The following is a 113,868-nucleotide window of genomic DNA, read 5'->3' as shown; positions in this document are numbered from 1 at the left end:
GGGTCACCGTCCAGGTCAGCAGCGCCCCGGTGGTCGCGGCTACCGCCCGCCGGTCACCGGCCGCGACCGGCCCGGCCAGCAGCGGTACGACGAGACTGGCCAGCGCCCCACCGGCCACGATCTCGAAGATGATGTTGGGAATGGTGTTGGCGATGACGTACATGCCACCGAGGTCGCTGTCCTCGACGACCCAGGTGAACACGGCGGTCCGGCCGAACCCGGCGAGCCGGGCCAGGACGGTGAGCACGGCGATCAGGGCGGCGGCGCCGGCCACCCGACCGGTGCCGGCGAGGGGGGCCGGTCTGGTCACGTCAGTCGGATCGCCGGCCCAGCGCGTCGAGTTCCCGCAGCACCGGGGTGCGCTGGATGACCGCCGTGAAGCTGACCTTCTCGCTGGCCGCGGTGAGACCGGCGAGGACCGCGAGCAGACCGGCCCGGCCGAGCGGGCCGGTGCGGGCGGCCAGGGCCACCCCGAGCAGCGCGCCGAGCGCGTTGGCCCCGCTGTCGCCGATCATCACCCGCTCACCGAGGTCCTCGTCGAGCAGCCCGGCGGCGGCACCGACCGCACCGGCGGCGATACCGGCGTGCGGGCCACCGGCCAGCGGCACACCGAGCAGCACCCCGGACTTCAACGCCCGACCGGGACGCAGGTCCAGCAGGTTGAGCAGGTTGGCGGTGCCGGCGACCACGCCCGCGCCGAGCAGCACGTCGACGGTGCGGCCGAGCGCGCCGTAGCGCTGCCGGCGGGGGTGCGCGGCGACCTTCGGGTCGGCGGCGAGCAGCACGGCCGCGGCGAGCCCGGCCGCACCCACCCCGGCGACCTTGACCATGCCGGCGGTGACCCGACCGGCCCGCAGGGCGGCGAGGTGACCGGCGAAACCCTTGGCGGCCTTCTGCTCCGGGCGGGCACCCACCACGTCGTCGTAGAGGCCCACCGCGCCGGAGCCGAGACCGGCGACGAGCACCGCCGCGCCGGCCGGGACGCTGGCCGCGCCGAGCGCCCCCGCGCCGGACGCACCGACGGCCAGCGCCGGCCCGGCGGCGAGGCTGACGGTACGGCCCCGGAAGTTGGTCCGCTCCAACGCCGGCCCTGCCGGGGAGGTACGGGCCTCCCGCAGCGCGTACCGGGCGGCGGCGGCACCGGCGGCGGCGGCGAGCAGCCGCCCGATCCCGCTCATGCGGCACCGCCGGACGGCGCGGACGGGTGGTAACCGGTCACCGGGGTACGTGGTTCGTTCACTGGGGCAGTCTAGGCACCAACGTGGCGTTGTCGCCGACGCCGTACTGACCCGTCCGCTTCTCGGTGAGCTGTTGCACCAGGGCCAGGCTGGTGACCAGCTGCCCCTGCACGGTGTTGGCGTTGTCGACGGTGGAGATCGTCTGGGCGAGGACCGGGTCGCCCCGGACCACGGCCACCAGGTTGCCCCCGGTGGAACCGTTGCCGCCGACGACGATCGCGCCGGTCCGGTCGAACTGCTCGGCGATCTTCACCACCGACTCGTCCTTCTTCGCCGAGTCCTTGTCGACGTACGGCTGCCCGCTGACCACCACCACGGCCTCGGCCGGGCCGGTGACCTTCTCCTCGCTGGTCAGGTAGCCGGCGTTGACGTACGCGGCCAGCACCGCCCGCCGGTCGGCGTCGGTCACCGCCGGGGTGCCCTGCGGCCGGTCGAGCAAGACGCTGGCCAGCAGGGCGCTGGAGGTCTCCACGCCGTTGCCGTTGCCGGGCAGCGTCGAGGCGGGGGCGGTGGGCCGGGCGGCGGTGACGGCCAACTCCATCAGGCTGGTGTTGTTGTCCGGGTTGACGAACTTGTCCTGGATGTCGACCCGACCGGTCACCGAGGCCCCGGCGGTCTGGAGCATCTTCAGCACACCCTCGGTGTGCTCCCGCCCGGTGGGCAGGCTGAGCACCATGACCCGCTTGCCGGTCAACTTGCCCGGGAGGATGATCAGCGCCATCTCGGCGGCGAAGTCCTCCTCCATGTCCAGTTCCTTCTGCAGGCTGTTGACCGACTGCCGCATCTGCTGGTTGTCCTTGCGCAGCGAGTTGACGGTCTCCTTGAGCGAATCGGCGACCGGCCCGTTGAGGGCGGCCGTGCCGACCACCAGGCCGATCGCCAACGCCAGGAAGACCGCGGTCAGGGACACCACGTGGTACCGGAAGTTGATCACGCTTGCAGCCTCTTGATCGGTCGGGAGCTAGAAGAGCTGGCCGAGCTGGAACACGAAATTGTCCCACCACTCGGAGACCACACCCAAATACGCCTTGCCGACGGTGGAGACCGCCACGGCCGACGCCATCGCGGCGATCGCCGACAGGACCAGCAGCAGCAGCGACGACCCGGAGATGCTCTGCCGGTACAGCCGGCTCACCCCCTTGGCGTCGACCAGCTTCCCACCGACCTTCAACCGGGTGAGGAACGTCGAGGCCATCCCCCCGCGCCCCTTGTCCAGGAACTCCACGAGCGTGGCGTGGGTGCCCACCGCGACCAGCAGCGAGGCGCCCTTCTCGTCGGCCAGCAGCATCGCCAGGTCCTCGCTGGTCGCGGCGGCCGGGAAGGTGATCGCCGGCACCCCGAGCCCGTTGACCCGGGCCAGACCCGGCGCCCGGCCGTCCGGGTAGGCGTGCACGATCACCTCGGCGCCGCACCGCAACACGTCGTCGGTGACCGAATCCATGTCCCCGATGATCATGTCGGGGGTGTACCCCGCCTCGACCAGCGCGTCCGCCCCGCCGTCCACGCCGATCAACACCGGCTTGAACTCCCGGATGTACGGGCGCAGCACGTCCAGATCGGCCTTGTAGTCGTAACCCCGGACCACGATCAGACAGTGCCGCCCCTGCACCGGGGTCTGGATCTCGGGAACACCCACCCCGTCGAGCAGCAGGTCCCGCTCCTGACGCAGGTAGTCCATCGTGTTGGCGGCGAACGCCTCCAACTGCACCGACAGCCCCTCCCGGGCGTCGGACATCGCCTTGGCGACCGTCTCGGCATCCTGGAGGTCACCGTGCGCGACCGGCTCGTCGCCCAGGAAGACGGTGTTGCCCTCGATCCGGACGGTGTCACCCTCCCGGATCCGCTCGAACACCCCCTCGCCGAGATCGTCCAGCAGCACGATGCCGGCGCCGATCAACACCTCCGGACCGAGGTTCGGATACCGGCCCGACACCGACGGCTTGGCGTTGAGCACCGCCGCGACACCGACCGCGACCAGCGAATCGGCCGCCACCCGGTCCAGGTCGACATGGTCGATCACCGCGATGTCGCCGGGGCGGAGCCGGCCGACCAGCCGCTTCGTACGGCGATCCAGACGTGCGGTGCCGAGAACTGAGTCCGGTTCCGCGTTCCGGGCCCGGCGCAACGTGGGTAGACGCATCGTGACCATCCTGGCATGGGAGGCAGGCATTTTCGTCGCGACATGCCTGAGCAGGGCCGCCTACCCAGGGAAGCACACCAGAGCGCAGGCCGGTGTGCCTCCGCTCACAATCGTTGCCCTCAGGGCCGCCTTTCCTTCGCCGCAACGGCCAGCAACTCCTCGGCATGCGCGATACCCAGATCCGAATCCGGCAAACCCGCGAGCATCCGCGCCAACTCCCGGGCCCGCTCGGTGTCCTCCACCACCCGCACCCCGCTGGTCGTCACCGCACCCCCGGTGTCCTTCGCCACCACCAGGTGCCGGTCGGCGAACGCCGCCACCTGCGGCAGGTGCGTCACCACCAACACCTGGTGACTACGCGCCAACCGCGCCAACCGCCTACCGATCTCCACCGCCGCCTGCCCACCCACACCCGCGTCGACCTCGTCGAACACCAACGTCGGCGGACCACCCGAACCGGCGAACACCACCTCGATGGCGAGCATCACCCGCGACAGCTCACCCCCGGAGGCGCCCCGCTGCAACGGCAACGACGGCGCACCCGGATGCGCCAGCAACCGCAACTCCACCTCGTCCGCGCCGTCCGGACCGACCCCGCACTGCACCCCGTTGACCGGCAACGTCGGCTCCGACCGGCCCGCCGGCCGGGGCAGCACCGCCACCTCGATCCGCGCGTGCGGCATCGCCAACCCCGCCAACTCCACCGTCACCTGCTCGGCGAACCGCACCGCCGCCTCCTGCCGCGACGCCGACAACCGCCCCGCCAACTCGGCCACCTCACCGGCGAGGCGCTGCGCCTCCCGGTCCAGCTCGTCGAGCAACTCGTCGGAGGTGTCCAGGTCGGACAGCCGGGTCCGGGCCCGCTCCGCCCACGCGATCACCCCGTCGACGTCGTCGGCGTACTTACGGGTCAACGCCCGCAACGCGGCCCGCCGCTCGTAGATCGTCTGCAACCGGGCCGGGTCGGCGTCCAACGCCGCCAGATACGTCGACAACTCCGCCGACACGTCCGCCACCAGGGTCGCCGCCTCCTCCAACCGGCCGGCCAACTCACCCAGCGCCGGATCGGTGCCCGCCTGCGCCTCCAGGGTCCGCCGGGCCGTGCCCAGCAGCGCCGTCGCATCCGGCGTGTCGTCGGCCGCCTCCACCCCACCGGCCACGCACACGTGCGCCAACTGCGCCGCCGTCCGCAACCCCTCGGCATGCTCCAGCCGCTGCGCCTCGGCCTTCAACTCGTCGTCCTCACCCGGCTGCGGATCGACCCGGGTGATCTCGTCGAGGCCCAGCCGCAGCAGATCGGCCTCCTGGTGCCGGGCCCGGGCGTTACTGCGCCGGTCGGCCAGATCGTCGACCACCTGCCGCCACCGCCCGTACGCCTCCCGCAGCGCGTCCACCAGCTTCTCGTGCCCCGGCCCGGCGAACCGGTCCAGCGCCGCCCGCTGCTCGGCCGGCCGCAGCAACCGCAACTGGTCGGACTGGCCGTGCACCGCCACCACCTGCTCGCCGACCTCACCGAGCATCGACACCGGCATGCTCCGGCCACCCAGATGGGCCCGGGACCGCCCCTCCACCGTCACCGTCCGGCTCATCAGCAGCGAACCGTCGTCGTCGGGCCCGCCACCGGCGTCCACGATCCGGGCGTGCACCACGTCGGCCACCCGGCCGTCGAGCCGCAACCGCCCCTCGACCGTCGCCCGCCCCGGCGCGGCCCGCACCCGACCCGCGTCGGCCCGCCCGCCGAACAGCAGGCCGAGACCGGTCACCACCATCGTCTTGCCGGCACCGGTCTCACCGGTGATGACGTTCATCCCGCCGGCCAGCGGCAGGGTGGTGTCCTCGATGACGCCCAGTCCGGTGATCCGCAGCTCTTCCAGCACAGCACCCGACAGTAGACGCGTGCTGCGACAGTTGACCAGCCGGCACGGGGCACCACACCGGCAGGAAATCCTCCACCCGCCCGCCACCGGCACCGCGCCGCTGGTCGACGGCCCCGCAGGTGACCACGGACACCCCTACCGGCCCCGATCAGCGGCGACTACCGCGCCAACCCTGCACCGGCAGATCGAACTTCGCCACCAGCCGGTCGGTGAACGGCCGGTCCCGCAACCGCACCACCCGCACCGGCAACGCACCCCGACGCACCGTCACCGTCGCCCCCGGCGGCAGGTCGTAGACCCGCCGGCCGTCACAACACAACACCGCCAACGTGGTGAACGGATCGACCGTGATGACGAACGTGGACGTCGGCGCGGTCACCAGCGGCCGACTGAACAACGCGTGCGCGCTGATCGGCACCAACAGCAGCGCCTCCACCTCCGGCCAGACCACCGGCCCCCCACCGGAGAACGCGTACGCCGTCGACCCCGTCGGCGTGGCGCACACCACACCGTCGCAGCCGTACCGGGACAGCGGACGACCGTCCACGTCGACCAGCAGCTCCAGCATCTGGGCGCGCTCGCCCTTCTCGACGCTGATCTCGTTGAGCGCCCACGACTCGATCGTCGGGCCACCCTCGAACTCGGCCGTGACGTCGAGGGTGAGCCGTTCGTCCACCGTGTAGTTGCGCCCCACCACGTCCCGCACCGCCGTGTCGAGATCGTCGATCTCGGCCTCGGCCAGGAAACCCACCTTGCCCAGGTTGATCCCGAGCAACGGCACCTTCGCCGGCCGGGCCAGCTCCGCCGCCCGCAGGAACGTGCCGTCCCCGCCGAGCGCGAAGACGATCTCGGCACCCTCCGCCGCCTGGAGACCGTCCACCGGCACCACACCGGGCAGGTCGAGATCATCGGCCTCCTCGGCCACCACCCGCACCTCGAAACCGGCCGCGATCAGGTCGGCGGCCACCGCCCGGGCATGCTCGGTGCTGCGCCGCCGCCCGGTGTGCGTCACCAGCAGCGCCGTCCGGCTCACCGGTGCCACCACCCGCGCCACGCCCGGCCCGCCCCACCATCGTCGAGGTCCACCGGACCCGCCTCCCGTCCGCCCTCGCGGGACACCGTCCCGACGCCGCCCACCACGCTCACCCTGCCACCTTCCCCGACTCCGGGTCCGGCCCGGGGCCGTTCGGCCCGGCGTCCACCACGGCGCGCACCCGCCCGGGATCGGCCGGCGGCGCGTCCCGGCGCAACCACACGAAGAACTCCACGTTGCCACTCGGCCCCGGCAGCGGACTGGCCGCCACGTCCGCCAGCCCCAGCCCGAGCCCGGCCGCCGTCGCCGCCACCTCCAGCACCGCCTCGGCCCGCAGCGCCGGATCACGCACCACCCCGCCCGCGCCGACCCGCTCCCTGCCCACCTCGAACTGCGGCTTCACCATCAGCGCCAGGTCCCCGTCGGAACGGGTGCAGCCCGCCAGCGCGGGCAGCACCAACCGCAGGGAGATGAACGACAGGTCCGCCACGGTCAGGTCCACCGCCCCACCGATCACCTCCGGGGTCAGCGTCCGCACGTTGGTCCGGTCCATCGCCCGCACCCGGTCGTCGGTCCGCAACGACCAGGCGAGCTGCCCGTAGCCGACGTCCACCGCGACCACCTCGGCCGCGTCGGCGCGCAACAGCACGTCGGTGAACCCCCCGGTCGACGCCCCGGCGTCCAGGCACCGCCGGCCCGCCACCCGCAACCCACCGGGACCGAACGCGGCCAGCGCGCCGGCCAGCTTGTGCCCACCCCGGGAGACGTACTCGTCGATCGGGTCCGCCCCGGTCACCAGCAGCGGATCGGCCGGGTCGACCATCGCGGCGGCCTTGCGCGCGGGCACCCCGCGCAACTGGACCCGACCGGCCTCGATCAACGCGCCGGCCTGCTCCCGGGACCGGGCCAGGCCGCGACGGACGAGTTCGGCGTCGAGCCGGGTACGACGTGCCATGGGGGTGGTTCTCTCCGGTCAGGTCTGGTCGATGGTGGCGAGGGTTTCCCGCAACGTCTGGTACGCCGCCTCGTACTGCGCGATCTGGTCGGCCGGGGACAGGCCCTCGGCGTTGGCCATCGCCCGCACGGCGGCGTCCACGGCCGGATGCCGGGCGTCGTCGACCTCGTCGTCGTGCCCGACGGCCGACGGCGGCCCGGGCCGGGCGGCGGGCGGCGGCCCGGGCCGGGCGGCGGGCGGCGGCCCGGGCCGGGCAGCCGGCGGACCAGGCCGGCCGACCGGCGGCGGGCCTGGTGTCCCGGCGGGGGGCGGGCCGGGGCGCAACGGGCCGGTCACGACCGGCTCCCCACGGGACGGCTCACCCGGCACCACCGGAGCCGTCGTGGCCAGGAGTCCCCTTCCCGGGCGGGGGAGCAACCCGGTCGGCTCCGGTCGACCGGGCGGCCGACGGGGCCGTGTCCGCCGCCGGCCCTGCCTTCTTCGCCACCGCCTTCTTCGCGACCGCCTTCTTCGCCACCGCCTTCGGGGCCGTCGTCGCCACCGTCGTCGGGGTCACCGCCTTCTTCGCCACCGCCTTCTTGGCGACGGCCTTCTTCGCCACGACCCCGGTCGACGCTCGGGCGGTCCCGGCCGCCGCGTCGGCCACCGTCGCGGGAGCCGGCCCGGCCGCCGCAGCGGCCCCGGACTCCACGCCCGTGTCACGGGCCGTACCGGCACCGCCGGTCGGCGGTACGGTCGTATCCGGTGCCGTGTCACCGACCGGCGACCCGCCCGGTCCGCCCTTCGCCTCGCGGAGCTGCCGTTCCAGCTCGTGCACCCGGCGGGTCAGCTCGGCGACCTCGTCGGCCGTCGCCAGCCCCACCGCACCGAGCGCCCGGTCGACCTCGAAGCGGACCAGCTTGGTCAGCGCCTCCCGGTTCGCCGCGCCGGTGGCGAGAAGTTCCTCGGCGAGCGCCTGCAACTGGACGGCCGTCGCGCCGCCCGTGCCGGCCAACCGCCGGGCGGCGTCCTGGGCCCTCTTCCGGGGCGCCTCCGTCAGGCCCAGGGCCAGCTCCAGGTAGGCGCGCCACGCGTCCTGCATGACTCAAGTCCTTCCGCGGGGGCAGTGTGCGGCCCTCACGCTACCGGGCGCCCCGGGCCGTCCCTTGCGGTACGGTGCCGGAAAACGGCGTGGCGGGTACGAAGGAGACGATGTGGCAAGCGTGGACGAGTGCCGACAGGCCCTGCGGGATCTTGCCGACCGGTTGGACCGGCACGCCGAAGCGTCCAGCAAGATCGATCTGGACCGGACCCTGGCCTGCCGGATCACCGATCTGGAGACCGCGTTCCACGGCCGGATCGAAGGCGGCCGGCTGGTCGATCTCGCCGACGGCGACGACCCGAAGGCGAAGATCGCCCTGATCACCTCCAGTGACGACCTCGTCGCCCTGGTACGCGGCCAGCTCGACGTCACCAAGGCGGTGGCCGCCCGCCGGATCTCCATCAAGGCCAGCCCGTTCGACCTGCTGAAGCTACGCAAGCTGCTCTGAGCCGCAGCCCGGCGACGAGCGGGCCGGCACCGATGCCCGGTGCCGGCCCGCTCCGCCGTCAGATGGCGAGGCCTCAGATGGCGAGACCTCAGGTGGCGAGACCTCAGGTGGCCAGGCCGAACCCGGCCAACGCCTGCTCCGCCTCCGGCGAGGCCGGGCGGACGTCCGCTCCGGTACCCGCCTCCCAGGCGACCGCGCACAGCACGGCCAGCGCGTCCAACGGCCGGCCGGCACCGCTCAGCTCCACCGCACCGTCCACCACCGCCGCCGCCCAGCCACCGGCCTGCGGGGCACCGGGGACCCGGACCACCGCCGTCGGATCGAAGAGCCCGGCCAGGTCGGCCGCCACGTGGGTCGGCCGCCGCTGCTCGGGGGCACCCAACAGCTCGGGTACGTCGCTGACGCCGGTGAGCACCAACAGGCTGTCCAGCCCGGCCCGGCGGGCACCCTCGATGTCGGTGTCCAGCCGGTCACCGACCACCAACGTCCGGCCGGTGCCGGCACGCCGGGCGGCCGTGGTGAACAGCGCCGGCTCGGGCTTGCCGACGACCACGTCGGGTGCCCGGTCCAGAGCGTGCCGCAGGGCGGCCACCAGCGACCCGTTGCCGGGCAGCGGGCCCCGCCCACTCGGCAGCGTCCGGTCCGTGTTGGTGGCCACCCAGGTCGCCCCGGCCCGGATCGCCACCGACGCCTCGGCCAGGTCCACCCAGCCCACCTGCGGGCCGTACCCCTGCACGACGGCGACCGGCGCGGCGTCGGCGCGGTCGACGGGGGTGAGCCCGACGGCGCTGATCTCGGCGCGCAGCGCCTCGGCACCGACGACGAGCACCGCCGCGCCGGCCGGCAGCCGGTCCCGCAGCAACTCCGCGGAGGCGGCGGCCGAGGTGAGCACCTCCGCCGGGTCAGCCGGTACGCCGATGCCGGTGAGCAGGTCGGCGACCTCGCTGGAGCGCCGCGAGGCGTTGTTCGTGGCGAACGCCACCGACCGGCCCTCGGCCCGCAACGCGCCCAGGGCCTCGACCGCGCCGGGGATCGGCCGGTCGATCAGGTAGATCACTCCATCCAGGTCGAAGACGACCAGGGTGTACCCGTCGATCAGCCGGTCCCCGGCGACTGCGGTCATCGCTGGTCCGCCTCCGCCGCCGCGCCGTCGACCGCCCGCACCCCGCCCGGAGCCGTCGCCTCGTCGACGCCGGTGGCCGGGGACGCGACGGTGCCGGGTCGGTCGTCCACGGACGTCCCCGCGACGTCGTCGACGTCCCGTGCGGCACCGGCAGGCAGGTCGTCACCGGCACGGTCGTCCCGGTCGGCGTCGCGGACGTCCTCGGCGGCGTCGGGGGTGTCCCGTCCGGCCTCGGCGGCGTCCGGCCGAGTCAGCGCGACACCCTCGTCCTCGTCGTCACGGTCGTCGTGGCTGTCGCGAGCCTCGTCGTCGTCGAAGTCGTCGTCGTCCTCGTCACGGTCGTCGGCGGCCAGCCGGGCCCCGGCGTCCGGGTCGGCCGGCAGCGTGCCGGTGGCCTCCCCCGCGGCGGCGGGCTCCTCGACCGGCTCGTCGTCCTCGTCGTCGCCCTCGATCACCACGCCGTCGAGTTCCAGCAGCCGCTCCGGCGCGTCGGTCTCCCCGTCGGTGTCCACGTCGGCGGCCCGCGAGAACCACTCCCGGGCCTCCTCACGGCGGTCCACCGCGAGCAGCGCGTCCGCGTACGCGTACCGCAGCCGCGCGGTCCAGGGCTCGGCCACGTCGGTGGTCAGCTCCGGAACCTGGAGCATCGCCACCGCCGCGTCCTTCTGCCCCAGGTCACCCCGGGCACCCGCGGCGACGATCAGCAGTTCGACCGCGACGGCCTTGTCGAGCTTGTCGTTGTCGGCCCCCCGGAACAGGTCGATCGCCCGCTCCGGCCGCCCCAGCGCCCGCTCGCAGTCGGCCAGCACGGCCAGGTGGCTCTGCAGGCCGGTCATCCGGTGGTACGTGCGCAGCTCGGCGATCGCCGTCTGCCACTCCCCCGCGTGGTACGCGGCCAGGCCGACCGCCTCACGTACGGCGGAGATCCGGGCGGCCAGCCGCCGGGCCGCCATCGCGTGGGCCAACGCCTCCGCCGGGTCCTCGTCGATCAGCTGACCGGTGGCGACCAGGTGCCGGGCGACGGTCTCCGCCACCGGCTTGTTCAACGACAGCAGCTCCGCGCGGACGGCCGTGTCGAGGTCACTCGCGGAGATCTCGTCCGGCAGCACCGGCGCGACCGCCCGGCCGTCGGTCTCGTCCCGACGTTCCCGGTCGGGGCCGAACCCGCCCTCCCGGCGGCGGTCGTCCCCCCGCTGGTCGTCCCGGCGCGGCCGGTCGTGACCACCGCGCTCGCCGCCCCGGAAACCGCCGTCACGACGGTCACCGCCGCGCGAGTCGTCACCACGGAAGCCGCCTTCGCGACGATCCCCGCCCCGGAAACCACCATCCCGGGAGTCACCGTCTCGGCGGAAACCGCCGGAGCGGGAGTCACCGTCACGCGGGCCCGACCGGAAGCCGCCCTCGCGGCGGTCACCGCCGAAGCCGCCCTCACGACGGTCGCCACCCCGGAAACCACCCTCGCGGCGGTCACCGCCGAAGCCGCCTTCGCGACGATCCCCGCCCCGGAAACCACCGTCACGGGAGTCACCGTCGCGACGGAAGCCGCCCTCACGGCGATCGCCGCCGAAGCCACCGGGTCGACGGTCGCCGCCCCGGAAACCGCCCTCGCGCGGGCCTGACCGGAAGCCACCACGGTCACCACGCGAATCGTCACGACGCTCACCGCCCCGGAAACCACCGTCACGGGAGTCACCGTCCCGGCGGAAACCACCGGGCCGCGAGTCACCGTCACGCGGACCCGACCGGAAGCCACCCTCACGACGCTCACCGGAGAAGCCACCCTCACGGCGATCGCCACCCCGGAAAGCACCATCACGGGAGTCACCATCGCGACGGAAACCACCGGGCCGCGAGTCACCGTCACGCGGACCCGACCGGGAGCCGCCCTCACGGCGATCGCCGCCCCGGAAACCGCCTTCGCGGGAGTCACCACCGCGGAAGCCACCCTCGCGGGAGTCGCCGCCCCGGAAACCACCTTCGCGCGGGCCTGACCGGAAACCACCACGGTCTCCACGCGAATCGTCACGACGCTCACCGCCCCGGAAACCACCCTCGCGGGAGTCACCGTCACGACGGAAACCACCGGACCGCGAGTCACCGTCACGCGGACCCGACCGGAAACCACCCTCACGACGCTCACCGGAGAAGCCACCCTCACGGCGATCGCCGCCGAAGCCACCAGGTCGACGGTCGCCGCCCCGGAAACCACCCTCGCGGGAGTCACCGTCGCGACGGAAACCACCGGGGCGGGAGTCACCGTCACGCGGACCCGACCGGAAACCGCCCTCACGACGCTCACCGGAGAAGCCGCCCTCACGACGGTCACCACCCCGGAAACCGCCCTCACGCGGGCCTGACCGGAAGCCACCACGGTCACCACGCGAATCGTCACGACGCTCACCGCCCCGGAAACCACCGTCCCGGGAGTCACCGTCACGACGGAAACCACCGGGGCGGGAGTCACCATCACGCGGACCCGACCGGAAACCGCCCTCACGACGCTCACCGGAGAAGCCACCCTCACGGCGATCGCCGCTGCGGAAGCCGCCGTTTCGTGGTGTGTCACCGTCACGGCGGAAACCACCCTCGCGGCGGTCGCCACCCCGGAAACCACCGTCACGGGAGTCACCATCGCGACGGAAACCACCGGGGCGGGAGTCACCGGTACGCGGGGCCGACCGGAAACCGCCCTCGCGCCGATCGCCGCCCCGGGGCCCACCCCGCGAGGCACCGCGGTCGTCGCGGTCGCCACGGTACGGGGGACGGTCGTCCCGGCGGGGCCCGGCGTCCCGCCCCTGGGGACGGTCGGAACGGTCTTCGTATCGCGGACGGTCTCCGCCCTGCGGTCCTGAACTCACAGGTACATCCTTCCTGATTGCGCCAACCACGGCGCGACGCAGTCGAGGGCCGACCCGGATGGGGCGGCCCTCGACTGGAAGATTGTCCGGCGGTGTCCTACTCTCCCACACCCTCCCGAGTGCAGTACCATCGGCGCTGGAGGGCTTAGCTTCCGGGTTCGGAATGTGACCGGGCGTTTCCCCTCCGCCATGACCGCCGTAACACTATGAACATATCAAACAACACACACACCCACAAAAACCACTACCACCGTGGGGGGTTGTTTGGTGTTTGTTCAGAGTTGCACAGTGGACGCGTAGCAGCCTTGTTATCAAGTCCTCGGCCTATTAGTACCGGTCAACTCAACCCGTTACCGAGCTTACATTTCCGGCCTATCAACCCAGTCGTCTAGCTGGGGGCCTTACCCCCACAAAGTGGGGTGGGATACCTCATCTTGAAGCAGGCTTCCCGCTTAGATGCTTTCAGCGGTTATCCCTTCCGAACGTAGCTAACCAGCCGTGCCCCTGGCGGGACAACTGGCACACCAGAGGTTCGTCCGTCCCGGTCCTCTCGTACTAGGGACAGCCCTTCTCAAGTATCCTACGCGCACGGCGGATAGGGACCGAACTGTCTCACGACGTTCTAAACCCAGCTCGCGTACCGCTTTAATGGGCGAACAGCCCAACCCTTGGGACCTGCTACAGCCCCAGGATGCGACGAGCCGACATCGAGGTGCCAAACCATCCCGTCGATATGGACTCTTGGGGAAGATCAGCCTGTTATCCCCGGGGTACCTTTTATCCGTTGAGCGACACCGCTTCCACACGCAAGTGCCGGATCACTAGTCCCGACTTTCGTCCCTGCTCGACCTGTCAGTCTCACAGTCAAGCTCCCTTGTGCACTTGCACTCAACACCTGATTGCCAACCAGGCTGAGGGAACCTTTGGGCGCCTCCGTTACCCTTTAGGAGGCAACCGCCCCAGTTAAACTACCCACCAGACACTGTCCCTGAACCGGATAACGGTCCGAAGTTAGATACCCAAATCAACCAGAGTGGTATTTCAAGATTGCCTCCACCCATACTGGCGTACAGGTTTCACCGGCTCCCACCTATCCTACACAAGTCCATTCAGATACCAATGTCAAGCTATAGTAAAGGTCCCGGGGTCTTTCCGTCCTGCCGCGCGTAACGAGCATCTTTACTCGTACTGCAATTTCGCCGGGCCTGTGGTTGAGACAGTGGGGAAGTCGTTACGCCATTCGTGCAGGTCGGAACTTACCCGACAAGGAATTTCGCTACCTTAGGATGGTTATAGTTACCACCGCCGTTTACTGGCGCTTAAGTTCTCCGCTTCGCCCCCGAAAGAGCTAACAGGTCCCCTTAACGTTCCAGCACCGGGCAGGCGTCAGTCCATATACATCGAATTACTTCTTCGCATGGACCTGTGTTTTTAGTAAACAGTCGCTTCCCCCTGCTCTCTGCGGCCATACAACGCTCCACCCGCACGGGGCTTCACGTCTCCGGCCCCCCTTCTCCCTAAGTTACGGGGGCAATTTGCCGAGTTCCTTAACCACAGTTCGCCCGATCGCCTCGGTATTCTCTACCTGACCACCTGTGTCGGTTTGGGGTACGGGCCGCTCGAAACTCGCTAGAGGCTTTTCTCGGCAGCATAGGATCACTGACTTCACCTGAATCGGCTCGGCATCACGTCTCAGCCTCCATGCGGTGCGGATTTACCTACACCACGGCCTACACGCTTACCCCGGCACAACCACCGGCCGGGCTCAGCTACCTTCCTGCGTCACCCCATCGCTTGACTACTACCCGCCAGGTTCCCACGCTCCCCAACCTCAACCCGAAGGTCTTGGCTGGTTCGGGTGGTTAGCACAACGAGGTTCATCAGGGACGCTCCTTCGCGGGTACGGGAATATCAACCCGTTGTCCATCGACTACGCCTCTCGGCCTCGCCTTAGGTCCCGACTCACCCAGGGCGGATTAGCCTGGCCCTGGAACCCTTGGTCATCCGGCGGAAGGGTTTCTCACCCTTCTTTCGCTACTCATGCCTGCATTCTCACTCGTGCCGCGTCCACAACTGGGTCACCCCGCTGCTTCACCCCCGGCACGACGCTCCCCTACCCATCCACACACCTGCACGCACCATCAAGGGTACGCGTGGTTAAAATGTGAATGCCACAGCTTCGGCGGTGTGCTTGAGCCCCGCTACATTGTCGGCGCGGAACCACTTGACCAGTGAGCTATTACGCACTCTTTAAAGGGTGGCTGCTTCTAAGCCAACCTCCTGGTTGTCTATGCGACCCCACATCCTTTTCCACTTAGCACACGCTTAGGGGCCTTAGCTGGTGATCTGGGCTGTTTCCCTCTCGACTACGAAGCTTATCCCCCGCAGTCTCACTGCCGCGCTCTCACTTACCGGCATTCGGAGTTTGGCTGATTTCGGTAAGCTTGTAGGCCCCCTAGACCATCCAGTGCTCTACCTCCGGCAAGAAACACACGACGCTGCACCTAAATGCATTTCGGGGAGAACCAGCTATCACGGAGTTTGATTGGCCTTTCACCCCTAACCACAGGTCATCCCCCAACTTTTCAACGTTGGTGGGTTCGGCCCTCCACGCGGTCTTACCCGCGCTTCAGCCTGCCCATGGCTAGATCACTCCGCTTCGGGTCTAGAACATGCGACTCAAACGCCCTCTTCAGACTCGCTTTCGCTACGGCTCCCCCACACGGGTTAACCTCGCCACATGCCACTAACTCGCAGGCTCATTCTTCAAAAGGCACGCCGTCACCCCGCAAGGCTCCGACGGATTGTAGGCGAACGGTTTCAGGTACTATTTCACTCCCCTCCCGGGGTACTTTTCACCATTCCCTCACGGTACTCGTCCGCTATCGGTCACCAGGAAGTATTTAGGCTTACCAGGTGGTCCTGGCAGATTCACGGCAGATTTCAGGAGTCCGCCGCTACTCGGGAACACCCACAGAAGATCAGCAACTTTCACCTACCGGACTCTCACCGACTACGGTTGGCTTTTCCACACCATTCGGCTAGCCACTGACTTTATAACTCCTCGAACAAGTGTCAGCTTGTTCAGCAGGGTCCCACAACCCCGACCACGCAACCCCTGACAGGTATCACACGCAACCGGTTTAGCCTCAATCCGCTTTCGCTCGCCACTACTCACGGAATCACTAAATTGTTTTCTCTTCCTACGGGTACTGAGATGTTTCACTTCCCCGCGTTCCCCCCACACACCCTATGTGTTCAGGTGCGGGTGACACCACATGACTGGTGCCAGGTTTCCCCATTCGGACACCCTGGGATCACAGCTTGGTTGACAGCTCCCCCAGGCCTATCGCGGCCTCCCACGTCCTTCATCGGCTCCTGGTGCCAAGGCATCCACCGTTCGCCCTTGACAACTTGACCACAAAGATGCTCGCGTCCACTGTGCAATTCTCAACAAACAACCAACCCACAACCCCAAAGCCCCACACCAGCAACCCCACCCCGCCCACAAGCAGAGACAGAATCCGGTATGCGAGACCAGGCCATGCCTGGCAACCTCCAGCAGGCTCCCGCCCACCACAAGGCACTGAAACAACAACCTGAGGTTGTTCCTTCAGGACCCAACAGGGTGCTATACGCCCCCAACCAGCCGCACCAGGAGGAACCGTTCCCACCACCGAAGTGGCTGTACTAGGTATCCCGGCCGTTGCCAGAGGAAAGCTCGCCAGTGTCTCCGCCATCTGAGCACCCCACCACCACATTCGGGCAGTGCGGGCTCCATGCCACCTTTCGGTGGATGGTGCTCCTTAGAAAGGAGGTGATCCAGCCGCACCTTCCGGTACGGCTACCTTGTTACGACTTCGTCCCAATCGCCAGCCCCACCTTCGACGGCTCCCTCCACAAGGGTTGGGCCACCGGCTTCGGGTGTTGCCGACTTTCGTGACGTGACGGGCGGTGTGTACAAGGCCCGGGAACGTATTCACCGCAGCGTTGCTGATCTGCGATTACTAGCGACTCCGACTTCACGGGGTCGAGTTGCAGACCCCGATCCGAACTGAGACCGGCTTTTTGGGATTCGCTCCACCTCACGGTATCGCAACCCATTGTACCGGCCATTGTAGCATGCGTGAAGCCCTGGACATAAGGGGCATGATGACTTGACGTCATCCCCACCTTCCTCCGAGTTGACCCCGGCAGTCTTCGATGAGTCCCCGCCATAACGCGCTGGCAACATCGAACGAGGGTTGCGCTCGTTGCGGGACTTAACCCAACATCTCACGACACGAGCTGACGACAGCCATGCACCACCTGTGACCGCCCCCGAAGGACCTCCCATCTCTGGAAGTTTTGCGGCCATGTCAAACCCAGGTAAGGTTCTTCGCGTTGCATCGAATTAATCCGCATGCTCCGCCGCTTGTGCGGGCCCCCGTCAATTCCTTTGAGTTTTAGCCTTGCGGCCGTACTCCCCAGGCGGGGCGCTTAATGCGTTAGCTGCGGCACAGGGAACCGGAGAGGCCCCCCACACCTAGCGCCCAACGTTTACAGCGTGGACTACCAGGGTATCTAATCCTGTTCGCTCCCCACGCTTTCGCTCCTCAGCGTCAGTATCGGCCCAGAGACCCGCCTTCGCCACCGGTGTTCCTCCTGATATCTGCGCATTTCACCGCTACACCAGGAATTCCAGTCTCCCCTACCGAACTCTAGCCTGCCCGTATCGACCGCAGGCTTGGGGTTGAGCCCCAAGTTTTCACGGTCGACGCGACAAGCCGCCTACGAGCTCTTTACGCCCAATAAATCCGGACAACGCTCGCACCCTACGTCTTACCGCGGCTGCTGGCACGTAGTTGGCCGGTGCTTCTTCTGCAGGTACCGTCACTTACGCTTCGTCCCTGCTGAAAGAGGTTTACAACCCGAAGGCCGTCATCCCTCACGCGGCGTCGCTGCATCAGGCTTCCGCCCATTGTGCAATATTCCCCACTGCTGCCTCCCGTAGGAGTCTGGGCCGTGTCTCAGTCCCAGTGTGGCCGGTCGCCCTCTCAGGCCGGCTACCCGTCGTCGCCTTGGTAGGCCATCACCCCACCAACAAGCTGATAGGCCGCGAGCCCATCCCAGGCCGAAAAACTTTCCACCAAACCCCATGCGGGGAAAGGTCATATCCGGTATTAGCCCCCGTTTCCGAGGGTTATCCCAAAGCCTAGGGCAGGTTACTCACGTGTTACTCACCCGTTCGCCGCTCGAGTACCCCGAAGGGCCTTTCCGCTCGACTTGCATGTGTTAAGCACGCCGCCAGCGTTCGTCCTGAGCCAGGATCAAACTCTCCAACAAAAACCTGTTGAACAGCAATCCCGACAACAAACAAATGTTGCCAAAGGAATCCCAACCAACCAAACCCGAAGACTCAGATTCGGCCAGTCCGGGGTATAAAACAATTGGCACTGGCTTTACAAGCACCCTGTTGAGTTCTCAAAGAACAACCACACACCACCCGGAAGCCCCGCAACCGCAGAACCCCCGACCTGGGGCATTTCCCTACACCACACCCCGCGCTCCCGCGCCGGGCACTTTTACTACGTTACCCGGTGGTATCCGCCATGTCAAACCGCTCTGTAGCGATCCACACCACTTCCACCACATTTTCCACACACCACGAAAACACCCGGCTCACACCGGAAGCCTTCGCGATTTCCGTCAGGCCGGCCGGTGCGGTCTCCCACACGCTCGCCCGGTTCCCTGCCGGCGTCATACACTACCCGGTCGGTTTCGCCTCACCAAATCGACCCCCTGGGCCGATCCGGGCACCGCCCGGTCCGTACTCCGCGAAGGACAACCCCGCGAAGCCGGTGCCTCACACCGCGCTCCGGCCTTCGAGGCATTCGCCCCGGTTCGTCCGTTCCGCGCTGGCAGAGAGAAAGTTACGCGTCCGCCGCGATGATCGTCAAATCCGGCGGACGCGTCGCACGTCACACTGCCGCGCACCAGCCCACCCGTCGAGCGCGGGCCGCCCCGTCGAGCGCGGGCAACCGTCGGGCAGGGGCAACCGTCGAGCGCGGGCAACCCGTCAGGCGGAGGCACCGTCCGGGCCGTCCTCGCCGGGCCGCCTACCGGGGACGGACGGGACCGGCCGAGAACGGTCAGGCCGGCCGGCCAGGGTCGGTCGGCGCACCGACCGGGGACGGACGGCGGCAGCACCCCGACCGGCGGGAAAAGCCCCCACACGCCGGGACGACCGGGTCAGGGACGCAGCTCGACCCCGGCGAAGGACCGCTTGCCCCGGCGTAGCACCAGGTAGCGACCGTGCAGCAGGTCGGCCGGGTCGACGGTCGCGTCGACGTCGGTGACCCGGGTGTTGTTCACGTACGCACCGCCCTCGGTGATCACCCGGCGGGCCTCCTTGAGCCCGCCGACCAGACCCGAGTCGCGCAGCAGCCCGGCCACGTCGGGCAGCTCACCGGTGAGCTGCACCAGGCCGGCCTCGGTCAGCGCGGCGCGCAGCGTCTCCGGGGCCAACTCGTCGAGCGAGCCCCGGCCGAAGAGAGCCTGACTGGCGGCGACGGCCTGCCGGGTCTCCTCCGCGCCGTGGACCAGCGTGGTGAGTTCCTCGGCGAGGGCCCGTTGGGCGCCGCGGGCCGCCGGCCGTTCCGCCGTCTCCTTCTCCAGCGCCTCCAGTTCCTCGCGGGAGCGGAAGCTGAAGTACCGCAGGTAGCGGGTGACGTCCCGGTCGTCGGCGTTGACCCAGAACTGGTAGAAGGCGTACGGGCTGGTCATCTCCGGGTCGAGCCAGACCGCGCCACCCTCGGTCTTGCCGAACTTGGTGCCGTCGGAGCGGGTGACCAGCGGGGTGGTGAAGGCCTGCACCGGGCCGGCCCCCCGGCGACGGACGTAGTCGACGCCGGCGGTGATGTTGCCCCACTGGTCGGAGCCGCCGTACTGGAGCTGGCAGCCGTGCCGGCGGTGCAGCTCGAAGAAGTCGTTGGCCTGCAGGAGCTGGTAGCTGAACTCGGTGAAGCTGATGCCGGTCTCCAGCCGGGCCCGCACCACCTCGCGGGCGAGCATCTTGTTGACCGGGAAGTGCTTGCCGACGTCCCGCAGGAACTCGACCACCGACATCTCGCCGGTCCACTCCAGGTTGTTGACCAGTTGCGCCGCGTTCTGCCCGGTGTACGACACGAACGGCGCGAGCTGGTCGCGGATGCGTTGCACCCAGCCGGCCACCACCTCGGGCGGGTTGAGGGTGCGCTCGGCGCTCTCCTTCGGGTCGCCGATCTGGCCGGTGGCGCCACCCACCAGCAGCAGCGGCCGGTGCCCGGCGAGTTGGAGCCGGCGGGCGGTGGTGACCTGCATCAGGTGGCCGACGTGCAGGCTGGGCGCGGTCGGGTCGAAGCCCACGTAGAAGGTGGCCGCCCCGCCGTCGAGCAGGTCGCGCAGCTCGTCGGGGCCGGTGGAGTCCTGGATCAGGCCGCGCCACCGCAGGTCTTCGGTCAGGGAGTCCCGCCCGTGCGGGAGGTTGCTGTCGGTCACGGTCACCGATTCTCCCCCATCGCCGACCTGGGGCCGTACCGGGTTTGCCGCCGGGCGGCGCGGCTAGGCTGGCCCGGCCGGTGCGACGAGGAGGAACAGCCGTGGAGATCCCGGAGATGACGGACGGTCTGGTCGGTCTGCTGGGGCTGACGTTCGACGAGGCCAGCGGGGACCGGGTGGTGATCCGGTGGAAGGTGCGGCCCGAGCTGCACCAGCCGGCCGGCATCCTGCACGGCGGGGTCTACTGCGCCGTGGTGGAGACGGTCGGCAGTGTGGGCGGCACGCTCTGGCTGGGCGACCGGGGCAGCGTCGTCGGAGTCTCCAACCAGACGGACTTCCTGCGCGCGGTCCGCGAGGGCGAGCTGGTGGCCGTGGGCACCCCGGTGCACCGGGGGCGCAGCCAGCAGCTCTGGCAGGTGGAGATCACCGACGCGGAGGGACGCCTGGTGTCGCGGGGTCAGGTGCGGTTGCAGAACCTCAGCCGGGACTGACCCGCCGGGCGGGAGCGGCGAGCCTGCCCGGTTCGCCCGTTACAAGGGGCACTGCGCCGATATCGTCGCCTCGATGACCGCCGCCGATCCCGTCCGCACGTGAGGAAGCTCCTCGCCGCCACCCTCGGGGTGCTCTCGGCCATCGGCGGTTTCGTCGACATCGGCGACCTGGTGGCGGCGGGTCAGGCGGGGGCACGTTTCGGCATGGCCCACGCCTGGGTGCTGCTGCTCGGCGTGGTCGGCATCTGCGCGTACGCGGAGATGGCAGGTCGGATCGCGGCGGTCAGCGGCCGGGCGGTGTTCGACCTGGTCCGGGAGCGGTTGGGTCCCCGCGTGGCGCTGCTCAACCTGGCGGCGTCCTACCTGGTCACGGTGTTGACCCTGGCCGCCGAGCTGGGCGGGGTGGCGCTGGCGCTGCAACTGGCGTCCCGGGTGAGTTACCTGCTGTGGGTGCCGGTCGCGGCGTTCGCGGTCTGGCTGGTGCTGTGGCGGATGCGGTTCCAGCTGATGGAGCGGGTGTTCGGGCTGGCCGGCTTGACCCTGCTGGTCTTCGCCGTGGCGCTGTTCCGGCTGCCGACGGACTGGGCGGCGCTCGGCCACGACGCCCTGCACCCGAATCCGGCCGGGCAGGGCTGGGGGGCGTACTGGTTCGTGGCGGTGGCGCTGTTCGCCTCCACGGTCAGCCCGTACGAGGTGTTCTTCTTCTCCTCCGGCGGGGTGGAGGAGAACTGGAGCGCCGCCGACCTGGCCGACGCGCGGTCGAGCGTGCTCATCGGTTTCCCGGTCGGCGGTCTGCTGGCGTTGTCGCTGATCGCCACGGCCGCGGTGGTGTTCCACCCGGCCGGGGTGTCGCTGTCGACCCTCGACCAGGTCGCCGAGCCGGTGGTGCTGGCGTTCGGCGGGGTGGGGCTGGCGGTCGCCGCGCTGGCGTTCTTCGCGGTGACGTTCGGGGCCGCGTTGGAGACCGGGCTGTCGGCGGCGTACGCGGCGGCGCAGTACTTCGGCTGGCAGTGGGGCAAGCGGGTCAGTCCCCGGGAGGCCGCCCGGTTCCACAGCGTGCTGCTGGTCAGCGTGCTGGCCGCGACGCTGCTGCTGGCCACCACCGTCGACCCGGTGCGGTTGACCGAGTACATGCTCGTCGCCAGCGCGGTGGTGCTGCCGTTGACGTACCTGCCGATCCTGGTCGTCGCCAACGACCGGACGTACCTGGGTGACGACGTGAACGGGCCGTGGCTCAACCTGCTCGGTGCGGTGTTCCTGCTGGTGATCGTGGCGGCGTCGGTGGCGGCGGTTCCGCTGGCGGTCGGGACGGGGATGGGGCGGTGAGGGTCCAGCTCGGCCGGCAACTGCTCGACCGGCAGATCGTCGACGCCGACGGGGTGCTGCTGGGCAAGGTCGACGACGTCGAGTTCGCCGTCGACGGGCGGGGCGTGCCGTACGTGGCGTACCTGCTGACCGGGCAGGGCGCGCTGGGGCGGCGGATCGGTGGCCGGGTCGGGCGGCTGCTGGTGGCGCTCGCCGACCGGTTCACCGAGGAGGCGTCGGCTCCGCTGCGCATCCCGTTCGGGCAGGTGGCCCGGATCGACAGTGCGGTCCGGCTGCGGGCCCGCGCCGACGAGTTGCCCCGCCCGCCGGTGGAGACGTGGCTGCGGCGGCACCTGATCGACCGGATTCCGGGGGCCGACCGTGCGAGTGGGTGAGCTGCTCGGGCGCACCGCGTACGACCTGCACGGCCGGCGGCTGGGGCGGGTGGTGGACGTGGTGGTGCGGGGGGACTTCCCGGACGGCCGGCTGCGGCTGACCGACGTGCTGGTGACCGGTCACTGGTGGAGTCGGGTGTGGGGCCGGTTGATCGGGGCGCAGCGGCACCCGTCCGGCCCCTGGCTCATCCGGGTGACGGCGTGGGCGTTGAGCCGGGACACCCGCCAGTTCCCCGCCGACCAGGTGCAGTTGCTGCCCCCGGTGCCGGGTTTCCCGTTCGGCGACCCGACGCCCCCGCACTGATCCCGGGTCGGGTCAGGCGTGGGCCTCGTCGGGTACGGGTTCCGGTTCCTCGGCGGGGGTCGCGGTCGGGGCGTGGTGCAGCCGGATCTGGGTGATGGCGCGCTGGTCGACGTCGGTGACGGTGATTTCCCACTCGTCGATGGTGACCTGCTCCCCGGCGACGGTGGGGATGTGCCCGAGGCAGGACAGCACCATGCCGGCGACGGTGGTGTAGTCACCGGCGGGCCGGTTGGGCACCTCGACGCCGATGTCGGTCAGGTCGTGCACGGGGAAGGTGCCGGGCAGCACCAGCGAGCCGTCGTCCTCGGTGCGCACCGCGCGGACGTCCCGGTCGGTCTCGTCGTAGATCTCCCCGACGATCTCCTCCAGGATGTCCTCCAGGGTGACGATGCCGTCGACCGCGCCCCGCTCGTCGACGACCAGGGCGATGTGCTGCCGTTCTGCCTTGAACTGGCGCAGTGCGTCGACCACCGGCAGCGAGTCGGGCAGCAGCATCGGCGGGCGGGCGCAGTCGTCGACCGGCCGGTCGTCCGGCACCCCCACCAGGTCGCGCAGGTGGATCACGCCGACCGCGTCGTCGAGGCCGCCGTGGCGGACCACCGGGGCCCGGGAGTGGCCGGTGGCGGCCAGCAGCAGCCGGGCGGCCTCCGCGGTGGTCCCGCTGTCGAGCGTGAAGACCTGCAACCGGGGTACGAGCACCGCGCGCAGCTGCCGGTCGGCGATCTCCACCGCGCCGGCGATGATCGTGCGTTGCTCCTTGGTGAAGCCGTGGTTGCCGGCGACGATGTCGCGCAGCTCGTCGGGGCCGATCTCGTCGGGCTGGTGCTTCGGGTCGACCCCGGCGAGGCGGACCACCAGGTCGCTGGTGGCGCCGAGCAGCCACACCGCCGGGCGGGTGAAGCTGGACAGGATGTCCAGGGGGCGGGCCACCAGCAGCGCCCAGCGTTCGGCGCGCTGCATGGCGATCCGCTTCGGGGCCAGCTCACCGAAGACCAGGGTGACGAAGGTCAGGACCAGGGTGACCAGCACGATGGCCACCGTCTCGGCGGCCCCGCCGAGGAACCCGAGCAGCGGCACCAGCGGCCTGGCCAGGGAGACCGCCGCGGCGGCCGAGGCGAGGAACCCGGCCAGGGTGATGCCGATCTGGATGGTGGCGAGGAAGCGGTTCGGGTCCTTGGCGAGCCGGGCGAGCACCCGGCCGGCCCGGCTGGTGCGTTCCAGCCGCTGCACTTGGCTGTCCCGCAGCGACACCAGCGCCATCTCGCTGCCCGCGAAGATCGCGTTGAGCACCACCAGGACTCCGACCAGGGCCAACTGGCTCCAGTAGCTCTGCACGCCCGGCACTCTCCCTCAGGCGGTGGGCGTCGGCGACACCGCCGACGCCGCCGGGCGGAGGACCCGCCCGGCGTAGCCCAGTCTGTGCCCAACCGCGCGGTCCGCGAATCCTCCCGGTGACCCCGACCGGTCACCGGCGGCGGGTCCGACCGGTGCGCCGGCCCGTGCGGTCAGCCGCGTCCGGCGGTGGCGGGTGTCAGGTCGAGGACGTACGCGTCGCCCTCGGGGCGGAAGCCGAGCCGGTGGTAGTAGGGGGCGACCATGCCCGGTGGGCTGACCACCCGGCGGAACCCCCGGTCGGTGAACAGGCTGCTGCGGCGGTAGACGAACTCGCCGGGGGTGAAGTCGCGGAAGCGGCGGGTGACGTAGTCCAGGTCGATCTGGGCGACGCCGTCCGCCTCGGCGTGCGACAGCACCACCCCGACCACCTCGTCGTCGCGTACCACCAGGAAGGCCGACCGGTCGGCGTCGGCCGGGGGTGGGCGGAAGTCGGGGTTGAACCGGGCGATGTCGGCGGCGTGCACCCGCAGCGTGTGGGCCAGGAACTGGTCGCCGACGCCCACCTCGACCACCTGGTAGGCGCGGTCGTCGTGCCGGGTGGCCAGCATCGTCCGCAGGTACCACACGTTGATCACGGCGAGCACCACGTTGAGGCCGACCATCGGCCAGACCTGCACGGCGGCGTTGTAGCCGATCAGGATCAGGCAGCCGACCAGGTTGAGGGCGCGCAGCCGCAGGATGCGCGTCTGCAGCAGCGACCAGACCAGCAGCGCGGAGCCGGCCCAGCCGACGAGTTCGAGCCAGTTCACTCCGCGAGACTAGTGCCCGCGCTGGTCAGCGGGCACGTCGGGCAGCTCCAGCAGCCATTCCTCGACCTCGATGCCCCGGCCGGGAGCGAATCCCGAGTCCTCGCCGACGACGACGAAGCCGCACTTGCGCAGCACCGCCAGGGAGGCCCGGTTGTCCTTCGCGGCGCGGGCCCGCAGCGGCCGGTGCGGCAGCTCCCGCAGCAGGGCGGTCAGCGCGGCGGTGGCGTGCCCGCGCCCCCACCGGCGCGGGTCGATCCAGTAGCTGACCTCGGTGTGTTCGCCCACCGGGAAGGCCGCCACGTGCCCGACCACCGCGCCGTCGACGACCACCGTGCGGTTGACCACCCGGGGGTCGGCGCGGATGCGGGCCCAGTGCGCGTCGAAGACCGCCCGGTCGGTCGGGTCGGCCGGGCCGAACGCCGCCATCCAGGCCGCCTCCGGGTCCTGCTCGTGGACGAAGAAGTGCGGCAGGTCGTCGTCGCGCACCGGGCGCAGGGACACATCGGCGGTCACCGCCCGGAGGATACGCACCGGCACCGACACGTCGGGACCTGTGGCCCGCTCGGCGTACCGTCCGGCCCTGCCGGTGGACCCCCCGGCGTTGCTACCAACGAAGGGACAGGTCCGACCGGCGAGTGGAGTGGAGGCCGGGGCCATGACCAGGTACGTCTACGACTTCATCGAGGGTGACCGCAGCAGGGCCGACCTGCTCGGCGGCAAGGGCGCCAACCTCGCCGAGATGACCCGCCTCGGGTTGCCGGTGCCGCCGGGCTTCACCATCGGCACCGACGCCTGCCGGGCGTACCTGGCCACCGGGTCGCCGCCGGACGGGCTGTTCGCGGAGGTCGACACCCACCTGCGGCGGGTGGAGCGGCAGGTGGGCCGGCGGCTCGGCGACCCGCACGACCCGCTGCTGCTGGCGGTGCGTTCCGGCGGCCGGTACTCGATGCCCGGGATGATGGAGACGATCCTGGACATCGGGCTCACCGACGCCACCGTGGCGGGGCTGGCCGCCCGCACCGGCGACGCGAGGTTCGCGTGGGACTCGTACCGGCGGTTGATCCAGATGTTCGGCCGGACCGTGCACGGGGTGCCGGCGGAGGAGTTCGACAACGAGTTGGCCGCCCTGCGGGCCACCGCCGGCCCGGACGGGCCGGACGCCGGACAACTGCGCGACCTGGTGTCGACGTACCAGAAGATCTTCCTGCGGGTGGTGGGGCACGAGTTCCCGCAGTCCCCGCAGGAGCAGTTGCGGCAGGCCGTGTGCTCGGTGTTCGCGTCGTGGAACTCCGCGCGGGCCCGGATCTACCGGCGGCAGGAGCACATCCCCGACGACCTGGGCACCGCCGTCAACGTGATGGCGATGGTCTTCGGCAACCTCGGCCCGGACTCCGGCACCGGGGTGGCGTTCACCCGCGACCCGGCCACCGGCCTGCCCGGCGTGTACGGCGACTACCTGCCCGACGCCCAGGGGGAGGACGTGGTGGCCGGCATCCGCAACACCGTCGCCCTGCCCGAGCTGGCCCGGCTCGACCCGGCGAGCTTCCAGCAGCTCACCGGGGTGCTGACCACGCTGGAACGGCACTACCGGGACCTGTGCGACGTCGAGTTCACCATCGAACGCGGCACGCTGTGGATGTTGCAGACCCGGGTCGGCAAGCGGACCGCCGCCGCCGCGTTCGTGATCGCCGCCCAGCTCGTCGACGAGGGGCTGATCACCCTGGACGAGGCGTTGTGCCGGGTCAGCGGGGCGCAGTTGGGTCAGTTGATGTTCCCCGCGTTCGACCTGGCCGACGCGCCGCCGCCGCTCACCGTCGGGGTGGGGGCGTCGCCGGGGGCGGCGGTGGGTCGGGTGGTGTTCGACTCGGCCGCCGCGACCGCCGCCGACGGGCCGGTGATCCTGGTGCGTCGGGAGACCAACCCGGACGACCTGCCCGGCATGATCGCCGCCGCCGGGGTGCTCACCGCGCGGGGCGGGAAGACCTCGCACGCCGCTGTGGTGGCCCGGGGCATGGGCCGCACGTGCGTCTGCGGGGCGGACGCGCTGGTGGTCGACCCCGATCGGGGTGAGTTCACCGTCGGCGACCGGGTGGTCCGGGCCGGCGAGGTGATCTCGATCGACGGAACCACCGGCCGGGTCTACCCGGGTGCGGTGCCGGTGCAGCCCTCCCCCGTCGCCCGGTACCTCGCCGGTGAGCTGGACCCGCAGGCCGACCCCCTGGTGGCGGCCGTGCACCGGCTGCTCGGGCACGCCGACGCGGTCCGCCGGCTCGGGGTGCGGGCCAACGCGGACACCGCCGCCGACGCCCGTCGGGCCCGCGCGCTCGGCGCCACCGGCATCGGGCTGTGCCGCACCGAGCACATGTTCCTCGGCGGACGGCGGGAACTGGTGGAACGGCTGATCCTGGCCGAGGGGCCGGACGCGGTGGCCGGGGCGTTGGCGGCGCTGCTGCCGTTGCAGCGGGCCGACTTCACCGAGCTGCTCGCCGCGATGGACGGCCTGCCGGTGACGATCCGGCTGATCGACCCGCCGCTGCACGAGTTCCTGCCGCCGCTGGCCGAGCTGACCGCGCGGGTCGCCCGCGCCGAGGCGTCGGGCCGGGACCCGGGACGCGACGGGGAGCTGCTGGCGGCGGTCCGCCGGATGCACGAGGCCAACCCGATGCTGGGGCTGCGCGGGGTGCGCCTCGGGCTGGTGGTGCCCGGGTTGTTCGCCATGCAGGTGCGGGCGGTGGCCGAGGCGGCGGCGCAGCGGGTCCGCGACGGCGGGGACCCCCGCCCGGAGATCATGGTGCCGCTGGTGGGTGACGTGCGGGAGTTGGCGGTCGTGCGGGCGGAGGCCGAGCGGGTGCTCGCCGAGGTGCCCGACGCGCCGGCCGTGCCGATCGGCACGATGATCGAGGTGCCCCGGGCGGCGCTGACCGCCGGACAGATCGCCACCCAGGCGCACTTCTTCTCCTTCGGCACCAACGACCTGACCCAGCTCACCTGGGCGTTCTCCCGCGACGACGTGGAGGGGTCGTTCTTCGGGGCGTACCTGGAGCGGGGGATCTTCGAGGTGTCGCCGTTCGAGAGCCTCGACACCGTCGGGGTGGGTCAGCTCGTGCGGCTGGCCGTGGCACAGGGGCGGGCCACCCGCCCGGAGTTGACCGTCGGGGTCTGCGGCGAGCACGGCGGCGACCCCGCTTCGGTGGCGTTCTTCGCCGACGCCGGCCTGGACTACGTCTCGTGCTCGCCGTACCGGGTGCCGGTCGCCCGGCTCGCGGCGGGCCGGGCCGCCGTCGCCGCCGGCACCGGCACGTCCGACAGCCGATAGGAGGCAGCGCCATGACCGCGATCTTCAACCCGACCGGACCCGCCACGCTGGGCCCACCGCCGATGCCGCGTACCCCGGTGGAGGCGACCGGGACCACGACGGCCGGGCCGGTGGGGCCGGTGCTGACGCTGCCCGGTTCGCCGGCCGCCGCACTGGTGCCGGTGACCCGCGACGGGCGGGCCGTCGGGGCGTTCGTGCTCGCCGACGGGCGGGTCCGCTACCGGGCGCTGCCCGACCCGGACCGGGTGCTCGCCGCCGCGGCCGGCGCCGCCGCCGCCGCCCTGCTCACCGCGGGCGTGGCGGTGGTGGCGCGGCGTCGGCCACCGGCGATCGGCACGGTCACCATGGGGCCCGGCGGCTGGGTCAGCCTGCGCGGAGCGCGGGTGCCCGCGCTGCGCCCGGCGACGCCCCGGCCGTGGTGGGCGCGGCTGCTGCGCGCCCAACGGCTCGTCGTGCGGCGCTGACCGGCCGCCGGGGGTCTTTGGTCCCGGGCGGGGGTGGTCCTGCGCCTCTGCCCGGGACGGACCGACCCGACGAGGCTGATGGTGCAGGCGCAACACCCCGGCGACCCAGGCCGCCGGACCCGACCAGCGCGGAAGGACCGATCATGACCGGCACCGCACATCTCGACCCGTGGCGCGGCTTCACCGGCGACGCCTGGCGCGACACCGTCGACGTGGCCGCCTTCGTCCGGGACAACCACGAGCCCTACACCGGGGACGCGTCGTTCCTCACCGGACCCACCTGCCGCACCCTGGAGGTCTGGGGCACGCTGCGGTCGATGTTCGTCGAGGAACGCCGACGCGGCGTGTACGACGTCGACGCCGCCACCCCGTCCACCATCACCGCGCACGCCCCCGGGTACATCGACCGGGAGCGGGAGCTGATCGTCGGGTTGCAGACCGACGCGCCGCTGCGCCGGGCCATCATGCCCGCCGGTGGGCTGCGGATGGTGGAGACCGCGCTGAAGGCGTACGGCTACCCCGCCGACCCGCAGGTGCACCGGATCTTCACCACGTACCGCAAGACGCACAACGACGCGGTGTTCGACGCGTACCCGGCCGACGTGCTCGCCGCGCGTCGCTCGCACGTCATCACCGGGCTGCCCGACGCGTACGGGCGGGGACGGATCATCGGCGACTACCGGCGGGTGGCGCTGTACGGGGTGGACCGGTTGGTCGCCGAGCGTAAGGCGCTCAAGGCGGCGCTGGACGACCGGCCGTCGACCGACGAGGTGATCCGGGACCGTGAGGAGCTGGCCGAGCAGATCCGGGCCCTCGGCGAGCTGGCGCAGATGGCCGAAAGCTACGGCTACGACATTTCCGGCCCGGCCACCACCGGCCGGGAGGCGATCCAGTGGCTCTACTTCGCCTACCTGGCCGCCACCAAGGAGCAGAACGGCGCGGCGATGTCGCTGGGGCGTACCGCCGGGTTCGTCGACGTCTACCTGCGGCGGGATCTCGCCGAGGGGCGGCTGACCGAGATCGACGCCCAGGAGCTGGTCGACGACTTCGTGATCAAGCTGCGGATCGTCAGGTTCCTGCGCACCCCCGAGTACGACCAGCTCTTCTCCGGCGACCCGACCTGGGTCACCGAGGCGCTCGGCGGGATGGGTGCCGACGGTCGGCCGCTGGTGACCCGGACCAGCTTCCGCTACCTGCAGACCCTCTACAACCTCGGTCCCGCGCCGGAGCCGAACCTGACGGTGCTCTGGTCGCCCCGGCTGCCGCAGGGATTCAAGCGGTTCTGCGCCCAGGTGTCGCTGGACACCAGCGCCATCCAGTACGAGAACGACGACCTGATCCGACCCGCGTACGACGACGACACCGCGATCGCCTGCTGCGTGTCGGCGATGCGGGTGGGCCGGGACATGCAGTTCTTCGGCGCGCGGGCCAACCTCGCCAAGGCCCTGCTGTACGCGATCAACGGCGGGCGCGACGAGATCACCGGTGAGCAGGTCGCCCCGGCCAGCGCCCCGGTCGGCGGGGAGACCCTCGACTACGCCGAGGTGCTGGCCGCCTACGAGCGCACCCTGGACTGGCTGGCCGAGACGTACGTGGACGCGCTGAACGTGATCCACCACCAGCACGACCGGTACGCCTACGAGCGGCTGGAAATGGCCCTGCACGACCATCCGGTGCGCCGGTTCATGGCCACCGGCATCGCCGGGCTGTCGGTGGCGGTGGACAGCCTCGCCGCGATCCGCTACGGCAAGGTGAAGGTGCTGCGCGACGACACCGGCCTGGCGATCGACTACGTGGTCGAGGGGGAACCGCCGACGTACGGCAACAACGACGAGCGGGCCGACGCGATCGCGGTGTGGCTGACCGAGACGTTCGCGGCGAAGCTGCGCCGGCAGCGCACCTACCGCGACGCCGAGCTGACCATGTCGGTGCTGACCATCACCTCGAACGTGGTGTACGGCAAGCACACCGGCAACACCCCGGACGGCCGGCGGGCCGGTGAGCCGTTCGCCCCGGGCGCGAACCCGATGAACGGCCGGGACAGCCACGGGCTGGTGGCCGCCGCGCTGTCGGTGGCGAAGCTGCCGTACGACGCCGCCCGCGACGGCATCTCGCTGACCTCGACGGTGACCCCGGACGGGTTGGGCCACACCCGCGACGAGCGGATCGACAACCTGGCCGGGGTGCTGGACGGCTACACCGACGCCGGCGGGTTCCACCTCAACGTCAACGTGCTGGACCGGGCCACCCTGGTCGACGCGATGGCGCACCCGGAGCGCTACCCGCAGTTGACCGTCCGGGTCTCGGGGTACGCGGTGAACTTCGTCCGGCTCACCCGGGAACAGCAGGAGGACGTGGTGTCCCGGACCTTCCACGGGTCGCTGTGAACGTCCGGCCGCCCGACGCCGTCGCCACCGCCACCCGGCGGGGCGACGGCGTGCCGACCGGGGCGGTGCACTCGTGGGACGTGTCGGTCGGGGTGGACGGGCCGGGCACCCGGTTCGTGGCCTTCCTCGCCGGCTGCCCGCTGCGCTGCCGGTACTGCCACAGCCCGGACACCTGGTACCGGCGCAGCGGCCGGCACCGCACCGTCGACGAGCTGATGGCGCAGATCGAGCCGTACCGGCGGTTCATCGCGGTGGCCGGTGGCGGGGTGACGATCAGTGGCGGCGAGCCGCTGATGCAGCCCCGGTTCACCGGTGAGGTGCTGCGCCGCTGTCACGACCTGGGCCTGCACACCGCGTTGGACACCTCGGGCTTCCTCGGCGTCCGCGCCGACGACGCCCTACTCGACGCCACCGACCTGGTGCTGCTGGACGTCAAGTCGTGGGACCCGGCGACCTACCGCCGGGTCACCCGCACCGGGTCGGTCACCCCGACGTTGCGCTTCGGCCGCCGGCTCGCCGACCGGGGCACCCCGATCTGGGTACGGTTCGTGCTGGTCCCCGGCCTCACCGACGCCGAGGAGAACGTGGCGGGCGTCGCCGACTTCGTCGCTGGGCTGGCCACCGTGCAGCGGGTCGAGGTGCTGCCGTTCCACCGCCTCGGCGCGCACAAGTACGCCGAGCTGGGGTTGACCTTTCCGCTGGCCCGCACGGAACCGCCGCCCCCGGAGCTGGTGGCCCGGGTCCGGGGCCAGTTCACCGAACGCGGCCTGACCGTCACCTGACCCGGCGTCTCAGCCCTGCTCGTCGTCGTCTGCCGACGGCCTGGGGCGGCGGTGGTCCCGGATGTACGCCTCGACGTCGGACCGCAGCCACACCGAGCCGACCGACAACGTCTGGAACGGGCGCGGAAAGTTCGGGTGCAGCGCGATGGCCCGGAACCGTGACCGGCTGACATTCAGCATCTTCAGGATCTCGCCTGCGGCGACGAGTGGCCCCGGCACCTCATCAGTCATGCCCGAAAGGTAGACCGGTGCGCGCGTGCCGGAGTTGACACGATCATGTTTGCACGCTAGCGCAATCGCGTCTCAGATGGCACGTTAACTACATCGCGCTTACGTGTACGCGTCAACATTGACACGGGGTGACCAAGGGTGTGGAATCGGTGACGCGGTGCCTCCGCCCTGGTGGAGCGGGGCTCGGCGGGGCGGGGTGCCGCGACGACCCCACCCCCGGGAGGCGCAATGTGTCGACACCGCGCGGTGCCGTACCTGATCGTGTTGGCCTGGCGCTGCCTGGACCAGCACCGCGACCGGCGGTGCGAGCGGTGCACCGGCACCGGCCTCTGCCCGGCGGTGGAGGCCGCGCGCACCCGGATCAGGGCGTGGCGTCGGTACCGCAGCGTGTTCGGCCGGCGGTGAACGCGCCCCCGCCGAGGGCGGGCGACCTGCTCCTGCTGACCCGCGCGGCCAGCGTCCAGTTCGTCAGGCCGGTCCGGTTCCGGGTGATCCGCGTGCTCGACTGGCCGACGTACGACGGCTGGGTCTGGCTCGACGGCTACCGGCTCGACGACCGGGGCGACGCGGTGGCCCGCCGGTCGGTCTTCGTCCGCCCGGCCGGCCTGGTCGTCGCCCCGCGCACCGCCCCGACGCCGGTTGCGCGGTCCGGGCCGACGCCGCCGGGTGCCTCGACGCGGGCGCGGGTCAGCTCGCGGCCGAGGTCGGGTAGCCGTACAGGTCGAGCAGCCGGACCCGGGACGCCTGGAGCCGGTCCACCACCACGCTCATGAACCGGGTGGTGAGCTGCCGACCCAGGGCGTCGTCGGACTCCATCAGCCGGCGTACCCCCTCGGCGGTGAACTCCACGGTCGGGGTCCGTCGGACGGCCACCGCACCGAACTGCCAGCGGTACGGCGGGAACAGCCACGACCAGCCCAGCACCCCACCCGCCCCGATCGACTCGATGCCGACGTCGCCGCGTGCGGGGACCGGGAAGTCCAGCGCCACCTCACCGCCCCGGACCAGCCAGAACCGTTCCGCCGGCTGACCGGCGCGGAACAGCCGGTGACCGGGGTGCCAGACCACCGGTCGGGCGTACCCGGTCAGCCGGGGCAGCCACTGCGGCGGCAGCCCGGCGAGGAACGGGTGCTCGGTGAGCATCTCCAGAGGGGTCATCGGGGTGCCCTTCGCCGGTGGTCGTCGCCTCCATGGCACACCCGTCGGCGGCCGAGCGGCAGGGCCGTTGGTCCCGTGACCTGCGGCGGATCGCCCGAGCCCCGGCCGACCCGGGGGTGCGCCACGACGACGACGTGACGCTCGATCAACTCCATGGCACCGAAACAGCGGTGTCCGACGGCTCCGAAACCGCAACTTCGGCGACATGGCGCAGCGCCCACCGCCCGACCGCCCCACCCGGGACCTTGGGCCCGCCGGCGGGGCCGGACGCCCCTGACCGGGCCGGCCGGGCCGGGCCAGGCTGGAGAGGGACGAAGGAGGACGTGATGACCAACAGAGCCGGTGCCCCCGTCGTGGTGGGTGTGGACGGTTCCCGATCGGCGTTGGACGCGGTCGGGGTGGCCGCCCGGGAGGCCGTCGCCCGCAACCGCCCGCTGCGGGTGGTGCACGCGTTCGTCTGGCCGCTCTTCGGCGTCCCGCTCGGCCCCGCGCCCGTCGGACCGCCGGACGGCGGACTGCGCAACGAGGCCGAACGGATCGTCACCGAGGCGGTCGCCGAAGCCGGCAAGATCGCCCCGGAGCTGACCGTCACCGGCTACCTGTCCGACGGCGCGCCGACCCCGGTGCTGCTGCGCGAGGCCCGCGACGCGGCGCTGGTGGTGCTCGGCACCCGGGGGCTGGGCGGCTTCGCCGGGCTGCTGATCGGTTCGGTGGCGGTGCAGGTCTCGGCCCGCGCCGACTGCCCGGTGCTGGTGGTCCGGGGTGAGCCACGGGCGGACGGCCCGGTGCTGGTCGGGGTGGACGGGTCGGCGCTGTCCACCGAGGCGCTCGGGTTCGCCTTCGCCGCGGCGGCGCAGCGCGACACCGGGCTGCTGGCCGTGCACGCCTGGCTGACCCCGGCACCGATCGGCCCGGGTGACGTGCTGCCGCTGGTCTACGACGTGGAGGCGGTCGCCACCGAGGAGGAGCGGGTGCTCGCCGAGGCGCTGGCCGGCTGGTCGCAACGCTATCCGGACGTGCCGGTGACCCGGCGGCTGGTGCCCGGCGCGGCGGCCCGGGTGCTGGTCGAGGAGTCGGCGTCCGCCCAGCTCACCGTCGTCGGCGCGCACGGCCGTGGCGCGTTGGGCGGGGTGCTGCTCGGATCGGTCAGCCACGCGGTGCTGCACCACGCGCACAGCCCACTGGTGATCGTCCGACGCCGGCCGGCCTGACCGTCGGGGCGGCGGCACGCCCGGCCGGGTGACCTGCCGGCGCGGGCGGGCCGGCGCGTCGACAATGGGCTGGGCCGGCGACGAGGGCAGGACCGGCGACACGGGCAGAACCGATCCTGGGAGGGCCGATGACACGACCGGTGGTGGTGGGGGTGGACGGATCGCCGGCCAGCCTGGCCGCCGCGGAGCAGGCCGCCCACGCGGCGGTGCTGCGCGGCGCGTCCCTGCACCTGGTGCACGGCTACCTGCACCCGCTCGGGTACGGCATCCCGCTGAACCCGTACGACCTGGGGGTGCCCGCGCCGTCGCAGGAGGCGCAGCGGATGTTGGAGCGGACCGCCGCCGAGCTGACCGACAGGTGGTCGGGGCTGACCGTGCAGGCGCGGCAGGTCGCCGGTGGGGCGGGCGCGACGCTGGTCGAGGAGTCCCGCCGGGCCGACCTGGTGGTGGTGGGCAGCCGGGGTCTGGGCGGGTTCACCGGGTTGCTGCTCGGCTCGGTCGGCGCGCAGGTCGCCGCGCACGCGCACTGCCCGGTGCTGGTGGTGCGCCCGGAGACCCCCGCGGGTCGCCCGGACGGGCCGGTGCTGGTGGGCGTGGACGGCTCGCCGGCCGCCGGGGTGGCCGCCGACCAGGCCGCCGCCGAGGCCGTCCGCCGGGGGGTCCCGCTGGTGCTGGTGCACGTCGGCCCCACCCCGCCGGAGCGGGACGAGGTCGACGCGGAGCAGGCAGAGGCCGCGTACCGGGCGCACGCCGTGCGGCTGCTCGCCGAGGCGTCCGCCGCCGTGCGCGCCGACCACCCGGACGTGGTGCTGCGGGAGCACCCGGTCCGGGCGGTCGGGGTGGCGCAGGGCCTGGTCGAGGCGAGCGCGACGGCGTCGGTGCTGGCCGTCGGCACCCGGGGGCGGGGTGGTTTCACCGGCCTGCTGCTGGGTTCGGTCAGCCAGGCGGTGGTGCAGCACGCCCACTGCCCGGTGCTGGTGGCCCACCCGTACCGGTGAGGGTCAGTCCTCCCGACCGCCGCCGAGGAGTTCGGCGAAGTCGGTGGTGAGGGCGAACGGGTCGGCCGGGCCGGCAGCAGGCGGACGCCTGTCGACCTGGTCGGCCAGTTCCCGGCCGGCGCGCTGGATGCGGGACCGTAGCGCCCCCTCGGCGGTGCCGCCGGACCAGTCCTCAGGCGCGGCGAAGACCGACGTCGGCAGCACCACCGCCCGCAGGTAGCCGAACATCGGCCGGACGGCGTGTTCCAGGGCCAGCGAGTGCCGGGCGGTGCCGCCGGTCGCGCCGATCAGCACCGGCCGGTCGACAAGCGCCTGGGCGTCCACCACGTCGAAGAAGGACTTGAACAGCCCGTTGTAGGACGCGTTGAAGATCGGCGTGACGGCGACGATGCCGTCGGCACCGGTGACCGCGTCGAGGGCGGCCCGCAGCTCGGTCGACGGGAACCCGGTGAGCAGGTTGTTCACCACGTCGTGGGCGTGGTCGCGCAGCTCCACCACCCGCAGTTCCACCTCGTCGCCGCGCCGGACCAGCTCGTCGCGGGCGGCCGCGGCGAGCTGGTCGGCGAGCAGCCGGGTGGACGACGGTTGACTCAGCCCCGCCGACACCACGGCCAGGGTGCGGCGGGTCATCGCCGACCCTCCGCCCCGGCCCCGGCCAGGTCACCCGCGTCGGCCGCCCCGGTGGCCGCCCGGTCGGCGGCGTCGCGGGCGGCGACCAGCGACGCGTGGGTGGGCGCGACCGGCACGTGCGCCGGGCGCAGCGCGTCGAACTCCTTGCGCAGCACCGGTACGACCTCCTCGCCGAGCAGGTCGAGCTGCTCCAGCACCGTCTTCAGGGGCAGCCCCGCGTGGTCGAGCAGGAACAGCTGCCGCTGGTAGTCGCCGACGTACTCGCGGAAGCCGAGGGTACGGTCGATGACCTGCTGCGGGCTGCCCACGGTCAGCGGGGTCTGGCGGGTGAACTCCTCCAGCGACGGCCCGTGCCCGTAGACCGGCGCGTTGTCGAAGTACGGCCGGAACTCGCGGACCGCGTCCTGCGAGTTGCGCCGCATGAACACCTGGCCGCCGAGCCCGACGATGGCCTGCTCGGGCGAGCCGTGGCCGTAGTGGGCGAAGCGCTGCCGGTAGAGGCCGACCATCCGCTGGGTGTGCTCCCTGGGCCAGAAGATGTGGTTGGCGAAGAAGCCGTCACCGTAGTACGCGGCCTGCTCGGCGATCTCGGGGCTGCGGATCGAGCCGTGCCAGACGAACGGCGGCACGCCGTCGAGCGGGCGCGGGGTGGATGTGAACGACTGCAACGGGGTGCGGAACTTGCCCTGCCAGTCGACGACGTCCTCGCGCCACAGCCGGTGCAGCAGCTCGTAGTTCTCCACGGCCAGCCGGATGCCGTTGCGGATGTCCTGCCCGAACCACGGGTAGACCGGCCCGGTGTTGCCGCGCCCCATCATCAGGTCCACCCGGCCGTCGGCCAGGTGCTGGAGCATGGCGTAGTCCTCGGCGATCTTCACCGGGTCGTTGGTGGTGATCAGCGTGGTCGAGGTGGACAGCAGCAGCCGCTCGGTACGGGCGGCGATGTGCCCCAGCATGGTGGTGGGCGAGGAGGGGACGAACGGGCGGTTGTGGTGCTCACCGGTGGCGAAGACGTCGAGACCGACCTCTTCGGCCTTGAGGGCGATCGCCACCATCGCCTTGATCCGCTCGTGCTCGGTCGGCTCCCGTCCGGTGGTCGGGTCGACCGTGACATCGCCGACGGTGAAGACTCCGAACTGCATGACCAGCTCCTCGCGTCTGAGATACCGGGACCGTTCGTGGTACCCGGACGTCGCGCACAACATAGTTGCAGCGTCAACTATTCCGGCGGCGACCACGCGTGGGGTGGCCCCGGTCACCCCGCCGGTGGCCGCTCCCCCTGCGGGGGCGTACCCGGGTCGGGCTGGTCCGATGCGCCCGACGGCGGACCGGCGGGGGCCGGCGGCGTGGGGTGCGGCGGCGCGGCGGGCGGGCCGGACCCGGCCGGACCGGGCGGGGGCCAGGACGGGGCCGGGGGCGGCCCGGGTGGGGTCGGCCGGCGGCGGGCGACCTGCACCGCCACCACGACCACCGCGGCCAGCACCAGCATCACCAGTAGCGGAATGACCACGCAGGCCAACCGGCCGACCAGCACTCCGGCGTCGTGTGAGTCCATCCGGGCCACCTCCAGGGTCATGATTGCGCGCGAATGCCAGCGAGCCGGCGGTCCCGCCGACCGGCCGGTCGGCTGTCGGGTCAGGTGCGACGTCGGGGTACGTGCCGGCGGTAGGGGCTGACCGTCGGGTCACCGGTGATCCAGAACCGCCAGGGCACGTCGTGGGCGGCGGCCACCCCGACCCGGGGGCCGGCGGAGACCTCGGCCCGGGTGACCGGCCGGGTCGGCGGGCTCAGCAGCAGGGGGCCGCTCCCGTCGAGCACGCAGGTGCCGTTCGCCGACGCGGTGACGCCGAGCGCGACGGCCAGCCGGGCCGGCCCCCGGGCCAGGTCCCGGTCGGCGACGTCACCCCGACGGGCGCGGGCGGTCGGCAGCCCGTCGACCACCTCACCGGCGCGCACCAGGACCGCCGCCGCCTCACCGTCCCGGCCGCAGACGACGTTGAGACACCAGTGCATGCCGAACACGAAGTACGTGTAGGCGCGCCCGGCCGGACCGAACATCACCCTGGTCCGGGGGGTGGGGCCCCGGTGGGCGTGCGACGCCGGATCTTCGCCGGTGCCCGCGTACGCCTCCACCTCGGTCAGCCTGATCCGGACGCCGCCGGCGGCCAGTTCCCAGCCGAGCAGGGTGCGTGCCGTCTCGGCGACCTCGGCGGCGGGGGCGTGCAGCCACGGATAGTCCACCGGTCCAGGTAACGCCACCCGGCGAAGATCGGCAAACCGACGGGAGCCCTTAAACGTTTCGTTGACAACGTTTCGTTGATGGATTGGGATGGGGGGATGAGCGACGCCTTCACCGCACCCGACGCGAGCCGCGCCCGGGCCGAACGGACCTACGCCGCGCTGCACCGGCTCAGCGAGCGGCACGCCGACACCGACGCCCGACGCCGCCGGCACACCAACCCGCACCTCGCCGACCCGTGGGAAGCGGTCTGCGTGGTCACCGCGCTCGCCGCCGGCGGGATCGTGCCGGACCCCGACGAGGAACCCGTCGACGGGGCCGACCTGACGGCCGCGCTGACCCTGCTGCCGCACCTGCGGGCCGAACTCGACGTGCTGGAGGCGGGCCTGCTGGCGACGGCACGGGCCCGGGGACTGACCTGGCAGGCGATCGGACACGGCCTCGGCCTGGGCAGCGCGCAGGCCGCCCGGCAACGCTACGAACGCCTGGTCAGCCGGACCGCCGACACGACGATGTCAACGCCGGCCACCACCCAGCACGTGGAGTAGTTGCCTGGCCGCCCCACCTCTCCCCCCGAAGTCATCTCCAGCCGTACGCCAGCGGCGACCCGGCGGCAACGACCAGGACGGCCGACCAGCCGGAGCAGGCCGGTTCGGGGAGACTGGGCCGACCACCACCGCACCGGGAGGACACCATGACCCGCGAGGAGATGCTGGCGTACTGCCTCGGCAAGCCGGGGGCCTGGCTGGACCGCCCCTGGGAGGGCGACGAGGTGGTGAAGGTGGGCAGCCGGATCTTCGCGTTCCTCGGCGCACCCGACGGCACCCCCCGGATCGGGGTGAAGTGCGGCCCGAGCCGCGAGGTCGCCGACGAGTGGCTGCACCGGTTCCCCGCCGACGCCCGACCGATGCCGTACGTCGGCCGCTCCGGCTGGAACGCCCTCGACCTGGGTGGCGCCATCCCCGACGACGAACTGGTCGAGGCGGTCGACGGCTCGTACGAGGCGGTGCTGGCGAAGCTGCCCCGCCGCGAACGCCCCACCTGACCGGCGACCCACCCGCCCGCCCGGCCGACGGTCAGCAGCACGACCGGCCGGACCGCGCCCGGTCGTCCGTCGCCCCGGACCACGGGACGACGGGCGACCGGCGCGGGTCAGCTCAGCGGGGGACGACCCGCTCGGCGGCCCACTCCCGCCAGCCGGTGAGCTGGTCGGACGCGGCGGCGAGCTGGTCGGCGACCGGACCGGGGCCGGTGGAGCCGGGGGTGATCCGGGCGGCCAGCGCCGACCGGACCGACAACACGTCACGCACCGACGGGTCGAGGTGCTCGCTGACCGCCGCCAGATCGGCGTCGGACACGTCGTCGAGGGCGCAGTCGCGGGCCGCGCAGAGCGCCACCAGCTTGCCGGTGATCTCGTGCGCGTCGCGGAACGGCACGTTGCGCCGCACCAGCCAGTCGGCGACCTCGGTGGCGAGCGAGAAGCCCACCGGCGCGGCGGCGACCAGGCGGTCCACCCGTACCGTCATCGTGGAGATCATCCCGGCCAGCGCCGGCAGCAGCAGCTCCAGGGTGTCGACCGCGTCGAACGCGGGCTCCTTGTCCTCCTGCATGTCCCGGTCGTAGGCCAGCGGCAGGCCCTTGAGCATCGTCAGGACGCTCATCAGCCCACCGACCAGCCGGCCCGACTTGCCCCGGGCCAGCTCGGCGATGTCCGCGTTCTTCTTCTGCGGCATGATCGACGACCCGGTGGCGAACGCGTCGTCCAGCTCCACCCAGCCGAACTCGTGCGACGTCCAGAGCACCACCTCCTCGCCGAGGCGGGACAGGTGCACCCCGACCAGGGCGGTGACGAAGAGGAACTCGGCGACGAAGTCCCGGTCGGCGACCGCGTCCATCGAGTTGGCGAACGACGTCCGGAAGCCCAGCTCCTTGGAGACCGCCACCGGGTCCAGCGGCAGGCCCGAGCCGGCCAGCGCGCCCGCGCCGAGCGGGCTGACCGCCGTCCGGTGGTCCCAGTCGCGCAGCCGCTCCAGGTCCCGCAGCAGCGGCTGGACGTGCGCCAGCAGCCAGTGCCCGAAGGTGACCGGCTGGGCGTGCTGCAGGTGGGTCATCCCCGGTGCCGCCGTGTCGACGTGCCGTTCCGCCTGCTCCACCAGGGCCTCGGCCAGCTCGACCAGCCGGGCGGCCACCCCCCGGGCGTGGTCGCGCAGATAGAGCCGCAGGTCGGTGGCGACCTGGTCGTTACGGGACCGGCCGGCGCGCAGCTTGCCGCCGAGACTGCCCAGCCGCTCCAGCAGGCCCCGCTCCAACGCGGTGTGCACGTCCTCGTCGTCGATCGTCGGGCGGAACTGCCCGGACGCGCAGGCCGCCTCCAGGTCGTCCAGCGCGGCCAGGATCCTCCCCAGCTCGTCGGGGTCGAGCAGCCCCGCGCCGGCCAGCACCCGGGCGTGCGCCCGGGAACCCGCGATGTCGTACGGGGCGAGACGCCAGTCGAACTGGACGCTCACCGACAGCCGCGCCAGGGCCTCGGCGGGGCCACCGGCGAACCGGCCACCCCACAGGCTCGTCCGGTTCGTCGCGGCGCTGTTCTCGGTCAGGCTCTTGTCGTCCACGCCGCTCATTCTGGCAGTGCTCACCTTTCGCTCCCCGACGGTGGGGTACGCCCCCGACGCCGGCTCGTCCGTCGTCTGTGAACCCGTGACCCGGGCGGTCACGGGGTGTTCGTCTCGCCGCCGTCGTCGCGGCGGGCCCACCCGGCGAGCTTCTCGCCGAGCGCGGCCCCACCGTCGGCCTCCCGGGCCACCACGAGAATGGTGTCGTCACCGGCGATGGTGCCGACCACCTCGGCCAGTCCCGCCCGGTCCACCGCGCTGGCCAGGTAGTGGGCCGCGCCCGGCGGGGTGCGCAGCACCGCGATGTTGCCGCTGGAGTCGACCCCGTTGAGCAGTTCCCGCAGCAGCCGGATCAGCCGGGCGGGAGCCGCCTCGGCGTCACGCAGCGGCCGGTGGCCGTCCTCGGGGATCAGGTAACCGGCCCGCCCGTCGCCGCCCCGGGCCTTCACCGCACCCAACTCCTCCAGATCCCGGGAGAGGGTGGCCTGGGTGACCTGCACCCCGTCGGCGGCCAACAGGTCGGCCAGCTCGGTCTGGGAACGGATCGCCCTGGCCCGGATCAACTCGACGATGCGGGCGTGCCGGGCGGCGCGGGTCGGGGCGGTCATGATGAGGATGCCTCCAGGAGAAAGGTCAGCAGCGCCTTCTGGGCGTGCAGCCGATTCTCCGCCTGGTCGAAGACCACGCTGTGCGGGCCGTCGAGCACCTCGCTGGTGATCTCCTCGTCCCGGTGCGCGGGCAGGCAGTGCAGCACCTTCACGTCCGGCCGGGCGTGGCCGAGCAGCGCCGTGTTGACCTGGTACGGCAGGAACGGGGTGATCCGGTCCAGGCCGTCGTCCTCCTGCCCCATCGAGGTCCAGGTGTCGGTGGCGACCACGTCGGCGTCCCGGACCGCCTCCACCGGGTCGACGAGCGCCCGTACCGACCCGCCGGTGCCGGCGGCGATCTTCCCGGCCCGGTCCAGCACCCCCGGATCGGGCTGGAACCCGGCCGGCCCGGCGACCCGCACGTGCATCCCGGCCGTCGCCCCGGCCAGCAGGTACGAGTGCGACAGGTTGTTCGCCGCGTCCCCCACGTACGCCAGGGTCCGCCCGGCGGTGCCGCCGCAGTGCTCGCGGACGGTGAGCAGGTCGGCCAGGAGCTGGCACGGGTGGTAGCCGTCGGTCAGCGCGTTGACCACCGGCACCGTGGCGTGCTCCGCCACCTCGGCGATCCGGTCGTCGCCGTGGGTACGCAGCACGATGGCCGCGACGTAGCGGGACAGCACCCGGCCGGCGTCGGCCAGTGTCTCGCCCCGCCCGAAGTGGGTGACCTGGGTGTCCACCACCAGCGGATGGCCGCCGAGCTCGGCGATGCCGGCGTCGAACGAGATCCGGGTGCGCAGGCTCTGCTTGTCGAACAGCACCGCCACCGAACGCGGCCCGGCCAGCGGGGTGAACCCGAACCGGTCGGCCTTCATCCGGGCGGCCAGGTCGAGCACGGCCGACTGTTCGGCCGGGGTGAGGTCGTCGTCGGCCAGCAGGTGCCGGATCATGTGCGGGTCTCCGTCGGGGTCGGGGTGGGAGTGGACGGCGGCACGGCGGCGGTCTGCGCACCCGGCGCGCCGTCGGATGCCGGGGTGTGCGCGTCGAGGGCGGCGGGGAGGGCGGCCAGGAACGCGTCGACCTGCTCGGCGGTGAGGACCAGCGGCGGGGCCAGCCGGATCACGCCCGGCTGGACCGGGTTGACCAGGAACCCCGCCGACCGCAGCGCGTCGGCCACCGGGCCGGCGACCGGCGCGGTGAACACGATGCCGAGCAGCAGCCCGGCTCCGCGTACCTCGGCCACCAGCGGGTGACCCAGCGCCTCGACGCCCCGGCGCAGCCGTTCACCGGTGCGCTTGACGTGGTCGAGCAGCCCCTCGCTGGCGATCGTGGAGACCACCGCGAGGGCGGCGGCGCAGCTCACCGGGTTGCCGCCGAAGGTGGTGCCGTGCGACCCGGCGCGCAGCAGCTCGGCGGCCCGGCCGAAGGCCAGGCAGGCACCGATCGGCAACCCGCCGCCGAGCCCCTTGGCCAGGGTGACGACGTCCGGCTCGACCCCCTCGGCCTGGTGGGCGAACCAGTACCCGGTACGCCCGATCCCGGTCTGCACCTCGTCGAGGACCAGCAGGGCCCCGTGCCGGGCGGTGATCCGCCGCGCCTCGGCCAGGTAGCCGGGCGGCGGGACGACCACCCCGTTCTCGCCCTGGATCGGCTCCAGGATCACCATCGCCGTCGCGTCGGTGACGGCCGCCGCCAGCGCCGCCACGTCGCCGTACGGGACGTGGTCGACGTCGCCGGGCAGCGGGCGGAACGGGTCGGCCTTCGCCGGCTGGCCGGTCAACGCCAGCGCCCCCATGGTGCGGCCGTGGAAACCGCCGACGGTGGCGACGACGTGCGACCGGCCGGTGAGCCGGGACAGTTTGAACGCGGCCTCGTTGACCTCCGCGCCGGAGTTGGCGAAGAACACCCGACCGGGCCGGCCGGCCAGCGCCAGCAGCAGTTCCGCCAGCGCCACCGGGGGTTCGGCGACGAACAGGTTGGAGACGTGACCGAGGGTGGCGACCTGCTTGGAGACGGCGGCCACCACGGCGGGGTGGGCGTGCCCGAGGGAGTTGACCGCGATGCCGCCGAGCAGGTCGACGTACTCCCGGCCGGCCTCGTCGACGACGACCGCGCCCGAACCGGAGGCCAGCGCCAGCGGCGGGGTGCCGTAGTTGTCCATCATGGACTGCCGCCAGCGTTCCACCAGCATACTCATGAGCCGACCGTGCCTTCCTGGGTGGTGGTGGACCCGGCCGGGGTGTCGACGACCATCGTGCCGAACCCCTCCGAGGTGAAAACCTCCAGCAGCGTGGAGTGGGCGACCCGGCCGTCGACGACGTGCGCGGCGGGCACTCCCCCGCGTACCGCCCGCAGGCAGGCCTCCATCTTGGGCACCATCCCCGCCTCCAGGGACGGCAACAGCGTCGCCAACGCCTCCGTGTCGATCTCGCTGACCAGGCTGGCGGTGTCCGGCCAGTCGGCGTACAGGCCGGCGACGTCGGTGAGGACGACCAGCTTGCGGGCCTGAAGGGCGATCGCCAGCGCGGCGGCGGCGGTGTCGGCGTTGAGGTTGTGCAGCACCCCGTCGGCGTCCGGCGCGACGGTCGAGATGACCGGGATCCGGCCCGCCGCGATCAGGTCGGTCACCGCCGAGACGTCCACCGACTCCACGTCACCCACCTGACCCACGTCGACCGCCTCGCCGTCGACCCAGGCGGGCCGGCGCACGGCGGTGAACAGGCCGGCGTCCTCGCCGGACAGGCCCACGGCGAACGGTCCGTGCGCGTTGATCAGACCGACCAGTTCCCGGCCCACCTGACCCACCAGCACCATCCGGACGACGTCCATCGCCTCCGGCGTGGTGACCCGCAGGCCACCCTTGAACTCGCTGGCGATGCCGAGCCGACCGAGCATCGCCGAGATCTGCGGCCCGCCGCCGTGCACCACGACCGGCTTGAGCCCGGCATAGCGCAGGAAGACCATGTCGGCGGCGAAGGCCCGTTGCAGGGCCGGATCGACCATCGCGTTGCCGCCGTACTTGACCACGACGGTGGCACCGGAGAACCGGGCCAGCCAGGGCAGCGCCTCGATCAGCGTCTCGGCCTTCACCTGGGCCCGGGTGAGATCCGCGGACAGGCTCATGTCGAGTACGCCGAGTTCTCGTGCACGTACGCGTGCGACAGGTCGTTGGTCCAGATCGTGGCCGCCGCCCCGCCGGCGTGCAGGTCGATCCGGATGGTGACGTCCCGCCCGGTCAGGTCGACCTTGGACCGGTCCTCGGCGGCGGCACCGCCCCGGCACACCCAGATCCCGTTGACCGCCACGTCCACCGCGTCCGGGTCGAACGCGGCGGCCGTGGTGCCGACCGCGGCCAGGATCCGCCCCCAGTTCGGGTCGTTGCCGAACAACGCCGTCTTGACCAGGTTGTTGCGGGCCACCGAGCGGCCCACCTCGACCGCGTCGTCCTCGTCGGCGGCACCGACCACCTCGATGGCGACCTGCTTGGTCGCCCCCTCCGCGTCGGCCACCAACTGCTGGGCCAGGTCGTGACAGGCCGCGGTGACCGCGGCGGTCAGCTCCGCCTCGTCGGGCTCCACCCCGGACGCCCCGCTGGACAGCAGCAGCACCGTGTCGTTGGTGGACATGCACCCGTCGGAGTCGACCCGGTCGAAGGTGACCCGGGTGGCCGCCCGCAACGCCGCGTCCAGCAGCTCCGGCCCGGCCACCGCGTCGGTGGTCAGCACGCACAGCATGGTGGCCATGCCCGGGGCGAGCATGCCCGCGCCCTTCGCCATCCCGCCCACGCTCCACCCGGAGCCCCGGGCGACGGTGGTCTTCGGCCGGGTGTCCGTGGTCATGATCGCCTCGGCGGCGGCCGGACCGCCGTCGCGGGCCAGCGCCCGGATCGCGGTACGCACCCCCGGCAGCAGCCGGTCCATCGGCAGCCGCTCACCGATCAACCCGGTCGAGCAGACCGCCACGTCACCGGCACCGAGCCGCAGCCGGGGGCTGGACGCGGTGAGCGCCGCGGCGGTGTGCTCGGCGGTGGCGTGGGTGTCCTGGAACCCGGCCGGACCGGTGCAGGCGTTCGCGCCACCGGAGTTCAGCACCACCGCGCGGACCACGCCGCCCCGGACGACCTGCTGCGTCCAGCGCACCGGCGCGGCCCTGACCCGGTTGGTGGTGAAGACGCCGGCCACTCCGGCGTCCGGACCGTCGTTGACGACCAGGGCGACGTCGGTGGCCCCGCCGCTCTTCAACCCGGCCGCGACACCGGCCGCACGGAAGCCCCGAGGGGCGGTGACACTCATGGTGCAACTCCAAACAGGGGCAGGCCGGTGGTTTCGGGGAGGCCGAGCATCAGGTTGGCGTTCTGCACCGCCTGGCCGGCGGCACCCTTGCCGAGGTTGTCGATGGCGCTGACCACGATCACCCGACCGGAGTCGACGTCGACGGTGGCCTGGAGGTGGCAGGAGTTCGCCCCGGCGGTCGCGGCGGTGTGCGGCCACGCCCCCTCGGGCAGCAGGTGCACGAACGGCGCGTCGGCGTACGCGTCGGCAAGCACCGCGCGCGGGTCGGCGTCGCCGGTGGGCACGGCGGTGACGGTGGCGAGGATGCCGCGCGGCATCGGGGCCAGCACCGGGGTCAGCGACAGCCCGGTCGCGCCGGTGGCCTGCTTGATCTCCGGCACGTGCTGGTGGGCACCCACCTTGTAGGGCGACAGGTCCCCCATCACCTCGCTGCCGAGCAGGTGCGCCTTGGCGGCCCGACCGGCCCCGGAGGTGCCGGAGGCGGCCACCACGACCACGTCGGCCGGCGCGACCGCACCGGCGGCGATCAGTGGCGCCAGGGCCAGGGTGATGGCGACGGCGTAACAGCCGGTGTTGGCGACCCGGGTCGACCCGGCGATCGCCGCCCGCTGGCCGGGCAGCTCCGGCAGGCCGTACGTCCACGCCCCGGCGTGCGGGCCGCCGTAGTAGCGGGACCAGGCGTCGGCGTCGCGCAGCCGGTGGTCGGCACCGAGGTCGACCACCCGCACCGACTCGGGCAGTTCGGCGGCGAGCGCCGCCGACTCGCCGTGCGGCAGGGCCAGGAAGACCAGGTCCGCGTCGGCCAGCGTCGCCGGGTCGGTCGCCGCGAACGTCAGGTCCAACCCCGCGAGCTGCGGGTGTACGGCGGTGACCGGCGCACCGGCCTGGCGGTGCGCGGTGGCGGCGACCAGGTCGAACTCGGGATGACCGGCGATCAGGCGCAGCAGCTCGCCCCCGGCGTAGCCGCTCGCCCCGGCGACCGCAACTCGGATACCCATTCCAACCTCCGCATGACTATGCAGAGAAGGCTAGCGACCCACCGCCCCTCTGTGCAAGTTAATACAGCCTACTGCATGGACATGAAGAAGTGACCTGGACCACTCCCTTGCATTGACAGTCGTGACGGTATTGGCCATGCTGAGAGAGCGCTCTCTAGCCGCCCATCAGCCACAAACCACCCGCCTGCCGCTTGCGGCCCGGCCGAAGGAGCCGTCCTTGCGTACCCCGAGAAGCTGGGCCACCGCCCTCGCCGCGATCGCGATCGCCGGCGCCACCACCCTCGGCCTCACCACCGCGCCCACCCGCGCCGTCGGACCGTCCCCGCTCCCGCTGACGGTCACCAACAGCACCGGCCGGGCGGAGGCCGTCCACCTCTACCTCCTCGGCGTCGACCTCGCCTCCGGCCGGCTCGGCTACGTGACCGCCGGGGGCGTCTTCACCCCCTGGCCGGCCGGCGGCCAGCCACCCACCCCCGCCCCCGACGTCGCGATCGCCGGACCCGCCAACGGCGGCTCCGTCACGCTACGGGTTCCCCGTGGCCTCTCCGGCCGGGTCTACTTCTCCTTCGGCCAGAAGCTGCGCTTCTCACTGACCCCGGACGGCCTGGTCCAGCCGGCCCCCTGGGCCGCCGGCGACCCCAACCGCGACATCCTGTTCGACTGGTCCGAGTTCACCTACAACGACGCCGGGCTCTGGCTCAACAGCACCCAGGTCGACATGTTCGCCGTCCCGCACGCGGTCAGCGTCACCGGCGCTAGCGGCACCACCCGGCGGGCCGGCCAACTCGTCAACGGCGGCCGGCAGGCCGTCATCGACGCCGTCCGCGCACAGCCCGGCTGGGCGGACACCGTGCAGACCCGGTCCGACGGCACGGTGCTGCGGGTGCTCTCCCCCGGCAAGGCCGTCGACGCCGGCCGGTTCGCCTCCGGCTACCTCGACCCGTACATCGACGCGGCCTGGCGCTCCTACACCACCCGGACGCTGACCGTCACCCCGTTCACCGACCGGCCCGACGTGCGCTACCTCGGGCGTACCGCCGGCACCACGATGACGTTCACCGACCCGGCCGGCCGACAGGTCGCCACCTTCACCAGGCCCACCAGCTCCGACGTGTGGGACTGCGACGGGGCCCTCGCCGCCCCCAACGACCAGGTGGTCGGGCCGATCGCCCGGACGCTCTGCGCCGCCCTGCACCGCACCACCCTCGACACCATCACCACGCAGCCCGGCGGCGGCCCGGCCGACTTCTACCGGGGCACGCTGACCAACCACTACTCCCGGATCATCCACCAGCACATGGTCGACGGCCGGGCGTACGGCTTCGCCTTCGACGACGTGCTCGCCCAGGAGTCCCTGGTGCACGACGGCGACCCGCGCGCCGCCGGTCTCACCCTCACCCCGTTCACCGGCACGACCACCCCGACGCCCACCGCCGGCCCGACCCCGACCGCCAGCCCGACCCCGTCCCCCGGCCAGCCCTGGAACGCGACCCGCCACCTCCAGGCCGACGGCACCCTGGCCGGCACCACCGGACCCGCCGGCACGGTCACCCTTGCGGCGGCGAACGGCAACCACGACGGCACCCCCACCAACGCCCGGGTCTTCACCGCCCGTGGGCTCACCGGCACCTGGACCGGCGCAGCCACCACCTTCGACCTGGCCGTCGACGCCGGCACCGCCGTCGGCGACGGCGTCCAGGCCCGGGTGTCGTACGACCTCACCGGCGACGGTACCGCCGACCGGGTCGAGACGTACGCCTACTTCGCCACCGACCCGGTGCCCGGCGTCGAGCGCTACCGGCAGACCCAGGGGCTGCGCTCGGCCACCGGCACCCTCGGCAACCTGCGCGGCGGGACGGTGACCGTGCAGGTCTGGAACGCCATCGGCGGCACCCCGACCACCCTCGGCGTCGGCGACGCCTCCCGCGTCGTACTGCCCTTCACCGGCTGACCGTGCGGCGTCTTCCGGAGGCCGGGCCGCCTCCGGAAGACGCCCGCGCTCAGCCGGTCCGCTGAACGAGCCCGTGTTCGCGCTCGTACGTCCGCAACGCGACGTCCCATGCCTCGGTGTACTCCGACGGGCCCAGGTTGAGGTCGTGGTGGCCCCGGACCGCCTCCCGGAGCAGGGTCACCAGTTCCGGCACCGTCGCCCGGCGCTCGTCGACGTAACGACGGAACACCTCGGCGAACTGCTCGCCGGTCAGCCGTGCCGCGTGCATCGTCACCGGATCGGCCTCCAACGCCTGGAGCACCGCGCACCACCGGCGGGTCAGGTCATCGACGTGCCGGGCTCGGATCTTCTGCAACTCGTGCTCGCACTCCAGCCTGATCCGTTCCTCCCAGTACGGCCGCAGCCGGTCGCGTACCCGCTCGTCGGGGCTGACCCGGACGTGGGCGGTGAACTGCGGCAACGACTCGTTCGCCGGCCACCGCTGCCCGGCGAGCCGGTCGTTGAGCACCCGCTCCAGGTCGTGTGAGCGATGCGGCTCGAACTCTCGCGACACGTCGATGATCCGCTCCCGGACGATCCCGCCGGCCCAGTCGAGGTACCGCTCGGCGCGGTACTTCAGCTCCTCGAACGTCATCCGCCGGCCGGTCCAGACGTACACGGGGTGGACCCGGAAGTCGAAGGCGTCCCCCTTCGCCGGCACCAGCAACGGGTGCGGGGCGTCCTGCCGGAACGACACCGTGACCGGTGCCGGTGCCGGCAGTGGCGGCGGCGTCGGCACGGGAGGCGCCGGCGTGCCGAACAGACTCTGCCACCAGTGGCGTCGCTGCGGCACCGGCACCTGGGTGCCGGCGGTGGTGCTGGAATACACGTTCATCCGTGGTCCTCGTCGGTGAGTCGGCGTACGTCGTCGAGCAGGGAGTTGCGGGGCATCAGGGGTCTCCAGACGTGGCGCAGCTGGTGGTCCAGTCGGTGCCGCAGGGGTGCCCGGCCCGCCACCACCAGAGCGAGCAACTCCAGGCAGTGGGCGGCGACCTCGGGGTGACCGTCGGCCCGGTTCAGCCAGAAGCCGAGCGTGCGCCACGAGCGGTAGGCGGTCGCGGGCAGGCTGAGCGCGTTGGCCCAGCAGTCCGCCAAATCGGTCATCGACACGGTCCCGACCCGGGCCAGATCGAGCAGTTCCGGCCAGTGCTCCCGGGGTGCGGGTGCCCACCGGTCGGCGAGCTGGCGCAACGCCCGCCCGGCGTGCAGCCACACCTCCGGGTCCTCCGCCCGGGTCCACTCCGCGAGGGCCGGCAGCACGGTCGCCTGGTGACCTGCGGTGTGCACCTCCACCAGACCGCGTACCACGGAGTGGTGCCACCGTTGCATCCGCGCCTGGGCGATCTGCCGCAGATGCAGCAGGGCGGTGTCCGGCCAGAGCCGGGCGAGCCCCAACGCGTAGGCACGGGCCACCGTGTCCCGCAGGTGGGCCGGTCCGCTCGACGCCCACCGGTCCAGCTCCGTGCGTACGCGTTGCCGCAGCTCCGGTTGCATCGCCATGGCGACCAACGCGATGGCGGCGGCCTGCCGGACGCCGGCCCGGCGCTCCCGGGCCAGCTGGTCGACCGTCTCCAGCGCGACCCGCACCCCGTGCCGGGCCGACCAGCCGACCGCTCCGGCGGCAGCCTCCCGGACACCCGGATTGCCCGTCCGCACCAGGGTGGCGAGCCACCCGAGCAGATGCTCCGGCAGCCACCAGTCCGACCATGCGACCTCCAGCAGGCTGGTCCGTAGCTGGTCGTTGCCGGGCGAGAACTCGATCCGCCGCCCGCCGTGGAGCCGGTCGTCGTCGACCAGGACGACGGCCTGCCGCAGCACCGGGCCCAACAGCAGGTCCACCACCCCGCCCAGGAACCCCACGGGTGCCGGGACCGCCGCACCGTCGTCGCCCGGCACCGGTCCGACGAGCAGCCGTCCGGCCGCCGCCTGGACCTCGACCACGGACTGCCCGGCCAGCACCGCGCACGACAACCGGAACGCCCGCCGCTGGTCGACGTCCCACCGGGACGCCCCCTCGACGCCGTCGCCCTCGACGGCGAGCACCCGTGTGGCGCGTTCCCGCAACTGCCGGGGAAGCAGCCGTTCCAGCCGCTCGGTCAGGTCGCCGCCGCGCGGCGGCGCCTGGGCGATCAGTTCCGCCAGCCGGACGACCTCAGCGGCTCGTGGACCACCGGACAGGTGGGCCGCGAGCAGCGGATGCGGGACGCACTCCTCCTCGACGTACACGTCGACGCAGTCGCCGGTGCAGCCGTCGACGCACCAGCCGACGCACTGCCCCCGCAACAACCGGCGGAGTTGGGCCCGGAACACCTCCACCGGGGCCGCCGGCCGGTGGGGCACCAGGTGCCCGGCGAACTCCTGTTCCCGGCGCTCGAAGTCACCGACCAGCACCAGGCTGCTTCCGGTGGCTTCCAGCCTCGCCGACAGGCCCACCAGGGTCATGCCGTCCAGGTCCCGGACCGCCTCCTCGCCGAGCGCCAGCGTGTAGCCGTGGCCGGGTCGCACCGGCGCGTCGGCGCCCAGCAGGTCCGACAGGTGCTCCGCGTCGAGCACGCCCACCCGGTCGTAGCCGTAACGGCGGGCCGAGGCCAGACAGGCGGCGGTGTGCCGGCCCGTACCGTCGGCACCGGTCAGGCAGACCAGGTGACGGAGCTTGAGCTGCCGGTCGAGCCGCTGGTCGCTCGGCGCGGGGGCGTAGCCGTCGGCCAGCTGACGGACCCAGGTGCCGCTGAGCGTCTCCGACCAGGTCCGGCCACCGGCCCCCACGGTCGCCGTGGTGATGTTCACGGTGCCGATCGCCGTCGCCCCCGGGCCTGTCGCGTTCTGGCCCCGGACCCGTACGTCACCGACCCCGATGCCCGCCGGGACACCGAGCAGCGCGGTGAGGCGGGCCAGGACGGCCGCCGGGTCCGGTGCCTCCTCCGGCTCGTCCACCGGCTCGTCCTCGGGGTGCGGCCCCGCCGGGGACGCGTCCGTCGCCGCGGACCACTCGGCCACGTTCTCGTCCGACCACCGTTCCTCGTCGCGGAGAAGGCCCGTCGCGGTGTCGAGTGGGCGCGGCTGGCCGAGGCCGTCCGGGTCCGGCGGTTCCCACGAATCCGACGCCCCGGTCACCGGCCACCGCCCTCGCCGCCGAACACGACGTCGCGTCCGACCGACCCGATGGCCGTGGCGTTCGGGCCGATCGCGTTCTGACCCCGGACCCGGATGTCGCCGGTGCGGATGCCGGGCCCGGCCGCGCCGGCTCCGGTGTCCGACCGGGCCGCGCCCGCCCCGTTGTCCGGCTCGACCGGCGGTCCCCCGCTGGGCGACGGCGGCTCCTGCGGCGACGGCCACGACGACATGTCCTCGTCGACCACGTAGAGCCAGGCCGGCTCCCGGAACTCCTTCTCCGGGTGCTCGACCTCGATCCGGCGGAACCGTTCCGGCCGCATCTCCTCCGGGTACTCGCAGACCACGTCGCGGTACATCTCCGTCGAGACCACCAGCGCCACGCCCGCGTCGGGGAACGCGGCCAGCGCCTGGCGCACCGGCCGGGCGTCGCAGAGCCGGCAGACGTGCACGACGGCGTGGCCGGGGAAGCCGTTCGCGCCGTCCAGGTGCACCAGGCCCTGGTGTACGGCCACCCGCAGCCGGATCTGCGCGGCGGGCGTCCGGCTGCTGTTGAACGCGCGCAGCCGCCGGTTCAGTTCCGGCACGAACCGGCCGATGACCCGGGACTCCGGCACGTCGGGGGGCAGGATCGCCAGCTCGCCGTCGCCGGCCTGCTGCGTGGTCCAGGTGACCCGGTCCAGGCCCACGTCGGTCGCCGCCGCGTGCAGGAGCGAGTGGAAGTTCTGCTGTGCCTCGTACTGCTGAAGATTGCTGCGCCGGCTGTATCGTTCCATGTCCACAGAGATCAGCAGACGCCGTTCGGGATGTCGCATGGCACACCCTTCGTCGTCAGCCCGCTCGGTGAGCGGGCACCACCGTGCCCATGGAAGCCGCCCCGCCGGGCGCAGACCCCCTAGAAGTACGGCATCGTCGGGACTGTCGGCATCCGGTCATCCCATCGTGGACAGATGTCGTGCTAGGCCCCGTCGGTTGTGCTGGGAGCATGTGGACGAACCTGACCGAACTGCTCCTGGCGCTCGGGCTCTCCCCGCCCGTGATCCTGGCCCTGGTGGTCGTCGAGGCCGTCGCGGTCCGAAGCGGGGCGGTGCGAGCCGCGTCGACCCGGATACGCTTCGGCACCTCTCGTCTGCTGAGGAGGATGCCGGTGCTGATGCGGCAACCCCATGCCCGGCCCGACGGCGACTGGCCGTACGGGACCTTCCTGCAACGGCTCGACCGCCCGGTCCGGGACGCGTTGCTGTCCACCGGCGTGCGCCGGCAGGTGCCCGCCGGGCAGATCCTCATCCACGAGGGCCACCACGAGGCGCACCTGGTGCTGCTGGAGGACGGCCTGACGAAGGTCACCGCGTCCCTGCCCGACGGGCGGACCGCCCTGCTGGCGTTGCGGGTCGGAGGTGACCTGGTGGGTGAGATGTCGGCGCTCAACGACCACCCCCGGTCGGCGACGGTGACCACCTGCGGCCCCACCCGGTACAGCGTCATCCAGCCGGCACAGTTCAAGACCTTCCTGCGCGACCATCCGGACGCCGCCCTCGAACTGGCCGCCATGGTCTCCGACCGGCTGCGGTGGTCCAACCGTCGCCGGATCGACTTCTCGTCGTACCCGGTGAAGATCCGGGTGGCCCGGGTGGTGGCCGAGCTGTGCCGCTCGCACGGCCGGCAGGACCGCGACGCGGTGGTCATCGACGTCCGGTTGACCCAACCGGAACTCGCCACCATCTGCGGCGCGGCCGAGACCTCCATCCAGAAGGCGCTGCGGGAACTGCGCGCCGACGGGCTGGTGGAGACCGACTACCGGCGGATCACCGTCCGCGACCTGGCCGCCCTGCGCGACTGCGGAAAGATCGAGGACGACGCGTGACGGCCCCGACCCGGTGACCGGGTCGGGGCCGTCGTCGGCTGTCACACCTCAGGCACCGCGCAGGGTCGCCCCGAACCGCTGGGCGGCGACGGCCACGGCGGCGTCCCGCGCGGCCACCGCCTCCTCCACGGTCAGCGTCCGGTCCGGCGCCCGGAAGGTGAGCTTGTACGCCAGCGACCGGCGACCCGCGCCGAGCGACTCCGACGCGTACACGTCGAAGAGCCGGACGTGCTCCAGCAGTTCGCCCGCCCCCTCGACCAGCGCGGCCCGGACGTCGGCGGCCGGCACCGTGTCGTCCAGCACCAACGCCACGTCGATCAGCGCCGGGGGGAACCCGGACACCGTCGGCGCGGACACCACCGGGGCCGCCGGCAGGGCGTCCAGGTCCAGTTCCATGGCGCTGGTCCGGCGGGGCAGTTCCAACGCGGCCAGCACCGCCGGGTGCAGCTCACCGGCGTGACCGACCACCTCCCCGTCGACCAGCAGCGCGGCGCAGCGGCCGGGATGCCAGGGCGCCCGCTCGGCGGCCCGCACCTCGACCCGCTCGGCCGGCAGGTCGGCGGCGGCCAGCACGGCCCGGCCGGCCTCCACCGCGTCGGCCCAGCCGGCGGCGCGGCCCGGCCCCCACCAGCCGGTCGGCTCCACGTCCCCGGTGAGCACCACCGCGACGTGCCGGGGCTGGGCGGGCACCACCGCGTCGGCGGCGGCGAACTCGGCGTCGGTGGGACGGCGGTCCACCCCCATGGCCGGCGGCGCGCCCACCCCGGGACGCGGGTGGAACACCGCCCCGATCTCGTAGAGCGCCAGGTCACGGTGCCCCCGGCCCAGGTTGCGCTTGAGGATGCCGAGCAACGGGCCGAGCAGGGTCGTGCGCAGCAGCGGCTCCTCCTCGGACAGCGGGTTGGCCAGTCGTACGGCCGGCCGGCGCGGGTCGTCGGCGGGCAGCCCGAGCTGGTCGGCCAGCTCCGGGGCGACGAACGGCAGGGCCAGCACCTCGACGTAGCCGCGCTCGGCGAGCGAGCGGGCCACCGCCCGACGGCGACGCTGCTGCCAGGTCAACCCCCGGCCGGGGGGCGCGGTGGGCAGCACCGACGGCACCCGGTCGTACCCGTCGAGGCGGACCACCTCCTCGACCAGGTCGGCCGGGTCGGTGAGGTCGGGCCGCCAGGTCGGCGGGGTGACGGTGAGCACGTCGCCGCCGCCGGCCGTCGTCGCGACCGTGCCCGCGTCCTCGGCCAGCCGGTCGGCACCCCGGATCACCGTGCAACCCACCTGCTCCAGCAGGTCGACCACCCGCTGCGGGGAGTAGTCCACGCCGACCCGGCGCGACGGCAGGTCGACCGGGAGGACGACCTGCCGCATCGGCCGGACGTGGTCCAGGTCGAGGATCTCCGCGCCGGCCTCACCCCCGCCATGCGCGGTGAGCAGCTCGACGGCACGCTGGAGGGCCACCAGCGGCAGGGCCGGGTCGACGCCCCGCTCCCACCGCTTGGCCGCCTCGCTGAACAGCTTGTGCCGGCGGGCCGTGCGGCCGACCATCACCGGGTCCCAGTGGGCGGCCTCCAGCAGCACGTTCGTGGTGCCGCCGACCACCTCGCTGGTCTCGCCGCCCATCACCGCGGCCAGCGAGATCGGGCCGGTGTCGTCGCAGATCACCATGTCCTCGGCGGTGAGCGAGCGGACCACACCGTCCAGGGTGGTCACCTTCTCGCCCGCCTCGGCCCGGCGCACCACCAGCGGGCCGGTGAGCCGGTCGGCGTCGAAGGCGTGCATCGGCTGGCCCAGTTCGAGCATCACGTAGTTGGTGACGTCCACCGCCAGGGAGATGCTGCGGACGCCGGCCACGGTCAGCCGCTGCCGCATCCAGCCGGGCGTGGCCGCCGTCGGATCCACCCCCCGCACCATCCGGGCGGTGAACCGGTCGCAGCCGACGGTGTCGCGCACCTGCACCGGGTACGCCGGCTGCGCCGTGCCGGCCGGCGCGGGCACCCGGCCCGGGTCGCGGAAGGCCACCCCGAGGGCGTACGCCAGCTCCCGGGCGATGCCGCGCACGCTCAGCGCGTACCCCCGGTCGGGGGTGATCTCCAGCTCGACCACGACGTCGTCGAGGCCCACCACGGGGCGGGCGTCGTCGCCGGGCCGGAGCGGGGTGTCCGGCGGCAGCACGATGATGCCGGAGTGGTCGTCACCCAGGCCCAGCTCCATCGCCGAGCAGATCATGCCGGCCGACATCCGACCGTACGTCTTGCGCGCGCCGATGGTGAAGTCGCCGGGCAGCACCCCGCCGGGCAGGATCACCACGACCCGGTCGCCGGGGGCGAAGTTCCGCGCCCCGCAGACGATCTGCTGGAGTTCGCCGGTGCCGTTGGCGGTGCCCACGTCGACCAGGCAGTGCCGGATCGGCTTCTTGAACCCGGTCAGCTCCTCGATCTCGCGGACCTCACCGACGACCAACGGACCGGTGACCGTGCGGCGCAGGTCCACCACGGACTCCACCTCGATGCCGAGGTCCACCAGGGCCTGTTCCAGGTCCTCGGTGGGCAGGTCGACGGGGAGGTCGACGTACTCCCGCAGCCAACTGACAGAAACTCGCATGACTCAGACCACCGTCTCCGTGACTCGTACCCGCATCGCCCTACGCCCCGGCCCCGAACGCGCGGGTGAACCGCACGTCGCCCTCGGCCATGTCCCGCATGTCGCTGACCCCGTGCCGGAACATCACCGTCCGGTCGATGCCCATGCCGAACGCGAACCCGGAGTAGACCTCGGGGTCGATGCCGCAGGCCCGCAGCACCCTCGGGTTGACCATGCCGCAGCCGCCCCACTCGACCCAACGCGGGCCGTCGCGGTGCTCGGGGAACCAGACGTCGAACTCCCCCGACGGCTCGGTGAACGGGAAGTAGTGCGGACGCCAGCGGGTCTTCGCCCCCTCGCCGAACATGGCGCGGGCGAAGTGGTCGAGGGTGCCGCGCAGGTGCGCCATCGTGATGCCCCGGTCGACCACCAGGCCCTCGACCTGGTGGAAGACGGGCGCGTGGGTGGCGTCCAGCTCGTCGGTGCGGTAGACCCGGCCGGGCACCACCACGTAGATGGGGGGCTTGCGGGTGAGCATGGTCCGCGCCTGCACCGGCGAGGTGTGGGTGCGCAGCACCAGGCCGGAGGTGTCCGCGCCGGGCGGGGGTGCGATGTGGAAGGTGTCCATCAGCCCGCGCGCCGGATGGTCGGCGGGGATGTTCAACGCGTCGAAGTTGGTCCACTCCAGCTCGACCTCGGGACCCTCGGCCACCTCGTAGCCCATCCCGACGAACAGGTCGCTGATCTGCTCCATCAGGGTCGACAGCGGGTGCCGCGCCCCCCGGGGCCGCCGGTCGTACGGCAGGGTCACGTCGACCCGCTCCTCGACCAGCACCCGGGCGGCCTGCTCCCGGTCGAGCACCTCGGCGCGGGCCGCGTACGCGGACTCGACCGCCCGGCGGGCCTCGTTGACCCGCTTGCCGGCGTCGGCCTTCGCGGCCGGCGGCAGCGCGCCGATCTCCCGGCGGGCCAGCGACACCGGGGACCGGTCGCCGAGGTGCGCGGGGCGCAGCGCGGTCAGCGCGTCGGGGTCGGTGGCGGCGGCGAACGCCTTCTCGGCGTCGGCCACGGCCCCGGCCAGGGCGGCCGGGTCGAGCAGGGCGACCTGCTTCGGGTCGTACGGATCGTTGCGGTAACTCATGGCGTACGGGCACTCCCTCACGGCGGCGCCGGCCCTTCTCAGGCGGCTAGGCGAGTCTACGGACGCGCGGCGGTGCCGCAGCCCGCCGGTGGGAGTTACGTGCGGAGGTAGGTCAGGACCACCGCCCGCCGACACCGGCGGGCTGGCTAAACGAACGCCGTGGCGCGTTCCTCACGTGACCGGCTCCCCTGCTGGGTGTGCGCCCGACCGGGGTCGGCGCAGTGCTCGGGCTGAAGCGTACAGGCAGACGGCGGCGGCCGCAGCCAGGTTCAGGCTCTCGGCCCGCCCGTGCAGCGGCACCCGGACCCGGGCGTCGGCGGCGGCGGTCAGCTCCCCGGGCAGGCCGTGCGCCTCGGCGCCGAACAGCCAGGCGGTGGGGGCGGCGAGCCGGCCCCGGTCGGCGAGGTCGTCGAGGTCGCTGTCGCCGTACCCGGTGGTGGCGAGGACGGTGAGCCCGGCGGCGCGCAGCGCGTCGACCACGGCCTGCGGGTCGGCGGCACGGACCACGTCGACGTGGAACAGGCTGCCGGCGGAGGCCCGCACGCACTTGCCGTTGTAGGGGTCGACGGTGTCGCCGGCGAAGACCACCGCACCCGCGCCGGCCGCGTCGGCGGTGCGCAGCACGGTGCCGGCGTTGCCCGGGTCACGGATGCCGGCGAGCACCGCGACCAGGCGGGGACCGCGCGCCAGGGCGGCGTCCAGTGGCACGTCGAGGTGCCGGCAGACGGCGACCACGCCCTGCGGCGTGACGGTTTCGGTGAGCGCGGCCAGGGCCTCGTCGGTGACCTCGGAGACGGGCAGGTCGGCGCGGGCGGCAGCGGCCGCGAGGTCGGCGTACCGGTCGAGCGCGGCCGGGGTGCCGAACAGCTCCACCACCGTGCCGGTGCGGTCGAGGGCCTCGCGGACGGCCTGCGGCCCCTCGGCCAGGAACCGGCCGGTGGCGTCACGGTCGCGGCGGCGGTGCAGCCGGCGGGCGGCGACCACCCGGGGCGTACGCGGGGTGAACGGGCCGGTGACGGCGTCGAGGCGTCTCCCGCGCGGTGGTGACTGCATGGGAGACGCCTCGATCTGCTGCCGGGGTGGGTCAGGCGGCCTGGGCCGCGGCGCCACCGGTGCCCTCGGCCGCCACGGCGGCGCGGGCCAGCTCGACGATCGCGGCGAACGCCGCGGCGTCGTGGACGGCCAGGTCGGCCAGGATCTTGCGGTCGACCTCGATACCGGCCAGGCGCAGGCCCTGGATCAGCCGGTTGTAGGTCATGCCGTTGGCCCGGGCGCCAGCGTTGATGCGCTGGATCCAGAGCTGCCGGAAGTCGCCCTTGCGGTCGCGACGGTCCCGGTAGGCGTACTGCATCGAGTGCAGCACCTGCTCCTTGGCCTTGCGGTACAGCCGGGAGCGCTGACCGCGGTAACCGCTCGCGGTCTCCAGCAGGGTACGACGCTTCTTCTGGGCGTTCACAGCCCGCTTGACGCGTGCCATCTCAACTCCTTGTTAGGTAAAGGTGGCGCGCGTCAGCGGCCGAGCAGCTTCTTGATGCGCTTGACGTCGGACTTGGCCAGCTCGACCGTGCCGGTCAGCCGCCGGGTCTGGGTGGACGGCTTCTTCTCCAGGTTGTGGCGAAGGCCGGCCTGCTGGGCGACGATCTTGCCCTTGCCGGTCACCTTGACCCGCTTGCCCATACCCGTGTGGCTCTTCATCTTCGGCATGTGGAACGTCTCTCCCTGTTACTGGCCGCTGATGTCAGCGGTCGGGCCGGTCTCGCCGGCTGCTGCGGTCTCGCCGGCCACCGGGGGCTCGCCACCTGCCGGGGCGGCCGATTCCTCCGCGGCCCGGTCCCGGGGGCCACCACGGGACGCCGTGGCGGCGACCGCGGATGCCTTGACGGCCCGGTGCGGAGCGAGAACCATGATCATGTTACGGCCGTCCTGCTTCGGAGCGGCCTCGACGTATCCCAGGTCCGTGATCTCGGACTCGAGCCGGCGCAGGAGCCGGTAACCCAGCTCCGGACGGCTCTGCTCCCGACCGCGGAACATGATCGTCACCTTGACCTTGTCGCCGGCCTTGAGGAACCGCACCACGTGACCCTTCTTGGTCTCGTAGTCGTGCGGGTCGATCTTCGGCCGGAGCTTCATCTCCTTGATGACGGTCTGCTGCTGGTTACGCCGCGCTTCGCGCGCCTTGAGTGCGCTCTCGTACTTGAACTTGCCGAAGTCCATGAGCTTGCACACCGGCGGGCGCGCCATCGGCGCAACCTCGACCAGGTCCAGGTCGACGTCCGCGGCCAGCTGCAGGGCGCGCTCCAGCGGGACGATGCCCACCTGCTCACCCTCAGGGCCGACCAGTCGGACCTCACGTGCCCGGATCTGCTCGTTCACGCGTGGTTCGACGCTGATGTGGCCTCCTCGAGTCAAGTCTGCTGCGTGGCCGACCCCGCGCGGCCCCCGGGTGGGGGCGACCCGGAAAGCAGAAGGCCCCGGCGCATGCCAGGGCCTGCTCGACCGGTCGGCACGATCACAGGATCGCGCATCCGGCGCCGGGACGGACCCGGAACCGGTGACCGGACCCGGCCACCTCGGGGGCGACTCGGGTGGGAGCAGGCGCTCCGCTTCGGGACCACCCACACGCCACAGGCGGGGGCAGTCTGGTCGACGTGGTAACACTACACCCCGGCGCAGCCATCCCCCAAACCGGGCCCGCAGGTCAGCACGCTACGAGAACCCCGGTAGCGGGGGCCGGGACGCTCAGCGGGCCGGGGTGCCGCCGAGGCCGGCCAGGTGGGCCTGGTGCAGCCGGCGCAACGCGCGGACCCCGTCGACCGCGCTCTCCTTGTCGGCGGCCTGGAGCGCCACCATCGGCAGCAGGTCGTCGTCGTGCAGCTCCAGGCTGGCCCACGGCGCGCCCCGGTCGAAGCGCACCCCCCGGACGACCTCCCAGGGCAGCTCGTACGAGCCGAGGATGTTGCGCACCCGGACCCCCCGGGCGTCCGCCTCGACCCGGGGCCTGGTGAACAGCAGGATGCCGAGCGCGCCGAGCACCCCGAGGCCGACCATGGCGACCTGGTCGCCACGCTGGAAGGTGCCGTAGCCCTCGCCGGTCGCCCCGGTCAACGAGGTGGCCACCAGGCTGAAGACCACCAGCAGGGCGATCGCCGAGGCCCAGCAGACGACCCGGATACGACGCGGCCTGAGACGGATCAACTCGGTGTCGCTCACCGCTCCAGTCTGCCACCCGACCCGGACGGCGTCGCGTCGCCACCCACCCCCACCAGCCCCGCCCGGTTCGAGCGGGCCCGGTCGGACCGGTCAGGCCGAACTGGCCGGGCCGGGCCGGGGCGGGGTGGGGGGCCGGGGTGGGGCGGCTGGGGCAATGGGGCCGATACAGCGGTATCCGCGCGGGATGATGCCGCTGTATCGGCCCCACAGCCGTCGATCACGAGGGCCCGCCGGGCGGTCGGGTCAGAGCCGGCAGGCGTGGATGTTGGTGACCAGGATGGCGCGGGCACCCAGCTCGTACAGCTCGTCCATGATCCGGTGGACGTCGTCGCGGAGCACCATCGCCTGCACGGCGACCCAGCCCTCCCGGTGCAGCGGGGAGACCGTCGGCGACTCGATGCCCGGGGTGAGGCCGCTGGCCCGGTCGAGCAGGCCGGCCGGCACGTCGTAGGCGAGCATCACGTACCGGCGGGCCACCAGCACCCCGTGCAGGCGACGCAGCAACTGCTCCGCCTGCGGGTGGGCCGGCGCGGCGGCCCGGCGGACCAGCACCGCCGAGGACCGCAGCAGCGGCTCCCCGAACACGACCAGTCCGGCCTGGCGCAGCGTCGCGCCGGTCTCCACCACGTCGGCGACGACGTCGGCGACCCCGAGCCGGATGGCGTTCTCCACCGCGCCGTCGAGCCGGATCACGTCGGCCTTGACGCCCAGCTCGGCGAGGTACCGCTCGACCAGCCCCGGGTACGCGGTGGCGATCCGGTGCCCGCCCAGCTCCTGCACGTCGCCGACGTCCTCAGGGCGGGCGGCGAAGCGGAAGGTGGCCCGGCCGAAGGCCAGGTCGACCACCTCCTCGGCGGGCGCGCCGGAGTCGATCAGCAGGTCCCGGCCGGTGATCCCGACGTCGAGGTCACCCGAGCCGACGTAGGTGGCGATGTCCTTCGGGCGCAGGTAGAAGAACTCGATGTCGTTGGCCTCGTCCGGGCAGACCAGGTCCTTGGGGTCGGTGCGCTGGCGGTAGCCCGCCTCGCGCAGCATCTGGGCGGCCTTCTCGGCCAGGGCCCCCTTGTTGGGTACGGCGACACGCAGCATGACGGAGTGCTCCTTCGATCGGATCAGATCAACGACGCGGGCGCACTCACAGATGTCGGTAGACGTCCTTCAGCTCCAGGCCACTGGCCAGCATCAGCACCTGCACCTGGTACAGCAGCTGGGAGATCTCCTCGGCGGTGCGCTCCGGGCCCTCGTGCTCGGCGGCCATCCACGACTCGGCCGCCTCCTCGACGACCTTCTTGCCGACGAAGTGCACCCCCTTGGCCAGGGCGTCGACCGTGCCGGAACCCGGCGTGCCGGCGGCTGCCTTGGCCTGGAGCTCGGCGAACAACTCCTCGAACGTCTTCACGGAACCGGATTCTTCCAGCCACCCACCGACGCCGTGCGCTCCGGGTCCGGCCGGGTCGCCCCGCCCACATCCCGTTCCCGCAGGCTGGGACGGGGCCGGAGACGCCGGGCGCTCCGGCCGGCCGGGGCGCGGGTCACCGGCCACCGGCAACGGGCCGGACACGTTTGCACATCGATCTCTCATCTACCTGATGGGACACCCTTCGAGGGATCGGTGGTCTTCTCTATCCTGGCGGCCATGGTCAGCAGCAGCTCACGTACCCGCGCCGCCGCCACCGCCGCCGCCGCGCTCCTCGTCGCCGTGGCCGGATGCGCACCGCAGGACCCCACACCCACCGCCCCCGACGTCGCCCCCACCGCAGCGTCCTGCGCCAAGGACAGTCTGAAGACCCGGACGCCGGGCAAGCTCACCATCGCCACCGACGAGCCCGCGTACGAGCCGTGGTTCAAGGGCGACAAGCCGGACAGCGGCGAGGGTTTCGAGTCCGCCGTCGCGTACGCGGTGGCCGAGAGGCTCGGGTACGCCCGGGGGGACGTCACCTGGACCCGGGTGAAGTTCGACACCGCCATCGCCCCGGGCCCGAAGACCTTCGACTTCGACATCAACCAGTTCTCCATCACCGAGGAACGCAAGCAGGCGGTCGACTTCTCCGCCCCGTACTACCTGGTGCGCCAGACGGTCATCGCGCTCAAGTCGTCGAAGATCGCCGGGAAGAAGTCGGTGGCGGACCTGAAGAACGCCAAGCTCGGCGCGCAGGTCGGCACGACCAGCTACCAGGCGATCACCGCCCTGATCAAGCCCTCGGTCAAGCCGCAGGTCTACAACAGCAACGACGACGCCAAGAAGGCCCTGCAGAACGGCCAGATCGACGGGCTGGTGGTCGACCTGCCGACCGCGTTCTACATCACCGGTTCGGAGGTCACCGACGCCACCATCGTCGGCCAACTGCCGCAGGTGGGTGCGCCGGAGGCGTTCGGGCTGCTGCTGGACAAGGACTCCCCGCTCACCCTGTGCGTCAGCAAGACGGTGGGTGAACTCGCCGAGGCCGGCACGCTCAAGCAGCTGGAGCAGAAGTGGCTCGCCCAGGTGGCGGGAGCGACCGAACTCCAGTGAGCCGGGTGTCACCTACCGACGACAGCGTGACCGCGGGCCGTCGGCACCTTCCGTCGGCGGCCCAGCGGCGGCGGGCCGCGTACCGGCGTCGGCAGACGACCCGCAGCGTGCTGGTCGCCGCCGCCTCCACGGCGGTGCTCGGCACGCTGCTGGTCGTCGCGGTCACCGGCGCGCCCGGCTGGGACCGGGTCCGCCTGTCGTTCCTCGACCCGCAGATCGCCCGCGACGCCCTGCCGGAGGTGCTCACCGGGCTGTGGCTCAACGTCCGGCTGCTGGTCTGCTGTGCCGTCGGGGCGCTGCTGCTCGGCCTACTGATCGCGCTGCTGCGGACCCTGCGCGGGCCGGTCTTCTTCCCGGTCCGCGCGCTCGCCGCCGGCTACACGTACACCTTCCGGGGCCTGCCGCTGATCATCGTGCTGTACGTGCTCACCCTCGGCGTGCCCGGCCTGCGGTTGCAGGGGATGCCCCCGGTGCTGGTGCTCGGCGGGCTGGCGCTGGTGCTCACCTACGGTGGCTACCTGGCGGAGGTGTTCCGGGCCGGCATCGAGTCGGTCCACCCCAGCCAGCTCGCGGCGGCCCGCTCGCTGGGGCTGACCTACCGGCAGACCATGCGGCACGTGGTGCTGCCGCAGGCCGTCCGGCGGGTCGCGCCGCCGCTGCTCAACGACGTGGTGGCGTTGCAGAAGGACGTCGGCCTGGTCTCCCTGGCCGGCCCGATCGACGCCGTCCGGGCGGCGCAGATCGCCACCGCGCAGAGCTTCAACTACACCCCGTACATCGTGGCCGGGGTGCTGTTCGTGCTGCTCGCCATCCCGCTGATCGCGGTCACCGACTGGGTGACGCTGCGCGCGGCCCGACGCCAGTCCGGAGGCTGACCATGGCCGTGCTGACCTGCCAGGGGGTACGCAAGGAGTTCGGTGGCCGGGTGGTGCTCGACGGGCTCGACCTGACCGTCGACGAGCACCGGGTGGTCGCCCTGATCGGGGCGTCCGGGTCGGGCAAGTCGACGCTGCTGCGCTGCGTCAACCTGCTGGAGGAACTCGACGACGGGACCATCACGCTCGACGGCGAGGAGATCTCCGACCCCCGGGTCGACCCGGACCGGGTCCGCCGGCGCATCGGCATGGTGTTCCAGTCGTACAACCTGTTTCCGCACCTGAGCGTGCTGGACAACGTCACCCTCGCGCCGCGCCGGGTGCACCGGCGGGCCCGGGCCGAGGCCGAGGCGCAGGCCCGGGAACTGCTCGCCCGGGTCGGGTTGGCCGACCGGGCGGACGCCTACCCGGACCGGCTCTCCGGCGGCCAGCAGCAGCGGGTGGCGATCGTCCGGGCGCTGGCCAACTCGCCCCGGCTGATGCTGCTGGACGAGGTCACCTCGGCGCTCGACCCGGAACTGGTCGGCGAGGTGCTGGCGATGATCCGGGACCTCAAGGCCGACGGGATGACGATGGTGCTGGCCACCCACGAGATGGGGTTCGCCCGGGAGGTCGCCGACCAGGTCTGCTTCCTCGACGCCGGCCGGGTGGTCGAGGCCGGCCCGCCCGCGCAGGTGTTCGGCGAACCGACCCAGCCGCGAACCCGGCAGTTCCTCCGCCGGATCATCGAGGCCGGCCGGCTGTAGCGGGGCCGCGCCCCCGGAACGACCCGTGTGCCGATGGTGCGGGGTCTACGCCTGCCGGACCCCACACCATCGGCCCAAGAAGGCCACAGCCCGCCAGGGCACGCCGGCCCGGCGTGCCCCGGCGGTCCGTCAGCCGGCGAAGCCGACGCGGTGGCCGTTGGCCGTGGACACGGCCCGGACCGCCAGCGCGGCGTCCAGGGCGGCCACCGTCGCCGACCAGCCCTTGTCCTCGGCGGAGCCGGGCAGCCCGGCCCGGTCCCGGGCCTGGTCCAGGTTCTCCACGGTCAGCACCCCGTGCGCCACCGGCTTGCCCTCGTCCAGGGCGACCCGGGTCAGGCCGTCGGTCACCGACCGGCAGACGTAGTCGAAGTGGGCGGTCGCGCCGCGCACCACCACGCCCAGCGCCACCACCACGTCGCAGCGCCGGGCCAGGGCCTGCGCCACCACCGGCAACTCCACCGAGCCGGCCACCCGGGCCGTCACCACCCGCGCCCCGCACGCCTGCGCGGCGGCCACCGCCCGGTCGAGCATGTGGTCGGTCAGCTCGCCGTGCCAGCGCGCCGCCACCACCCCGACGGTCAGCCCGGCGGCGTCCACCGGGGTCACTCCGGGTTCACCGAAACCCGCCATCGTCATGCTCCGATCTCGTCGCCGGGGACCGGCCGGCCCATCGGGGCCTCGGTCACCTCGTCCAGCTCGTCCAACAGGTGGCCCATCCGGTCCCGCTTGGTCCGCAGGTAGCGGACGTTCTCCGGGTGCGGCCGGACCGGCAGCCCCTCCCGGCCGGTGACGGTCAGCCCGTACCCCTCCAGCCCGGCCCGCTTGGCCGGGTTGTTGGTGAGCAGCCGCATCGACCGCACCCCCAGGTCGTAGAGGATCTGCGCGCCGGTGCCGTAGTCCCGGGCGTCGGCCGGCAGGCCCAGGTCGAGGTTCGCGTCCACGGTGTCGCGGCCCTGGTCCTGGAGCTGGTACGCCTGGAGCTTGTGCAGCAGGCCGATGCCCCGGCCCTCGTGGCCGCGCACGTAGAGCACCACGCCCCGCCCCTCCCGGGCGACCCGGGCCAGCGACGCTTGCAACTGTGGCCCGCAGTCGCAGCGCAGCGACCCGAAGACGTCCCCGGTCAGGCACTCGGAGTGCACCCGGACCAGCACGTCCTCGCCGTCGCCCAGCTCGCCGAAGACCAGCGCGACGTGCTCGGCCGGGTCGTGTTCGGCCCGGTAGCCCAGCGCCCGGAAGACCCCGTACGGGGTGGGCATCCGGGCCTGCGCGACCTGCTCCACCTGCTTCTCGTGCCGCCGCCGGTAGGCCACCAGGTCGGCGATGGTGACCAGGGTGAGCGAGTGCTCGGCGCAGAACTTCTCCAGGTCCGGCAGGCGCATCATGGTGCCGTCGTCGTTGACCAGCTCGCAGAGCACCCCGGCGGGACGTAGCCCGGCCAGCCGGGTCAGGTCGACCGCCGCCTCGGTGTGCCCGGGACGGCGCAGCACCCCGCCGGCGCGGGCCCGCAGCGGCACCACGTGGCCGGGGCGGGCCAGGTCCGTCGGGTCGGTGCCGGGGTCGGCGAGCAGCCGGATGGTGTGCGCCCGGTCGGCGGCCGAGATGCCGGTGCTGACCCCCTCCCGGGCGTCCACGGTCACCGTGTAGGCGGTGCCGCGCCGGTCCTGGTTGGTGTGGTGCATCGGCGGCAGGTCCAGCCGGTCGCACTCCGCCTCGGTCAGCGGGACGCAGACGTACCCGGAGGTCCAGCGGACCATGAAGGCGAGCAGCTCCGGGGTGGCCAGCTCGGCGGCGAAGATCAGGTCGCCCTCGTTCTCCCGGTCCTCGTCGTCGACCACCACGACGGGCCGGCCGGCGGCGATGTCCGCCACCGCCTCCTCGATCCGGGCGAAGGTGACCGCCTGGGTGCTCATGCCACGACCTCCGAGTAGGTGGACGGGATCGGTGTCGACGCCGTACGGCTGGCCCGCGAGCTGCGCCACCAGGCGGCGAAACCCCAGCCGCAGAGCGCGCCGTAGACCAGGTACATCGCCGCCGAGGGGTAGAAGCCGCCGCGCAGCAGCAGCGGTACGCCGACCGCGTCCACCGCGATCCAGACCAGCCAGAACTCCACCCAGCCCCGGGCCATCCCGTAGGTGGCCAGCAGGCTGCCGGTGAGGATCCAGGCGTCCGGCAGCGGCCCCCAGGAGCCGAGCGCGGCGAGCAGCGGATAGCCCAGCGCGGTGCCGAGCACGGCGGCCAGCAGCAGAGCGAGCCGTTCCCGGCCGGTGGCCCAGCGGGGGGTTACCGCCGGGGCGTCCGCACCCTGGCGGCGGTTGCGTGACCACCGCCACCAGCCGTAGACGCTGACCGCGAAGAAGAAGACCTGCCGGCCGGCCTGGCCGTAGAGGTCGTGCGCCTGCGGGGTGGCGAACACCCCGCCGAGGAAGACGGTGAACAGCAGCCCGTTGCCGATCATGCCGACCGGCCAGGCCCAGACCAGCCGGCGCAGCCCGAGCAGCGCCGAGACCAGCCCGAAGGCGTTGCCGACGATCTCCCGGACCAGCACCGGGGAACCGACGACGTGCACCTGCGCGTCGAGCAGCCAGCCGACCGGGCCGGTCACCGCGCCCCTCCGGTGGCGTCCCCGGGCAGCGCCGGGGCGGTGCCGTCGGTCCCGGCGGGCAGCCGGGCGTCGAGGAGGCGTTCGACGTACTTGGCCAGCACGTCCACCTCCAGGTTGACCGACGCGCCGACCCCCCGGCCGCCGAGCGTGGTGAGCTTGAGGGTGGTGGGGATCAGCCCGACGGTGAACCAGTCGTCGCCGACCGCCGCCACCGTCAGCGACACCCCGTCGACGGTGATCGAGCCCTTCTCCACCACGTACCGGGCCAGGGTGGTGGGGAGCCGGAACCGCAGCGTCTCCCACTGCGCGGCCGGTTCCCGGGAGAGCACCTCGCCGACGCCGTCGACGTGGCCCTGCACCAGGTGCCCGCCGAGCCGGCTGTTCAGCGCGGCGGCCCGCTCCAGGTTGACGGGGTCGCCGGGGCGCAGCCCGCCCAGCGCCGAGCGGCGCAGCGTCTCGCCCATCACATCGGCGGTGAACACCCCGCCGTCGACGTCGACCACGGTCAGGCAGACCCCGTTGACCGCGATGGAGTCGCCGTGCCGGGCGTCGGAGGTGACCAGCGGGCCGCGGATCGCGACCAGCGCCGAGTCACCCCCGGTGTCGGCGATCCGGACGACCTCGCCCAACTCCTCGACGATGCCGGTGAACATCTCAGGCCTCCCTCTTCCGGGGCAGCGCGGTGATCCTCAGGTCGGACCCGACCCGGGTAACGTCGGTGATTTCCAGATCGATGGCGTCGGCGATGGTCGTCACACCCGCGTCGACCAACGCGGTCGGGCCGGCCCCGAGCAGCTTCGGCGCGACGTACCCGACGACCCGGTCGACCAGGCCGGCGGCGAGGAACGCCCCGGCCAGCCGGGGGCCGCCCTCCAGCAGCGCGGCGCGTACCCCCCGGTGGTGCAGTTCGGCCAGCAGGGCCGGCAGGTCGACCCGGCCGTCCGGGCCGGCGCCGACCTCCGCGACGGTGGCGATCCAGGTCCGGGCGGCGCCGTCGCGGACCCGGGCGTCGGCGGGGGTACGTCCCGCGCTGTCCACCACCACCCGCAGCGGCTGGCGGATGGCCAGGGTGCCGTCGCGCAGGTTACGGGCGGTCAGCCGGGGATCGTCGGCGAGCACGGTGCCGACCCCGGCGATGACCGCGTCGACCGTGCCGCGCAACGCGTGCACGTCCATCCGGGCCGCCTCGGAGGTGATCCACATGCTGCTGCCGTCGGCCGCCGCGGACCGGCCGTCGAGCGTGGCGGCGTACTTCCAGATCAGGTACGGCCAGCCGCGCCGCATCGAGGTCAGCCAGGCGACGTTGCCGGCCTCGGCCTCGTCGGCGCGTACCCCGAACTCGACCCGCACCCCGGCGGCGCGCAGGGTGGCGGCGCCGCCCGAGGCGACCGGGTTGGGGTCGGGTACGGCGATGACCACCCGGGCGATGCCGGCGCGGATCAGCGCGTGACTGCACGGGCCGGTGCGACCCGTGTGGTCGCAGGGTTCGAGGGTGACCACCGCGGTGCCGCCCCGGGCCCGCTCGCCGGCCTGGGCGAGCGCGACGATCTCGGCGTGCGGCCCGCCGGTGTAGGCGTGGAAGCCCTCCCCGACGACGACGCCGTCCGCGTCGAGCAGCACGCAGCCGACGACCGGATTGGGACTGGTGGTGCCGAGACCCCGCGCGCCCAACTCGATGGCACGACGCATCGCCTCGTCCACGGAGACGCCGCCCATGCCCTGCCCTCTCGCTCGCCGGTCCCCGCGCGGGCGGTACGGGAGCAGGCGGGCAGGCGGCGGCGGAACCGGGAACGGCAGCGCCGCCCCCGGGGAGCCCACGCGGTCGCCGAGACGCCACGCAGGCCCGCCCCGCCCGCGCGCTGTCTCCCATCCGGACTGTCGGGGGTGCGGACGGACCGCTCCCCCACCGTCGGCCCCGGATTCTCACCAGGTCCACCGGGCGGCACAGCCGTCCGGGTCGCGGGCTTACCACGTCGAGCGTGGATCACCGCCGGTTCGGAATTTCACCGAGCCCCGCCAGCGCGTGGTGGGTACATGCGAAGTCTTACACGTCACCCCCGGGAGTCCGCCACCTCCAGCGTGCTACTTCACACCCCGTCGGCACGTCGCCTGTCGACTGCGACGTATGACCCCGGTTGGCTCTTGGCGACCGTTTTCATCTCGCTGGCCACGGCGATCGCCGCCAGCGGGTCGGTGAAGCGTTTGCGGGCGTCGGAGAGCGACACACCGATCGACAGGGTGACCAGGGCCGCCCGCCTGATGTTGCCCCGCCGGTCCTTCAGCTCGACGAAGCCGCGTTCCCGGTCGGTCGCGTCGTAGAGGGTGTCGGCGGTCTTCTCGAAGTCGACCACGGCCCGGGAGGTCAGCGGGCGGATCTGGTCGGGGGCGCAGACGATCACGAAGTCGTCGCCGCCGACGTGGCCGAGGAAGGCCGGCGGCAGCCCGATCGCGACCACCGCCCGGTACAGGCTGCGGGCCAGCGCGGAGATGAACTCGTCGCCCCGCACGAAGCCGTACCGGTCGTTGACGCTCTTGAACCGGTCGATGTCGATGTAGCCGACGGCGTAGTCGACGCCGCTGCGGACCCGGTCGCTGATCTCCCGGCGGATCCGACTGTTGCCGGGCAGGCCGGTCAGCGGGGAGACCTCACGGAACTCCTTGTTGCGGCGCAACGTGGAGCTGACCCGGGCCACCAGCTCGGCGGTGTCGAACGGCTTGACCAGGTAGTCGTCGGCGCCGGCGCTGAGCCCGTGCACCTTGTCCACGGTCATGCCCTTGGCGGTCAGCATGATCACCGGCAGTGCCGAGGTGATCGGGTTGGCGCGCAGCCGGCGGGTCAGCTCCAGACCGTCGATGCGCGGCATCATCAGGTCGACCACGGCCAGGTCCGGCTTGTGCTGCTCGATCATGTCGAGCGCCTCCTGGCCGTCCCCGGCGTGCAGCACCTCGAAGCCGTGCAGCCGCAGGTTGAACTCGACGAAGCGGGCGATGTCCTCGTCGTCGTCGACGACCAGGATCACGTCGGGGCGGTCGCCGGTGGGTTCCACCTCAGGCCCCGGCGTTGGCGCGCTCCGCCAGCCCGCGCAGGCGACGGACCGCCTCGGCCGGGTCGTCCGCGCCGTACACGGCGGTGCCGGCGACGAAGGCGTCCGCGCCGGCCGCCGCGGCCTGCTCGATGGTGTCGGCGGCGATTCCGCCGTCGACCTCGATGCGCAGTTCCAGGTGGCCGCTGTCGACGTGCCGGCGGGCCGCCCGCACCTTGTCCAGCAGCTGCGGGATGAAGCGTTGCCCGCCGAAGCCGGCCTTGATCGTCATGATCAGCAGGGTGTCGAAGCTGGGCAGCAGGTCGAGGTACGGCTCGATCGGGGTGTCCCGGTCGATGGCCAGCCCGGCCCTGGCACCGGCCGAGCGGAGATCCTTGGCCAGGGCGACCGGGTCGTCGCACGCCTCGGCGTGGAAGGTCACGTTGTACGCGCCGGCGTCGGCGTAACCGGGGGCCCACCGCCGCGGGTCGGTGATCATGAGGTGCACGTCGAACGGGAGCCGGGTCACCGCCCGCAGGCTCTGCACCACCGGCAGGCCGATGGTCAGGTTGGGCACGAAGTGGTTGTCCATCACGTCGACGTGCAGCCAGTCCGCGGCGTCCTCGACGGCGCGGACTTCATCGGCGAGGCGGGCGAAATCGGCGGCGAGGATGCTGGGCGCGATGATCGACGGCGGTACGGTCACAGGGCAAGTGTACGAACGCGGCCATCCGCTGCGGACAGCACGGCACCATGAGCGACGCCCTGTGACCCAGGCGTGACCCGTGGTGCACCAACGGCTCCCCTTCCCGGGAGTCCGGGACGAATGGCCGGTGCCGACTGGCCGAACGGCCCGCAAGAGGCAACACTCCATCAGGGACGGTCACGTATGATGCTCGCCCGGCGGCGGGCACGCCGGGCGGGGCACGGCGACGGACCGTCGACCCCCGGAAAGGGTGGACGATGCGACGGTGGCTCGTGGCGCTGGCGCTGGCCGGCACCGTGACGGTGGCGCTCAGCGGCTGCGTACCGCAGCACGGCGCCGACGGAGACCTGCTCGACGACTGGCCGGTGCTGCCGGTCGCCCAGTCGTTCGTGCCCGCCACGGACGCCTGCCTACCCCGGATCACCCCGGTCGTGCAGGCCGGCACCTACGAGACCGTGGACTGCGCGCGCAGCCACCTGGCCGAGACCATCCACGTCGGCACCTTCACCGGCGCGGTGACCCGGGGTGAACGGCCCGAGCCGGGCTCCGCCGCGCTGCGTCCCGCCCGTACCGAGTGCGACCAGCGGGCCCGTGACGTCCTCGGTGGCGACTGGCACTCGGCCCGGCTGACGATGAACATCGCGCTGCCGGCCAACTCGGCGTGGAACAGCGGCGCCCGTTGGTTCCGGTGTGACCTCAGCGAGACCGACAGCATCGACAACACCCGGCCGGTCAACCGCGTCGGCAGCCTGCGCGGGGCGATGATCGGCGACAATCCGCTCAGCCACCGTTGCTTCGATCCCAAACTCATCGGCAACAACCTCAACTACATGGCCCCGGTGCTCTGCTCCGAGCCGCACCGCGCCGAGTTCGTCGGCGTCTACCTGGAACGCAGCGACCTGAGCTGGGCCGATTTCAGTCGCGCCAACCAGCGGGTGCACCGGCGGTGCATGGCGCTGATCGCCGGCTTCGCCGAGGTGCCCAACAACAGCGAACTGCCGTACCGGGCCGGGTCGATCTTCTATCCGCCGTCGCAGCGGGAGTGGGAGGAGGGCGACCGGGGCATCCGCTGTTTCCTGTGGAGCGACGACCGGAAGCTGACCCGCTCGATGCGCGGTGCCGGCCCCAAGGGCCTCCCCACCATCTGACCCGTCCGCCCGCCGCCGCTTCCCGCTTCCCGCCCCCGGTGATCAAGAGGTTCGCGTCATCCGGCGACGGATCGTTGACGCAATTCTCTTGATCACTGGGGGCAGGCGGGCGGGGCGGCGGCAGGGGCGGGGCGGGTCAGGTGCGGCGGAGGAGGGCCAGGAACATGGCGTCGGTGCCGTGGCGGTGCGGCCAGAGCTGGACGGTGGGGCCGTCGCCCAGGCCGGGCATGCCCGGCGGCAGGACCGTCCGGGCGTCGACGAAGTCCGCCGGCACCCCGGCACGCCGGGCCGCCTCGGTGACCGTCACGTGCGTTTCCACCGTGTGCGGGGAACAGGTGACGTAGGCGACCAGACCGCCCGGACGGGCCGCCCGCAGCGCGGCGGAGAGCAGTTCCCGCTGCAACCGGGTCAGCGGCGGCAGGTCCGACGGCTGCCGCCGCCAGCGCGACTCGGGCCGGCGGCGCAACGACCCCAGCCCGGTACACGGGGCGTCGACCAGCACCCGGTCGAAGTGCCCCTCCGGCAGCTTCGGATCGGCCCCGACCGTGCGCCCGTCGGTGTGCAGCACGCTCACCGGCAGACCCCGGGTGGCCTGCTCGACCAGCCGGGCCCGGTGCTCCGAAACCTCCACCGCGGTCAGCCGGGCACCCCGCTGCGCGGCGAGCGCGCCGAGCAGTCCGGCCTTGCCACCGGGACCGGCGCACAGGTCCAGCCAGCGGCCGTCGTGACCGTCCAGCGGAGCCGTGGCCAGCGCGTTCGCCACCAGCTGGGAACCCTCGTCCTGCACGTGCGCCCGGCCGTCGGCCAGCGCCGGCAGGTCACCGGGCGCGCCACCGGGCAGGTAGACCGCGTACGGCGAGAACGCACCCGGCGCGCCGCCGACCGCGTCGGCCAGCTCCGCCGGGTCGAGGAGGCCCGGACGGGCGCACAGGTGCACCGGCGGGCGCTCGTTGTCCTCGATCAGCAGCCGGGTCACCTCGCCCAGGTCACCGCCGAGAGCGTCGGCGAAGGCCCGGACGATCCACTGCGGGTGGCTGTAGGTCACGGCCAGGTGGCCGATCGGGTCGGCGGCCATCGTCGGGGCGAGTTTGGCCGTCCACGTGTCGACGTCCTGGCCGGCCACCTCGCGCAGCACCGCGTTGGCGAAGCCGGTGGCCCCCTCCCCCACCGTACGGACCAGGTCGACCGTGGAGGACACGGCGGCGTGCGCCGGGACCCGGGTGTGCAGCAGTTGGTAGGCGCCGAGCCGCAACGCGTCGCGCACCGGCGGGTCGATCCGCGCGACGTCCCGACCGGCGGCGGCGGTGAGGATCGTGTCGAGGGTGCCGAGCTGCCGCAGGGTGCCGTAGGTCAGCTCGGTGGCGAAGGCGGCGTCCCGCCCGGCCAGCCCCTGCTCGCGCAGGATCGCCGGCAACACCAGATTGGCGTACGCGTCGTCGCGGTGCACCGCCGCGACCGCCTGGTAGGCGGCGTACCGGGGCAGGTCGACGGCCGGGCGGACCGGTCGGCCGGGTCGCCCGCCGCGCCGGCCGGACCCGGCCCGGTCGCCCCACCCACCGGTGCGGGCGGGGCGGTCGCCCCGGGTGCCGCCGGAGGGCCGCCGGTCGTCGCCGCGCCGGTCGCCGTCGGCCGGACGGTCTCCTCGTGCGGTCGGTCCGGTCACGCGAGTTCCTCCCCGGCGGCGACCCGGACGCCACGCGCCCAGTCGGTCGCCGGCATGGCCTTCTTGCCCGCCGCGCGCACCTCACCGAGCTGCACCGGCACGGTCGCCGTGCCGGCCAGCACGCGGGACTTCTCCACCAGCAGTTCTCCAGGTTTCAGGGTGGGGCCGTTGCCGACCGGGGTGACCGGGCCGAGCTTGACCCGGTCGCCCCGGAAGGTCGTCCACGGGCCCGGGGCGGGGGTGCAGGCGCGCACCCGCCGGTCGACCGCGAACGCGGGGTCGCCCCACCGCACCCGGGCGTCGTCCACTGTCAGTTTCGGGGCCAGCGAGACCCCGTCGGCGGGCTGCGGTTCGGCCCGCGCGGTGCCCGCCGCGATCGCGTCCAGGACGGCTACCAGCAGCCCGGCACCGGAGTGGGCGAGCCGCTCCAGCAGGTCGCCGGAGGTGTCGGTGGGGCGGATCTCGTCGGTGAGCGTGCCGTAGACCGGGCCGGTGTCCAGCCCCTGCTCCAGCTGGAAGACACTGGCCCCGGTCAGCTCGTCGCCGTGCAGCACCGCGTGCTGCACGGGTGCCGCGCCCCGCCAGGCGGGCAGCAGCGAGAAGTGCAGGTTGACCCAGCCGAAGCGGGGGATCTCCAGCGCCGCCGGGGGCACCAGCGCGCCGTAGGCGACCACCGGCACGCAGTCGGGGGCCAACTCCCGGAGCCGGTCGAGGAACTCGGGCTCCCGGGGGCGGGCCGGGGTGAGCACCTCGACGCCGTGCTCGTCGGCCCAGACGCCGACCGGGGACCGCAGCACGCCCCGGCCCCGACCGGCGGGCGCGTCGGGGCGGGTCACCACGGCCACCACCTCGTGCCCGGAGGCGTGCACGGCGGCCAGGGCGGGGACGGCGACCGCCGGCGTACCGGCGAAGACCAGCCGCATCGGGGCGGTCACCGGCCCAGACCGAAGGGGTTGCCGGCGGCGTGCGGGCTGACCTTGACCGTCGGCGGGGCGGCCTCGTCGTACCAGTCGGCCTGCCGGATCGCCTTCATCGCCTCCTTGCGCCCGGCCGGGTCCAGCCGGTCGAGGAAGAGCACCCCGTCGAGGTGGTCGGTCTCGTGCTGGACGCAGCGGGCCATCAGCCCGGTGCCGACGATCTGCAACGGGTCGCCGTAGCCGTTGAAACCCTTGGCGATCACGTTCTGCCGGCGCTTGGTGTCGAAGTAGAGCCCGGGGATGGACAGACAGCCCTCCGGGCCGTCCTGCTCCTCGGCGTCGGGGAACTCCAGCACCGGGTTGACCAGGTGGCCGAGCACGTCGTCCACCTCGAAGGTGAAGACCCGCAGGCCCACACCGAGCTGGGGGGCGGCCAGCCCGGCACCGCTGCGGTCACGCATCGTGTCGGTGAGGTCGGCGATGAGCCTACGCAGCTCGACGTCGAAGTCGACGACCGGATCGGCCGGCGTGCGCAGCACCGGGTCCCCGAACAGACGGATGGGCTGGACGGTCACGCGGGGTGGCTCCTTCGTTGGACGGCGTGGTGCCGTACCAGTCTACGGAGTACGGCGGGGGCACCGGCCGGCGTACCGCGACGGGTGGTGACCGGGGTGGGACGGCCGGTCAGACGCCGGCCCCCGCTTCGCCGGCCAGCACGGCGTCCCCGCCGAGCAGGGCGTGCGCGGGCAGCGGGAGCCGGGTGCCGTGGGCGGCCTCCCAGTCGTGCACGAGGCTGGGGCGCACGTGGGCGGCGAAGTAGTCGACGGCGCTCGTCTGCCCGACCACCGGCTCGTCCACCTCGGCGACGAGCTGCGCGGGCACCAGCGAGAAACCGTTGCGCAGGGCCGCGCTGAGCCGGCGGTGACCGTCGACGACGAAGAAGTACTCGCCGGTGAAGCCGATCCGCAGCGGGGCGAGGGCCTCGTCGCCGGCCGCCGCCAGCTCCCCGACGAGCCCGGACCCGTCGAGCCCGCGCAGGGTGGCGACGTCCTCGGTCGGGTAGACCCGGGCCGGGTCCAGCAGCAGCAACGGCGGGGCGTCACGCAGCACGTCGGCGGCGAGCCGGCCCTCGTACGCGTCGATGATGTGCGTGATGACCTCCTCGGCGGAGGCCCGGGTGGTGTCGCAGACCAGGTCGTAGTTGCGCAGCCGGGCCTTGTCGACGCCGTAGCGGAGGATGAACCGGTTACGCTCGCTGTCGCTGCGTTCGCGCAGCCTGGCCTCCGCCTCGGCCAGCGAGGTGTAGCTCTCGGCCGGCCCGGAGGGGCGCAGCAGCACCCGCCGGGCCGCCTCGGCCGGCTCGGTGATCATGTGCACCTTGAGCGCGTGGGTGAAGAAGTGCCAGGCCAGCCGGGAGTCCATCACCAGTGACTCGCCGGAGGCGGCGATGTCGCGCTGGAGCTGGTCGACGTAGCCGTCGACGGCCTGGTCCAGCTCGGCGTGCAGGTTGAGCTGGAGGGCGGTCATCTGGCGTTCCTGGGCCATCTGCCGGTAGAGGTCACCGACGCTGACCCGGCGCAGGCCCAGCCGCTTGGCGATCTCGACGGAGACGGTGCTCTTGCCGCTGCCGAGGTCACCGTTGAAGACGATCGACTGACGAACGGTCACGACTGGTCCACCCCTGCTCACCGGCTGATTGAGATCATCGATTTGGCGTCGACCCGACGCGTTCCCGCCTTCGTCGCGCCATTCGTGCGCCCGGGCATGAGGGGCGATGCTATCACGCGTACGCCCGCCGGCCGGCGGACCCGGGGTGCGACGGCGGGCTGGCCGGACCCCCGACGGAACTGAGCGACGACTCAGAACAGGGCGAGCGGGTCGACCTGGAGACGGACCGGTTCGGCAGACCGCCTGGCGCTGCGGACCCCGGCGGCGGTGTGCAGCGCCCCGGCCAGCGCGGCGGCCCGGGACCGGGGCACCCGGACCAGCATCCGCTCCCGGTCCTCGTCGGCAGGGACCGGGCCGAGCACCTCCGCCCCCTCCGGCAGCTCGGCCTGCGCCAGCAGGTCGGCCACCGCCGCCGCTCCCCCGGTGACGCTGGCCATCTTCACCGCCGGCGGGAAGCCCAGCTCGCGCCGCTCGGCCAGCTCCCGCGCGGCGAACCAGCCCGGGTCCCAGCGCAGCAGCGCCTGCACCGGGGCCAGCGCCCCGTCGGCGACCACCACCACCTTCCCGCCGGCCGGGGCGGGACGGGCCAGCGCCGCAGCGGACAGCCACCGCCGTAGCGCCTCCTCGCCGGCGCGCAGGTCGGCCCGGGTGAGCAGCGCCCAGGAGTCCAGCAGCAGGACCGCGCCGTACCCCCCGTCGGCCACCGGCTCGGCCCCCGGGGTGGCGATGACCAGCGCCGCACCGCCCGGCACGGCGGTGAGCACCTCGTCGCGACCCGAGGTGCGCACCGGCACCCCGGGGAACGCCCGACCCAACTCCTCGGCGGTCCGGCGGGCCCCGGTGACGGCCGCCCGCAGCCGTCGCCCGCCGCACTGCGGGCAGGCGTACGCGGCGGTGACCCGGCCACACCAGCGGCAGGCCGGCGGGGCGTCGGCGGCACGCAGCGCCAACGGGCCCGCGCAGTGCGGGCAGCGGGCCGGGGTCCGGCAGTCCGCGCAGGAGACCGAGGGCAGGTAACCCCGGCGGGGCACCTGGACCAGCACCGGCGCGTCCGCGCGCAGGGTGTCCCGGGCGGTGGTCCAGGCCAGGCTGGGCAGCCGGGCCGTCGCCGCGCCCGGATCGCGGGCCAGTTGCGGATCGTCCCCGGTCGGGGCGATGGCCGGGGTACGCGCCCGCAGGGTCGACCGGTCCGCCACCACCTCCCGGGCCCAGCCGGTCTCCACCAGCAGCTGCCCCTCGGCGGTCCGGGTCCAGCCGCCGACCAGCGCGGCGGCGTCGGCGAGCCGGGCCCGGGTGAGCAGCACCTCCCGCGCGTGCGGGTAGGGGGCCCGGGGCTCGGCGTGCAGGTCGTCCCCGTCGTCCCAGATCGCCACCAGGCCGAGCCGGTCGACCGGGGCGAACATGGCGGCCCGGGTGCCGATCACCACCGGCACGTCGCCCCGCCGGGCGGCCAGGAAGGCCCGGTACCGGCGGGCGGGGCCGAGCGCGGCGGAGAGGGTCACGTGCCGCCCGGGGCCGAGCAGGGCGGTCAGCGCCGCGTCGAGACGGTCGAGGTCCCGGGCGTCGGCGACCACCACGACCGCGCCCCGCCCCCCGGCGAGGGTCGCGGCGACCGCGTCGGCGTAGCGGGCCGCCCAGTCCTCCCCGGCCAGCGCCGACCAGACCGCGCGGGGGGCCCGCCCGTCGGCGAGCGCCGTCAGGAACGCCGGGCCGGCGGGATAGTCCCGCCAGCCACGCGGGTCGACCCCGGCCGCGTCACGCGGGGCGGGGCCGGGCGGGGTCGGCCCGTCGTCGCCCGGGTCGGTGCCGGCACGGACGGGGTCGACCCGCGCGGGGTCGGCCCGGGGTTCCTTCTCGACCCGGGCGTGCCGGGGCGGGACGGCCAGCCGGAGCACGTCGGCGAGGTTGCCGGCGTACCGGTCGGCGACCGCGCGGGCCAGCCGGGCCACCTCGGGGGCCAGCACCGGCTCCGGTGAGACCACCTTCTCCAGGTAGGCCAGCCGGCCGTCGTGCGCGGAGCTGTCCACCCGCTCCAGCAGCCACCCGTCGACCAGCTGACCGGCGAAGCGGACCTTGACCCGCACCCCGGGGACCGCGTCGTCGGCCAGCCCGGCGGGGACCAGGTAGTCGAAGGGACGGTCGAGGTGCGGCAGCGCGACGTCGACGCAAACCCGAGCGACCGGCGACCCGTCAGCGGGTCGCCGGTCGCTGGGCGTGGTGCCGGTCAGGCGCCCGCTACCGACTTCAGGTCGGCGGCCCGGTCGGTGTTCTCCCAGGTCAGCTCCGGCAGCTCCCGGCCGAAGTGGCCGTAGGCCGCCGTCTGCCGGTAGATCGGACGCAGCAGGTCGAGGTCCCGGATGATCGCGGCCGGACGCAGGTCGAAGACCTCACCGACGGCCCGCTCGATCCGCTCCACCGGCACGTTCTCGGTGCCGAAGGTCTCGATGAAGAGGCTGACCGGGTGGGCCTTGCCGATCGCGTACGCGACCTGCGCCTCGCAGCGCTCGGCGAGGCCGGCGGCGACCACGTTCTTCGCCACCCACCGCATCGCGTACGCCGCCGAGCGGTCCACCTTCGACGGGTCCTTGCCGGAGAACGCGCCGCCACCGTGCCGGGCGTACCCGCCGTAGGTGTCGACGATGATCTTCCGGCCGGTCAGGCCGGCGTCACCCATCGGGCCACCGATCTCGAACCGGCCGGTCGGGTTGACCAAGAGCCGGTAGTCGTCGGTGTCCAGGCCCAGGCTCTCCAGCTCCGGGGCGATGACGTGGTCCCGCACGTCCGGGGTCAGCAGCGAGTCCAGCGAGATGTCGGCGGCGTGCTGGCTGGACACCACGACGGTGTTCAGCCGTACCGGGCGCAGCCCCTCGTACTCGATGGTGACCTGGGTCTTGCCGTCAGGCCGCAGGTACGGGATCGTGCCGTCCTTGCGCACGGCGGACAGCCGCTGGGCCAGCCGGTGGGCGAGCGCGATCGGCAGCGGCATCAGCTCGGGCGTCTCGGAGCAGGCGAAACCGAACATCATGCCCTGATCGCCGGCACCCTGCGCGTCCAACGCGCTCTCCGACGCACCCGTCCGCAACTCGAAGGCGTTGTCCACACCCTGGGCGATGTCCGGCGACTGCGCGCCGATGGAGACGCTGACGCCGCAGGAAGCGCCGTCGAAGCCCTTCTTCGACGAGTCGTAACCGATGCCGAGGATCGTCTCGCGGACGATGGTCGGGATGTCGGCGTACGCCTTGGTGGTCACCTCGCCGGCGACGTGGACCTGACCGGTGGTGATCAGGGTCTCGACCGCCACCCGACTGTGCGGGTCCTGGGTCAGCAGGGCGTCGAGGATCCCGTCACTGATCTGGTCGGCAATCTTGTCCGGGTGGCCTTCCGTGACCGATTCGGACGTGAAGAGGCGGCGTGTCACGGCACTCCTAAGCTCTTTAGATAATCGTTCCGCAGCAGTCTAGTCACCCTCGCGTACCGCTCACGACCGGGCGAGGCGGCATCCACCGTTCAGGAACGGGCGGGCCACCGGTCGCGTACGAGGTCCCAGACCCGGTCGGCCAGATCCTCCTTGGCCTGCTCGGGCAGGCGGTGCACGCTGCCGTCGACGCCGATGACGGTGGCCGCGTTGGTTTCGGCGCCGAAGACCTTGTCGACGCCGACCTCGTTGACGACGACGAGGTCGGCGCGTTTGCGGGCGAGTTTGGCCCGGCCGTTGGCCTCGGCGTCGCCGGTCTCGGCGGCGAACACCACCAGCACCTGCTCCGGTCGACGGCGACGGCCCAGCTCGGCGGCGATGTCCGGGTTGGTGACCAGCGCGATGGTCGGCGCGCTGCCGTCGTCCGACTTCTTGATCTTTCCGGTCGCGTAGGTCGCCGGCCGGAAGTCCGACGGTGCCGCCGCCATCACCACCGCGTCGGCGTCGGCGGCGGCGGCCAGGGTCGCGGTGCGCAGTTCCTCGGTGGTGCCCACCCGGACCAGGTCGACCCCGGCGGGGTCGGGCAGCGAGACGTTGGCGGCGATCAGCGTGACCCGGGCGCCCCGGGCGACGGCGGACCGGGCGAACGCGTAGCCCTGCTTGCCGGAGGACCGGTTGCCGAGGAAACGGACCGGATCGAGGGGTTCGCGGGTGCCGCCGGCGGTGACCACCAGGTGCCGGCCGGCCAGATCGGCGGGGGCGTCGACGCCCCGGGCGAGGGTCCGGCGGGCGACGGCGAAGATCTCGGCCGGGTCGGGTAGCCGACCCTTGCCGCTGTCGGCGCCGGTGAGCCGGCCGACGGCGGGCTCGATCACCCGTACCCCCCGGGAGCGCAGGGTGGCCACGTTCGCGACGGTGGCAGGGTGCTCCCACATCTCGGTGTGCATCGCCGGGGCGAGCACCACCGGACAGCGGGCGGTGAGCAGGGTGTTGGTGAGCAGGTCGTCGGCGAGGCCGTGGGCGGCCCGGGCGAGCAGATCCGCCGTGGCCGGCGCGACGACCACCAGGTCGGCCTGCTGGCCGAGCCGCACGTGGGGCACCTCGTGCACCGCGGACCAGACGTCGTCGGCGACCGGCTGGCCGGACAGCGCCGCCCAGGTCGGCGCCCCGACGAAGCGGAGCGCCGACGCGGTCGGCACGACCCGGACCCGGTGGCCCGACTCCGTGAACAGCCGCAGCAGCTCGCACGCCTTGTAGGCGGCGATGCCACCGCCGACTCCGAGCACGATCTCGGCGGACATCGGGGGTACGGGGGTTACGGCTGGTCGGTCGGCTCGGCGGTGAGCAGGCCCGCGTTGATCTCGCGCATGGCGATGGAGAGCGGCTTCTCCTGCGGGGTGGTCTCCACGAGCGGGCCGACGTACTCGAGCAGGCCCTCGCCGAGCTGGCTGTAGTAGGCGTTGACCTGACGCGCCCGCTTGGCGGCGAAGATCACCAGCGCGTACTTCGAGGTGGTCTTCTCGAGCAGCTCGTCGATCGGCGGGTTGGTGATGCCCTCGGGGTTGGCGATGGATCCCACGAAATACCTCTGCCTCTGAAGTGGCTGGTCGCTCGGCCGCTCGGGGCGGCCGGTCGCCCGACCACGGTTCTGCGGTCGGACGGGAGCCAGATTAGGACGAACCGAGCAAGCCTACCAGCTCAGCGGCGGCGCGCTCGGTGTGGTCGTGGTGGACGGCGCGCGCGGCGAGGGCCGCCAGGGCCGGGTCCGGACGGTGTCCCGGCGGCAGCAGCAGCACCAGCCTGCTCTGCGGCAGGGCCGCGCGGACGACCAGCGCCCCGGGCGGGTCCAGCGGCAGCAGCACCGGCCGGCCCCGCGTCAGGCACTCGGTCAGCGGGGCGCGCGGCGTGCCCCGGCGGTACGGCCCGGCCCGGGACCACTCCAGCAGCTCGCCCGCGGCGATCATCCGGTCGAACTCGGCCGGCTCCCGGAAGAGCCGGTCGACGCCGTCGGACTCGCCGGTGCGAGGTGCCCGGGTGGTCACCGGGACCGGCACCCACACGGCGGGAGAACGCGCCCGGACCGCCTCGACCACACCGCCCCGGCCGGCACCCGAAGGTCCGGTCAGGACGGTGAGCCGTGCCGCCGGGCACGCCTCCTCATCCGTGCTCACCGCTTGTTTGTACCTGCTGCGGCGGTCAGTTGGCGGCGAACTCTCCAAGCAGCGCCTTGCGCTGCTGCTCGCCCAGGCCACGCAGGCGGCGGCTGTCGGCGATCTTGAGCTTCTCCATGATCTGGGTGGCCCGGATCTTGCCGATACCCGGCATCGCCTGCAGCACGGCCGACACCTTGAGCTTGCCGACGACGTCGTCGGACTCGGCTCGCGCAAGGACGGCGGCCAGGGTGGTCTTGCCCTGCTTGAGCTGCTCCTTCAGCTCAGCACGGGCCTTGCGGATCTCCGCGGCCTTTTCCAGCGCGGCAGCGCGCTGCTCGGGGGTCAGTGACGGGAGCGGCACCAGTTCTCCTCAGGTCCCTATCGCGACGGGCGGAACGCACCGCCGCTCTGTGAAACGTGGTGTCGCTGGCAACCAAAGGGGTCCGTGGTTCCCAGCGCGGGGAAAACTAGCGTTCGACGGAGTTTTCGGCAACGTGGACGCGCGATGATCAACGTAAAGTGACCGAGCCGTCAGTCAGTGTCCGGAAGCCAGAATGCGCCGGCAGTCGGCCGCCACCCGGGCCGCGGCGGCCCGCAACGCGTCGGCGTCCGGACCCGCGTTGAGCACCTCCCGGGAGTACGACGGCAACACTGCGGACAGGCTCGGACCGAACACGGTGGGTAGATCGGCGGCCGTCGCACCCTGCGCGCCGAGGCCCGGAGCGAGCAGTGGGCCATTGACCCGCGACAGGTCGTGACCGGTGGCGCCGATGGTCGCGCCGACCACCAATCCGAAGCTTCCCAGCGGCTCGGCACCCCTGTTGAGCTGGGAAATCTCATCGATAACAAGCTGTGCGACGGTACGTCCACCTGAGGTGACGGCACGCTGCACCTCCGCCCCCTCGGGGTTCGAGGTGAGCGCTAACACGAAGACCCCGCCACCGTGCGCAGCGGCCGTGTCGAACATCGGGGCCAGTGAACCTACTCCCAGGTAGGGGCTCGCCGTGAGCGCGTCGACATACATCGGGCTGGATGGATCAAGGTACGCGGAGGCGTACGCGGCGACCGTCGAACCGATGTCGCCACGCTTGGCGTCGAGAAGAACGAGCGCGCCAACATCACGTAACTGTCGGATAGTTGACTCAAGAATCGCCACCCCGCGGCTCCCGAATCGCTCGAAGAAGGCCGACTGAGGCTTGAACACCGCAACCCGGTCACCGAGCGCTTCCGCGACGGTCCGGACGAACCGTTCCAGACCGTCGACGTCGTCCTCAAGGCCCCAGCGGGCCAGCAGACCCGGATGCGGGTCGATGCCCACACAGAGCGGCCCGCGCTCGGCCACCGCCCGGTGCAGGCGGGTTCCGAAGGTCTCCATCCGTTGCTCCCTCTCGTCTCGTGCTCCCCTGCTGCGGGGCGACGGTCGCCGCCCCGGTTGCGCCCCCGGTGCTCAGCCGGCCGCCACGGCGGCGGCGATCCCGGCCGCGACCCGGGCCACGTCGTCGTCCCCGGTCACGTACGGCGGCATCGTGTACACCAGGTTCCGGAAGGGACGCAGCCACACGCCCCGCCCCACCGCGGCGGCCGTCGCCGCCGCCAGGTCCACCTCGTGGTCCAGCTGCACCACACCGATCGCGCCGAGCACCCGGACGTCCGCCACCCCCGGCGCGCCCCGCAACGGCTCCAGACCGGCCCGTAGCCCCGCACCCACCCGCGCCACCCCGGCCGCCCAGTCGCCGGCCCGCAGCAGCCCCAGGGAGGCGTTGGCGACGGCACAGGCCAACGGGTTGCCCATGAACGTCGGCCCGTGGGCCAGCACCCCGTCGGCGGAGATGCCCCGGGCCACCTCCGGCGTGCACAACGCCGCCGCCAGGGTGAGGTAGCCGCCGGTGAGCGCCTTGCCCACACAGAGCACGTCCGGGGTCACCCCGGCGTGCCCGGCGGCGAACATCGACCCGGTCCGGCCGAACCCGGTGGCGATCTCGTCGAAGATCAGCAGCACCCCGTGCGCCCGGGTCACCTCGCGCAGCACCCGCAGGTACCCGGGATGGTGGAACCGCATCCCGCCGGCCCCCTGCACCACCGGCTCGACGATCACCGCCGCCAACTCGTCGGCGTGCCGGGCGACCGCGTCGGTCAACGCCGTCACGTACGCCGGGTCGGGCGGGTCGGCGAAGCCACCGGGCGGCACCGGCGCGAAGACCTGCCGGGGCAGCACGTCACCCCAGAGGTGGTGCATGCCGCCCTCCGGGTCGCAGACGCTCATCGGGTGGAACGTGTCGCCGTGGTAGCCACCCCGCCAGGTGCCCAGCCGGCGACGCCGCGGCCGGCCGGTGGCCCGCTGGTACTGCAGGCACATCTTGATCGCCACCTCGACCGACACCGAACCCGAGTCGGCCAGGAAGACGTGTTCCAGGCCGTCCGGAGCCAACTCGACAAGCGTCTCGGCCAACCGGACCGCCGGCTCGTGGGTGAGCCCGCCGAACATCACGTGACTCATCCGGCCGAGCTGGTCGGTGACGGCCGCGTCCAGCACCGGATGCCGGTACCCGTGGATCGCCGCCCACCACGACGACATCCCGTCGACCAGTTCCCGGCCGTCGGCCAACCGCAGCCGGACACCCTGCGCGCTGTGCACCACGTACGGCGGGTGGGCCGGCGGCAGCGCCGCGTACGGGTGCCAGACGCGGGCCCGGTCGACGGTCAGGATCTCCTCGGGCGTCACGCGTGCTCCTCCGTACCCTCGTCGGTGGTGGCGTCGGGGCGGACGGGCGCTCCTGGCGGGCACGACCGGAACCCCGGACGCGCCCGCCGGCTCACCGGCCGCTCACCGCCCGGTCACCCGCCGGAACCCGGGCGGCGGCCCGCACCAGGGCCGGACCCCGGTAGATGAACCCGGTGTAGAGCTGGACCAGGCTGGCCCCCGCGTCGAACATCCGGGCCGCGTCGTCCGGGTCGAGGATGCCGCCGACCCCGATCACCGGGAGCCGGCCCCCGGTCTCCCGGTGCACGAACGCGACCATCTCCCGGGCCCGCCCGGTCAGCGGACGGCCGGACAGGCCACCGGCCTGCGCGCCACGGTCCCGGTCGGCGGCGGCGAGACCGTCGCGGGCCAGCGTGGTGTTGGTGGCGATCACCCCGGCCGCGCCCCGGGCCAGGCACACCTCCAGCAGCTCCGCCACGGCCGGCTCGGTGAGGTCCGGGGCGATCTTCACCAGCACCGGCTTCTCCCCCACCAGGGCGGTGAGCAGGGCGTCCAGGTGCGCCCTGTCCTGCAACGAGCGCAGCCCCGGGGTGTTCGGCGAGGAGACGTTGACCGCGAAGTAGTCGCCGTACCCGCGCAACGCCCGGTACGAGGTGAGGTAGTCCTCGACCGCCTCCTCCAGCGGGGTCACCTTGGACTTGCCCAGCGAGATGCCCAGCGGCACCCCCAGCGGGCGGGGCGCGGCGGCCAGCCGGTCGGCCAGGGCCTGCGCCCCGGCGTTGTTGAAGCCCATCCGGTTGATCACGGCCGAGCTGTCGGGCAGCCGGAACAGCCGGGGCCGGGGGTTGCCCGGCTGGGCGTGCGCGGTGACCGTGCCCACCTCGACGAAGCCGAACCCCAGCGCCGGCCAGGCCGGCAGGGCCACCCCGTTCTTGTCCATCCCCGCCGCCAGGCCCACCGGGTTGGGGAACTCCACCCCGAACACCGTCCGGGGGGCCCGGTGCAGGTTGCGGGCCCGCAGCAGCGCCAGCGCCGCCGGCCGCCGGGACAGGGTCGCCAACCGGCGCAGCGTCCACTCGTGCGCCGTCTCCGCGTCGCCGCCGCCGATCCGGAACAGCGCCCGCCGGACACCCCGTTCGAACATCATGTTCCCTCCCGGCCGACGCCCTCGTCGGTGATCACGAGGGTGGCGTCACCGCACCCGCCGTCCGGTGACCGGAACCTCGTGATCACCGAAACGAGCGGGGCGAGCGGGGTGCGGGGGGCGGGGGTCACCGGGCGGCCCGGAGGGCGGCGTGCAGCTCCTGCAGGGGGCGCACCCGCATGTCGCCCCGGATGCGGGCCTCGATGCCCATCACCGCCGCCGCCACCCCCGGCACGGTGGTGATGCACGGGATGTCGGCCGTGACGGCGGCGCTGCGGATCTCGTAGCCGTCCGAGCGGGCGCTCGCGCCCGACCCCTGCGGGGTGTTCACCACCAGCGCCACGTCACCGGCGAGGATCATCGACACCGCGTCCGCGCCCTCGCCGCTCTGGTAGTGCTTGCGGATCTGCTCACAGGCGATACCATGCCGGCTCAGCAGCTCGGCGGTGCCGGCGGTGGCGACGATCTCGAAGCCCAGGTCGGCCAGCCGCTTGATCGGGAAGATCATGGCCCGCTTGTCCCGGTTGGCCACCGAGACGAAGATCCTGCCGGTGGTCGGCAGCGAACCGTACGCGGCGGACTGGCTCTTGGCGAACGCGTGCCCGAAACTGGTGTCGATGCCCATCACCTCGCCGGTGGACTTCATCTCCGGGCCGAGCAGCGAATCGACGCCCTTGCCGGCCGGGGTGCGGAACCGCTTGAACGGCAGCACCGCCTCCTTCACCGCGATCGGGGCGTCCGGCCGCAGCACCCCGCCGTCGCCGGTCGCCGGAAGCAGCCCCTCGGCGCGCAGCTCGGCGATGGTCGCGCCGAGCGCGATCCGGGCCGCCGCCTTGGCCAGCGGCACGGCGGTGGCCTTCGAGACGAACGGGACCGTCCGGGACGCCCGCGGGTTCGCCTCCAGCACGTAGAGCATGTCGTCCTTGAGGGCGTACTGGACGTTGAGCAGCCCACGCACCCCCACGCCCCGGGCGATCGCCTCGGTGTAGCGGCGCACCTCGCTCAGGTGCGAGCCGGCCAGCGTGATCGGCGGCAGCGCGCACGACGAGTCGCCGGAGTGGATGCCGGCCTCCTCGATGTGCTCCATCACCCCACCGAGGTAGACCTCGCCGTCGGCGTCGCAGAGCGCGTCGACGTCGATCTCGATGGCGTCGTCGAGGAACCGGTCGACCAGCACCGGGTGGTCCGGGGAGATGTCGGTGGCCCGCCCGATGTAGTCGCGCAGCGTGGCGTCGTCGTAGACGATCTCCATGCCCCGCCCGCCGAGCACGTACGACGGGCGGACCAGCACCGGGTAGCCGATCTCGTCGGCGATCGCCTTCGCCTCGTCGTACGAGGTGGCCGTGCCGTGCGCCGGGGCACGCAGGTCGGCGCGGGCCAGCAGCGCCCCGAACGCGCCGCGCTCCTCGGCCAGGTGGATCGACTCCGGGGAGGTGCCCACCACCGGCACCCCGGCGTCCTTGAGCCGCTGCGCCAGCCCCAGCGGGGTCTGCCCGCCGAGCTGCACGATCACCCCGACCACGCCGGGGCCGCCGGCCGCCCGGCCGGACGAGTCCTCGGCGTGCCAGACCTCCAGCACGTCCTCGAAGGTCAGCGGCTCGAAGTAGAGCCGGTCGGCGGTGTCGTAGTCGGTGGAGACGGTCTCCGGGTTGCAGTTGACCATCACGGTCTCGTAGCCGACGGAACCGGCCGCGTCCGCCGCCACGGCACCCGCCGTGCCGCGCGGGGCGGCCCGCAGCGCCTGGACGGCGTGCACGCAGGAGTAGTCGAACTCGATGCCCTGGCCGATCCGGTTCGGCCCGGAGCCCAGGATCAGCACCTTGGGCCGGTCCGACGCGGCGACCTCGGTCTCCTCGTCGTACGTGGAGTAGTGGTACGGGGTGGCCGCCGCGAACTCGGCGGCGCAGGTGTCCACCGTCTTGTAGACCGGCCGCACGTCGAGCCGGTGCCGCAGGGTGCGCACCCCGTCCTCGGCGGCCAGCTCCGGGCGCAGCGCGGCGAGCTGCCGGTCGGACAGCCCGGCCCGCTTGGCCCGGCGCAACAGCCCGCCGTCGAGCACCGGGGCGGCCACGATCTCGGCCCGCAGCTCGACCAGACCGGCGATCTGGTCGAGGAACCACGGGTCGATCCCGCCGGAGGCCGCCGAGACCTCGGCGACCGACGCGCCCAGCCGCAGCGCCCGCTCCACGGTGTAGAGCCGGCCGTCGTGCGGCATCCCCAGCGCGGCGAGGGTGTTCTCCCGGGTGGCCCCCTGCGGGTCCGGGGTGGTCCAGAAACCCGACGACTTGGTTTCCATCGACCGCATCGCCTTGTTGAGCGCCTCGGTGAAGTTCCGGCCCAGGCTCATCGCCTCGCCCACCGACTTCATCGTGGTGGTCAGCTCCGGGTCCGCGCCCGGGAACTTCTCGAACGCGAACCGGGGGATCTTCACCACCACGTAGTCCAGCGTCGGCTCGAACGCGGCGGGCGTCTTCAACGTGATGTCGTTGGGGATCTCGTCGAGGGTGTAGCCGATGGCCAGCTTCGCGGCGATCTTGGCGATCGGGAAGCCGGTGGCCTTCGACGCCAGCGCCGACGACCGGGACACCCGGGGGTTCATCTCGATCACCACGATCCGGCCGTCGGCCGGGTTCACCGCGAACTGGATGTTGCAGCCGCCGGTGTCCACCCCGACCTCGCGCAGCACCGCGATGCCCAGGTCACGCAGGTTCTGGTACTCCCGGTCGGTGAGCGTCATCGCCGGGGCGACGGTCACGCTGTCGCCGGTGTGCACGCCCATCGGGTCGACGTTCTCGATCGAGCAGACCACCACCACGTTGTCGTGCCGGTCGCGCATCAGTTCGAGTTCGTACTCCTTCCAGCCGAGCACGCTCTCCTCGATGAGCACCTCGTGCACCGGGCTGGCGGCCAGCCCCGCCCCGGCGATACGGTCCAGGTCCTCGTCGGTGTGCGCCATGCCCGACCCCAGGCCACCCATGGTGAACGACGGCCGGATCACCACCGGCAGGCCCAGCTCGGCGACCGTCTCGCGGACCTCGTCCATCGAGTGGCAGACCCTCGAGCGGGGCACCAGCGCGTCCGGGTCGGGCAGCCCCAGCCGGACGCCGGCCTTGGCGACGATCTCCTTGAACAGTTGGCGGTCCTCGCCCCGGTTGATCGCCTCGATGTTCGCGCCGATCAACTCGACGCCGTACTTGTCGAGCACCCCGGCCGCGTGCAGGGCGACCGCCGTGTTCAACGCGGTCTGCCCGCCCAGGGTGGGCAGCAGGGCGTCGGGCCGCTCCTTGGCGATGACCAGCTCGACGAACTCCGGGGTGATCGGCTCGACGTAGGTGGCGTCGGCGAACTCCGGGTCGGTCATGATGGTCGCCGGGTTGGAGTTGACCAGGCTGACCCGGATCCCCTCGCTGCGCAGCACCCGGCAGGCCTGGGTGCCGGAGTAGTCGAACTCGCAGGCCTGTCCGATCACGATCGGCCCGGAGCCGATCACCAGGATGTGCTTGAGATCGTCGCGCTTAGGCATTCGTGCGCCCCTCGCTGTGGTTCCGGCCCGCGCCGGGCTGCCCGTCCGGGCCACGGCCCTCGATCAGCTCGGCGAAGCGGTCGAAGAGGTAGTCGGCGTCGTGCGGGCCGGCTGCCGCCTCCGGGTGGTACTGGACGGTGAAGGCGGGCACGTCCACGGCCCGCAGCCCCTCGACGACGTTGTCGTTGAGGCAGACGTGCGACACCCGCACGCCACCGAACTCGGTGTCGATGACCTGGTCGGGGACGACCGCACCGGCCGGCCCGTCGCCGTGGCCCGGCCAGGCCACCGCGAAGCCGTGGTTGTGGCTGGTCACCTCGACCTTGCCGGTGGCCCGGTCGAGCACCGGCTGGTTGATGCCCCGGTGGCCGTAGCCGAGCTTGTAGGTGCCGAAGCCGAGCGCCCGGCCGAGGATCTGGCTGCCGAAGCAGATGCCGAACAGCGGGATCCGCCGGCTCAGCACCTCCCGGGCCAGCGCCACCGGCCCGTCGGCGGTGGCCGGGTCACCCGGGCCGGGCGAGAAGAAGACCGCGTCCGCGCCGGTGGCCAGCAGGTCGTCGATGGTGGAGCCGGCGGGCAGCACGTGGGTGGTGACCCCCCGGGCGGCCAGCCGCCGCGGCACGTTGCGCTTGATGCCCAGGTCCAGCGCGGCGACGGTGTACCGGTGCTCGCCCTCCGCCTCGACCACGTACGGCGCGGCGGTGCTCACCTCGGCGGACAGGTCCGCGCCGACCATCTGCGGGGACTGCCGGACCCGCTCCAGCAGGGCACGCGGATCGTCCTCCACGCTGGAGATGCCGACCCGCATCGCGCCCCGCTCCCGCAGGTGCCGGGTGAGCGCCCGGGTGTCCACCCCGGCGATGCCCACCACGCCCTCCACGCCGAGCCGGTCCTCCAGCCCGCCGGTGGCCCGCCAGTTGGAGCCGATCCGGGCCGGGTCACGGACCACGTACCCGGCTACCCAGATCCGGTCGGACTCGTCGTCCTCGCCGTTGACCCCGGTGTTGCCGATGTGCGGGGCGGTCTGCACCACCACCTGCCGGTGGTAGGACGGGTCGGTCAGGGTCTCCTGGTAGCCGGTCATGCCGGTGTTGAAGACCGCCTCGCCGAAGGTCTCCCCGACACTGCCGTACGACTCACCGTGGAAGGTGCGCCCGTCCTCCAGCACGAGGATCGCGGACCTACGCTTGTTCATCGCTCGAATCACCGGGCCTGCCCTCCGATCCGGACTGCGGGACTCCGCTTCGCTACGTTCCTCGCTCGAATCACGCGCCCACCCCCGATCCGGACTGCGGGACTCCGCTTCGCTACGTTCCTCGCTCGAATCACTTGACAGCCTTTCCGTCCAGGACCGTCGGCTCGCCGCGCAGGAAGGTCGCCACGATGCGACCCGGCAGCGTCATGCGGGCGTACGGGGTGTTGCGACTGCGGCTGGCCAGCTCCGCGGGCTCGACCACCCGGCGGGCGGCCGGGTCGACCAGGGTCAGGTTCGCCGGCACCCCGGGCGCCGGGTCGAGGCCGTGGTCGTCGAGGCCGGCGATCCGGGCCGGGGTCCGCGACATCCGGTCGGCGATCAGGTCCCACCGGGGGCCGAGCACGTCGAGGGCGATGGACAGCGCCGTCTCCAGGCCGAGCATGCCCGGCCTGGCGTACGCCCACTCGCACTCCTTGTCCTCCACGGCGTGCGGGGCGTGGTCGGTGGCGACGACGTCGATGACACCCTCGGCGAGCGCGGCGCGCAGCGCGGCGACGTCGGTGCCGGTGCGCAGCGGCGGGTTGACCTTGAACACCGGGTCGTAGCTGGCCGTCGGGCTCCAGTCGGCCCCGAGCGCGGGGCTGGCCAGCGCGCCGCGCCCGGCCACCACCTCGTCGGTGAGCAGCAGGTGGTGCGGGGTGACCTCGGCGGTGACCCGTACCCCGCGCGCCTTGGCCTGGCGCAGCACCTCGACGCTGCCGGCGGTGGAGACGTGGCAGACGTGTAGCCGGCTGCCGACGTGCTCGGCGAGCAGCACGTCCCGGGCGATGATCGCCTCCTCGGCGACGGCCGGCCAGCCGGTCAGCCCGAGCCGGGTGGAGACCTCGCCCTCGTGCATCTGCGCGCCCTCGGTGAGCCGGGGCTCCTCGGCGTGCTGGGCGATGATCCCGTCGAACGCCTTGACGTACTCCAGGGCCCGGCGCATCAGCTTCGGGTCGGCGACGCAGTGCCCGTCGTCGGAGAAGATCCGTACCCGGGCCGGCGAGTCGGCCATCGCGCCCAGTTCGGCGAGCCGCTCGCCGGCCAGGCCGACGGTGACCGCGCCGATCGGCTGCACGTCGACCAGACCGGCCTGCCGGCCGAGCCGCCACACCTGCTCGACCACGCCGGCGGTGTCGGCGACCGGCGAGGTGTTCGCCATCGCGCAGACCGCGGTGTAGCCGCCGAGCGCCGCCGCCCGGGAGCCGGACTCCACGGTCTCGGCGTCCTCCCGGCCGGGTTCGCGCAGGTGGGTGTGCAGGTCGACCAGGCCGGGCAGGGCGACCAGGCCGGTGCCGTCGACGACGGCGGCGTCCGGCGCGTCCAGGCCCGGACCGGTCTCGGCCACGACGCCGTCGCGGATCAGCAGGTCGGTCGGCGCGCCGCCGACGACGCTCACGTTCTTGATCAGGTACGCGGTCACCGGTTGTTCCCTCCGAGCAGCAGGTAGAGCACGGCCATCCGCACGGAGACCCCGTTGGCGACCTGTTCGACGATGGTGGAGCGGGGCGAGTCGGCGACCTCGGGAGTGATCTCCATCCCCCGGTTCATCGGCCCGGGGTGCATGACGATCGCGTGTTCGGGCAGCCGGCGCAGGCGCGGGCCGTCCAGCCCGTAGCGGCGGGCGTACTCGCGGGCCGAGGGGAAGTAGGAGTCGTTCATCCGTTCCCGCTGCACCCGCAGCATCATCACCACGTCCACCCCGGGCAGCACCGCGTCGAGGTCGTAGCAGACGTCGGTGCCGGGGTCGGCGTCGGTCGCCACGGACCCGACGCCCGCGCGGGCGGCCCAGTCGACCGGGATCAGCGTCGGCGGGCCGACCAGGGTGACCTTGGCGCCGAGAGTGCTCAGCAGCAGCACGTTGGAGCGGGCCACCCGGGAGTGCAGCACGTCGCCGACGATCGCCACGTGCAGGCCGGCGAGCCGGCCCAGCCGGGCCCGCATGGTGTACGCGTCGAGCAGCGCCTGGGTCGGGTGCTCGTGGGTGCCGTCACCGGCGTTGACCACCGAGCCGTCCACCCAGTTGGCCAGCCGGTGCGGTGCCCCGGAGGCGGGGTGCCGGACGACCACCGCGTCGGCCCCCATCGCCTGCAGGGTCAGCGCGGTGTCCTTCAGGCTCTCGCCCTTGGTGACGCTGGAACCCTTGGCGGAAAAGTTGATCACGTCGGCGCTGAGCCGCTTGGCGGCGGCCTCGAACGAGATCCGGGTCCGGGTGGAGTCCTCGTAGAAGAGGTTCACCACCGTCCGGCCGCGCAGCGCCGGCAGCTTCTTGACCTCCCGGCCGGCGACGGTGGCCATCTCGGCGGCGGTGTCGAGGATCTCGGTGGCGGTGCCGGCGTCCAGGTCACCACCGGAGAGCAGGTGTCTGATCATGAGCGGGGCCGCCTCTCGTTCGCGCCTGCGGGACGCCGTCGCGGCGCGTTCACCGGGTCCCCCCGCAGAGCCGGACCTCGTCGGCGCCGTCGGTCTCGACGAGGGTGACCTTGACGCTCTCGGCGAGCGCGGTCGGGATGTTCTTGCCGACGTAGTCGGCGCGGATCGGCAGCTCCCGGTGGCCCCGGTCGACCAGCACGGCGAGCTGCACCGAGGCGGGCCGGCCGACGTCGTTGAGGGCGTCGAGGGCGGCCCGGACGGTCCGGCCGGAGAAGAGCACGTCGTCGACGAGGACGACCCGCTTGCCGTCGATGCCGCCGGGGGGCAGCTGGGTCGGGCCGACCGCGCGGGTGGCGTGCCGGCGCAGGTCGTCGCGGTAGAGGGTGATGTCGAGCACCCCGACGGGGACGTCGACGTCCTCGAAGGTGCTGATCCGGGCGGCGAGCCGCCGGGCCAGCGGGGCGCCCCGGGTGGGGATGCCCAGCAGCACGGTGTCGGCGGCGCCCTGGGTCTTCTCCAGGATCTGGTGGGCGATCCGGTCGACGACGCGCTGGACGTCGGCGCTGGCGAGGATCACCTTCACCGAGGGTTGCCGCTCGGGCGACGGGTGGGCAGCCGGTGGGCAGGCCACGGCGGACCTCCTTCCCCGCCTCACGGGACGGGTCGTTAAAGGATGTCGGGGGTGTCCGGTCGGGTCGTGGGGCCCGACCGGGGCTGGCGGCCACGTTACCAGCGGTCACCTGGCCGTTCGCCGCGACCCACTGATCCCCGGATCAGGACGGTGAAATGCGGACAACTCACCCGCTATCTCCGATGGGAATGTCACGAGCACTTGACCACGTGTCGCAATCCCCGTACCGTCACGCTCCGTAGCGATCGCGGGGAGAACCCCAAGCACAGCACTGGGAGTGTCCGAATGCCCTCTGAATACGCCAAGTCGCTGGGCGCCCGCCTGCGCTCCATCCGCCAGCAGCAGGGCCTGTCCCTGCAGGGGGTGGAGGAGAAGTCGAACGGACGCTGGAAGGCGGTGGTGGTCGGCTCGTACGAGCGCGGCGACCGGGCCGTCACCGTGTCCCGACTGGCGGAGCTGGCCGACTTCTACCGCGTTCCCGTCTCGGAGCTGTTGCCCGACGGCAGCGGGGTACGGCACGAGCCCACCAGCAAGATCGTCCTCGACCTGGAGCGGCTGTACGACGAGGCCTCCGAGGACCTCGCCTACGTCGCCCGCTACGCCCGTGCCATCCAGCAGCAGCGTGGCGACTACAACGGCCGGGTGCTCTCCATCCGCGCCGACGACCTGCGCGCCCTGGCGATCGTCTACGACGCCTCGCCGTCCGGTCTGATCGAACGGCTCACCGAGCACGGTGTGCTGGTCGCCGACCCGCGGGCGTTCTTCGCCTCCTGATCCGCGGTCACGCAACGAGAAGGGCCCGTGCCGTCCGGCACGGGCCCTTCTCGTCACAGCGTGCGGTCCCGCCCACGCCACGCAGGGCACGGGCGACCACGCTCAGCGGGTGGCGTACTCGGCGATCCGGCCGAGGATGCCGTTGAGGAAACGCGGCGAATCGTCGGTGGACATCTGCCGGGCCAGCTCCACCGCCTCGCTGATCGCCACCGCGTCGTCGATCTCGTCGACGTAGAGCAGCTCGTAGACGGCGATCCGGGCCAGGTTGCGGTCGACCGCCGGCATCCGGTCGAGAGTCCAGCCCTCGGCGTAGCTGGCGATCACCTCGTCGATCCGGTCGAGATGCCCGGCGACCCCCTCGACCAGACCGATCGCGTAGTCCAGGTGCTCCGGACGCGGCTTCTCGATCCGCTCGACGTAGCCGGCGAGCACCTCGACCGGGGGCCGGTCCCGCAGGTCGGCCTCGAAGAGCACGTCCAGCGCCCGCTTGCGCGCCTTGCGGCGCGCCGGCATCTGCTGCTTGGCGCCCTCGGCCATCAGGCTCGGCCGAGGTAACGGCCGTCGCGGGTGTCGACCTTGATCTTCTCGTCGGTGGTGATGAACAGCGGCACCTGCACGGTCGCGCCGGTCTCGACGGTGGCCGGCTTGTTGCCGCCGGTCGACCGGTCGCCCTGCAGACCCGGCTCGGTGTAGGTGACCTGGAGCACCACGCTGGTGGGCAGCTCGATGTAGAGCGGCACCCCCTCGTGGGTGGCGACGGTCGCCTCGGCCTCGGGGAGGAGGTAGTTGGCGGCCTCGCCGACGGTGCCGCCGGGAACGGTGATCTGGTCGAACGTCTCCAGATCCATGAAGACGTAGTCCTCACCGTCGGCGTACAGGTACTGCATGGTGCGCTTGTCGACGGTGGCGGTCTCGACCTTGGTGCCCGCGTTGAAGGTCTTGTCGACGACCTTGCCGGACAGCACGTTCTTCAGCGTCGTGCGGACGAACGCCCCACCCTTACCGGGCTTGACGTGCTGGAACTCGACGACGGACCACAACTCCCCGTCGAGGTTGAGTACCAGGCCGTTCTTGAGGTCGTTGGTGGATGCCATTTCCTGCCTTGATCATCAATTGGCGGACAGACCTGACAAGTCTACTAGCTGCGTCTAATCGGCGGCGGGGCCGTCAACGGGGGCCCGCCACACCCCCCACGGGCCGGGCCGACAATCACGCAGAGTAACGGGCGGCGGTTCAGTCGGCCCCGGCGGGCCGGGTGGCGAGGTGCCGCAGCGCGAGCCGGTAGCCGTCCACGCCCAGACCGCAGATCACCCCGGTGGCCACCGCCGACACCACCGAGTGGTGCCGGAACTCCTCCCGGGCGTGGATGTTGGAGATGTGCACCTCGACCAGGGGGGCACGCAGCAACGCGCAGGCGTCGCGGACCGCGATCGAGTAGTGCGACCAGGCCGCCGGGTTGAGCACCACGGCCGCGCCCTCGTCCGCCGCCCCGTGCAGCCAGCCGACGAGTTCGTGCTCCGCGTCGGTCTGCCGCACCACCACGTCCAACCCCAGCTCACGGCCCGTCTCGACGCAGAGCGTCACCAGGTCGGCATAGCTGGTCACGCCGTACACGTCGACCTGGCGGGTGCCCAGCCGGCCCAGGTTCGGCCCGTTGAGCACGTACACCCGGGGGGCGTCCGGGCCGGTCACCGGCTGACCTCCCGGTAGGCGGCGTGCAGCAGCTCGTCGTCCGGGCCGTCCAGGATCGCCGGGCGGGCCAGACCGTCGAGCACCACGAACCGCAACCGGCTCCCCCGGGCCTTCTTGTCCACCCGCATCGCCGCCAGCAGGTCCGGCCAGGCGTCCGCCGGGTAGCTGGTCGGCAGGTCCAGCGCGGACAGCACCCGGCGGTGCCGCTCGGCGGTCACCGCGTCGAGCCGACCGGCCAGCCGGGCGAGGGTGCCGGCATAGACGGTGCCGACGGAGACCGCGTGCCCGTGCCGCCAGCGGTACCCCTCGACCTTCTCGATCGCGTGCGCCAGCGTGTGCCCGTAGTTGAGCACCTCCCGCACCCCCGACTCGCGCAGGTCACCGGAGACCACGTCGGCCTTCACCCGGATCGCCCGCTCGATCAGCTCCCGGGCCACCGGGCCGCTCGGGTCGACGGCGGCCACCGGGTCCGCCTCGACCAGGTCCAGGATCACCGGGTCGGCGATGAAACCGCACTTGACCACCTCGGCCAGCCCGGCGGCCAGGTCGGCCGCCGGGAGGCTGTCCAGCGTGCCCAGGTCGGCCAGCACCCCGACCGGCGGGTGGAAGGAGCCCACCAGGTTCTTGCCGGCCGCCGTGTTCACCCCGGTCTTGCCGCCGACGGCGGCGTCGACCATGCCGAGCAGCGAGGTCGCCACCGGCACCCACCGCACCCCGCGCAACCAGCAGGCCGCGACGAAGCCGGCCAGGTCGGTCACCGCGCCGCCGCCCACCCCGACCACCGCATCGGTACGGGTGAAGCCGGCCGCCCCGAGCTGCTCCCAGCAGTCGGCGGCCACCTCGACCCGCTTGCCCGCCTCGGCGTCGGGCACCTCGATCGCCAGCGGGGTGATCCCCGCCCCGGCCAACCGCCCGCCGATCTCCTCGGCCAACGCCCGCAGGGGCGGCGCGTACAGCACCGCCGTCCGGGTCGCGTCGGGCAGCAACGCGGGCAGCTCGGCCAGCAGGCCCCGCCCGACCAGTACGTCGTACGGCCGTTCGCCGCCGACCGGAATCCGGGTCACCTCGTCCATCGCCGGCAGCCTAGTCCAGGCTCGGCCCCGGCACGGGGAGTGTCCACCTGATGGCGGCCCGCCCCGGCGTGACCCGGCGGCCGGGCCGGCGTTTAGCCCCACGGGACCCGGGCACCGGAGACGGGACCGACCCGAACGTGCCGACCCGAACGTGGAGGAACCCCCATGGGCAGCACCACCGTCGACGGCGCGGACATCCGGCTCCCGGCCACCATCCTCGGCGTCGGCCTCGGCGGCTTCGTCGACGGCATCGTCCTGCACCAGGTGCTCCAGTGGCACCACATGCTCAGCAGCACCGGCAGCGACAACGTCGGGATCAGGGCGTACCCGGTGGACACCGTGCCCGGGTTGCAGATGAACACCCTGTGGGACGGGCTGTTCCACGTGGTGACCTGGGTGGCGGTGCTCACCGGCCTGGCCCTGCTCTACTCCCGGGTCACCCGCTCCCGGGGCCGGCTGTGGCGCTCCGGCGCACTCTGGGGCTGGGCGCTGGTCGGGTGGGGGCTGTTCAACCTGGTCGAGGGGATCGTCGACCACCACCTGCTCGGCATCCACCACGTGCACGGCGGACCGCACCAGACCGCCTGGGACGTCGGCTTCCTGCTGCTCGGGGCGGCACTGGTGACCCTCGGCTGGACGGTTCAGCGCCGGGCCACGGTCGTGGACACCTGCGCCGACCGGCGATGACCGGGACGCACGGCGGCGGGGTCGGACTGCTGCTGCTCGTACCCCCGGTGGTGTTCTGGGGTTACCTGGCCGCCGCGCTGCGCCAACGCGACCCGGGACAGGCCGGGTGGAGCCACTGGCGGACGGCCAGCTTCGGCGCGGGCAGCGCACTGCTCGCGGTGGCCCTGCTGCTGCCCGCGCACGACCTGGTCGGGCACATGTGGCAGCACCTGCTGGTCGGCATGCTCGCGCCGCTCGGGCTGGCGCTCGGCGCGCCCGGCACGCTGGCGCTACGCACCGTCGCGCCCCGCACCGGCCGGGCCGTCCTGCGGCTGCTGCGGCAGCCCGCCGTGACGGTCGCCAGCCATCCGGTCACCGGGCTGCTGCTCACCGCCGGCGGCCTCTACCTGCTGCACCTCACGCCGCTGTACCGGGCCACCCTGACCCATCCCGGCCTGCACCCGGTGCTGCTGCTGCACTTCCTGGTCAGCGGGTACGTCTTCACCTGGTCGATCGCCGGCCCCGACCCCGGGCCGCACCGCCCCGGCGTGCCGGTACGCCTGGTGGTGCTGGGCCTGTCGGTCGCCGCCCACGCCACCCTCGCCCAGCTGATGTACGCCGGCCTGGTCGACGCCGCCGCCCCCGCCGACCAACTGCGGACGGCGGCGACCCTGATGTACTACGTCGGCGACCTGGCCGAGATCCTGCTCGCCCTGGCCCTGCTGGCGACCTGGCGGCCCGAACCCCGTCGGAACGGGTCGACGCCGGACCGGCGTCGGGTGGGGGCGGTCAGGGCTTGAGCAGGGCGACGATCTCGGCGGCGATCTCCTCTGGCGCACGGCCGTCGGTGACCACCGTCGCGGTCGCGACCTCCGCGTAGAGCGGCCGACGCTGGTCCATCAGGTGTTTGAGGGTGGCGCGCGGGTTGACCGACAGCAACGGCCGGCCGGCGCCGAGCCCGACCCGCTTCACCGCGTCGGTCAACTCCACCGACAGGTGCACCACGGTGTGCCCGACCAGCGCGGCCCGGTTCTCCTCGGCGAGGATCGCGCCGCCGCCGAGGGCCAGCACCCCGGCGTGGGAGGCCAGCGCCGCCAGCACCGCGGCCCGCTCCAGGGCCCGGAAGTGCGCCTCACCCTCGTCGATGAAGATCTCCGGGATGGGCTTGCCCGCCATCTGCTCGATGTCGGTGTCGGTGTCCCGGAACGCCACCCCGAGCAGGGTGGCCAGCTCCGCGCCGACGGTGCTCTTGCCGGAACCGGGGGCCCCGACCAGCACACAGACAGGCTTCGTCATCGGGTTGGCCTTTCCTGGCAGCCGCTGCTCACCTGATGATCAGGCTGTCGAGGTAGCCGGTCAGGTTACGGCGGATCTCGGTCACCGAGTCCCCACCGAACTTCTCCACCGCGGCCTCCGCCAACACCAGCGCCACCATCGCCTCCGCCACCACCGCCGCCGCCGGCACCGCACACACGTCGCTGCGCTGGTTGATCGCCGTCGCCGGCTCCCCGGTCGTGACGTCGACCGTGGACAGGGCCCGGTTCAACGACGAGATCGGCTTCATCGCCGCCCGCACCCGCACCGGCTCACCTGTGGTGATCCCACCCTCCAAACCACCGGCCCGGTCGGTGACCCGACGGACCCCGGTCGCGGTGGGCATGATCTCGTCGTGCGCCTCCGAGCCTCGGGACCGCGCCTGCTGCCAGCCGTCCCCGATCTCCACACCCTTGATCGCCTGAATCGACATCAACGCGGTGGCCAACCGCGCATCGAGCTTCCGGTCCCACTGCACGTGACTACCCAGACCCGGCGGCACCCCATACGCCAACACCTCCACCACCCCACCCAACGTGTCCGCAGCCTTCTTCGCCGCATCCACCTCCGCCACCATCCGCGCGCTCGCCTCCGGATCGAGGCACCGCAACGGGTCCGCGTCGATCCGCTCAGCGTCCTCGGGCGTCGGCCGCAAACCGGGCTTCGCGGCCACCGACCCCAACTCCACCACGTGCGACACGATCTCGATGCCGAGGGCCTGCTTCACCAGCGCCTTCGCCACCGTCCCCACCGCCACCCGGGCAGCCGTCTCCCGCGCACTCGCCCGCTCCAGAATCGGCCGCGCATCCGTGTGGCCGTACTTCTGCATGCCCGCCAGGTCGGCATGACCCGGACGCGGACGCGTCAACGGGGCGTTACGAGCCTGACTCGCCAACTCGTCCGCATCAACCGGATCAGCGGCCATCACCGTCCGCCACTTCGGCCACTCCGAATTACCCACCCGAATCGCCACCGGACTACCCAACGTCAACCCGTGCCGCACACCACCGACAACCTCGACCTCGTCCTGCTCGAACGCCATCCGCGCACCCCGGCCATACCCCAACCGACGACGCGCCAACTCACCCGCGATATCGGCAGTGCTCACCGCCACCCCGGCCGGCACCCCCTCCAACAACGCCACCAGAGCCGGACCATGCGATTCACCTGCAGTCAGCCAACGCAACACCGCGTCAGTCTGTCACGCCCGGTCCCGGCAACGGCACCGTGCCCGACCCGTCCCGCCCTGCGGACGACGAGGTCCACCCGGCGGGGCACCGGCACCTGTCACGACCAGTCGAAGCGCATCCCCAACCGCTGTTCCAGCGCCGCGTTGTGGGGGGCGAAGTGGGCACTCAGCTCTTCCCGTACCTGATCCGGCATGGCGCTGCTACGCCGGTGGTTGTGCGCCTCGTACGCGGCGAGCTGGTGCGGGGGCAGGCCGAGGAAGTCCAGCACCCGGGCGTACGTGGCGGCCGGCTCGGCGTACAGCGTCTCGCTGGGCAGGATCAGCAGCTGGGAGCGGTCGAACCGGTCCAGCCACGGCGTCAGGTGCTCCAGGTAGCGGCCCCGGGCGCGGTAGGTGTACCAGTCGTACGCCTCGCTGAAGTACGTCGGGTCGGCGATCAGCTTCTCCCGCTCCCCCGCCGTCCGTTCCTCCTCCCGGGCCAGCGCCTCGGCGAAGTCCAGCGGTTCCCTGCCCTCGGTACGCCGTTCCTTCCAGTGCGAGTACGCCCGCTCCACCGGGTCCCGGAGCAGGAAGATCAACCGGACGTCGGGCATCAGCTCCGCCACCCGCTGCGGGACGAGCGGGTGGAACATGTACAGCGGCGCGGCCTCACCGACGCGGACCGGCCCACCGTGCCGGCGTTCCAGGGCCTGCCGGTGCCGGACCGTCGGAAAGTGCGACCGGTACCACGCCTCGCCCCGGCCCCAGTTCTCCTCGAAGTAGTGCGAGGTCTTCGTGTTCCAGGCCGGGAAGAGCCGGGGCACCAGGGGGTGCGCCAGCAGGTAACGCCACAGCGAGGTGGTGCCGCCCCGCTTGGTGCCGGTGATCAGGAAGTCCGGCAGCGGTCGACGGTCGCTGGTGCGTTCGCCGTACCGGACCAGCGAGCTGCGCACCTGGTGGGTCACCTGGTGCGGGACCACACCCTTGAGGCGGTCGCGGATCGTCATCGTCTCCCTCTCGTCACGCCGGTTTCGGCCTGAGCATCGTCACGGCGGTCCGCACCGTACGCCGGACCCGCCGGTCCAGCAGCAGCCCGACGGCGACGACCGCCAGCACCACCAGAGCCAGCGCCAGGCCGGCCACACCCCGGCCGGCGACCAGCGCGCTGAGCACCGCCACCACGGCCGCGCCGCCGCCGGCCCCGACCGCCGCCCAGCCCACCGAGCGGGTAAGCAGCGGCTCGCCGATCGCCACCCGGGCGGCGATCGCGGCCAGCACGTTCTCGGCGACCACGCCAGCCGTCCAGGCGTACGCCGCGCCGAGCGCCCCGTGGTCGGGGATGAGCAGGAAGCCCAGCCCGACGGTGAGCGCCAGCCCGACCACGGTGGCCTGGAGGTGGCGGGCGCTGTTGCCGCTCATCAGCAGCATCGTCTGCACGATGCCCACCCCCGAGTTGACCAGCATCGCACCGGCGAGCACCGCCAGCGGGGCGGCCCCGACGGTGAACCCGTCGCCGAAGAGGCTGAGGAACCCGGGTGCGAACACCGCCAGCAGCAGGTACGCCGGCCAGGACAGCAGGATGATCACGACGGTGACCCGCCGGTAGACCAGCGCCGCGTCGGCGGTGCGCCCCTGCCCGAGCAGCCGGGACAACTGGGGTGCGACGGCCACCCGCAACCCCTGCATGATCAGCAGCCCGGCCAGGGCGTACCGGCCGACCGCGCCGAAGACGCCGGACTCGTCCGCGCCGGCCAGCGCGGAGGTGAGCAGCACCCCGACCCACATGCTGCTGGCGTCGATGGCCGCTGACACCGCCCGGGGCAACGCGAAGCCCCAGAGGGTACGCCAGTCCGCGCCGTCCGGCCGTAGCCGCGCCCCGGCGAGCAGGCCGAGGGGCCGCAACAGCAGGACGGCGGCGGCGACCACGGCCAACGCCACCGGCAGCAGCCAGCCGCCGAAGCCGACGGCCACCCCGGCGCCGGTGGCGACGGTCGCCAGCAGCAGGGCGGGTCGGGCCAGCGGCACCAGCACGTACTGGATGCCGACCACGGCGGTCACCGGCCGGACCGCCCGGACGGCGGCGAGCAGCACGGTCATCGCCACGGTCACCGGCAGGGCGAGGAACGCCAGCCGCAGCAGTGTCGGCCCGTCCGACCGCTCGAAGAAGACCGGGGCGAGCCGGTCGGCGGTGAGCGCGCCCACCGCCGCCACGACCCCGGTGAGCAGGAGCACCGGCAGCAACGCGACCGGCAGCAGCCGGGCGGCGTCGCCGTCGACGCCGATCCGACGTCGGGGCAGCGCCCAGACCAGGGCGGTGTCCGCACCGGCGCAGCAGACCGCGCCCAGGATGGAGACCACGCCGATGGCGGTGAAGAGCGCACCGGAACCGTCGGTGCCGAAGCCGCGCACGATGACCACGGTGAGCAGGAAACCCAACGCGCCGTTGACCGCCGCGCCGACCAACCCGACCGCACCGCTGCGGGCGCTACGCCGTACCTCGCCGGCACCGCCCGTCGCGTCGGTCCCGTCGGCGACCGCCGGGTGCGCCCCCGGATCGGCGGAGCGGCGGTCGAGCTGCCGGGGCACCGCCGGAGTGGTTCCGGTTCCCGGTCGTCTCATCCCTGCTCCCTGCCGTCGTCGGTGCGGGTCTGCTCCCCGGTGTCGCGCTGGTCCCGGACGTGGGGCCGGCCGTCGGCCGGATTACCGGGTGGGGTGTCGCCACCGGTGCGGGCGGGTTGCACCACCGTCGGCGCGTCCACCCCGCCGGCAGGCCGGGGACCGCTGACAGTGGTCGCCGCCGGAGGCCGGGCGGGAGCCGGCGTCGGAGCAGGGCTCGGCGTCGGAGCCGGGGTCGGGGTCGGAGCCGGAACCGGGGTCGGGGTCGGGGTCGGAGCCGGAACCGGGGCCGAGGTCGAGGTCGGAGCCGGAACCGGAGCCGGAGTCGGAACCGGGGTCGAGGTCGGAACCGGAGCATGGGCCGGAGCCGGCGACACGATCGGGCCCGGGGCCGGCCCGGCGGTCGGAGCTGCCGTCGGAGACGGCGCGGGGGGCGGCGTCGCAGCGGCGGTCGGGGACGACAGCGGGTCGGGAACCGGCGGTCGGGCCGGCCCGGGAAGGGGGATCGCGGTCCGGCGGGGCATCGGGTCGGGAACCTGCCCGGCTGGCGGGGGTGGGGGCGTGACCGGAGGCGGGGTCGGCGACGCTCCCCGGTTCGACGCCGGGGCGGGTGCGCAGGGGCGGGCCGGGGCCTGGGCCGGGGGCCAGGACGGGAGCGGGGCTGCTGGCCGGCCCGGAGCCGACGTCGACGGCGGGACCGGGGGCCCGACCGGGGACGTCGTCGCGGACGGAGCCGGGGTTCGGGGTGCCGGCGCAGGTGGGGCCGGAGTTGCCGGCGGGACCGGGGTTGCCGTCACCGGCGACACCGGGGCGCGGGGCGGGACCGGGGACGCCGCCACGGGTGGAGTCGGGGATCGGGGCGGGGCGGTGGGTGCCGGCGCGGGCGAAGCGGGGGGTGGCGCGGCGGCGGTGGCCCGGGTCGGCCGGGGTGGCACGGTGGCGGCGGCCCGGATCGGCGGGATCGGGACGGCGGCCGACGCCCGGGCCGGCACGGCAGCCGTTCCGGTCGCCGTGGCCGCACCGCCGGACGCCGTGCTGCCGGACGCCGTACCGCCCGACGTCGTGCTGCCAGACGTCGTGCTGCCGGACGCCACGATGCCGGCAGCCGGGGACGACACGCCGGCACCGGCCGGCGCGGGGCGGGACGTGCGGGCGTCGACGACCCCGGGCGCGAGGGTCACCGCGCGGTTCACCGGCCCGCTGACCGCCGCCAGCCCGGCCCCGACGGCGAAGAAGATGACCGACATGTTCGGGTCGATGTAGGCGTACACCGGGATCACCACCAGGGCGATCACCGGGATGGTGCTCAGCCACTGCCCGGCCGGGGAGACCGCGCCGGCCAGCCGCTTGGCGATCAGCGCCAGCCAGCCCAGGAAGGCGATCAGGGCCGGAACGCCGTGGCTGTAGAGCACCTGCCAGATCATCCCCTGGGTGCCCAGCGGTTCCTCGGCGAGCGTGGTGTCGACGCTGTTCGGTGCGCCGTACCCGAGCAGGGGCGAGCGTTCGACGGCCTGGAGGGTACGGACGTAGAGGTCCATCCGGTCGACGTTGGTGTCGGTGCTGCTGACCCGGTTGTCGATCAGCTCCTGCACCGGCACCACCAGGCTGACCACCCAGACGAGCAGCACCAGTCCACCGATCGAGGCGATCAGCTTGGCGTTGCCGCGGATCAGCGCCCGCAGGCCCAGGTAGGTCAGCCCGGCACCGAGGCCAAGGAACATGCCCCGGTTGAGGGTCATGAACGCCGGCACCATCGACAGCGGCAACGACACCAGCAGCGCCACCCGGAACTTGCCGGTACGCACCGAGGTCAGGTACGCCAGCACGCACGGCACCAGCAGCGCGTAGGCCGTACCCCAGTTGTTGGTGTACGGGTAGGGCGCGGCGGTCCGGTAGATCGGGGCCCGGGAGACCGGGTTGAACTCGTTGGCCCGCACGTGGGTCAGCGCCTGGATGAACCGCTCCCCCGACATGCTGCCCGGCAGCAGCATCTCCACCGGGGTGGTGAGCTGGAAGCGGGGGGCCAGCACGGCCAGCCAGCCGAGGGCGACCACGCCCAGCCAGTACCAGCCGAGCGGGCGGAGCACCTGCTCCCAGGGGACGCCGTCGCGGACCAGGTTGTAGACGTAGACGCAGACGATCAGCGCGGTCAGCATGAAGCCGAAGCGCAGTCCGGAGGTGAGGTAGGCGGTGGCCCGTTCGAGCCGGGTGAAGCTGAGCAGCACCAGGGCGAGCAGCACCAGCCAGCAGGCGGTGCCGGCGGGCAGCGCCACCCGACCCCGGGTGACCATCAGGCCCAGCAGCACCACCCCGAACACCGACCAGCCGAGATAGAAGCCGCCGAGCATCCACCACAGCGGGACCAGCCCGAACATGGCCAGCAGCGGCCAGGTGGGCAGCGGCGGCGGCCCGGCGAGTGATCCGGGCACCCGCCGGTCAGACACCCCGGCCCCGGCGTTGGGCGAGCTGCAGCACCCGCTCCCCCGACAGCAGCCCGAGCACCACCGGGACGGTCACCAGCACCCGCTTCTCCCGGGGGTTGAGCCGGATCACCCGGCCGAGTTCCCGCACCGCTTCGCCGCGCCGCCGGCCGGAGGCGAGGGCGAACGCGATCTGCCCGTGCAGCCGGGCCAGCCCGGTACGGCTGCCGGCCAGCTCGGGGTGCTTGTCGAGCAGGTAGCGGGTGGCCTCGACGATGGTCGCCCAGCGGCCGAAGAAGAACGAACCGCCGTGCCAGTCGACCACCACCAGCACCTCGGGCACGATCACCACCGGGCCGTGCCCGGCGATGCGCAGCAGCCACTCGTAGTCCTCGCCGTAGCCGCCGGGCAGTTGCTCGTCGACCGGGCCGATGGCCTCCCAGGTGGTGCGCCGGATGAGGATGGTGCTGGAGTGCACCTCCATGATCCGGTCCTCGACGAAGTCGGGCAGGCCGACCTCGGTCCGGTCGAGCTGCCGTTCCTTGGCGATGCCCGGCCCCTCCAGCCGGATGCCGCAGCTCGCGGCGGCGGCGTCGGGCCGCTGCGCCAGCAGCTCCACCTGCCGGCGCAGCTTCGCCGGCAGCCAGTGGTCGTCGTCGTCGCAGAAGGCGATCAGGTCGGCGGTGGCGGTGTCGAAGCCGGTGTTCCGGCCGCCGGGCAACCCCCGCCGGTGGGTGTTGTGGACGTACCGCAGGGTGCGCCCGGCCGGCACGTCGACGTCCAGTTCCCGCAGGTCGGTGTGGTCGTAGACGACGACGCACTCCACCGGTCCGGGGTAGTCCTGGTCGAGCACCGCGCGCACGGCCCGTTCCAGCAGGCCGGGCCGGTCCCGGGTGGCGATCACCACGGTCACCGGCGGGTACGCGGTGGTGGTCGGCTCAGTCACGCTTCTCTCCCGTCACCACGAACCCGACCGGTTCGACGCCCACCGAGCGCAGCCGTTCCACCAGTTGACCCAGCCGGCCGGTGCGGGTCTTGTCGCGGGCGGCGACCAGCACGGCCCGTCCCTCCCGGGCGGCTCGGACACCCCGTTCGTCGTGCAGGGCGGGTGGGGCGTCGATCACGGTGACCCCGGCGGCCACCGGGGCCTCCAGCGGGACCAGGCGTACCGCGCCGGCACCGATGCGGACCTGCTCACCGTCGGTGGCGGCGGGGGCCTCCTTGGGCAGCACCCGGGGGATGATCTCGGTCTTGTCCGCCGAGGTGGTGGTGGAGCGGTAGACGCCACCGTTCTTCGGGTCGTCGGTGGGGAACGGCCGGGGCTTGCGGACCGGCGGGATGACCATGGTGTCCTCCGGGTTGCCGCCGGTGGCCGGGGTGGTGGCCGGGGCCGGGACGCTGCTGGGCATCGGCCGGGGGCGGGGCACCCGGGGCCGGGTCTGCTCGACGGCCGGGTGCCGGCGCTGCGCGTCGGTGAGCAGCGCCCGGATGCGCTCCTGGCTCTCCGGGGCGACGCCCAGGCGTACCTCGTGCCCGGACTGGGCCAGCGCCGCGGCGACCCCGGCGGTGACCTGTTCCCGCTGCTCGTCGGCGGCGCTGGAGAGCAGGACCAGGGGCAGCGGGGTCGGTCCGTCCACCCACCGGCCCAGGGCCAGCACCAGGTAGCGCAGGTCGGTGTCGGAGAGCCGGCCCGAGCGGTCCCGCCCGACGGTGCCCAGCAGCGGGGCACCGACCAGCGCGGAGGCCTCACCGGCGGTGCGGACCCGGCGGTCCATGGACTCCCGGACGAAGGCGACCAACCCGCCGACGAGCAGGCCGCCGAGGAGCCCGGCGACCAGGATCAGCGGGGCGGCGTCCCGGCTCGACGGGACGGGCGCGCGGGCGGCGCTGGTGACCGAACCGGGGCTCAGGTCCGCCGAGGCGATCTTGGAACGCTGCTCGGCGAGGGTGGCGAGCTGGTCGTTGAGCGCCCGTAGCTGGTCGAGCAGGGCGCTGGTGCGCGGCGACGGGCTGGACGAGCCCTGGTTGGCCGGCAACGACCGCTGGGTGGTGGTGCGCTGGCTGGTGACCAGGGCGATGGTCTCGTCGTACGACTTGAGCACCGCGGCGCGCTGGTTTTCGTACATGCCCTTGCGTAGTTCGAGGTACGACTCGGCGGCGCCGTTCGCGCCGTTGACCGCCTCGGTCTCGCTGTGCCCGGCGTAGCTGAACCGCATCACCTGCCCGCCGACGGGCGTCTCCACGGTGAGCGAGTCGGCCACGGCGGTGGTGTCCCGGCCGGTGATCGAGGCGACCTTGTCGATGACGTCGTTGCTGGTGGCGATCCCGCTCTCGGCGGTCATGTTGACCGCCCGGTCGGCGCCGCCGGAGGGCACCGAGAACGGGTCGGTGACCACCGGACGGACCACCACGGCCGTGGTGGCGGTGTAGGTGGCCGGGAAGACCAGCAGGTAGGCGGCCACCAGTAACAGCACCAGCCCGGTCGCGGCGAGCACCGTGCGCCACCGCCGCAGCGGAATGCGGGCCAACTCGGCCAGGCCGACCGGGCGCTGCCGGGCGGGAGTGACGTCGGTCACATCCATCAGTCAGGTCCTCTTGCGATGCGAGGGGTGGGCAGGTCGGCGCGGGCCGACGACGGCCCCGGGGCGAGCCGCTGGTTGTCCCATTGTCGCCGACCGCTCACCTGTGGTCGACAGCCGACCGGCCCCCCTGCGCCACGGGCGGTCCGCCGGTGTCCGGGACACCGGCGGACCGCCCGTGGCAGGTGCGGCTTCAGGAGGTGGCGAAGAACAACGTCTTGCTCGACCAGTCCACGCCGCCGCCGGCCGGTGCGATCTCCACCGAGGCGGCGCCGTCGACGGCGGTCTCGTCGAACGGCACGGCCCGCAGGGAGCCATTGGTGTTGCCGTAGACGATCTTACCGTCGACCCAGGCCATCCCCCGCACGTTGCCCCAGTTCAGGCCCACGCTGGGCAGGGTGAACTCGGTGCAGCCGACGATGTAGCCGTCGGGCTCCAGGTACCTGTAGAACAGCTTGTTGGTACCGGCCTTGGTGTAGTACATCCGACCGTCGAGGTAGAACGCGCCGGCCATCGTGGCGGGGTTGAACCAGTCGTTGTAGCCACTGCTCACCCAGGGTGCGCCCACCGTGCCGCCGGTGAACATCGACACACCCAGGTAGCTGCCGCCGGCGGCGGTCGCGTCGGTCTTCGACCAGTAGAGCTTGTTGCCGACCGAGAAGGCCGCGCCGGACGCGGTGAGGTTCGCCTGCGCGCTGGCCACCGGGGTGCCCAGGGTGGTGCCGTTGAACGACACCTTGGCGGTCTGCCCGTTGCCGGTCCCGACGTACAGGTAGCCCGAGGACGCCGTCGGCGCGTTGGTCGCCGCGACGGTACGGCCACCGGCGAGCGGGAACAGGCCCAGCCGCCCGTGGTACTCGTTGCCGAGGCCGTCGGAGTCGAAACCGGCGTAGAGGCCGGTGCTGCCCCGCCACAGCTCCCACATGATCGGGCCCCAGGTGGTGGTGCCCGCCGGGGCGCCCGAACGGGTCGGGTTCCAGACCAGCGGCAGGCCGTTGATCGGGTCCAGCGCGCCGAGCCCGAACCGGTTGATCGCGCCGCTGCCGGCCGAGTCGTTGCCGTTGGCGTTGCTCAGCCAGCGGAAGTGACCGCCGACGTAGACCACGTTGTCGGCCACCTCGACGGAGGTCACCGAGTCGGTGCCGGTGTAGTTGACCCAGGTGGCGTCCATGGCCGTACCCCGGTCGGCGGTCTCGAACCGGGCGATGGCGTCGCAGTACGCCCCGTCGCCCCGGCCACCGTCGGCGATGATCACGAAGTACGTGCCGTCGTCGGAGAAGTCGACGTCGCGGGCGTAGAACGGGAACGAACCGCTGTAGCAGGGCGCCACGTAGCGCTGGGTGCTCCAGTTGGCGACCGTCGGGGTGCCGTCCAGGTCGACGACCACCACCTGGTTGCGGGGCTGGCCGTTGACCTCGGTGAAGTTGCCCACCGCGACCAGCGTCTTGCCGTCGGGGGCGACGGCCAGGCCCCAGACCAGCTCGCTGCTGGCGCGGGCGACGCTGGCGTCGATCTGGAAGCTCGGGTCGATCGCGCCGGTGGTCGCGTCGAGCCGGGCCAGCAGCGAGTGCTCGGTGCCGTTGACCCAGTGGAACGCGCCGGCGATGTAGAGCTTGTTGCCGACCACGACGGTACGGCGGACCAGGCCGCCGTCGCTGCGGCCGACCCAGCTGGCGACCGTCGCGCCGGTCACCGGGTCGAGCTGGACGAGGTTCTTGCGGCTGACCCCGTTGACGTTCTTGAACGCGCCACCGACGATCAGCTTGCCGTCGGGGCTGGCGGCGAGGGCGTGCACCGCGCCGTCGAGCGTGGGGCTGAAGTCGGCCTTGAGCGCCCCGCTGGTCCGGTCGTAGGCGAACAGGTAGTTGCGTGAGGTCCAGCTGGTGGCGCCGGCGGCCTTGACCGAGGTGAAGGAACCGCCCACGTAGATCGTGTTGCCGATCTCGGCGAACGCCTTGGTGTCGCCGTCCTGCGCGTGCGGAATGTTGTCCGCCGGGTTGGCCGAGGTGAGGGTGCTGGTTACCGGGGTGAGATCCGCCGCGTGGGCGGGCGCGGCCAGGAGGCCGACCGCGAGCACCGGTGCGGCGAGCGCGGCGAACCACCGCCGCCACACCGGTCGAGACGTTCTGTGAAGCACTGGCGCCCCCAAAAAGAAGTGAGATCGTGCGTAGCTTGCTCTGCCCGGACATTTCCCACCATCAACCGACCGGTCCGGTCGGCCACCGGCTCGGCCCTGTCCTGCCGTACGGGTCGCGTCCGGACGACCCACGCAGGACGAGAATCGCGCATCGACCGGCGGAGCCCACCACCGGGCCGCCCGTCCCCGATCGGCCTCACGCCGCCTCCGCCCACCGGAACGCCGGGACGACTCCGGTGGCGGTCACCGTCCAGGCCGCCGCCCGGGTCAGGTCGTCGGCGGTGACCGCGTCGGCCTCCCGGGCCAGCACCAGTCCGCGTCGGTCGAGCTCCCGGGCCATCTCCACCTGGTGGTCGTCGACGTGTTCGCCGTGGCGGGCCCGGCGCGGCACGTACACGGCGCGGTGGCCGGCGCGCATCGCGGCCAGCGCCGACCCCACCCCGGCGTGGGTGACGATCACGTCGGCCTCCCGCATGGCCTGCTGCATCTCGGCGTACGGCACCTGCCGGCGGGCGCCGGCCGGCATCCGGGGGATCCGGGTCGCGCCGACCTGCCAGAGCACCTCCGCCTCGGCGGGCACCACGTCGACCAGGCGTTGCAGCAGACGCGGGAAGCCGAAGCGGTCCTGGGTGCCGAGGGTCACCACGATCTTGGACAGGGGGCGCGGGGCGGCGGGCGCGGGCGCGTACCCGTCGAAGATGGAACCGCCGTAGCGCCACCGGCCGTTCGCCCAGCCCGGGTACTGCGTGTAGAGCCGGGTCCGGGGCACCCGGGCGACCAGTCGACCGGTCAGCGACGGGCCGACGGTGCGGGTGGCGCTCTCGATGTAGTGGCAGTCCAGGCCGTGCCGGGCGGCGGGCAGGAAGAACGACATGGCGACGCTGGCACCGGTGCTGATCACCCGGCGGAACCGCCCGTCGCAGAGCACCCGGCGGGCGGCCAGCAGGTCGCGCAGCGCACCCACCGGATCGCGGGTGCTCGCCGGGGGCACGTGGATGACCTCGTGCCCGTCGAGCAGCGACCGGCTCTGCGGTGAGTCGAACGTCGCCCACACGCAGTCGTGCTGCACCCCGAGCCGGGGCAGCAGGTCGTGCAGCTCGGCGAGGTGCCCACCGGTGGAGGCGACGAGGAGGGTGGTCACGGCGGTGGCCCAACTTCTGTGCGAGGAGGGGTGGGGGCCGGGTCCGGACGGCGCGGGAACGGGTCGCGCCCACCGGACGGGGGTACGGGTCAGGTGCCGGTCAACATCCGGTCGTCGTCGGTGGTGTCCGTCGGCACCGGGGCCGCGGGGCGGCGGACCCGACCGTCGGCGACCAGCACGGCGAGCACCATCACGCCGGTCAGCAGGGTGCCGAAGAACCACCCGCCGAACACGTCGGTGAGCCAGTGCTTCTCGGCGTAGATGCGGGTGTAGCCCTCCACCGAGACCAGCACGGCCAGGGCGGTGACCAGGCCGATCAGCACCCGACGCGGCAGCCGCCAGGTCAGCGCGGCCAGCACCAGGATGGTGCCGAAGGTCATCAGCACCCGGCCGCAGCCGCCGGAGGGGTAGGTGCCCAGGTCGGTCGGCGGGTGGCCCCGGTCGACGACCTTCGCGAGGATCGTCTGGGTGTACTGCTCGACGACGAACTGCAGCGGCATCGCCACCAGCGGGATCCACCAGCGGCGACGCCGCCAGGCGATGGCGAAGCCGATCGCGGCCACCACGGTCACCCACTTGAGCGGGTAGCGGTCGCCGATCGGGGAAATGAACAGGTTGACGTCCTCCCAGAAGCCGACCCGGTGGGCGTGCACGTAGTCGAAGACCCGGTGGTCGACATGGGGTTCGAGCCGGGAGATCGCCTCACCGACGGGCCAGCACACGGCGACGACCGCCGCGCACCCGGCCAGCAGCACCACCACGGCCGCGCCGACCCGGCCGAACGCGGCGGTCAGCCCGGACAGGGCGATCCGGAACCGTTCGGCCGTCCGGCCGGTGGCGACGGCCGACATCCAGCGGGACGCCAGCACCGGAACGACCAGCAGCGGCACCAGCACCGCCAGCACGGCCAGCAGGTAGACGATGGTCACCGGAAGTCACCGCCGCCCACACGGCAGGTGACCGGGGCATGGTCCACCCCGGGCTGAATGACACGTGACGATCCCATCGTGCTCCCTGATTGTGCCGGCCGTCGGCCGGGCCTCCCCCACACCTGCGCCCCGGACGAGGTCCCCACGTCGTCCCGGGCCGGACCGACCACGCCGTCACCGGCCAGTAGTCGTCGAGTGGGGCCACCCTAGTGGAACGTGAGGCGGCTTCGGTAGCGGCGGTGACGGCAGTGTGGGCTTTTCGCCGTTTTTCCGGTCGGGACCCCGACACTTGTCCCAGCCCACGGGAAACCGCCGGTCAGGGGCGGGGCGTGCCCAGCCGGTCGGCGAGCGTGTGCAGCAGCGCGGGGTGCAACTTCGCACTCCAGCCACCCCCGCCGGCGGCCAGTTCCGCCGTCCGCAACCACAGCTCGACAAGATAGGCGTCGGCGACGAACTGACACCCCGCCGGGTCCAGGCCGAACGCCGCACCGTGCCGGTCCAACAGCTCGACCATCTCCCCGGTCGCCCCCGCCACGTCCCGGCCGCCCAGCGACAGGGCGCTCTGGAACCCGTGGTGGGCGAGATCGAAGCCGAGCGGCCGGTCGGCGCCGCTGTTCTCCCAGTCCCAGACGACCAACCGCCCACGGTGCCGGCCGAGGTTCCACGGCACCCAGTCGCCGTGCCAGTGGCCGAACTCCACCGGCCGGTCGCCGTCGCGGGCGGCCAGGGCCGCCACCGCCGCGACCACCGGACCACCGGCGGTCGCGGCCCGCGCGGTCAGGTCGTCCAGGAACGCCGAACCGCGCAGCGGCCGGGGTGTCGACGGCGGACCACCACGCCGGGCCACCGCCAGCATCGCGGCCACCTCCGGGCGCAGCGGACGACGGGGGCGGCGCACCCGGGCCGGCATCGGCTCGACCAGGGTCACCGCCAGGTCACCCCAACCCACCTCGTCCAGCAGCCGGGGTACGTCCGGGAAGTCACCACCGTCGCGGGGCAGATCCCGCAGCGCGGCGGCCTCCGCGCGCACCATCGCCCGGGTCGCGTCGTTCCACCCGATCTTCGCGTACGCCCGGGCGACGCCCCGGTCGTCGAAGAGCTGCAACGTCGGCTTGTGGTGCGGGTCCGGCGGCCGGATGCCGATCGCGGCGTGCAGCGGTCGGCCGGCCAGCCGGCCCAGGTGCTCGGCGAGCAGCAGCTCGGCCGGGTCGGCGTCGGTGGGCACCGCCACGGTCAGCACCGGCATCCGGGCCAGCCCGGTCGCCCCGAGCCCGGCCAGTATCCCGACGGCCAGCCGGTTGGCCCGCACCCGGGGCGGGCGCAACGCGTTGTACGCCAGCGTCGACGCCGCGCCGACCCGGCGGGAGGCGAGCGGAAGCAGGAACCTGGCCCGCTCCACCGAGGGCACCACGGCGTACCGGACGACCGGGCGGTGGGTGGCGGGCACCGGGTCCGGCGGCATGCCGAGCCAGAGCCGGGGGTCACCGAAGATGGCCCGGGTCACCCAGCCCACGCCGTCCTGCCGGGTCCGTGGGTCCGTCGCCACCGTCATGCCCTCCACCTGTCCCGCCCGACCGCCGCGCGCTGGCGGCCACGATAGGACCAGCGGACAAGCCGCCGCCC

104 protein-coding genes, 3 rRNA genes, 1 pseudogene and 1 riboswitch (1 of these 109 cut by a window edge) are annotated in these 113,868 nt (G+C 72.9%); of the genes and pseudogenes, 24 read left to right on the top strand and 84 right to left on the bottom strand.

The window, feature by feature from the left end; translation table 11 throughout:
* From murJ to ACN261_RS20270, 9 genes are all read right to left on the bottom strand, one after another.
* A protein-coding gene (gene murJ / locus ACN261_RS20310; protein ID WP_425851566.1) for a murein biosynthesis integral membrane protein MurJ crosses the window boundary here: on the bottom strand, window positions 1–310 show its 5' portion. Its footprint begins 1,361 nt before the window's first position; the window shows 310 of its 1,671 coding nt (coding positions 1–310); it begins with the start codon at window positions 308–310; the stop codon falls past the left edge of the window.
* A 1-nt stretch (window position 311) separates the two neighbouring features.
* Entirely contained in the window at window positions 312–1,178 is an 867-nt protein-coding gene (locus ACN261_RS20305; protein ID WP_425851564.1) for a hypothetical protein, read from the bottom strand.
* A 58-nt stretch (window positions 1,179–1,236) separates the two neighbouring features.
* Window positions 1,237–2,172, bottom strand: a complete 936-nt coding sequence (locus ACN261_RS20300; RefSeq protein WP_421481279.1) for a copper transporter — start codon at window positions 2,170–2,172, stop codon at window positions 1,237–1,239.
* Between the two features lie 27 nt (window positions 2,173–2,199).
* Window positions 2,200–3,378: a putative cytokinetic ring protein SteA gene (steA, locus tag ACN261_RS20295; RefSeq protein WP_421481278.1), complete on the bottom strand. Its 1,179-nt coding sequence runs from the start codon at window positions 3,376–3,378 to the stop codon at window positions 2,200–2,202.
* A gap of 119 nt (window positions 3,379–3,497) precedes the next feature.
* On the bottom strand, window positions 3,498–5,255 hold the full coding sequence (gene recN / locus ACN261_RS20290; protein ID WP_421481277.1) for a DNA repair protein RecN: 1,758 nt from the start codon (window positions 5,253–5,255) through the stop codon (window positions 3,498–3,500).
* Between the two features lie 148 nt (window positions 5,256–5,403).
* The gene (locus tag ACN261_RS20285) at window positions 5,404–6,288 is read right to left on the bottom strand and encodes an NAD kinase (RefSeq protein ID WP_204928604.1); all 885 of its coding nucleotides are present in this window, start codon (window positions 6,286–6,288) and stop codon (window positions 5,404–5,406) included.
* A gap of 109 nt (window positions 6,289–6,397) precedes the next feature.
* The gene (locus ACN261_RS20280) at window positions 6,398–7,243 is read right to left on the bottom strand and encodes a TlyA family RNA methyltransferase (RefSeq protein WP_421481276.1); all 846 of its coding nucleotides are present in this window, start codon (window positions 7,241–7,243) and stop codon (window positions 6,398–6,400) included.
* Window positions 7,244–7,261: 18 nt separating this feature from the next.
* Window positions 7,262–7,567, bottom strand: a complete 306-nt coding sequence (locus tag ACN261_RS20275; protein WP_425853632.1) for a hypothetical protein — start codon at window positions 7,565–7,567, stop codon at window positions 7,262–7,264.
* Between the two features lie 34 nt (window positions 7,568–7,601).
* On the bottom strand, window positions 7,602–8,324 hold the full coding sequence (locus ACN261_RS20270; protein WP_425851560.1) for a phasin family protein: 723 nt from the start codon (window positions 8,322–8,324) through the stop codon (window positions 7,602–7,604).
* Between the two features lie 112 nt (window positions 8,325–8,436).
* Here ACN261_RS20270 and ACN261_RS20265 point away from each other — a divergent pair, with 112 nt between their 5' ends.
* Window positions 8,437–8,772: an SCP2 sterol-binding domain-containing protein gene (locus ACN261_RS20265; protein ID WP_421481274.1), complete on the top strand. Its 336-nt coding sequence runs from the start codon at window positions 8,437–8,439 to the stop codon at window positions 8,770–8,772.
* 103 nt (window positions 8,773–8,875) lie between these two features.
* Here the strand turns inward: ACN261_RS20265 and ACN261_RS20260 are convergent, their stop codons facing one another.
* The 7 genes from ACN261_RS20260 to tyrS all read right to left on the bottom strand — a co-directional run bounded on the left by ACN261_RS20260 (window position 8,876) and on the right by tyrS (window position 20,271).
* A complete protein-coding gene (locus ACN261_RS20260) occupies window positions 8,876–9,895 on the bottom strand; it encodes an HAD-IIA family hydrolase (RefSeq protein WP_421481273.1) in 1,020 nt (339 codons plus the stop codon).
* On the bottom strand, window positions 9,892–10,848 hold the full coding sequence (locus ACN261_RS20255; RefSeq protein WP_421486784.1) for a Replicase polyprotein 1ab: 957 nt from the start codon (window positions 10,846–10,848) through the stop codon (window positions 9,892–9,894). Before ACN261_RS20255 ends, ACN261_RS20260 begins: the two co-directional genes overlap by 4 nt.
* 89 nt (window positions 10,849–10,937) lie before the next feature.
* Window positions 10,938–12,515 (bottom strand): hypothetical protein, encoded by a 1,578-nt coding sequence (locus tag ACN261_RS20250; RefSeq protein WP_425851557.1) that lies wholly within the window; start codon window positions 12,513–12,515, stop codon window positions 10,938–10,940.
* Between the two features lie 322 nt (window positions 12,516–12,837).
* A 5S ribosomal RNA gene (gene rrf, locus ACN261_RS20245) occupies window positions 12,838–12,954 on the bottom strand.
* A 106-nt stretch (window positions 12,955–13,060) separates the two neighbouring features.
* A 23S ribosomal RNA gene (locus tag ACN261_RS20240) occupies window positions 13,061–16,173 on the bottom strand.
* 390 nt (window positions 16,174–16,563) lie between these two features.
* Window positions 16,564–18,078, bottom strand: a 16S ribosomal RNA gene (locus ACN261_RS20235).
* Together the 16S, 23S and 5S rRNA genes form the textbook arrangement of a ribosomal RNA operon.
* A 906-nt stretch (window positions 18,079–18,984) precedes the next feature.
* On the bottom strand, window positions 18,985–20,271 hold the full coding sequence (gene tyrS / locus ACN261_RS20230) for a tyrosine--tRNA ligase (protein ID WP_421486783.1): 1,287 nt from the start codon (window positions 20,269–20,271) through the stop codon (window positions 18,985–18,987).
* A 116-nt stretch (window positions 20,272–20,387) separates the two neighbouring features.
* Between tyrS and ACN261_RS20225 the strand changes: the two genes are divergently transcribed.
* The 4 genes from ACN261_RS20225 to ACN261_RS20210 all read left to right on the top strand — a co-directional run bounded on the left by ACN261_RS20225 (window position 20,388) and on the right by ACN261_RS20210 (window position 22,766).
* Window positions 20,388–20,762, top strand: a complete 375-nt coding sequence (locus ACN261_RS20225) for a PaaI family thioesterase (RefSeq protein ID WP_204927706.1) — start codon at window positions 20,388–20,390, stop codon at window positions 20,760–20,762.
* 99 nt (window positions 20,763–20,861) lie between these two features.
* The gene (locus tag ACN261_RS20220) at window positions 20,862–22,088 is read left to right on the top strand and encodes an NRAMP family divalent metal transporter (protein WP_421481271.1); all 1,227 of its coding nucleotides are present in this window, start codon (window positions 20,862–20,864) and stop codon (window positions 22,086–22,088) included.
* Window positions 22,085–22,462, top strand: a complete 378-nt coding sequence (locus ACN261_RS20215) for a hypothetical protein (RefSeq protein ID WP_421481270.1) — start codon at window positions 22,085–22,087, stop codon at window positions 22,460–22,462. Before ACN261_RS20220 ends, ACN261_RS20215 begins: the two co-directional genes overlap by 4 nt.
* Entirely contained in the window at window positions 22,449–22,766 is a 318-nt protein-coding gene (locus ACN261_RS20210) for a PRC-barrel domain containing protein (RefSeq protein ID WP_425851555.1), read from the top strand. Before ACN261_RS20215 ends, ACN261_RS20210 begins: the two co-directional genes overlap by 14 nt.
* 12 nt (window positions 22,767–22,778) lie before the next feature.
* Here ACN261_RS20210 and ACN261_RS20205 read toward each other — a convergent pair whose 3' ends face one another.
* The 3 genes from ACN261_RS20205 to ACN261_RS20195 form a co-directional block, all read right to left on the bottom strand.
* Window positions 22,779–24,101 (bottom strand): hemolysin family protein, encoded by a 1,323-nt coding sequence (locus ACN261_RS20205; protein ID WP_421481268.1) that lies wholly within the window; start codon window positions 24,099–24,101, stop codon window positions 22,779–22,781.
* A gap of 170 nt (window positions 24,102–24,271) precedes the next feature.
* A complete protein-coding gene (locus ACN261_RS20200; protein ID WP_425851553.1) occupies window positions 24,272–24,910 on the bottom strand; it encodes a hypothetical protein in 639 nt (212 codons plus the stop codon).
* Between the two features lie 9 nt (window positions 24,911–24,919).
* Window positions 24,920–25,423: a GNAT family N-acetyltransferase gene (locus ACN261_RS20195; RefSeq protein WP_425851551.1), complete on the bottom strand. Its 504-nt coding sequence runs from the start codon at window positions 25,421–25,423 to the stop codon at window positions 24,920–24,922.
* 142 nt (window positions 25,424–25,565) lie between these two features.
* Between ACN261_RS20195 and ppdK the strand changes: the two genes are divergently transcribed.
* The 4 genes from ppdK to pflA all read left to right on the top strand — a co-directional run bounded on the left by ppdK (window position 25,566) and on the right by pflA (window position 31,859).
* On the top strand, window positions 25,566–28,226 hold the full coding sequence (gene ppdK / locus ACN261_RS20190; RefSeq protein ID WP_425851549.1) for a pyruvate, phosphate dikinase: 2,661 nt from the start codon (window positions 25,566–25,568) through the stop codon (window positions 28,224–28,226).
* Between the two features lie 11 nt (window positions 28,227–28,237).
* Window positions 28,238–28,690, top strand: coding sequence for a hypothetical protein (locus ACN261_RS20185; RefSeq protein WP_425851547.1), 453 nt, complete (start codon window positions 28,238–28,240; stop codon window positions 28,688–28,690).
* A gap of 143 nt (window positions 28,691–28,833) precedes the next feature.
* Complete coding sequence (pflB, locus tag ACN261_RS20180) at window positions 28,834–31,077, top strand: formate C-acetyltransferase (protein ID WP_425851545.1); 2,244 nt, start codon at window positions 28,834–28,836, stop codon at window positions 31,075–31,077.
* Window positions 31,074–31,859 carry a pyruvate formate-lyase-activating protein gene (pflA, locus tag ACN261_RS20175; protein ID WP_425851543.1) on the top strand — a complete coding sequence of 262 codons (786 nt, stop codon included), beginning with the start codon at window positions 31,074–31,076 and terminating at the stop codon, window positions 31,857–31,859. Before pflB ends, pflA begins: the two co-directional genes overlap by 4 nt.
* Window positions 31,860–31,868: 9 nt before the next feature.
* On the opposite strand, the gene ACN261_RS20170 is transcribed toward pflA, so the two are convergent.
* Window positions 31,869–32,090 (bottom strand): helix-turn-helix transcriptional regulator, encoded by a 222-nt coding sequence (locus tag ACN261_RS20170; RefSeq protein WP_204927708.1) that lies wholly within the window; start codon window positions 32,088–32,090, stop codon window positions 31,869–31,871.
* 228 nt (window positions 32,091–32,318) lie between these two features.
* Here ACN261_RS20170 and ACN261_RS20165 point away from each other — a divergent pair, with 228 nt between their 5' ends.
* A complete protein-coding gene (locus tag ACN261_RS20165; protein ID WP_425851541.1) occupies window positions 32,319–32,495 on the top strand; it encodes a hypothetical protein in 177 nt (58 codons plus the stop codon).
* Window positions 32,492–32,863 (top strand): hypothetical protein, encoded by a 372-nt coding sequence (locus tag ACN261_RS20160; protein WP_421481260.1) that lies wholly within the window; start codon window positions 32,492–32,494, stop codon window positions 32,861–32,863. Before ACN261_RS20165 ends, ACN261_RS20160 begins: the two co-directional genes overlap by 4 nt.
* On the opposite strand, the gene ACN261_RS20155 is transcribed toward ACN261_RS20160, so the two are convergent.
* Window positions 32,778–33,248, bottom strand: a complete 471-nt coding sequence (locus ACN261_RS20155; RefSeq protein ID WP_067305204.1) for a cyclic nucleotide-binding domain-containing protein — start codon at window positions 33,246–33,248, stop codon at window positions 32,778–32,780. The two genes, ACN261_RS20160 and ACN261_RS20155, sit on opposite strands and share 86 nt — an antisense overlap.
* Before the next feature lie 326 nt (window positions 33,249–33,574).
* Here ACN261_RS20155 and ACN261_RS20150 point away from each other — a divergent pair, with 326 nt between their 5' ends.
* Together ACN261_RS20150 and ACN261_RS20145 are read left to right on the top strand one after the other, a co-directional pair.
* A complete protein-coding gene (locus tag ACN261_RS20150; RefSeq protein ID WP_425851539.1) occupies window positions 33,575–34,459 on the top strand; it encodes a universal stress protein in 885 nt (294 codons plus the stop codon).
* 128 nt (window positions 34,460–34,587) lie between these two features.
* Entirely contained in the window at window positions 34,588–35,457 is an 870-nt protein-coding gene (locus ACN261_RS20145; RefSeq protein ID WP_425851537.1) for a universal stress protein, read from the top strand.
* Window positions 35,458–35,460: 3 nt separating this feature from the next.
* On the opposite strand, the gene ACN261_RS20140 is transcribed toward ACN261_RS20145, so the two are convergent.
* From ACN261_RS20140 to ACN261_RS20125, 4 genes are all read right to left on the bottom strand, one after another.
* Window positions 35,461–36,087: an FMN reductase gene (locus tag ACN261_RS20140; protein WP_425851535.1), complete on the bottom strand. Its 627-nt coding sequence runs from the start codon at window positions 36,085–36,087 to the stop codon at window positions 35,461–35,463.
* Window positions 36,084–37,229: an LLM class flavin-dependent oxidoreductase gene (locus ACN261_RS20135; RefSeq protein ID WP_421481256.1), complete on the bottom strand. Its 1,146-nt coding sequence runs from the start codon at window positions 37,227–37,229 to the stop codon at window positions 36,084–36,086. The genes ACN261_RS20140 and ACN261_RS20135 overlap by 4 nt, the downstream gene beginning before the upstream one ends.
* Before the next feature lie 113 nt (window positions 37,230–37,342).
* Window positions 37,343–37,642: a hypothetical protein gene (locus tag ACN261_RS20130; protein WP_421481255.1), complete on the bottom strand. Its 300-nt coding sequence runs from the start codon at window positions 37,640–37,642 to the stop codon at window positions 37,343–37,345.
* Between the two features lie 80 nt (window positions 37,643–37,722).
* Complete coding sequence (locus tag ACN261_RS20125) at window positions 37,723–38,328, bottom strand: DNA-3-methyladenine glycosylase (RefSeq protein WP_425851533.1); 606 nt, start codon at window positions 38,326–38,328, stop codon at window positions 37,723–37,725.
* Between the two features lie 96 nt (window positions 38,329–38,424).
* Here ACN261_RS20125 and ACN261_RS20120 point away from each other — a divergent pair, with 96 nt between their 5' ends.
* Together ACN261_RS20120 and ACN261_RS20115 are read left to right on the top strand one after the other, a co-directional pair.
* Window positions 38,425–38,874: a DNA-binding protein gene (locus ACN261_RS20120; RefSeq protein ID WP_425851531.1), complete on the top strand. Its 450-nt coding sequence runs from the start codon at window positions 38,425–38,427 to the stop codon at window positions 38,872–38,874.
* Window positions 38,875–39,020: 146 nt separating this feature from the next.
* Window positions 39,021–39,371: an MmcQ/YjbR family DNA-binding protein gene (locus tag ACN261_RS20115; protein ID WP_421481252.1), complete on the top strand. Its 351-nt coding sequence runs from the start codon at window positions 39,021–39,023 to the stop codon at window positions 39,369–39,371.
* Window positions 39,372–39,483: 112 nt separating this feature from the next.
* Here the strand turns inward: ACN261_RS20115 and argH are convergent, their stop codons facing one another.
* The 7 genes from argH to argC form a co-directional block, all read right to left on the bottom strand.
* On the bottom strand, window positions 39,484–40,947 hold the full coding sequence (gene argH, locus ACN261_RS20110) for an argininosuccinate lyase (RefSeq protein WP_425853631.1): 1,464 nt from the start codon (window positions 40,945–40,947) through the stop codon (window positions 39,484–39,486).
* Window positions 40,948–41,036: 89 nt separating this feature from the next.
* Window positions 41,037–41,546 (bottom strand): arginine repressor, encoded by a 510-nt coding sequence (locus tag ACN261_RS20105; protein WP_204927557.1) that lies wholly within the window; start codon window positions 41,544–41,546, stop codon window positions 41,037–41,039.
* Window positions 41,543–42,472 (bottom strand): ornithine carbamoyltransferase, encoded by a 930-nt coding sequence (gene argF, locus ACN261_RS20100; protein WP_421481251.1) that lies wholly within the window; start codon window positions 42,470–42,472, stop codon window positions 41,543–41,545. The genes ACN261_RS20105 and argF overlap by 4 nt, the downstream gene beginning before the upstream one ends.
* Window positions 42,469–43,719: an acetylornithine transaminase gene (locus ACN261_RS20095; RefSeq protein WP_425851529.1), complete on the bottom strand. Its 1,251-nt coding sequence runs from the start codon at window positions 43,717–43,719 to the stop codon at window positions 42,469–42,471. Before ACN261_RS20095 ends, argF begins: the two co-directional genes overlap by 4 nt.
* On the bottom strand, window positions 43,716–44,645 hold the full coding sequence (gene argB / locus ACN261_RS20090; RefSeq protein ID WP_421481249.1) for an acetylglutamate kinase: 930 nt from the start codon (window positions 44,643–44,645) through the stop codon (window positions 43,716–43,718). Before argB ends, ACN261_RS20095 begins: the two co-directional genes overlap by 4 nt.
* The gene (argJ, locus tag ACN261_RS20085; RefSeq protein ID WP_421481248.1) at window positions 44,642–45,814 is read right to left on the bottom strand and encodes a bifunctional glutamate N-acetyltransferase/amino-acid acetyltransferase ArgJ; all 1,173 of its coding nucleotides are present in this window, start codon (window positions 45,812–45,814) and stop codon (window positions 44,642–44,644) included. Before argJ ends, argB begins: the two co-directional genes overlap by 4 nt.
* Complete coding sequence (gene argC, locus ACN261_RS20080; protein WP_425851526.1) at window positions 45,811–46,812, bottom strand: N-acetyl-gamma-glutamyl-phosphate reductase; 1,002 nt, start codon at window positions 46,810–46,812, stop codon at window positions 45,811–45,813. The genes argJ and argC overlap by 4 nt, the downstream gene beginning before the upstream one ends.
* Before the next feature lie 217 nt (window positions 46,813–47,029).
* Here argC and ACN261_RS20075 point away from each other — a divergent pair, with 217 nt between their 5' ends.
* Complete coding sequence (locus ACN261_RS20075; protein WP_425851524.1) at window positions 47,030–48,763, top strand: beta-1,3-glucanase family protein; 1,734 nt, start codon at window positions 47,030–47,032, stop codon at window positions 48,761–48,763.
* 49 nt (window positions 48,764–48,812) lie between these two features.
* Here the strand turns inward: ACN261_RS20075 and ACN261_RS20070 are convergent, their stop codons facing one another.
* The 3 genes from ACN261_RS20070 to ACN261_RS20060 are packed head-to-tail and all read right to left on the bottom strand — an operon-like array spanning window position 48,813 to window position 52,689.
* Window positions 48,813–49,637 carry a hypothetical protein gene (locus ACN261_RS20070; RefSeq protein ID WP_425851522.1) on the bottom strand — a complete coding sequence of 275 codons (825 nt, stop codon included), beginning with the start codon at window positions 49,635–49,637 and terminating at the stop codon, window positions 48,813–48,815.
* Window positions 49,634–51,916, bottom strand: a complete 2,283-nt coding sequence (locus ACN261_RS20065) for a hypothetical protein (protein ID WP_425851520.1) — start codon at window positions 51,914–51,916, stop codon at window positions 49,634–49,636. The genes ACN261_RS20070 and ACN261_RS20065 overlap by 4 nt, the downstream gene beginning before the upstream one ends.
* Window positions 51,913–52,689, bottom strand: coding sequence for a hypothetical protein (locus ACN261_RS20060; RefSeq protein ID WP_425853630.1), 777 nt, complete (start codon window positions 52,687–52,689; stop codon window positions 51,913–51,915). Before ACN261_RS20060 ends, ACN261_RS20065 begins: the two co-directional genes overlap by 4 nt.
* Before the next feature lie 209 nt (window positions 52,690–52,898).
* Here ACN261_RS20060 and ACN261_RS20055 point away from each other — a divergent pair, with 209 nt between their 5' ends.
* The gene (locus ACN261_RS20055) at window positions 52,899–53,777 is read left to right on the top strand and encodes a Crp/Fnr family transcriptional regulator (RefSeq protein ID WP_364310853.1); all 879 of its coding nucleotides are present in this window, start codon (window positions 52,899–52,901) and stop codon (window positions 53,775–53,777) included.
* 48 nt (window positions 53,778–53,825) lie between these two features.
* Here the strand turns inward: ACN261_RS20055 and pheT are convergent, their stop codons facing one another.
* From pheT to ACN261_RS20010, 9 genes are all read right to left on the bottom strand, one after another.
* Window positions 53,826–56,372 (bottom strand): phenylalanine--tRNA ligase subunit beta, encoded by a 2,547-nt coding sequence (gene pheT, locus ACN261_RS20050; RefSeq protein ID WP_425851517.1) that lies wholly within the window; start codon window positions 56,370–56,372, stop codon window positions 53,826–53,828.
* A 40-nt stretch (window positions 56,373–56,412) separates the two neighbouring features.
* The gene (pheS, locus tag ACN261_RS20045) at window positions 56,413–57,492 is read right to left on the bottom strand and encodes a phenylalanine--tRNA ligase subunit alpha (protein ID WP_421481241.1); all 1,080 of its coding nucleotides are present in this window, start codon (window positions 57,490–57,492) and stop codon (window positions 56,413–56,415) included.
* Window positions 57,493–57,663: 171 nt separating this feature from the next.
* Window positions 57,664–58,545: a TrmH family RNA methyltransferase gene (locus ACN261_RS20040; RefSeq protein WP_421481240.1), complete on the bottom strand. Its 882-nt coding sequence runs from the start codon at window positions 58,543–58,545 to the stop codon at window positions 57,664–57,666.
* Window positions 58,546–58,576: 31 nt separating this feature from the next.
* Window positions 58,577–58,969, bottom strand: coding sequence for a 50S ribosomal protein L20 (gene rplT, locus ACN261_RS20035; protein ID WP_088645192.1), 393 nt, complete (start codon window positions 58,967–58,969; stop codon window positions 58,577–58,579).
* A 32-nt stretch (window positions 58,970–59,001) separates the two neighbouring features.
* Window positions 59,002–59,196, bottom strand: a complete 195-nt coding sequence (rpmI, locus tag ACN261_RS20030) for a 50S ribosomal protein L35 (RefSeq protein WP_088645193.1) — start codon at window positions 59,194–59,196, stop codon at window positions 59,002–59,004.
* Between the two features lie 18 nt (window positions 59,197–59,214).
* Complete coding sequence (gene infC / locus ACN261_RS20025; RefSeq protein ID WP_421481239.1) at window positions 59,215–59,865, bottom strand: translation initiation factor IF-3; 651 nt, start codon at window positions 59,863–59,865, stop codon at window positions 59,215–59,217.
* Between the two features lie 366 nt (window positions 59,866–60,231).
* Window positions 60,232–60,702, bottom strand: coding sequence for a PH domain-containing protein (locus tag ACN261_RS20020; RefSeq protein ID WP_421481238.1), 471 nt, complete (start codon window positions 60,700–60,702; stop codon window positions 60,232–60,234).
* A gap of 243 nt (window positions 60,703–60,945) precedes the next feature.
* On the bottom strand, window positions 60,946–61,791 hold the full coding sequence (gene hisG, locus ACN261_RS20015) for an ATP phosphoribosyltransferase (protein WP_421481237.1): 846 nt from the start codon (window positions 61,789–61,791) through the stop codon (window positions 60,946–60,948).
* A 46-nt stretch (window positions 61,792–61,837) separates the two neighbouring features.
* Complete coding sequence (locus ACN261_RS20010) at window positions 61,838–62,101, bottom strand: phosphoribosyl-ATP diphosphatase (RefSeq protein ID WP_067305135.1); 264 nt, start codon at window positions 62,099–62,101, stop codon at window positions 61,838–61,840.
* A 237-nt stretch (window positions 62,102–62,338) separates the two neighbouring features.
* Here ACN261_RS20010 and ACN261_RS20005 point away from each other — a divergent pair, with 237 nt between their 5' ends.
* Genes ACN261_RS20005 through ACN261_RS19995 form a run of 3 tightly spaced genes read left to right on the top strand, consistent with a single transcriptional unit; the run spans window position 62,339 to window position 64,835 of the window.
* Window positions 62,339–63,214: an ABC transporter substrate-binding protein gene (locus ACN261_RS20005; protein ID WP_421481236.1), complete on the top strand. Its 876-nt coding sequence runs from the start codon at window positions 62,339–62,341 to the stop codon at window positions 63,212–63,214.
* 26 nt (window positions 63,215–63,240) lie between these two features.
* On the top strand, window positions 63,241–64,089 hold the full coding sequence (locus ACN261_RS20000) for an amino acid ABC transporter permease (protein WP_425851513.1): 849 nt from the start codon (window positions 63,241–63,243) through the stop codon (window positions 64,087–64,089).
* A gap of 2 nt (window positions 64,090–64,091) precedes the next feature.
* Window positions 64,092–64,835: an amino acid ABC transporter ATP-binding protein gene (locus ACN261_RS19995; protein ID WP_421481235.1), complete on the top strand. Its 744-nt coding sequence runs from the start codon at window positions 64,092–64,094 to the stop codon at window positions 64,833–64,835.
* Window positions 64,836–64,964: 129 nt separating this feature from the next.
* Here the strand turns inward: ACN261_RS19995 and ribH are convergent, their stop codons facing one another.
* The 7 genes from ribH to rpe form a co-directional block, all read right to left on the bottom strand.
* Entirely contained in the window at window positions 64,965–65,465 is a 501-nt protein-coding gene (gene ribH, locus ACN261_RS19990) for a 6,7-dimethyl-8-ribityllumazine synthase (protein ID WP_088645198.1), read from the bottom strand.
* Window positions 65,466–65,467: 2 nt separating this feature from the next.
* A complete protein-coding gene (locus ACN261_RS19985; RefSeq protein ID WP_145918945.1) occupies window positions 65,468–66,745 on the bottom strand; it encodes a bifunctional 3,4-dihydroxy-2-butanone-4-phosphate synthase/GTP cyclohydrolase II in 1,278 nt (425 codons plus the stop codon).
* Window positions 66,742–67,437 (bottom strand): nicotinamide riboside transporter PnuC, encoded by a 696-nt coding sequence (gene pnuC / locus ACN261_RS19980; protein ID WP_421481234.1) that lies wholly within the window; start codon window positions 67,435–67,437, stop codon window positions 66,742–66,744. The genes ACN261_RS19985 and pnuC overlap by 4 nt, the downstream gene beginning before the upstream one ends.
* Window positions 67,434–68,090 (bottom strand): riboflavin synthase, encoded by a 657-nt coding sequence (locus ACN261_RS19975; RefSeq protein WP_425851511.1) that lies wholly within the window; start codon window positions 68,088–68,090, stop codon window positions 67,434–67,436. The genes pnuC and ACN261_RS19975 overlap by 4 nt, the downstream gene beginning before the upstream one ends.
* 1 nt (window position 68,091) lies before the next feature.
* Window positions 68,092–69,153 carry a bifunctional diaminohydroxyphosphoribosylaminopyrimidine deaminase/5-amino-6-(5-phosphoribosylamino)uracil reductase RibD gene (ribD, locus tag ACN261_RS19970; RefSeq protein ID WP_145918942.1) on the bottom strand — a complete coding sequence of 354 codons (1,062 nt, stop codon included), beginning with the start codon at window positions 69,151–69,153 and terminating at the stop codon, window positions 68,092–68,094.
* Window positions 69,154–69,291: 138 nt separating this feature from the next.
* Window positions 69,292–69,462: riboswitch (FMN riboswitch) on the bottom strand.
* Window positions 69,463–69,524: 62 nt separating this feature from the next.
* Window positions 69,525–70,484, bottom strand: a complete 960-nt coding sequence (locus ACN261_RS19965; RefSeq protein WP_421481232.1) for a GGDEF domain-containing response regulator — start codon at window positions 70,482–70,484, stop codon at window positions 69,525–69,527.
* 1 nt (window position 70,485) lies between these two features.
* Window positions 70,486–71,166, bottom strand: coding sequence for a ribulose-phosphate 3-epimerase (gene rpe, locus ACN261_RS19960; RefSeq protein ID WP_204961400.1), 681 nt, complete (start codon window positions 71,164–71,166; stop codon window positions 70,486–70,488).
* Between the two features lie 257 nt (window positions 71,167–71,423).
* On the opposite strand from rpe, the gene ACN261_RS19955 reads away from it, so the two are divergent.
* Window positions 71,424–72,314, top strand: coding sequence for a septum formation family protein (locus tag ACN261_RS19955; protein WP_421481231.1), 891 nt, complete (start codon window positions 71,424–71,426; stop codon window positions 72,312–72,314).
* Window positions 72,315–72,450: 136 nt separating this feature from the next.
* On the opposite strand, the gene ACN261_RS19950 is transcribed toward ACN261_RS19955, so the two are convergent.
* The 18 genes and pseudogenes from ACN261_RS19950 to pyrR all read right to left on the bottom strand — a co-directional run bounded on the left by ACN261_RS19950 (window position 72,451) and on the right by pyrR (window position 93,736).
* The gene (locus tag ACN261_RS19950) at window positions 72,451–73,977 is read right to left on the bottom strand and encodes an RsmB/NOP family class I SAM-dependent RNA methyltransferase (protein WP_425851507.1); all 1,527 of its coding nucleotides are present in this window, start codon (window positions 73,975–73,977) and stop codon (window positions 72,451–72,453) included.
* Window positions 73,974–74,900, bottom strand: coding sequence for a methionyl-tRNA formyltransferase (gene fmt / locus ACN261_RS19945; RefSeq protein ID WP_421486778.1), 927 nt, complete (start codon window positions 74,898–74,900; stop codon window positions 73,974–73,976). Before fmt ends, ACN261_RS19950 begins: the two co-directional genes overlap by 4 nt.
* A gap of 8 nt (window positions 74,901–74,908) precedes the next feature.
* Window positions 74,909–75,469 (bottom strand): peptide deformylase, encoded by a 561-nt coding sequence (def, locus tag ACN261_RS19940; RefSeq protein WP_204927577.1) that lies wholly within the window; start codon window positions 75,467–75,469, stop codon window positions 74,909–74,911.
* 109 nt (window positions 75,470–75,578) lie between these two features.
* A complete protein-coding gene (locus ACN261_RS19935; RefSeq protein ID WP_421481229.1) occupies window positions 75,579–76,562 on the bottom strand; it encodes an AAA family ATPase in 984 nt (327 codons plus the stop codon).
* 191 nt (window positions 76,563–76,753) lie between these two features.
* The gene (locus ACN261_RS19930) at window positions 76,754–78,790 is read right to left on the bottom strand and encodes a primosomal protein N' (RefSeq protein WP_425853629.1); all 2,037 of its coding nucleotides are present in this window, start codon (window positions 78,788–78,790) and stop codon (window positions 76,754–76,756) included.
* Window positions 78,787–79,980: a methionine adenosyltransferase gene (gene metK, locus ACN261_RS19925; protein ID WP_421408964.1), complete on the bottom strand. Its 1,194-nt coding sequence runs from the start codon at window positions 79,978–79,980 to the stop codon at window positions 78,787–78,789. Before metK ends, ACN261_RS19930 begins: the two co-directional genes overlap by 4 nt.
* Before the next feature lie 89 nt (window positions 79,981–80,069).
* Window positions 80,070–81,278 (bottom strand): bifunctional phosphopantothenoylcysteine decarboxylase/phosphopantothenate--cysteine ligase CoaBC, encoded by a 1,209-nt coding sequence (gene coaBC / locus ACN261_RS19920; protein WP_421481228.1) that lies wholly within the window; start codon window positions 81,276–81,278, stop codon window positions 80,070–80,072.
* Between the two features lie 14 nt (window positions 81,279–81,292).
* The gene (gene rpoZ / locus ACN261_RS19915; protein WP_007075826.1) at window positions 81,293–81,556 is read right to left on the bottom strand and encodes a DNA-directed RNA polymerase subunit omega; all 264 of its coding nucleotides are present in this window, start codon (window positions 81,554–81,556) and stop codon (window positions 81,293–81,295) included.
* Between the two features lie 60 nt (window positions 81,557–81,616).
* Window positions 81,617–82,148: pseudogene (locus ACN261_RS19910) on the bottom strand (guanylate kinase); the annotation flags it as partial.
* A 25-nt stretch (window positions 82,149–82,173) separates the two neighbouring features.
* Window positions 82,174–82,491 carry an integration host factor, actinobacterial type gene (gene mihF / locus ACN261_RS19905; protein ID WP_067309448.1) on the bottom strand — a complete coding sequence of 106 codons (318 nt, stop codon included), beginning with the start codon at window positions 82,489–82,491 and terminating at the stop codon, window positions 82,174–82,176.
* Between the two features lie 174 nt (window positions 82,492–82,665).
* Window positions 82,666–83,505, bottom strand: a complete 840-nt coding sequence (gene pyrF / locus ACN261_RS19900) for an orotidine-5'-phosphate decarboxylase (RefSeq protein WP_421481227.1) — start codon at window positions 83,503–83,505, stop codon at window positions 82,666–82,668.
* Window positions 83,506–83,577: 72 nt separating this feature from the next.
* Window positions 83,578–84,852 (bottom strand): adenosylmethionine--8-amino-7-oxononanoate transaminase, encoded by a 1,275-nt coding sequence (locus tag ACN261_RS19895; protein WP_425851506.1) that lies wholly within the window; start codon window positions 84,850–84,852, stop codon window positions 83,578–83,580.
* 91 nt (window positions 84,853–84,943) lie between these two features.
* Window positions 84,944–85,978, bottom strand: a complete 1,035-nt coding sequence (locus ACN261_RS19890; RefSeq protein ID WP_421481225.1) for a quinone-dependent dihydroorotate dehydrogenase — start codon at window positions 85,976–85,978, stop codon at window positions 84,944–84,946.
* A gap of 124 nt (window positions 85,979–86,102) precedes the next feature.
* Window positions 86,103–89,498, bottom strand: coding sequence for a carbamoyl-phosphate synthase large subunit (gene carB, locus ACN261_RS19885; RefSeq protein ID WP_421481224.1), 3,396 nt, complete (start codon window positions 89,496–89,498; stop codon window positions 86,103–86,105).
* On the bottom strand, window positions 89,491–90,693 hold the full coding sequence (carA, locus tag ACN261_RS19880; protein WP_421481223.1) for a glutamine-hydrolyzing carbamoyl-phosphate synthase small subunit: 1,203 nt from the start codon (window positions 90,691–90,693) through the stop codon (window positions 89,491–89,493). Before carA ends, carB begins: the two co-directional genes overlap by 8 nt.
* Before the next feature lie 130 nt (window positions 90,694–90,823).
* The gene (locus ACN261_RS19875; RefSeq protein ID WP_363655038.1) at window positions 90,824–92,155 is read right to left on the bottom strand and encodes a dihydroorotase; all 1,332 of its coding nucleotides are present in this window, start codon (window positions 92,153–92,155) and stop codon (window positions 90,824–90,826) included.
* Entirely contained in the window at window positions 92,152–93,105 is a 954-nt protein-coding gene (locus ACN261_RS19870) for an aspartate carbamoyltransferase catalytic subunit (protein WP_204927588.1), read from the bottom strand. Before ACN261_RS19870 ends, ACN261_RS19875 begins: the two co-directional genes overlap by 4 nt.
* Window positions 93,106–93,154: 49 nt before the next feature.
* Window positions 93,155–93,736: a bifunctional pyr operon transcriptional regulator/uracil phosphoribosyltransferase PyrR gene (gene pyrR, locus ACN261_RS19865; protein ID WP_088645219.1), complete on the bottom strand. Its 582-nt coding sequence runs from the start codon at window positions 93,734–93,736 to the stop codon at window positions 93,155–93,157.
* A gap of 285 nt (window positions 93,737–94,021) precedes the next feature.
* Here pyrR and ACN261_RS19860 point away from each other — a divergent pair, with 285 nt between their 5' ends.
* The gene (locus ACN261_RS19860) at window positions 94,022–94,510 is read left to right on the top strand and encodes a transcriptional regulator BldD (RefSeq protein WP_013285505.1); all 489 of its coding nucleotides are present in this window, start codon (window positions 94,022–94,024) and stop codon (window positions 94,508–94,510) included.
* Between the two features lie 102 nt (window positions 94,511–94,612).
* Here ACN261_RS19860 and nusB read toward each other — a convergent pair whose 3' ends face one another.
* The 4 genes from nusB to aroB form a co-directional block, all read right to left on the bottom strand.
* On the bottom strand, window positions 94,613–95,023 hold the full coding sequence (nusB, locus tag ACN261_RS19855) for a transcription antitermination factor NusB (RefSeq protein WP_204927718.1): 411 nt from the start codon (window positions 95,021–95,023) through the stop codon (window positions 94,613–94,615).
* 23 nt (window positions 95,024–95,046) lie between these two features.
* The gene (efp, locus tag ACN261_RS19850; protein ID WP_088645221.1) at window positions 95,047–95,604 is read right to left on the bottom strand and encodes an elongation factor P; all 558 of its coding nucleotides are present in this window, start codon (window positions 95,602–95,604) and stop codon (window positions 95,047–95,049) included.
* Window positions 95,605–95,743: 139 nt separating this feature from the next.
* A complete protein-coding gene (gene aroQ, locus ACN261_RS19845; RefSeq protein ID WP_421481221.1) occupies window positions 95,744–96,202 on the bottom strand; it encodes a type II 3-dehydroquinate dehydratase in 459 nt (152 codons plus the stop codon).
* Window positions 96,199–97,275: a 3-dehydroquinate synthase gene (gene aroB, locus ACN261_RS19840; RefSeq protein WP_421481220.1), complete on the bottom strand. Its 1,077-nt coding sequence runs from the start codon at window positions 97,273–97,275 to the stop codon at window positions 96,199–96,201. The genes aroQ and aroB overlap by 4 nt, the downstream gene beginning before the upstream one ends.
* 165 nt (window positions 97,276–97,440) lie before the next feature.
* Here aroB and ACN261_RS19835 point away from each other — a divergent pair, with 165 nt between their 5' ends.
* Window positions 97,441–97,962 (top strand): DUF2243 domain-containing protein, encoded by a 522-nt coding sequence (locus ACN261_RS19835; RefSeq protein WP_425851502.1) that lies wholly within the window; start codon window positions 97,441–97,443, stop codon window positions 97,960–97,962.
* Window positions 97,959–98,741 (top strand): cytochrome c oxidase assembly protein, encoded by a 783-nt coding sequence (locus ACN261_RS19830; RefSeq protein WP_425851500.1) that lies wholly within the window; start codon window positions 97,959–97,961, stop codon window positions 98,739–98,741. The genes ACN261_RS19835 and ACN261_RS19830 overlap by 4 nt, the downstream gene beginning before the upstream one ends.
* Here ACN261_RS19830 and ACN261_RS19825 read toward each other — a convergent pair.
* From ACN261_RS19825 to ACN261_RS19775, 11 genes are all read right to left on the bottom strand, one after another.
* The gene (locus ACN261_RS19825; RefSeq protein WP_425851498.1) at window positions 98,731–99,237 is read right to left on the bottom strand and encodes a shikimate kinase; all 507 of its coding nucleotides are present in this window, start codon (window positions 99,235–99,237) and stop codon (window positions 98,731–98,733) included. The two genes, ACN261_RS19830 and ACN261_RS19825, sit on opposite strands and share 11 nt — an antisense overlap.
* A 28-nt stretch (window positions 99,238–99,265) precedes the next feature.
* Window positions 99,266–100,444 (bottom strand): chorismate synthase, encoded by a 1,179-nt coding sequence (gene aroC, locus ACN261_RS19820; RefSeq protein WP_425851496.1) that lies wholly within the window; start codon window positions 100,442–100,444, stop codon window positions 99,266–99,268.
* Window positions 100,445–100,542: 98 nt separating this feature from the next.
* Window positions 100,543–101,430: a sulfotransferase domain-containing protein gene (locus tag ACN261_RS19815; RefSeq protein WP_425851494.1), complete on the bottom strand. Its 888-nt coding sequence runs from the start codon at window positions 101,428–101,430 to the stop codon at window positions 100,543–100,545.
* A 13-nt stretch (window positions 101,431–101,443) separates the two neighbouring features.
* On the bottom strand, window positions 101,444–103,042 hold the full coding sequence (locus tag ACN261_RS19810) for a lipopolysaccharide biosynthesis protein (protein ID WP_421481215.1): 1,599 nt from the start codon (window positions 103,040–103,042) through the stop codon (window positions 101,444–101,446).
* Entirely contained in the window at window positions 103,039–105,468 is a 2,430-nt protein-coding gene (locus ACN261_RS19805; protein WP_425851493.1) for an O-antigen ligase family protein, read from the bottom strand. The genes ACN261_RS19810 and ACN261_RS19805 overlap by 4 nt, the downstream gene beginning before the upstream one ends.
* 7 nt (window positions 105,469–105,475) lie before the next feature.
* Window positions 105,476–106,405, bottom strand: coding sequence for a glycosyltransferase family 2 protein (locus ACN261_RS19800; RefSeq protein ID WP_421481213.1), 930 nt, complete (start codon window positions 106,403–106,405; stop codon window positions 105,476–105,478).
* Window positions 106,398–108,041, bottom strand: a complete 1,644-nt coding sequence (locus ACN261_RS19795; RefSeq protein WP_425851490.1) for a hypothetical protein — start codon at window positions 108,039–108,041, stop codon at window positions 106,398–106,400. The genes ACN261_RS19800 and ACN261_RS19795 overlap by 8 nt, the downstream gene beginning before the upstream one ends.
* Before the next feature lie 190 nt (window positions 108,042–108,231).
* Window positions 108,232–110,151, bottom strand: coding sequence for a delta-60 repeat domain-containing protein (locus ACN261_RS19790; RefSeq protein WP_425851488.1), 1,920 nt, complete (start codon window positions 110,149–110,151; stop codon window positions 108,232–108,234).
* 220 nt (window positions 110,152–110,371) lie between these two features.
* Window positions 110,372–111,316 carry a glycosyltransferase gene (locus ACN261_RS19785; protein ID WP_421481211.1) on the bottom strand — a complete coding sequence of 315 codons (945 nt, stop codon included), beginning with the start codon at window positions 111,314–111,316 and terminating at the stop codon, window positions 110,372–110,374.
* An 89-nt stretch (window positions 111,317–111,405) separates the two neighbouring features.
* Window positions 111,406–112,245: a phosphatase PAP2 family protein gene (locus ACN261_RS19780; RefSeq protein ID WP_425851486.1), complete on the bottom strand. Its 840-nt coding sequence runs from the start codon at window positions 112,243–112,245 to the stop codon at window positions 111,406–111,408.
* Between the two features lie 316 nt (window positions 112,246–112,561).
* Entirely contained in the window at window positions 112,562–113,797 is a 1,236-nt protein-coding gene (locus ACN261_RS19775; RefSeq protein WP_421481209.1) for a hypothetical protein, read from the bottom strand.
* Window positions 113,798–113,868: the final 71 nt, after the last annotated feature.

Source organism: Micromonospora sp. WMMD723, assembly GCF_049863385.1.
Taxonomy (GTDB): Bacteria; Actinomycetota; Actinomycetes; order Mycobacteriales; family Micromonosporaceae; genus Micromonospora; species Micromonospora wenchangensis.
Note: the sequence above shows the minus strand (reverse complement) of the source record. Positions and strands in the feature narration are given on the sequence as shown.

Excerpts from the sequence above, each read along its gene's own strand:
- ACN261_RS20305 (WP_425851564.1), bottom strand. The coding sequence starts at position 1,178 with ATGAGCGGGATCGGGCGGCTGCTCGCCGCCGCCGCCGGTGCCGCCGCC.
- steA (WP_421481278.1), bottom strand. The coding sequence starts at position 3,378 with ATGCGTCTACCCACGTTGCGCCGGGCCCGGAACGCGGAACCGGACTCA.
- ACN261_RS20280 (WP_421481276.1), bottom strand. The coding sequence starts at position 7,243 with ATGGCACGTCGTACCCGGCTCGACGCCGAACTCGTCCGTCGCGGCCTG.
- ACN261_RS20270 (WP_425851560.1), bottom strand. The coding sequence starts at position 8,324 with ATGCAGGACGCGTGGCGCGCCTACCTGGAGCTGGCCCTGGGCCTGACG.
- ACN261_RS20260 (WP_421481273.1), bottom strand. The coding sequence starts at position 9,895 with ATGACCGCAGTCGCCGGGGACCGGCTGATCGACGGGTACACCCTGGTC.
- ACN261_RS20255 (WP_421486784.1), bottom strand. The coding sequence starts at position 10,848 with ATGGCGGCCCGGCGGCTGGCCGCCCGGATCTCCGCCGTACGTGAGGCG.
- ACN261_RS20225 (WP_204927706.1), top strand. The coding sequence starts at position 20,388 with ATGACGGACGGTCTGGTCGGTCTGCTGGGGCTGACGTTCGACGAGGCC.
- ppdK (WP_425851549.1), top strand. The coding sequence starts at position 25,566 with ATGACCAGGTACGTCTACGACTTCATCGAGGGTGACCGCAGCAGGGCC.
- ACN261_RS20185 (WP_425851547.1), top strand. The coding sequence starts at position 28,238 with ATGACCGCGATCTTCAACCCGACCGGACCCGCCACGCTGGGCCCACCG.
- pflB (WP_425851545.1), top strand. The coding sequence starts at position 28,834 with ATGACCGGCACCGCACATCTCGACCCGTGGCGCGGCTTCACCGGCGAC.
- ACN261_RS20170 (WP_204927708.1), bottom strand. The coding sequence starts at position 32,090 with ATGACTGATGAGGTGCCGGGGCCACTCGTCGCCGCAGGCGAGATCCTG.
- ACN261_RS20165 (WP_425851541.1), top strand. The coding sequence starts at position 32,319 with ATGTGTCGACACCGCGCGGTGCCGTACCTGATCGTGTTGGCCTGGCGC.
- ACN261_RS20155 (WP_067305204.1), bottom strand. The coding sequence starts at position 33,248 with ATGACCCCTCTGGAGATGCTCACCGAGCACCCGTTCCTCGCCGGGCTG.
- ACN261_RS20150 (WP_425851539.1), top strand. The coding sequence starts at position 33,575 with ATGACCAACAGAGCCGGTGCCCCCGTCGTGGTGGGTGTGGACGGTTCC.
- ACN261_RS20145 (WP_425851537.1), top strand. The coding sequence starts at position 34,588 with ATGACACGACCGGTGGTGGTGGGGGTGGACGGATCGCCGGCCAGCCTG.
- ACN261_RS20140 (WP_425851535.1), bottom strand. The coding sequence starts at position 36,087 with ATGACCCGCCGCACCCTGGCCGTGGTGTCGGCGGGGCTGAGTCAACCG.
- ACN261_RS20135 (WP_421481256.1), bottom strand. The coding sequence starts at position 37,229 with ATGCAGTTCGGAGTCTTCACCGTCGGCGATGTCACGGTCGACCCGACC.
- ACN261_RS20130 (WP_421481255.1), bottom strand. The coding sequence starts at position 37,642 with ATGGACTCACACGACGCCGGAGTGCTGGTCGGCCGGTTGGCCTGCGTG.
- ACN261_RS20120 (WP_425851531.1), top strand. The coding sequence starts at position 38,425 with ATGAGCGACGCCTTCACCGCACCCGACGCGAGCCGCGCCCGGGCCGAA.
- ACN261_RS20115 (WP_421481252.1), top strand. The coding sequence starts at position 39,021 with ATGACCCGCGAGGAGATGCTGGCGTACTGCCTCGGCAAGCCGGGGGCC.
- argH (WP_425853631.1), bottom strand. The coding sequence starts at position 40,947 with ATGAGCGGCGTGGACGACAAGAGCCTGACCGAGAACAGCGCCGCGACG.
- ACN261_RS20105 (WP_204927557.1), bottom strand. The coding sequence starts at position 41,546 with ATGACCGCCCCGACCCGCGCCGCCCGGCACGCCCGCATCGTCGAGTTG.
- argF (WP_421481251.1), bottom strand. The coding sequence starts at position 42,472 with ATGATCCGGCACCTGCTGGCCGACGACGACCTCACCCCGGCCGAACAG.
- ACN261_RS20095 (WP_425851529.1), bottom strand. The coding sequence starts at position 43,719 with ATGAGTATGCTGGTGGAACGCTGGCGGCAGTCCATGATGGACAACTAC.
- argB (WP_421481249.1), bottom strand. The coding sequence starts at position 44,645 with ATGAGCCTGTCCGCGGATCTCACCCGGGCCCAGGTGAAGGCCGAGACG.
- argJ (WP_421481248.1), bottom strand. The coding sequence starts at position 45,814 with ATGAGTGTCACCGCCCCTCGGGGCTTCCGTGCGGCCGGTGTCGCGGCC.
- argC (WP_425851526.1), bottom strand. The coding sequence starts at position 46,812 with ATGGGTATCCGAGTTGCGGTCGCCGGGGCGAGCGGCTACGCCGGGGGC.
- ACN261_RS20070 (WP_425851522.1), bottom strand. The coding sequence starts at position 49,637 with ATGAACGTGTATTCCAGCACCACCGCCGGCACCCAGGTGCCGGTGCCG.
- ACN261_RS20060 (WP_425853630.1), bottom strand. The coding sequence starts at position 52,689 with ATGGAACGATACAGCCGGCGCAGCAATCTTCAGCAGTACGAGGCACAG.
- ACN261_RS20055 (WP_364310853.1), top strand. The coding sequence starts at position 52,899 with ATGTGGACGAACCTGACCGAACTGCTCCTGGCGCTCGGGCTCTCCCCG.
- pheT (WP_425851517.1), bottom strand. The coding sequence starts at position 56,372 with ATGCGAGTTTCTGTCAGTTGGCTGCGGGAGTACGTCGACCTCCCCGTC.
- pheS (WP_421481241.1), bottom strand. The coding sequence starts at position 57,492 with ATGAGTTACCGCAACGATCCGTACGACCCGAAGCAGGTCGCCCTGCTC.
- ACN261_RS20040 (WP_421481240.1), bottom strand. The coding sequence starts at position 58,545 with ATGCAGTCACCACCGCGCGGGAGACGCCTCGACGCCGTCACCGGCCCG.
- rplT (WP_088645192.1), bottom strand. The coding sequence starts at position 58,969 with ATGGCACGCGTCAAGCGGGCTGTGAACGCCCAGAAGAAGCGTCGTACC.
- rpmI (WP_088645193.1), bottom strand. The coding sequence starts at position 59,196 with ATGCCGAAGATGAAGAGCCACACGGGTATGGGCAAGCGGGTCAAGGTG.
- hisG (WP_421481237.1), bottom strand. The coding sequence starts at position 61,791 with ATGCTGCGTGTCGCCGTACCCAACAAGGGGGCCCTGGCCGAGAAGGCC.
- ACN261_RS20005 (WP_421481236.1), top strand. The coding sequence starts at position 62,339 with ATGGTCAGCAGCAGCTCACGTACCCGCGCCGCCGCCACCGCCGCCGCC.
- ACN261_RS19995 (WP_421481235.1), top strand. The coding sequence starts at position 64,092 with ATGGCCGTGCTGACCTGCCAGGGGGTACGCAAGGAGTTCGGTGGCCGG.
- ribH (WP_088645198.1), bottom strand. The coding sequence starts at position 65,465 with ATGGCGGGTTTCGGTGAACCCGGAGTGACCCCGGTGGACGCCGCCGGG.
- ACN261_RS19985 (WP_145918945.1), bottom strand. The coding sequence starts at position 66,745 with ATGAGCACCCAGGCGGTCACCTTCGCCCGGATCGAGGAGGCGGTGGCG.
- ACN261_RS19975 (WP_425851511.1), bottom strand. The coding sequence starts at position 68,090 with ATGTTCACCGGCATCGTCGAGGAGTTGGGCGAGGTCGTCCGGATCGCC.
- ribD (WP_145918942.1), bottom strand. The coding sequence starts at position 69,153 with ATGGGCGGCGTCTCCGTGGACGAGGCGATGCGTCGTGCCATCGAGTTG.
- ACN261_RS19955 (WP_421481231.1), top strand. The coding sequence starts at position 71,424 with ATGCGACGGTGGCTCGTGGCGCTGGCGCTGGCCGGCACCGTGACGGTG.
- fmt (WP_421486778.1), bottom strand. The coding sequence starts at position 74,900 with ATGCGGCTGGTCTTCGCCGGTACGCCGGCGGTCGCCGTCCCCGCCCTG.
- coaBC (WP_421481228.1), bottom strand. The coding sequence starts at position 81,278 with ATGTCCGCCGAGATCGTGCTCGGAGTCGGCGGTGGCATCGCCGCCTAC.
- pyrF (WP_421481227.1), bottom strand. The coding sequence starts at position 83,505 with ATGGAGACCTTCGGAACCCGCCTGCACCGGGCGGTGGCCGAGCGCGGG.
- ACN261_RS19890 (WP_421481225.1), bottom strand. The coding sequence starts at position 85,978 with ATGATGTTCGAACGGGGTGTCCGGCGGGCGCTGTTCCGGATCGGCGGC.
- carB (WP_421481224.1), bottom strand. The coding sequence starts at position 89,498 with ATGCCTAAGCGCGACGATCTCAAGCACATCCTGGTGATCGGCTCCGGG.
- carA (WP_421481223.1), bottom strand. The coding sequence starts at position 90,693 with ATGAACAAGCGTAGGTCCGCGATCCTCGTGCTGGAGGACGGGCGCACC.
- ACN261_RS19870 (WP_204927588.1), bottom strand. The coding sequence starts at position 93,105 with ATGATCAGACACCTGCTCTCCGGTGGTGACCTGGACGCCGGCACCGCC.
- ACN261_RS19860 (WP_013285505.1), top strand. The coding sequence starts at position 94,022 with ATGCCCTCTGAATACGCCAAGTCGCTGGGCGCCCGCCTGCGCTCCATC.
- nusB (WP_204927718.1), bottom strand. The coding sequence starts at position 95,023 with ATGCCGGCGCGCCGCAAGGCGCGCAAGCGGGCGCTGGACGTGCTCTTC.
- efp (WP_088645221.1), bottom strand. The coding sequence starts at position 95,604 with ATGGCATCCACCAACGACCTCAAGAACGGCCTGGTACTCAACCTCGAC.
- aroB (WP_421481220.1), bottom strand. The coding sequence starts at position 97,275 with ATGGACGAGGTGACCCGGATTCCGGTCGGCGGCGAACGGCCGTACGAC.
- ACN261_RS19835 (WP_425851502.1), top strand. The coding sequence starts at position 97,441 with ATGGGCAGCACCACCGTCGACGGCGCGGACATCCGGCTCCCGGCCACC.
- ACN261_RS19830 (WP_425851500.1), top strand. The coding sequence starts at position 97,959 with ATGACCGGGACGCACGGCGGCGGGGTCGGACTGCTGCTGCTCGTACCC.
- ACN261_RS19825 (WP_425851498.1), bottom strand. The coding sequence starts at position 99,237 with ATGACGAAGCCTGTCTGTGTGCTGGTCGGGGCCCCCGGTTCCGGCAAG.
- ACN261_RS19815 (WP_425851494.1), bottom strand. The coding sequence starts at position 101,430 with ATGACGATCCGCGACCGCCTCAAGGGTGTGGTCCCGCACCAGGTGACC.
- ACN261_RS19810 (WP_421481215.1), bottom strand. The coding sequence starts at position 103,042 with ATGAGACGACCGGGAACCGGAACCACTCCGGCGGTGCCCCGGCAGCTC.
- ACN261_RS19795 (WP_425851490.1), bottom strand. The coding sequence starts at position 108,041 with ATGGATGTGACCGACGTCACTCCCGCCCGGCAGCGCCCGGTCGGCCTG.
- ACN261_RS19775 (WP_421481209.1), bottom strand. The coding sequence starts at position 113,797 with ATGACGGTGGCGACGGACCCACGGACCCGGCAGGACGGCGTGGGCTGG.